Genomic DNA, 115,343 nt, shown 5'->3' with positions numbered 1-115,343 from the left:
GTCCAAGCCACCGCCGCCGAGGCGCCCTACGTCGTCGATCGCGACGTGGGCTTCGCCGTTGGCTTCGACGTTCACAGCCCGCGGCGAGTGGTTCGCTTCACGAAGGTGGAGCGGCTGGAGCCCCACGAAGGCGGGTACGTGGGTTTCGGTCACGACGTGGCCGTCTACACGTTGGCGGAACCCATCGACGACGTGGCCCCGTTGCCTTTGGCCAACGATGCGCTTTCTGCGTCAAGCGTGGCACTCCGGCTGTGGGCCGTCGGCTTTGGCGCTCAGGACTACGACGGCCGCGTTCGCGGCACGAGGCGCGCAGGGTCTGTTCGGTTGCGCGCCGTGGAAGGCAAGGCTCTGCCTTCCTTGTTTCCGACCTTCGACGCGATGGAAACGCTTCTCACCGCCTCGGAGGGGCGCGACTGGGTCACGGCGTCGCGCGGCGCGCTGACGTCGCTCTACGGCTACGAGCTCTTGCCCGGCGGCGAGGTCTACGCCGCCCCGGACACGGCTCAGCCGTGCGACGGCGACTCCGGCGGGCCCCTCGTGGCGCGTCGCGCTGGGACCGTCGAAGAATACGAAATCCTGGGGGTCGTTAGCGGCTCGAAGAAGGGGCGCGATGGGCGGTGCAGCGTCCTGGGCGAATTCTACGCGCCAGTCTCTGCGAGGCTTGTTGCTCCGCTCGCGGCGCGCTGAGCTCCGCGAGCGGTGCCGCCTCGCGCGGGCCCCTTCGTTTCCCGCCGCCGGCCCCCCGGATTGTCGACGGCGAGCGTTTTCAGCGGCCCCCGCCATGTGGCAGACTGCGCGGCTATGGCGCGCGAACACTGCGGAATCACCGGCTTCGATTCGTTCCACTTCGTGGTCGAGAACCTCGAACGCTCAAGGAAGTTCTACCGCGACGTCCTCGACTTCGCCGAGGTGGCGCGCGCCGGCGATGCGCTCGTGCAGCGAAGCGGTCAGCAGTCGGCCGTCTTCGGCGCCGGCAAGGTTCGCGTTTGTGTGTCGACGCCCCTCACGCAGACGTCGAAGGCGGCCCGGTACCTCAAGGTCCACCCGGCCGGCGTCATGAGCCTCTCGTTCACCGTCGACGACCTCGACAAGACCGCCGACTTTCTCGATGGGCGCGGCGGAACGTTCTTGAGCGAGCCGCTCGAGTTCAAAGACGAGGCCGGCGGCACGTACCGGTCCTTCGAGATCGCCACCCCGCTAGGCGACGTCGCCTTTCGGTTCGTCGAGCGCAAGAACTTCGGCGCCTTCGCGCCGGGCTTCGTGGACGTCGGCCAAGGTCACTCGACCGACCCGCCGAACCGCTTTGGAATTCGCGCCGTTGATCACGCGACCTCGAACGGCCTCACGATGCAGCCGATCATCGCCTGGTACCGCGACGTCCTCGGCTTCGAGCCCTTCTGGGAAATCAGCTTCCACACGCGCGACGTCGCCAAAGAGCGGGCCAGCGGCTCGGGCCTCCGCTCCATCGTCATGTGGCACCCGGAGAGCGGCGTGAAGTTTGCCACCAACGAGCCGCTCCGGCCGTTCTTCCGCGACTCGCAGATCGCCAAGTTCGTCGAAGACAACGTCGGCAACGGCGTCCAGCACGTCGCCTTCGCCGTCGACGACATCTTGTGGTCGGTGCCGGAGCTCGAAGCGCGCGGCGTCGACTTCATGAAGACACCCAAGTCGTATTACGAAGACCTGCCGGGGCGCCTCGCCAAGCTCGGAATCTCCAACGTCAAGGCGGCCCTTACCGAGCTCGAGAAGAAGCAGATCCTCGTCGACGGCGCCCACGACAAGTACATGCTCCAGATCTTCATGCACGAAGCCGCCTCGATGTACGACGACCGCCGCGCCGGTCCGTTCTTCTACGAAATCATCCAGCGCTGTGGCGACGAGGGCTTTGGCTACGGCAACTTCCGCGCGCTCTTCGAGAGCATCGAGCGGGCCCAGAAGGCTGCGGGGCGAGCTTCGTGATCGACCGCATGGTGCAGGGCCTGGTGCCCGACAAGCCGCACACCGCGTTTCGCACGGCGAACGGTGGCCTCTACTACGAAGAGATGTTCACGCGCGGGGGCTTCGCCGACGCCTTCACGTATTTCTATCACCAGAACCCCATCACCCCGCATCGCGAGGTGACGGAGACGACGCGCGGCTATCCGCGCGCGCAGGCCGACCTTGGCGCGTCGCATCCGCTCAAACGCCGCCTCTACGCGTCGGAGCGGGTTTCCGCCGGGGGGCAGCTCCTCGATCGCCGAACGCCGATCCTCACGAGCGCCGACGTGACCGTGCACTTGGCGCGCCCGACGGAGACCGACGACGCGTATTTCGCCAACGGCGACGGTGACGAGCTCTGGTTCATCCATGAAGGAGAGGGGCGCCTCGAATCGCCCTGCGACTTCCTCGACGTGAAGGCCAACGACTACGTCTTCGTGCCGCGCTCGTTGATCCATCGCTGGCATATCGACGCGCCGCTGCGGCTCATGGGCTTCGAGCTCCACGGCGGCATGCACGTGCCGGAGCAGTTTCGTAACCCCGTGGGCCAGCTCAAGATGGATGCGCCCTACACGCATCGCGACTTCGTGAGACCCCGCGGGCCCATCGCCTCGGCGACGGGCCCTCTCGAAGGACCGCGCGAGCTGTTCGTACGCAAGGGCGGCCGAACGACGCGCTACGTGCTCGAGACTCCGCCGATGGATGTCGTCGGTTGGGATGGCACCGTGTACCCGTTCGCGTTCGACATCCTCAAGTACCAGCCGAAGACGGGCCTCGTTCATTTGCCGCCGACGATTCACACGACGTTTGCCGCGCGCGGCGTCCTCGTGTGTTCCTTCGTTCCGCGCCTCGTCGACTTCCATCCTCAGGCGATCCCTTGTCCGTATCCGCACTCGAGCGTCGACTGCGACGAGGTCATCCTCTACCTGCGAGGCAACTTCACGAGCCGTCGCGGCGTTGGTCCCGGTGCCATCTCGCTGCACCCGGCGGGCATTGCGCACGGGCCTCACCCCGGCGCCTACGAGGCGTCGATCGGTGCCACCCGCACCGACGAGCTGGCGGTGATGATCGATACGTATTTGCCGCTCTTGCCCACGGCGCAGGCGGCAAACCTCGAAGAGCCCGGGTACCACGGCTCCTGGGGCGCTCACTGATGCAAAAGCTAGTCAAAGGCATCCACGAGTTTCGCGAAAACTATTTCGCCGATCACAAGCAGCTCTTCGAGCGCCTCGCCACGACGGGGCAACAGCCTGAGACGCTCTTTGTCACGTGCTCCGACTCGCGCGTCGTGCCGAACCTCATCGTCAACGCGTCGCCCGGTGAGCTCTTCATCGTGCGCAACGTCGGAAACGTCATCCCGCGGCCCGATCTACCGGGCGGCACGGCGGCGGCGCTCGAATACGCCGTGAGCGTCCTCAAGGTCGACGACATCATCGTGTGCGGTCATACGCAGTGCGGCGCCATCGACGCCATCCTTCACCCGGAGCGCATGGCGAACCTTCCCTTCGTGCGTCGGTGGCTCGCGGAGACGGAGCGCGTGCGAGACGTCATCGAGTCGCGCTACAGCGATCTCTCGCCGGAAGCTCAGCTCATGGCGGCGGTGGAGGAGAACGTGCTCATGCAGCTCGAGCACTTGCGCCAATACGCCTTCGTCAACGAGCGCCTCGAGGCAGGGACGTTGCGCGTCAGCGGTTGGATCTTCGACATCAAGTCGGGCCGCATTTTCGACTACAACCCGACGGAAGGGCAGTTCCAACCGCTCGACGCGGCGCGGTAGCGCGGGCGCGTCTCGGCACCAAGCGGCGACTCAGGCCGCGGCGGCGCGCGCCGCTCCCACGTTCTCGTTTCGCGCTTGCCGGGCAGCCCCGCAAGTGGCGATGAGCGTCTGCACCGTCGCGAACACCAGCGCGGCCACCATGTTGTTGAGCGACTCGCGCAGGCCCACCAGGAAGAGGTGCAACGGCGGCGTTCCCGCGAGCGAATAGCCCGCGGCCGACGTCTGCACGCCGACGACGGCGCCGAGGCATCCCGCCAAGACCGTCGCCACGGCGAGGCCGACGGCCAACGCGAAGCGATCGCGGCGCGGCAGAGCGGCGTGCGCGAGGGCCGCCAGAAAACCGAGAGCCCCAAACAACATCACCGGGTAGATGCCCCAGCCTGCGTCGCGGAAAAATTCGCCCATGAGTGACCTCCCGAGCGTTGGAAAGCCACCCTCGGAGAAAGTTCCGGCGGTCTGCATGAAACGCGCTGCGCGCGCGTCTAAGCGCCGCACGTCGCGCGGTCTAGGGTCCGGTGAGCAACGTCGCGAGCTCGCGCACGTGGGCGTCCTCGATGCCGAGGCGCTCGAGCTCTCGATGCAGCGACAGGACGTAGTCGCGGTTTTTTCCGCTCGGGCCATGAGCGCGCCGGATGCGGTCGACCATGGCGTCCAAAGGCTCGGGACCGAGCCAATACGGGTTGTTTGCTCCGGCGATCCACGTGACCGCCTCGAGCGGCTCGCCGTCGCCGCTCCAAAGCGAAAGGACCGTCCGCTCGTAGCCGCCCTTCTCGCGTAGGTCGAGCTCCCGCAGGATGGTCTCGCGGGTCTCGCTCGGCAGCTCGTAGGCCAGGCCTTCGCACCGACCTCCGGGCTGCTCGACCAAGGTGACGACGCGACCCAAGGTCTGGGGTCCCGCGGTGGTCCGGCGAACCCTGGTAGAAGCGGCGCGCCCGACAGAGGGCGGTCGCGTGCCGAACCGCACGGTGCGAAAAGCCCGGCCGGAAGAGCAGCGAACCGTACGCGAAGACCCACACCGAAGGCACGACGGGCACCTCTATAGCGGAACGCCAGGCCGCCGTCGTTGCAATGGACCCCAAGCGCGAACGGGAGGCACGAGCCCCCGGCCCGGTGTGTTTGCGCGTGCTTTGGGATGTGAAGGGCAACGAGGCTCCGGCCGTGGCCGGCCGTTCACGAAGCCCGTCGGCCCTCCGTGTTCCGCACCCCCTTCCGCACCGACCGCGGTGTCGCGCCGAGGCGAAATTGCCTGCCGCGGCGTCATCGCGGGCGCATGGCCGTTGCTACGACGGGGGTGGCACGAGACATGAAGGGACGGCGCGCCGGAGGCACTCATGAGGCGTTGGGGTCGTGGAGCTTGGGCACCGTTGGGCATGACGCTGGCGCTCGCGATGGGCTTGGCCGGGTGCGGCGGGAGCGAGTCGCCGCTCGGAGTGGGCCCTTCCGACGCAGGCGGTGACGCCACGTCCACCGGGCCCGTCCCCGACGGCGTCTACACGCTCGACAACGTCTGCGAGACCACGGCTCCGAAGGTCTGCGAGCTGCGAAAGGCCTGCTGCGAGAAGTCGAGCGGCTTCGACGAGGCGACTTGCCTCCGGCGTGCGAAGGCCGACTGCGAGCAAAACGTGGCTGAAGTCAAAGCTGGTCAGGCCACCTTCAATGGCGCCCGCATCGACGCCTGCCTCAACTCGCTCAAGCCCATCGTCGACAAGTGCTTCTGGGTCGTTGATGACTTCACGGAGGCGGCGCGCGCGTTCAAGAACTGCCGCATCTTCGCGGGCCAAGTTGGCGAAGGCGCTGCATGCACGCGTGACGACCAGTGCAAGCTCAACGACACGGCCGATGCCTTCGTGTCGTGCAACGCCTCGAAGTGCAAGACGACCCACATTCTGCCGGCCGGTGCCGCTTGCGAGATCAAGGACGACCTCGACGCGCTGTGCGCGGCCGGACTCTACTGTGACGTGACACCGGCGGGGCCCGCGCCGTGGATCGGCGTCTGCAAGACCGCCCTCTCAGTGGGCGCCCCATGCCAGCGCGTCCGCACGCTCGAGTGTGGCCTCGGCAACTATTGCGATGAGGTCACGAAGAAGTGCGTTGCCGGCGGGCCCGGTGGCGCCACCTGCGAGAATGACCTCCAGTGCGCGACCGTGAGCTGTCTCAAGGTTGGCGACGGCGGGCTTCCCGCCGACGGCGGCACCGGCGGGACCTGCAAGGCGCAGAAGCCCGCGGTGAAGCCCACCGAGTGCGGAAAGTAGGCCCGCAGCGGGCCGCGACTTCCCCTAGCGGCGTCGAGGGCGTCAGGCGGCGCTAGGCGGGCTTTTGGGCCCAGACCTTACAGTAGCCGGACGGGTGGATCGGCCCCTTCATGACCTTGCAGGCGCCACACGCGTTCGGCTGGCCCGCCGTGTACTGCAGGCAGTTGGCGCAGTTCTTTGCGGCGTCCGGCGACTTGTCGACGTACCCGAGCGTCGTCCGCGCCGAGGCCTCGTCGGCCGAGAGGCCCGCCACGTCCGTGCATGTGAGGTCCTTCTTGCCGCAGCCGAGGGCGCCGAAGCCTCCGAGGCCGCCCGCTAGGACCGTCAAGCTCACCTTCTTCAGGGCATCCCGCCTGGAAACGCGTTCACTCATGGCGAGAGAGCGTAGTGGGTTCGGGGGCGCTTGGTCGAGTTACGAGCGGTCGGCGCCCCACGCCTCCCGCGGCATGCAACGACTCCTGGTGCCCAAAAGCCGCCTGAGCTATCGGCTGCCCATCGGCCAACGCCGCGTTCGCCACAGATGCACACCCTCATCGACGCCCCCACCCGCGAGCTACTCGACCTCATCGCCCGATGGATTCACCTCATCGCCGGCATCATGTGGGTCGGAAACTCGATGCTCTTCAACTGGCTCGACCGCAACCTCGAGAAGCGGGCTGGCGCGGACGCCCGTCACGTGGGGGTCATCTGGATGGTCCATTCGGGTGGCTTCTACGAGGTCGAGAAGAAGTCGCTCGCGCCGGCGCAGATGCCCGCCATGCTGCACTGGTTCAAGTGGCAGGCGTACACCACGTGGATGAGCGGCATCGCGCTGCTCGTGCTCGTTTACTACATGGGCGGGGGCGCGCTCTTGGTCGACCCCAGCGTGTCGGTGTTGACGCCCGGCACGGCGACGCACCTGGGCCTTGCTACCGTCTTCGGCGGCCTCCTCGTTTACGACCTCATGTGGCGGACTCCGATCGCCAAGTTCGAGCGGTTCACGACGTTCCTCTCGCTGGCGCTCTTGGCCGGCGCTGTCGCCTTTCTCACGTCGCGGCTGAGCGGTCGCGCCGCGTTCATCCACGTGGGCGCGCTCCTCGGCACATGCATGGCGGGCAACGTCTTTCTCCACATCATCCCGTCGCAGCGCGAGTTGGTCGCAGCCACGGTCTCGGGGCGCGACCAGGATCCGCGCCTCTCGTGGCGCGCGAAGCAGCGCTCCATCCACAACAACTACATGACGTTTCCGCTGCTCTTCTTGATGTTGAGCAGCCACTTCTCCAGCACCTTCGGCCACGCGCACCGCGCCGTCGTCCTTGGGGTCCTCATGGTGGCCGGCGCGTCGGTGCGCCATGTCCTCAACATCCGCTTCACGTTCCCCGCTTGGAAGCCGACGCTCGCCGCGGTGCTGACCGCGTCGATCGTGGCGTTGTACCTTTTGCTGGTGCCGCGCGGCGGCGTGGACGCGATGGCCGCGTTTCGCGGGGGGCCGCCTGTGACCTTCGGCGAGGCGCGAACCGTCCTTCAGCAGCGTTGCGTCACGTGCCACTCGGCGACGCCGAAAGACGCGGTCTTTACGACGGCGCCCAACGGCGTCGTGTTCGACGCACCCGAGCAGATTCACCTCTACGCCGATCGCATCATGGCGCGCGCCGTCTTGGCCAAGACGATGCCGCTCGCGAACCGCACCGGCATGACCGACGAAGAGCGCGCGATCCTCGGTCGGTGGGTGGCGCAGGGCGCACGCGTCGAGTAGCGACTCGCACCGGCGGCTATCGCGCGCGGGACGCTCTCGTGGAAGCGAGCACCTGCTCGAGGCCTGAGGAGAGGAACGAGAAGAGCGGGCCTTCGCCTCCCGCCGAAAGGTTGATGCGGTCAAAGGAGCCGCGGAAGGCCTCCGCGACGCGCGGCATGGTCTCTGTCACCAGCAGCTCTTCGAGGCGCGCCGGCGAAAGATCGGGGACCGCCTCGCGCCTCTTTCGCGCGAGCTCGATGTCTTGCTCTTCAGCGCGGCGACGCGCCTCGAGCTCGATGGCGGCGCGCTCTCGCTCCGCGTTCGCTTGATCGAGAAGACGGCCCAGCTCACCCTGCTGCTTGCGCTCCAGCATCGCCGCCTGGTGAGCTTCGCGCTCCAGCTCGTGGCTTCGTTCGAGAAGGGCGCGCTCCCGCTCTTCATGGAGGAGCGCGAGGCGTGTTCGCTCCAACGTCATGCGTCGCTCGGCCTGAAGTCGCGCCTCCTCCCGCTCGACCTCGTCTTTCGCACGCAGGGCCTTGAGGGCCAGTCCTTCACGAAAGGGGGCCTGGAGGCGCGCGAACACGTCTTGCGAGAGCACGCGCACGTCCTGAATCTCCACCGTGTCGAGGATGACGCCCCAGCCCCGATCGGTGGTCTCTCCGCTCGCGCCGCTCCCTGCCAACACGGGCCCGACCTCCTCCAAGAGCGCGGCGGCAACACGCTCCTTTCGGTGCGTGATGCACTCATCGAGGGTCAGGCTCGACACGATGCGTCGCGTGGCGCCGACGAACATTTCACGCAGGATGTCCGTCAGGGACTCGCGATTTCTGTCCATCATCCGGTACGCGAGGAGCGGCGCGGCGATGCGATAGACGGCGAGGCCGCTGACCTCCACGCCGGTCTTCTCGAGGGTCACCTGATCGGCGCGAAACGACAGCTTTGCGATCGACGTCGGAACGACCGCGACGCTGTCGGACGGCCACTTGAAACACGCGAGCCCTTGGCCGTGCCGGACGATGCGGCCTCCGCGTGTATGAATCAGGTATTCGTGCGGCTCGGAAACGACGCGGCCCCAGGTCGGAATGTTCGTCATGGCCTCCGTGGAGCAACGCTCACGCCAGCGAGAAACCCTGCGAATTGCGCTGGCCGAGGCCGTGGGTGCCCCAATTTGGGGCATCGGTCGAGCGCCCCGCGCACCCTCTTCGGACCGGCTCCGCTACGGGCAGCTCGTCACCGAAGTGATCCACTCGTCGATGAGGCTCGCGCCCTTCGCGTCGGGAATACGGACGCCGATGGGGGGCATCCGCTTCGCGTCCTCGGCGCGCATGCGGATGGAAATCATCGATTCGTTGGGGTTGCCCGGCGCGAGCACCTTCGCGGCGGCGACGCCGAAGTTGCCTCCGACGGGGTTGGCTCCGCACGCTTTCGTCGCGAGGAGCCCTTGGCCGTAGCGGAAGTCCATCGCGCCGCCGCCGCCACCGGCCGGTCGGTGGCAATGCGAGCAGTTTGAGTGGAGGTACGAGAGCGCACGGCTCTCCACCGGCTCGGTGCCCGAAGGCTCCGGGTAGCGCGCGAGCTTGGCGGGATCGCCGACCGGGGCCGCCAGCACGCCGATGTGCTCGAGCGTGGCGAGCTGATTCGAGACGCGGTTCGTGGAGGTGTAGACGAAGTCGCCGTTCAGTTGTCCGAGCTCCAGACCGAGGGAGCCGCCGGCCGCCGTCGTGTGGCACTGCACGCACTGCGCTCGGCTCGGGTACGTCCACGACTCGCCGCCCGCCAAGGCGCGCGTCTTTCCAGCCGGGAGTAGCTGAGCGTCGGTGCCGTCGTCGTTCCACTCGTAGCTGTAGCCTGCCCACTCCCCGTCGTCGTGGCGGACGAAGAGCCGCGTCTCGAGGAGCTTGCCGAAGGCGCGGAACGTCTTCACGAGCACGGTGCCGCGGGGAAAGTCAAAGTCGCCATCGGCGCCGACGGTGATGGTCCCGCCTTCGGGGAGCGCGAAGAAGCGCTCCTTCTCGGCGCCGTCCGACCAGAGCGGCGAGCGGACGCCGTAGGGCACGAGTCCGCTCGCCGGCTTTTTCGGGTCGCTCGCGTCGACGCAGCCGGTCTTTGAGAGCGCGTCGGGGAACGCGCTCGGAGGCGTCGTCATGGCCGTGTCGGGCTTCATCTTGAGGATGCGTCCCGTCGTGAGCGACGCGATGTAGAGCTCGCCGTCGGCGTCGACGGTGAAGTCGACCGGGTTCGGCACCCGGCCGAGCGGCTTGGAGGTGGCGCGACCGGCGCCGTCGTAGACGATGCCCCACACGTTGCCGGTGCCGTAGTCGGCGTAGACATACGTGCCTGTGAGGCTGGGGATGGCCTTGCCGCGGTACACGATGCCGCCGGTGATGACGGTGGCTTCGGAGCGACCGTGCGCGACCACGGGATCATTGAGGCCAGGCGTTGCGCAGAGCGCCGTCGTGCTCCCTCGCTTGTGGAAGCCTTCGCAGGTGTTCCACCCGTAGTTGCCCCCGAGCTTGACCTTGTCGATCTCTTCCCACGCGCTCTGCCCCACGTCGCCGACCCACAAGTCGCCCGTCTCGCGGTCGAAGTTCCACCGGAACGGATTGCGAAACCCGGAGGCGTAGATCTCCTTCTTCTCGGGCCCCGTGCTTGAAGCGTAGGGGTTCGTCGGCGGAATCGTGTAGGGCGGGGCCCCGTCGACGTCGAACCGCAGAATCTTGCCGAGCACGGTGTTGAGGCGCTGGCCGCTGCCGAGCGGATCGTTGCCGCTGCCGCCGTCGCCGAGCCCAAAATACAAGTACCCGTCGGGACCGAAGTCGATGTCGCCGCCGTTGTGGTTTGAGTAAGGCTGCACCCGCCGAAAGACCTCGACGGGACTGCCGACCGTGAGACCGCCATCGGCGCTGGTCCATCGCGACACGATGGAGGTCAGGCCCGAGTTGATCGGGCCGCCGGCGTTCGAGTCGGGCGGTGCGCCGTCAGTGCCGGCCGCGTAAGTGCGCGTGTACGAGAAGAAGGCGGTGCGGTTCGAGGCCCATTTAGGGTGAAACGCCATGCCGAGCAGGCCGCCTTCGCCGGCCGGGTTGACGGGCACGAGGGCGAAGTCCTTCACGTCGCTGGGAGTCTGTGCGCTCAGCGGAACGCGCTTTACCTTCGCGGGCACCGTCGTCGAAGAGCCGCGCTCGGCGACGTAGAGGTTGCCCGGCTCGCCGGGCGCTTGCCGAATCTTCATGGGCGCGGCGAACGTGATGGCCGCGGGAAACGCGTTCTCGAAGACGACGCCGCTCGGCGGCGGCGGTCGCGCTGGCGCACGGCACGTTGTGTTGGCAGGGCGGACATCGAGGCCGTAAGGCGATGGCGTGGGCGGCACCGCGCCGTCGGCGGTGCCATCGATAGCGGACCCGGCGTCGGCGGGCGCCGGCGTCGCGTCGAGCGTCTCATCGCAGGCGGCCGACGCCGCCAGGGTAAACACAAGGACGATCCCGAAGCGCTCCGAGCGATGCATCGGCGGAGGTTACCATCGGGCGGCCGACGTCGAATCAGGACTTGCGGGAGCCGAATTTCGCAGCCTGGCAAAAGAAGCGCCCGCGTCGCTCGCGCGGCCCGCGGCCGATGGCTTCGGCTACCATGGCGCGATGACCGAGCACGCGAACCCGCTCATCGTTACGGCGCTGCCTATTCGTTTCGACCTCATCTCCGCGGAGCACGTCGTCCCGGCCGTCGACGCTCAGCTCGCCGCTGCGCGAAAGCTCGCCTCTGCCATCGAAGACGGGCGAGACGTCTCCTTTGAGGCGACCTTTGGCGCCTTCGATCGCATGAGCGAAGGCCTCGAGCGAACGATGTCTATTGCTGGGCACCTCGAGTCGGTGGCCACGACGCCCGCGCTCCGCGACGCGTACGCGTCGGTGCAGCCGGCCGTGAGCGAGTTTCAATCGAGCGTTTACTTGTCGGCCAAGCTGTACGCCCGGCTCTCCACGTTCGCCAACAGCGTCGACGCGAAGTCGCTCTCGGCGGCGAAGCGTAGGTTTGTGGAGACGACGCTCGCAGACTTTCGCCGTGCCGGTGCCGAGCTTCCCGATGCCGGCAAGGCGCGCCTCGCGGCCATCGACGTGGAGCTCACGACGCTCGCCCTCAAGTTCTCGCAGAACGTCCTCGACGCCACCAACGCCTTCGAACTCATCATCGGTGAGGAGCAAGCGAACCGCCTCCGAGGCCTCCCCGAGAGCGCCCTCGAGGCCGCCCGCGAGTCGGCTCAGGCAAAGGGCAAGGCCGGCTATCGTTTTACCTTGCAGGCGCCGAGCTACGTCGCCGTCATGACGTACGCCGACGACGCCGCGCTCCGCGAGACGCTCTACCGCGCCTTCAACACGCGCGCGTCGGGCGGCGAGTTCGACAACCGCCCCATCGTCGTTCGCATGCTGGAGCTTCGCCGCGAGAAGGCGTCGCTCATCGGCTTCGCTACTTTTGCGGACCTGGTGCTCGAAGATCGCATGGCCAAAGAGGCGCGCGTCGCACGGGCCTTTGTGCGCGAGCTCGAGGGCCAGACGCGCTCGTTCTTTGAGCGCGAGAACCGCGAGCTCGCGGAGTTTCGCGCGAGCCTCGACGGAGCCGCGGGCGCGCTCTCGCCGTGGGACGTGCCCTACTATTCGGAGAAGCTGCGCCGCGCGCGCTTCGACCTCGACGAAGAGCTGCTGCGGCCCTACTTCGCGCTCGAGCGCGTCCTCTCGGGCCTCTTCACCGTCGCCACGCGCCTCTACGGCGTTCGCATCGAGCCTTGGCCGGGCGCGCCCACGTGGCACGAGTCGGTGCAGGCCTTCAAGCTCTTCGAGGGCGACGACACGGGGCGCGAGATCGGCGCGTTCTACGCCGACCTCTACCCGCGCGAATCAAAGAGAGACGGCGCTTGGATGCACGGGCTCATCAGTGGCACCGGCGAAAGCGGCCGCCAGATCGCCCTCATCGTGGCCAACGTGACGCCACCGGTGCGCGGCAAGCCCGCGCTGCTCACGCACCGCGAGGTCGAGACGATGTTTCACGAGTTCGGGCATCTGATGCATCACCTGCTCAGTCGCACCGAGCTGCGCTCCCAAGCCGGCACCAACGTCGCGTGGGACTTCGTCGAGTTGCCGTCGCAGATCATGGAGAACTGGACCTGGGACCGGGCCGCGCTCGATCTCTTCGCCGCCCATCACGAGACGAAGGCGCCGATTCCCGCCGACCTCTTCGAGAAGCTGCAGAAGGCGCGGACGTTCCGCGCCGCCAACATGCAGATGCGTCAGCTCGGCTTCGCTGAGACCGACCTCGCGCTCCATATGGATTTCTCGCCGAAGGAGCACGGCGACGTCATCGAGTTCGCGCGCGAGGTGTCGAGCCGGTTCTCCGCCGCCGCCCTCCCGCCGGACTACGCCATGATCGCGTCGTTCGGTCACTTGTTCGCCAGTCCGGTCGGCTACGCGGGCGGCTATTACTCGTACAAGTGGGCCGAGGTCCTCGACGCCGATGCCTTCTCGCGGTTCCGCGATCGCGGCATCCTCGACCGCGCCACCGGCCAGGCGTTCCGAACGAGCATCCTCGAGAAGGGCAACAGCGAAGATCCGAAGGCGCTCTACGTCGCCTTTATGGGGCGCGAGCCCGACCCGCGCGCGCTGCTCGAGCGCAACGGGCTCGTCTGACGGCGAGGCGCTACACTCTTCGGCTCGTCGAGGGCCGATGTCGCCGGTGTCAGCGGCGCGACTCGTCTTCGAGTTGCATGGCCGTCAGCAAGATCTCACCGATGGACACGCGGGGCGACGCCTTCGGTTGGATGTCGCGGGGCGTGAAGTAGAACTTGCCGGAGCGCCACTTGAGCACGTCTCGCAAGACGTCGAGGGCGGGCCGCTCGGTGCCGTTCACCTCGCTCTGGACGAACGTGCCACCGATGAGCGTGAACAACGCGCTTGCGCCGGCGTCGGTCGAGACCTTGAGCTGGCCGCTGCGCCGCTCCATCTCGAGCATCATCGAGGATCGACGCCAGGGGCATCTGGGCGAGCTCGCCGCGGAAGGCGACCCCTTGCTTCGACGAGGTGGGCTCGCCCACGAAGGAGTCGCGTCGAGCCCGGAGGCGTCGCGCCATGCCGATGAGCGCGGTCACCTGCGCTTCGACCTCCTCGTGGGTGAACGGCATGGAAAGGTAGACGTCGGCGCCGACGTGCAACCCCTGGAGGCGGGCGTCTTCGTCGTCGGATTCGGCGAGAAAGAGGAAGGGCGTCGACGAGACCGAGCCGGACTCGGTGCGAATGCGGCGGGCGACCCAGAAGCCGTCGATGTCCGGCAGCTCAATGTTGCAGACGATGCAGTCGGGGTTGCTCGCGCACGCGGCCTCGAAGCCCGCGCGAGCCTCCAGCGCCACCTCGACGGCATAACCCTTCGCGGTCAGCGACTCGGAGAGCCGCCTGGCGACCCCCTCATCGGCCTCGATGATGAGGACCGTCCCTTGCGACACGAGGGCACCGTATCACGCCAGCCGCCCCAGCCCACCTTTCCGGCCGATATCGCGCGCGCCCGCGCCCGCTCCCGGACTCTCCCGTGAAGGTGCATGCGCCCGTGGACACGCCTCCTCTTCGTGCGCACCCGGGCATGCGCCCGCGATCTACGGCAGGGGAGGGAGCGGGGGCCGCGCGGGGGCGCGGCGGCGTCGGGGTCGACAATTAGCATGCTAATTTTGTGGCGGGTCGCGCCCCGCCCCCCCCGCGCCCCGCCCCCCCGCGCCCCGCCCCCCGCGCCCGGCCCCTCAGGCTGGGGTCGCTCGGATCCAGGTAACGGGATGTTTCAGAAGAAGAATTAGGTAGATACGAGCGGAGACTCCTTTTTTATCCGTGCGAGCCTCCACGCTCCTGGACGACACCAGACGCCATTGTATGATGCTCGCAGATGCGCGCTCTGACGCTGGTGTTGTTCGCTGCCCTTGCTGCCAGCGCCACGCAATGCGCGTCGGCTCCCGTGGACTCGGGCGACGAGACCGAAGACCCGATCTACGGCGGCTCGCTCGACGACAGCACCAATCAAGCGGTGGTGGCCCTTCGCATCGGGCAAGGCGCCAAGGCCGAGCTCTGCTCCGCGGCGGCCATCGCGCCGAACGTGCTGCTCACCGCGCGCCACTGTGTCTCCACGAGCTTGACCAAAACGGTCATCTGCAACTCCAAGGGCGCCTCGGAGAACGGTCCGCACTTCGGCGACGACCATCCCGTGTCGGACATTCGGGTCTATACAGGCGCGAAGCCGAACTTCTACGGTGGCGTCGCCGCGCAGGTTCGGGAGATCGTGCGGCCTGACGCGCCGGTCGTCTGCAACCAGGACATCGCGCTGCTTATCCTCGATCGAAACCTCGATGTGACGCCGCTACCGGTCCGCCTCGCGCGCGACGTCGGCGTTCAAGAGTCGATTCGTTCGGTCGGCTACGGCAAGACCGACACCGGTACGACGGGCACGCGCCTCCGCAAGACCGGGGTCGTTGTTCGCGCCGTTGGTCCGGGCTTGTCCTCGTCGGAGACCGCCCTCGGCGATCACGAATTCGAGGTCGGGGTCTCGATCTGCCACGGCGATTCGGGAGGCCCCGCCATTTCGCAGCTCACCGGCGCGGTCATCGGCGTGGTTTCTCGCGGCGGCGAGTGCGGCGAAGACTTCGGCCACGTTTACACCGAGACCAAGGGCTTCACAGAGCTCATCGAGCGGGCCGTGCAGAAGGCCGGAGCAGCGCCGGCGCAGCCCGAAACCGAGAGCCTTCTGCCCGCGTCCACGCCGGCGGCGAAGGCGCCCGCGGCCAACGCAGACGACAAGGGTGGGTGCGCCGTAGGGACGTCCAAGACGGGGCGAGGGCACGCGGCGTCGCTGGCAGGCGGCCTGTTGCTCGGCCTCGCCATGGTCCGCCGCCGTCGCCGCTGAACACTCGCTCCGGTTCGGCTGGCCCGTTCGCCGGGCAACTTCTGCTGACCGAAAGACAGATTCATTTGCGGGCCTTGGAGCCGGCATTTGTTGAGTATGCTGCGCCGCCTGGCGCCGCCCGTTTGGCGCGCCTCTGACGGGTTGGGAGCGCCACAATGCAGCTTCGCGTGAAAAAAGAAGTCTTCGGCTGGCGGAGCCCGCGGCTCGGCATCGACATGCCCATCGTGCGCTACGGCCACTGGGGCAAGCCACTCATCCTGTTTCCCACCGCCGGCAGCGATCTCTTCGACGCCGAACGATTCCTCCTCGTCCACTCCGTCCAGAAACACATCGAGGCGGGCAAGATCACCGTCTTCTCCATCAACACCGTCAACACGATGTCGTGGATGGACGAGAAGGTGTCGCCGCGCGAGTCGGCGCGCCGCCAGCAGCTTTATGCCGGCTACGTCGAAGAAGAGGTCATGCCGCACGTGCGCCGCGTCGTTGAGAACGACAGCGCCCGCGCCATCGTCGCCGGCGCCAGCTTCGGCGGCTTTCACGCGACCAACGAGTTCTTCCGCCGGCCCGACCTCTTCGACACCCTCGTGGCGATGAGCGGGTTCTTCGATCTCTCGTCGTTCGCCGACGGCTACAGCGACGACAACCTCTACTTCAACAACCCGTCGTGGTTTGTGCCCCGCATGAACGGCGCGACGCTCGAGCTCATCCGCAACCACAGCCAGATTCACATCCTGTCGGGGCAGGGAGCCTACGAGAAGCCGGAGGCGTCGCGGCGCTTCTCGCAGCTCCTTTGGGACAAGGGCATCTGGCACAACCTCGACCTCTGGGGCCACGACGTCAAACACGACTGGCCGACTTGGCGAAGCATGCTCGACCACTACGTCGACGCACGCCTGGGACTGTGACCGATGACCGGCAAAGGCTCCGGCAAGAAGCGCGTCGGCCTGCTCGTCGGCCGTGAGCGCTCATTTCCCGAAGCGCTGATCGCGGAGGTCGCGCGACGCGGCGTCGGCGTCGAGGTTTCCTACGTGAAGTTCTCGGCGCCGCGCGCCTGGGAGAAGCCGCCCTACGACGTCGTCATCGACCGCATCTCGCACGAAGTGACCTGCTACCAGCCGTTCCTCAAGGCCTGCGCGCTCCACGGCGTTTACGTCATCAACAATCCCTTCTGGCGCATCGCCGACGACAAGTTCTTCAACGCCGGCCTCGCCGAGAAGCTCGGACTCGCGGTGCCGCGCACCATTCTTTTGCCGTCGAAGACCTATGGCGACGACACGAACGCCGAGTCGTTGGCCCGCAACATGGACCTCGTCGATTGGGACGGCCTCGCCAAAGACCTCGGCTTCCCGATGTACATGAAGCCCCACTGGGGCGGCGGCTGGCGCAACGTCTCGCGAATCGCCGACATGCCGGCCCTCCACGCGGCGTACGACGCGAGCGGGCCGCTCACCATGATCCTCCAAGAGGAAATTCGCTGGACTCAATACGTTCGCTGCCTCGTCATCGGACGTCGCGACGTGCGGCCGGCTCTTTGGGATCCGCGCCACTCACACTTCGACCGCTACACGAAGGCGCCGGAGACGATGCCCGCGCTCTCCCCGGAGCTTGAGGAGCGCGTCGTGGCCGACGCTCTCGCCATCACCAAGGGCCTCGGCTACGACATGAACACCGTCGAGTTCGCCATTCGAGACGGCGTGCCCTATGCCATCGACTACATGAACTCGGCGCCGGACTTCGACGTGGCGTCGCTCGGCGAAGAGCACTTCGGTTGGGTGACCCGAAAGATGGCGCGCCTCGTCATCGATCTCGCCAACGCGCCGCCGGCGACGCCGCCGCTTGAAGCGAACGCCTTCCTCGCAGGGCTGCGCTGAGCATGCACTACCGCGTGCGCGTCGACCCGCAGGCAAGGCAGCTCTCGCTCTCGCTGACGCTCGCGCGGAAGGAGCGGGGCGATATCTCGCTCGCCGTGCCGACTTGGGTCCCCGGCGCCTACGCCTTCATGCGCTACGGCCGCGACGTCTTCGACCTGGGCGCTGAAGACGTGGCGACGGGCGAGCACCTTCGCGTCGAACGCGACGGCTTCTCCGGCTTCCGCATCAAGGACGCGTCTCCCGAGGTGCGCGTGACGGCGAAGATCAGCGCGGCCGACGGCGCATGGGGCGAGCTCGTGGGCTTCGTCGAGCCTGGCTACGCCGTCATCCGTGCGAGCCACTTTCCCTTCGACGTCGGTCACGACGGGCCGTGCAAGCTCTCCCTCGAGCTGCCCGAGGGCTGGGCGATCCATCACCCCGGCGGCGCCCTACGCGATGTCGGCGAAGGCACTCCCACCTTCCAGCATCGGAGTCATGAGTCGCTCGTCGACACGCCGGTCGTGTGCGGCGCCTTCGACCGGCTCACGCGCTCCGACGACGGTGCGACCTTCCACGTGGTCTTCCTCACGCGCGCCGTCGGTCACGAGCGAGAGGTCGAGGCCTTCGTCGACGATCTCATGGTCATCTGCCGGGCCACGAAGGCCATCTTCGGCAGCTATCCCTTTGACGAATACACCTTCGTCGTCGCGACCGATCCGCGTCACAGCTTTGGTCTCGAGCACGCCCACGCCACGCTCGTCGGCTTTGGCGATCTCGTCTTCATCGACCGCGAGGCGCGCGCCACGGCGTTGCGCCTGGCGGCCCACGAGCTCTTCCACGCTTGGAACGTGTGTCGCTTGCGTCCCGCAGCGCTCATGAAGCCAGATTTCGTCGCCGGCTCCTTCCCCGACGGCCTTTGGATCAGCGAGGGCGTGACGCGTTACTACGAACTCTTGCTCGCGGCGCGCACCGGCGTCTTCTCTGTGAACAGGTTTCTCTCGAACCTCGTGCGTTACGACGACGCCATTCGGGTCTTGCCCGCTTCGCGGCACGTGTCCCTCGCCGACTCCTCGAAGGCCACGTTCCTTAATCACAATCGATTCCCCGGCTCGACGAGCGCGACGCTCGACTACTACGACAAGGGTCTCCTCGTCGCGTTCGCCATCGACGCGTGCTTGCGCACGGCCCAAACGCCCAGCTCGCTCGACCGCGCCTTCGCGGCCTTCTACGAGGAGTTCGTGGGGCGCGGCTTCTCAACGGAGGAGGCCATTCAGTTCTTTCATCACTTCGCGTCGCCGCGTCTGCCGCGAGTTCCCCTTGGGCCGATGCTCCAGCGCATCGTCGTGGGGAGCGACATTCCCGAGACGTCGCTCTGGCTCGAGGCGTTGGGCTTCGCCATCGAGCGCGAGACCCGTCCGATGCTCGGCGTGTGGCTGAAGGCCGACCGCGGCCCCGGCGTCCTCGAGGTGCTCGCCGAATCGCCGGCGGCGAAGGCGGGCCTCCTTGCGGGCGATGAACTCGTGGCCGTCAACGGCTTCGCCTTTCGGCCCGAGGTGCTCTCCTACGTGCTCGCGGCGGGAGAGCCCTTCGACCTCGAGGTCCGCTCCGGCAACCGCTACCGGGTCCTCACCGTGGCCCCCAAGGTGCGCGAACTCGCGTCTCTGCTGCGGGTCGTGGAGCCATCGTCGGAGCTTCGGTCTTGGCTCGGCGAAGGCGCGTCGACGCTCGCGCCGGGGACCCCAATTCCACTCAATCACTACGACAACTTTCATGTCGCGGAGTCGATGCTGTGAGCGAACTGACCATCTTGGCGCTGGCGAGCTACTTCAAGGGACATCGCTTCCTCGGGCGCGCTCACGCACGCGGCGCCCGGGTGTACCTCTTTACCGTAGAGAAGTGCCTCGGTAAGGCGTGGCCTCGCGAACACCTCGCCGATGTCTTCGCCGTGCCCGATCGCCACTCGCTCGCGGACGTCGTCAAGACCGTGAGCTACCTCTCGCGGACGACGCGCTTCGATCGAGTGGTGGCGCTCGACGACTTCGACGTGGAGACGGCGGCACACCTTCGCGAGCACTTTCGTATGGAGGGCATGGGCGACACGCACGCGCGCCTCTTTCGCGACAAGCTCGCGATGCGCACCGCCGCGGCGCGGTTCGGCATCCCCGTGCCGGAGTTCACGGGCCTCTTCAACGACGCCGACGTGCGCGCCTTCGCGGCGCGCGTCCCGGGGCCGTGGATGCTCAAGCCGCGGGCCCAGGCGAGCGCCACCGGCATCAAGAAGATCCAGAACATCGACGAGCTATTTCCGGCGCTCGACGCCCTCGGCGACGAACGCAGCCACTACCTGCTCGAGCGCTACGTCGCCGGCGACGTGTACCACGTCGACGCGCTCACAACGGGTCGCAACGTGCTCTTTGCCGAGGTGCACAAATGCGGAACTCCGCCCTTCGACGTGGCGCACGGCGGGGGCATTTTCTCCAGCCAAACGGTCTTGCGTGGGAGTTCCGAGGAGCGAACCCTGCGCGCGATGAACGAGAAGATTCTCACGAGCTTTGGCCTCGAGCGGGGCCCGTCGCACATCGAGTTCTTGCGCTCCCGCGAGACAGGAGAGTTTTCGTTCCTCGAGTGTGCGGCTCGCGTCGGTGGAGCCCACATCGCGGACATGGTGGAGGCCTCGACGGGGCTCAACCTCTGGGCTGAGTGGGCCGACATCGTGATGGATGGTGACGCTTACCAACTGCCAAAGGTGCGCACCGACTACGGCGGCTTGGTGGTGTGTTTGGCGAAGGATGCGGAGCCCGACACCTCGTCGTTCAACGACCCGGAGGTCGTGTACCGCTCGCCCGAGCCGCACCACGTCGGCTTGGTGGTCGCTTCGCCCGACGCAGCGCGGGCTCACGGTCTTGTCTCCGACTACGCGGCGCGCCTCCAGCGCGAGGTCCTCGCCGTGCTGCCCGCCGCCGTTCGCCCGGCGCACTGAGGCTCCCATGGATCGAGCCTTTCGCACCGCCTACAACCAAAGCTACACGCCCGATACCTTCCTGGAGTATCGCCGACGCCTCGAGGAGCGCTCGGGGCCCGTCGAGTTCCCGTTGGCCGAGACGCCGCTCTTCTTGTCGCCGGAGCTGCGCGACGCGCTGGCACGCGAGGCGCGCGCCATCGTCCAGCAGCTCCGGAGCCCCGACAACCTCGCGAAGCAGCAGAAGGCGATCCCTGAGCGAGTCTTCGCTCCTGGCATGGACGCCTTGCCGAACACGTTGCAGGTCGACTTCGCCCTCGTCGAAGGCGCCAACGGAAACATCGAGGGCCGGCTCGTGGAGCTTCAAGCGTTTCCATCGCTCTACGCCATCGAGACGCTCATGGCCGAGGCGTGGCGCGAGACGCTGTCCACAAGGCCTGGGCTCGCCGGTGATTGGACGTGTTTCTTAGGCGGCCTCGGCGACGCCGAGGCCCATGAGCTCATGCGCAGCACCATCGTGGGCGACGCGGCGCCGGAGGAGACCGTCCTCGTCGACATCCACCCCGAGAGCCAGAAGACGTGGCCCGACTTCGTCGCCACCAAGCGCCTCTTCGGCGTCGACACCGTGTGTCTGACCAAGCTCAAGAAGGACGGCCGCACGCTCCTTCGCGAGAAGGACGGCAAGTGGATTCCCGTGAGGCGCTTTTACAACCGCGTCGTCTTCGACGAGCTCGAGCGTAAGAACGTCGCGTTGCCGTTTTCGTGGCGCGACGAGCTCGACCTCACGTGGTGCTCGCATCCGAACTGGTACTGGGTCTGGTCGAAGTATTCGCTGCCGCTGCTCAAGCACCCCTGGGTGCCTGAGGCGCGCTACGTGAAGGACGTCGACTTCGAGTCGGAGGATCTGTCGGACTTGGTCCTGAAGCCGCTCTTCTCGTTCTCCGGCGGCGGCGTGGTCCTCGACGTGACCAAAGAGGCCCTCCGCGCCATCCCCGAGAGCGAGCGCGGCAACTACCTCCTCCAGCGCCGCTTCCACTACGCCGACGCGTTTCGCACGCCGGAGGGGGCGCCCGTCAAGGCCGAGGTGCGCGTCATGCTCCTCCGGCCGCCCGGCGCCGCCGACCTCGTGCCGCTCATTTGCCTGATTCGCTTGTCCCGCGGCCGAATGCTGGGCGTCGACTTCAACAAGGGCCTCAACTGGGTCGGCGGCACCGTCGGCTTGTGGCGGCGGTAGTGCCGGCGCAAACCTCCGACAGAGGTCTCTAGAATGCCGCTCGGCATCGCGATTCTCCTCGGCATCGTCGAGGGTCTCACCGAGTACCTACCGGTCTCGTCGACGGGGCACCTCGTCCTTGTGGGGCACGCCCTCGGCGAACGCACGGAGGCGGCCGGCTCCTTCGAGATCGTGATCCAGCTTGGGGCCATCTTCGCCGTCGTCGTGCACTACCGGACACTCTTGCGCGAGCGCGCGCGAGGGCTCTTCACCGGTAGCGAAACGTCGCGGCGTCTCCTCGTTGCGCTCGCCCTCGGCTTTGTTCCGGCAGCGACCGTGGGCTTCCTCTTTCGCAAGGCCATCAAGGCGCATCTCTTCGGCCCAGGCCCCGTGGCCATGGCGCTTGTCTTTGGCGGCGTCCTCATGATCGTCGTGGAGCGCCTGCGCGCGCGGCGACACCAGAAGGACGTCGCCCAGGTGGGCTTGGACGGTCTTGAGCACGTGACGTGGTCACGCGCCCTCGCCATCGGTGTCGGGCAGTGCTTCTCACTGTGGCCGGGCATGAGCCGGTCCATGAGCACCATCGTCGCGGGGCAGCTCACGGGCCTCTCGACCCGAACCGCGGCCGAGTTTTCGTTTTTGCTCGCGCTGCCGACGCTCGGCGCGGCCACCCTCTACGAGGGCTTGAAGTCGCGGGCGACGCTCTTCGCGAACGGGGCCGCAGCGAGCCTCGCCGTCGGCTTGCTGGTCTCGTTCTTCGTCGCCTGGGCGGTCATCGCGGTCTTCCTGCGATACCTCGGGCGTCGCGGCCTCGAACCCTTCGGCTGGTATCGCATCGTGCTCGGGCTGCTCGTCGCCTTCGTGCTCCTGCGCTGAGGGGGCACGACAGCGGAGCGCGCGAAGCGCCGCGCCGTGCTCAGTTTGGCCAATACAGGGTGAAGGCGGGCAGAGGCCCGGCGTCTTGCTCGGCGCACACCGGGACGCAGCCGATGCACGGGTCTGGGCTCTCGAAGCACGAGCAGTTCGCGCGGCGACCGCTCGTCGACTGACATCCCTTCGGCAGCGGAAGGCACATGTCGTTGCCCGTGTCGGTGCCCTCGCAGTATTGCGTCTGTGCATCGCACGTCGCGCTGCCGCAGGCGAAGCTCGTGCAAGAGCCGTCCTTTCGAATCGAGGCTCCCGCTTGGTGCGCGACGCAGTCGTTGGGGTACGTCTTGTCGTCGCAGCCGCAAACCGGCGCGTAGAGGGTGCTGCAGCCTTGGGGGCGGCCCCGGCACTCACCGGCCCGGTCGGTGCCTCCGCACGAGGCGCCGCCGAAGTCGCAGTACTGATCAGAGCGGCACGTGCCGCCGGTCTTGCCCCCGCACGCGGGGACGCGTGACGCCGGCACCGGTCCCGGCAGCGGACCGATTCGCGAGTCGCTCGCCGTCGGCGCTGGCGCGGGCGTTGGCGCTCCGCGCTCAGAACGCTCGCTCGTGGTCGCGACGGCGCCGCCGCAGGCGACAAGGTGAAGGGCCAGGAACCAAAGAGGAAGCGTCGAAGGGCGCGCCGCGGAGAACATGACGCGCCCAAAGCACGGGTCGTGCCACGGTCTCGCGCGCCGGCGAGCGCTACACAACGCGGGTCGTCGCGGCGGGCCGTTGCGTCACGTTGTGCCAGCGCGCGCCTTCGCGCCGCGCCCCTCAGATGCCGCGCATCGTCTCGGCCATGAGCCAATCGACGACCGGCTTCGTGGCACCACCATTCTTGTCGTAGATCTCGATCTGTCGGTGAGCGCTCGTGCCCCGGAGGGCGATGTCCTTGATGCGTTTGACGTGAGCCTCAGTCCCGAAAATGTCCGTCGCTTCGCTGACGAAGTCGATGAGCTCGTCCATGAGCTCGGCGAAGGGTCGCTCTTCCTTGCGCCCGAAGTCGATGAGCTTCGCCCCCGTGCCGAAGCGTAGCGCGCGCCACTTGTTCTCCTCGATGAGGCTGCGCGAGTAGCTCCGGAACGCTGTGTTGCGACGGTACATCAGGTAGAGCTTGCCCATGAGCGCTTGAATGAGCGCGACCACCGCGACGGTGTCGTCCATGCTCGTGGGCATGTCGCAGATGCGAACCTCGACGGTGTCGTAGAGGTGGTGCGGCCTCACGTCCCACCAGATCTTCTTGGCGTCGTCGATGCAACCGGTCTTCACGAGGAGGTCGACGAAGCTCTTGAAGTGGACGCTGCTCTCGAACTCGTCGGGGATGCCCGTGCGCGGGAAGCGCTTGAAGATCTGCGTCCGCGTGCTCATCAGGCCCGTCTTGCGGCCCATCCAGAAGGGCGAGCTCGTCGTCAGCGCGAGGATGTGCGGCAGGAAGTAGCGAACCTGGTTCGTCAGCGCGATGGCCGTCTCTTTGTCCTTGATGCCCACGTGGACGTGGAGCCCAAAGATCAGGTTGGCGCGCGCCACGTCCTGCATGTCGTTGACGATGCCGTGGTAGCGAGCCTGGTCCGTGATGTCCTGCATCTTCCAGTCACTGAAAGGATGCGTCGACGCGGCGATGATGCGGAGGCCGCCGCGCTGCGACAGGCGGTTGAGCTCGCCACGCATCTCGATGAGCTCTTGGATGTACGACCGAAGCTCCCCCGATTCGGGGTCGACGATTTGGTATTCCTCTTCGACGCCGAGGGTGAATTGACCGTCGATCATGGCGTGCTCACTTCTGCGGGGCGCGTCTTGGGCGGTCCTTCGAGGAACTTTTGGAACTGGCCCGAGCCCGCGTTGCGGCGGCCGTCGCGGGCCGCCTTGGTGACGAAGTCGGCCATGGCGTCGACGACCATGTGAAAGTAGCGGGGCAAGATGGAGTTCTTGTCGAAGTCCGGTGCCGGATTCGTGAAGTCGATGGCGTAGGGGATGCCGTCGCGGACGGCGAACTCGACGGAGTTCATGTCGTAGCCGAGCGCTTGGTTGATGGCCCACGCGTCGTCGAGCACGCGCTGTTCGAGGGCCTTGGGCAAGAAGCCGTCGGCTTCGACGTAGCAGCGGCGCTTCGGGTCGTACTTGATCGGGAGGATGAAGTTCTTGCCGATGCAGATGCAGCGGACGTACTCCTCGAACTCGATGCCCTCTTGGAGCGTCATCACCAGCGTGCCGCTCGTGTTGTACGCAGCGATGAGCTCGCCCATGTTGGCGACCGGCGTCACGTGCTTCCAGCCGCCGCCGTCGGCGGGCTTCAGGAACGCGGGGAAGCGCACGTAGTCGGTGATGGCAGCCCAATCGAGCGGGTAGGCGAGGTTGCGCAGCGAGCGCGCCGGGTCGATCGACGGAATGTACGAGCGCGATGGCAACATGACGGTCCGTGGTACGGCCACGCCGAGGCGGTCGGCCAAGCTGTAGCCGAAGAACTTGTCGTCGGCGCTCCACCAGAAGGGATCGTTGACGACGAAGGTGCCAGCCAGCGCCGCAGCCTTCATGTGCATCCGGTAGTACGGAACCTCGTGACTCAACCGGTCGACGAGGACGCGGTAGTCGGCCGTGAGCCCGTGGGCGCGCGTCCCGCCGAACTTGGCGAGCTCGGCCGTGAATCCTGGAATCGAGCTGACCTTTGCGATGAACGCGGGCGGAAACGAGTCCTCCATCCCGACAACGATTCCGATGCGCTCCGTCACTTGGCACTCCCCTCATCCCGTCCCGCGACTACCCGTGGAGACCGGCTATAACACGGCCCGGCCCATAACACGGAGGCGCGCCCGCCTCTCGGCCAACCGCTTGCCGCGAGGGCGTGGGGATGGGGTCGCGGCAATCGTGCCGAGAGAAGGGAACTCCGGGCGCGGCTCAACCTCGCGAAATGGCAGGGATACGTCGTTCGTCCGAGGGGGGCGGTAGGCTCAAACCGGCCCCGCGGCTCACCCCGCAGGGGGTCGAGCCGTCGCGGAGGTTGAACTCCCCCAGGTTCACAATCACGCTTGGTGGCTAGGCGGCGCGACCAGACCAGGGCGGCGTGCTCGCTCCGAAGTCCGCGAGGTCGAGCTCGGGCGTGGCGAGGGGCACGAGGCCGCGCTCGCTCGCCAGCTCGTTGAACCGGTAGGTGAGCCAGCCGGGGACGAAGAGCGCGAAGGTCCGTGCGAGGCGGGCCTCGTCGTTCAGGCTCTTGAGCATGCGCCCATAGAGCTCTTCTCCGTATTGGGCCTTGAACTTTTCGGCGTGCTCGGCGATCTGCACCCACGCCATGACGCCGGGCTTGTCGGCCTCCGGATGGAACTGCGTCCCGTCGATGCCGGGCCCGAAGCGAAAGGCCAAGATGGCCTCGCCCTTGTTGGGGCCACCCTCGCGGGACTCCTGAGCGAGCACGCGTCCGTCGAGCTCAGCGAGGCGTCGCGTATCGGTGCCGATGGCCTGCCACCAACGGTGCTCCCAGGTGAAGAGCCTGTCTGCAAAGCACTTGAAGTAGTCGACCTCGCGCCCCACGGCTGTTGTGTACGCCGGCATGAGGCCAAACTTCAGCGTCTCGCGCTTCTCCATGCGCGCGACCTGGAAATGGATCACAGCCACTTCGAAGGAGTGGCACACGACCAAGAGCTTCGCGGCGGCCTTCGCATCGCGGAGGTTGTCTTCGTAGACCCCGTCGAGGAACCGTCGGTAGCCGACGCCCCAGGGGTCGTCGAGGCCGTCGAAGGGCGAGCCGGGCCCACCGCTCGACAAGACGAGATCGTAGTGCCCTTCAGGCAGCTCGCCGAGGTTGCGCGGCTGAAGTTCGTGGCGGTGAAGCTCCAGCGACGGATTCTTCTGGTAGACCCGTTGCTCGAAGCGGTCGAGGATCCGGCGGAAGCAGCGCATCGCCTGATTGGCGACGCCGTTGTTCATGTCCACGAGTCCGATGCGCAGTGAAGGCGAAGGCATGGCCGATCACTTTATCAGAGCCTCGCTCTCCTCGCTCAATCCTCCTCGGTCTACGTGAGCGGGTGGCGCCCTCCACCCACACCGTTGCCTCCCCGTAAACGTGCCCATGTCATGGGGCGCGCCCCCCTGTTCTCTCCGCACCACCTCGCGCGAGACCTTCTCGGGTTGCGCACGTTTGTGCGAGTCTTGGCGACCCCGCATGGCCGAACGCCGCTCCACGAAGTCGAAGATCGCCGCTGCCGTTGCTGTCCCGCAAGAGTCAAAAGAGAGGCGCCGCTCGCCAAACCGAATCCCCGTTGGGTCGCTAGCGATTCCCGATCGCCTCAAGGCCGACCGGAGACACACGGGTAAGGGCGTCGTCGCGGCGTTCCTCGATGCCGGCTTCTACGCCCATCCGGATCTCGTGACGCCGCACTCGCGCATCCACGCGTACCACGACCTCATCTGGTTCAAGGACGGTGTCGACCAGCTCAAACACGCCGATCCGTCGTCGTGGCACGGCATGATGTCGACGGTCGTCGCCGCCGGCAACGGTACGCAATCGGACGGTCGCTTCCGCTCGCTCGCGCCGGACCTGGGCCTCGTCCTCGTCAAGGTGGGGAACATGTCGCGGGTGCTCCACGACGACATCGCCCGCGGCATCGAGTGGGTGCTCACACACCGGGCCCGCTACGACATCCGCATCCTCAACATCTCGTGCGGCGGCGACTACGAGGCCTCCCATCTCGACGACATCATCTCCCGCTTCGCGGAAGCAGCCATTCGCGCCGGCGTCGTCATCGTCGCCGCAGCCGGCAACGCGGGGCACCAGGGGCCGGGCAACATTGTTCCGCCGGCCAGCGTGCCGGCGGTCATCACCGTGGGGGGCATCGATGACGTCGGCTCGCAACCCGGCGGCAAGGTCACCGCGTACCGGTCGTCGTACGGGCCTACCTTTGACGGCATTCCGAAACCCGAAGTGGTGACCTTGGCCGACAAGATCCCCGCGCCGATCTTGCCTGACACGCCAACGCACAAGCAGGCGGCGCTGCTCCACAAGCTCGACAAAGCCTCCGACGATGAGCTCGCGACCTTGCTCCAGAAGCACAAGGGCGTCTTTGCGCCGCTCGACGAAGCGTCACGGCAGCCGCCCTACGTCCTGCGCCAGATCATCGCGGCGGGCCTCCGCGACGGCAACGTCATCAACGAGCACTACAAGGTCGTCGACGGCACGAGCTTCGCCGCTCCCATCGTGGCCAGCGTGGTCGCGCAGATGCTCGAAGCGAACCCGGAGCTCTCACCCGCGGAGGTGAAGCGCATCCTCGTGACCACCGCCGTCCGCGTCCCCGACGTCGACGTCGACCGTCAGGGCTTCGGTGCCGTGCAACCCTCGGCCGCCGTCGACCGCGCTCTCAGCCTGCGCAAGCGCTGACGGTCCCGCTGACGGTCCCGCTGACGGTCCCGGTCGGTCAGCGATCGCCGCGCGTCCGCATTCGCGTGATGCTCTCCCGCGGTGGCCGCTCGCTAAACGCGCTCGAGTGGGCGCGGCACGTGCTCCGGGCCACCGACAGCGCGTCGAACTCGACGCGTTGGCAGCGCGCGCAGATGGCGAGGCTCGACTCGTATTCGCTGTCGTCGGCGAAGTAGTCGACGGCCCAAAGACTGAGGAGCCGGTCGCGGAGCCTCATGCGAGGCAGCGACACGGGCATCCAGCCGCGAGCCTCTTCGTCTTCGCAAGGAGAGAGCGCGCCGAGCCTGATCATGCGCCACGCTCCGGCGGAGGCCGCGTGGTTGCGCCGCGCGAGGCGAAGGCACGCGAGGAGCGTGTGGCGCGCGTCGCCGAGGATCTCCACGAGGCGCGGCTCCAAGACGAGGACCGCGCGACGTGGCATCGGTGGTTGAGCGACGTTCTTCACGAGGGGCGCGTACTTGCCGACGAGCCAGGTGGCGAGGGCGCGTTTGTCCCAGAAGGGCGCGCCGTTGACGAAGTCGAGCATGGCGGCGCGGCAGGCGCGCGTGAGCTGCGCGACGGCACCGGCCTTTCCCAACGAGATGATCGTCGGCGTCGGGAGACGGGCGAAATTGGCGGCCATGCGACGGCCAATGCAGCGCCCGTTCCATCGGTGCCTCCGTGAGGCTTCGCGCACTTGGCGCCGCGCCACGAGGGAAACCACCGCCACGGCGCTGACACCGCCATGAGACCGTCAATAGTTGGCGATGGCGAGCCAGCGGCCCTCGGCGCTCGGCAGAAAGCCGTGGGTTCGGGCGCTCGTGACCGTGATCTGATGCTCGTGCCACAGAGGGATGAAGAGGTGGGTTTCGCGAAGGCGGGCTTCGAGAGCCGCGTAGAGCGCGCGCCGCTCGTCCTTGCCTCGCGACTGCGCCGCGAGGTCGAGCAAGCGATCGATCTCAGCGTCGCGAACGCGACCGCGGTTGGTCCCGGCGGGAGGTATCGACGCCGAATGCAAGAAGAGGCGGAGCACGTTTGGCTCCGTCAGCTCGGGCATGTTGAGGATCGCGGCGTCAAAGTCTCCGGCCGTGAGCCTCGCCAAGAGCGAGCCCAACTCGAGCGCCGTGACCTCAACCTCGGCACCGGCGTCTCGCATGTCTTGGGCGATGGTGCGCGCGATGGAGAGGCGCACACGGTCGGGGCTCGTGAGCAGACCGAAGCGAAGGCCACCCAACGCGCGGATAGCGGCGCCCGCAGCGGCGCCATCGAAGTCCAGCGGCGCCGCGTCCGCGTGAGCCCACAAGCTCGGCGGCAGGGCGCCGGTGGCGACCGAAGCGGCGCCGGCGAGGAGGCCCGACACAATGCGTCTCCGATCGACGCCGAGCGCCGCTGCACGGCGCGCCTCGAGTCGCTCGAAGGGGGCCCGGTCGGCCCGCAGCAACAGGTAGGTGACGTTGGCACCGGGCCGCGTTGCGACGTGCACGCCTTCGCGCGCCATGGCGGGCATCAGCGAGGGCGAAAAGACGTTGACCGCCACGTCAGCGCGACCGGCGATGAGCCGGAGCGCGCGCGCGTTTTCGTCGCGCACGGTACGCACCGTGACGGCGCTGCGCGCGGAGCTGCCTCGCGCTGGCGTGAGCGCCACCTCGCCGCTCCGCATCGACGACACGCGATAGGGGCCCAAGCCGTCGAGGCTGCCGTCGGGGCGTGGCGGCGCGAAGGCCTCGTCGGCGCGCAAGATGGGCAACTCAAGATCGGTCTCGAGCGTCGCGTGGGGGCGGTGCAAGTGAATCCGCAGCGAGAGGGGGCCCGTTTCCTCAACGCTCGCGATGGGCTCGACGACGCGCGCGCTGCGCGCGTGCACCGCGGGGGCAGCCAGTGCGCGGAGTGTCGCGACGACGTCCGCGGCGGTGAGCGCCTTGCCCGAATGAAACGTCGCGTCGCGAACCAGCGTGACATCGACGGTGACGTCGTCGACGTACCGCAGCGACTCGGCCAGCGCCCGCTTTGGCTCGAGGGTCGTTGGATCAAGGGTCATGAGGCCGCGGTGAACGAGTCGCGTAATGCGGTGCGAGACGGCGTCGACGGCGTACCGAGGGTCGAGCGTCTCGGCCTCGCTCGAGACCACGATCTCAAGGGGCCGCGGGCCCGACTCGGGCGAGCGGCACGCGGCCAGGAGCAAGAGCCAAGCGGCGGCGACGGCGCGCCGGCGGGGCCCGCGCGGCGAGGCCTTCCGCTGCGGGGCCTTTCGCTGTAAACCGCAGCGATGCGTCTCTTGGCTGCACTCGTTGCGCTTGCTTGCGCCACCGCCGCGGCTGGGTCGCCGGCGGAGGCCCAGGAGCCTCAGAAGGTCCCCGCACCGGTCGCCGCCGCGCCCGAGATCGAGGCGGCCGTGCGCGCACTGGTCTCCGACCGCGCCTTCAAGGACGCCAAGGTCGGCATCTCCATCGTCGACGTGGAGTCGGGGCGCGTGCTCGCGGCGAGTGGTGAACATGTTCCTCTGAATCCCGCGTCCAACGCCAAGGTCTACACGGCGGCGGCGGCGCTGGCGACCCTTCGCGGCGACTTCCGCTACGAGACGACGCTCTCGGGGGTCTTGAAGAGCGGCGAAGTCACCGGCGCGCTGGTGCTTCGCGGCAGCGGCGATCCATCGCTCCAGACGTCCGATCTCGTCCGGATGGTGGACGACTTGCGGGAGCCTCGGCGTTCGGCGCGTCGCCGATGGCATCGCCGTCGACCAGCGGGCCTTCGACGGAGAATTCGTGCCTCCCGCATTTGAGCAGCAGCCGAACGAATGGGCGAGCTTTCGGTCGCCAGTGGCGGCCGTCTCCCTGAACGAGAACACCGTCACCATGACGGTGCGCCCGCAAGGGGAGGGCGCACCGGCGCTCGTGATCTTCGACCCGCCCGGCTTCGTCGACGTTGAAGGTGCCGTCACGACCGCCGGCGAGGGGGCCGATGGCGTGGGCCTGGTGCTCGTTCCCGCGGGCAAGCGACTCCAGGCCAAGGTCTCGGGCAAAGTTGGCGCCGACGCTCGCGTCGTCCGCTTCACGCGCCGCGTGGATGACCCTTCACTGCTCGCCGGTTACGCCCTCAAGGTGGCGCTCGAGCAGGCGGGCATCAAGGTGGGCGGCGAGGTCAAGGCCGGCCACGGCAAGGGGCCGGTGCTGGCGCGGCACGTGTCGGAGCCGCTCTCGTCACTGCTCTACGCGGTGGGCAAGAACAGCGACAACTTCTACGCCGAGATGATCTTCAAGACCCTCGGCGGAGAGACGAAGCGCCGGCCTGCACGGCACGCCGACGCGGCCGAGACGGTGAAGTCGTGGCTCGAGAAGGTCGGCGCCTTTGAGGCCGGGATGGTCGTCAAGAACGGCTCAGGCCTCTTCGATGCCAATCGGGCGACGGCGTCGAGCATGACCACGGTGTTGCGTGCGGTCTACAAGGACCCGGCGCTGCAGACGGAGTTCGTCGCGCAGCTCGCCGTCGGCGGCGCCGACGGCACCCTCAAGAAGCGCTTCACGGCCGAGCGAGCGCGCCGCAACGTCCGCGCCAAGACTGGGACGTTGGAGGATGCCATCGCTCTCTCGGGCTACGTGCTGGGCCCCGACGGCAAGGGCCCCATCGCCTTCTCGGTGCTGATGAACGGCACGGCCGGCCACGCGGCGCAGGCTCGCGCCGCCATCGACAAACTCGTCCTCATGCTCGCTCGTCGCTCCTGGCCTCGCTAGATTCGCTCCAGCGGAAAGAAGCGCTTCGCGACGAAGGTCGGTATCCTCGGTCAGTGAACGCGGTCGTCCTCACGTGCGCCCACTGCGGCGCGCCGCTCTCGCAGCCCCGCTCGATCCCCGCCGAATCCCTCTGGCCCTGCTTGCACTGCGGCGCGCTCCTCCGCGTGCACCGAGACAGCCCACCGACGCTTGAGCGTACCGTCGCCGCCGACGTGACGGCGCAACTTCGCGCGCTCGTCTTGTCGGGCAAGCGCGACGAAGCGATTCGACTCGGCGAACGGAGCGGCGTCCCCCGTGAGGCCGTAGAGGCCCTGGCGTCCTCGGTCATGGCGGGCATCCTCTTCTCCCAGAGGCTCACGCCTGCCTCGATGGCCCTTGGCCTCCTATGGCTCGGCGTCTTCGCCGGTGGCGTGGCGCTGGTGGTCTCCGGCTACGCGTTTGCCTGGGGCCTTGTGGTGCTGGGGGCGATCTTGCCCCTGCCGCTCATCCAGCCGCTGCGCACGACGTTGCGGATGATGGGGCTGCCTTCGGGCGTCGCGACGGTGCGTCGCGTGACCCATCTCGGCAGTCGCGAGCTACGCGTGCGCGTGGAGCTCTTCGCGTTTGACGTGATGGTGACTCCCTCCTCGGGGGAACCGTTCGGCGGCACGCTGCTCGTTCCCGTCCGCGCGTCGAGCGTGCCCAAGGCCGTTGTCGGGGCGCGCATGGCGGTGCGCTTTGACCCTCAGGATCGTTCGTTTATCCGCTTCGAGCGGCTCCTCGGGTGAGCCTCCCGCTGGCCCGGCTGGCTAGCGGTGGCTCAGGCAGGCTTCGCGGCGCTGGCCTTCGCGTCGCGGCGAGCCTTCTGCGTCTCTTGTGCCTCGCGGGCCATGCCCGTCGCGATCCACAAGAACGTCTGCACGTCGATGAGGTCTCGCGGCGGAACGTCGCGCGCCTTGAGCGCGCCGGCGACGTCGCGGTAGAGGTCGCACACGAGCGAGTAGGTTCGAGCGTTGGGGCGAGCGTCGTACTCCACATCGAGGCCAGTGGCCTTCGCCGCGCGCTCCACGAAGGTGGGCTTGACGAAGGGCCAGCGGACGGGGTCGAGCAAGAACGGAATGAGCGACACGACGGGCCACTTGGCGGCGCCGTGGGGGCCGAGGGCCGTGGCCAGCGCCTCGAGCGCTTCGGGGGTTCGCTCGCCGGCTTTGACCAACTTGACGATGCGCTCCGCGACGCCCTTTTGCGAAGCCTCGGGGACGTCGCGGAACTTCGTGAGCTCGTTGGGGAAGGCCATGCTGGCCTTCGTGAGGACGCGCAGCGTTCGCTGGATGATCTCGGCGTGCCCGCCGCTGGCGAACAGCTCATCGAGGGCCGCGACAGTGAGCTCCGCCTGCGCGAAGGCGCACGCCTCAACCTTGGCGTCGCGCTCCTTCTCATCGCAGCTCTTGGCCAGGAGGCCTTCGGGGTATTGCGCCAAGAATTCTTGGAGAAAGCCGTCGAAGCGCTTCGGCAGATCGCGGCGCGCTTGGGTGCGCTGGCCGTCGCGATCAATTTGCGGCCACGCCTTCTGCGAGCGCAGGCCGTGGTCTTTGGGGACGTCATCCTCCGCAACGTCGACGAGGCCTTGGAAGGACTTCGCGAGCTTGCGATAGCCGATGCCCTCGAAGAGGATGTCGAGGTTCGTCGCGTCCTCGGCGGTCACTACGCCTAGGCCCCAATCGGATTTCGTCGAGTGCCTGATAAAGCGCATGCCCACCCTATACGTGGGTGGCGCGCCAGCGTCTATGCGCACGGGCACGAGCGCCCCGTCCCCTCAGGCGCGAGCGCATCAATCGCGCATGTGTTTGCGAATCTTGCCGAGCGCTTGCTCTTGCAGCTGGCGGATGCGTTCGCGCGACAGGTTGTACTTGTCGCCGATCTCCTTGAGCGTGAGCTCGTCTTCGTCGTCGAGGCCGAAGCGCCACCGGATGATGCGCGACTCGATGGGCGTCAGCGTTCCGAGGAGCCGCCGCACCTCGTCGCCCCAGCGCTCGTTGACCAAACGGTCGTAGGGCGTTGGCGCGTTCTCGTCCTGCAAGAAGTCGATGAACTTGCGGCCGTCTTCGTCGCCGACGGGACGATCGAGCGAGAAGGGCGTCTCGGCCCACGAGCCCTTCACCTTGTCGAGCTTCTCCTGCGGGATGCCCGTCTCGCGCTCCAGTTCGTCGAGCGTGGGATCGCGACCGGTGCGCGCCAAGACGGCCTGGGTGGCTCGCTGCACGCGGTTGTGCGTGTCGAGCATGTGGACCGGGATGCGAACGGCGCGACCCTTGTCGGCGAGGGCGCGGCTGATGGCGTGGCGAATCCACCACGACGCGTACGTCGAGAAGCGGTAGCCGCGCGTGTGGTCGAAGCGCTCGACGGCCTTCATGAGGCCGATGTTCCCCTCCTGAATCAGGTCGATGAGGGGCAACCGGCCGCGGTTGTAGCGGCGGGCGATGGAGACGACGAGGCGAAGGTTCGCTTTGACGAACTTGTTCTTAACGATGCGCGAGCGGACGTTGGCGCCAGCGATGCGGCCTAGCCATTTGTCGTAGGCGACCGTGGTGGGGATGTGCCCCGAGCGCGACGTCTCGGGCGCCGACGTGGAGACGGGCCCCTCGTCCTTCGTGTCTTCGTCTTCGGGCGCTTCCGCCGTCCCGAAGCTCTTGGCGAGGTCTTCGAGTCGCGCGACCCACAAGCGATCGCTGTCGGCGAGGCGGATGGCGCGGCCGAGCGAGGTCGACAGCGTCGACCATTTCTTCTCCTGCTCGCGCGTGAAGCGGCCGCGACGCGCCGTCTTCAAGAGCTTCTGCATGTCTGCGATCTGCGGAAGACTGAGGGCGTCTTCGCCGGTAGGCAACTCCTTGATCAACTCGTCGACGAGCATCGCGGCGGCCGGTGGGTGCGACAGGAGGGCAACCCAGTGTGCCACCTCTGCCTGCTCAACCTCGATGGCCGTCGCGAGCTCCTCCTCGTGGGCCATCACGTTGTGCGTGGCCATCTCGCGAAAGTAGCGCGCGAGCATCGAGTCGCCGCCACCTTCGTCGACGTCTTTCGCCGGCTTGGCCCGCGGCGCCTCGAGCTCATCGCTCTCAACCTCAGCGACGACCGGCGCCTCGTCCTCTTCGAAGTCCTCCGCAAGGTCGACGGCCGCTTCGCCGTCGGCGGGCTCGCGTTCGGTGCCCTCGTCGTCGACCGCAGCGCCGAACGCCGAGGGCGGCCCGCTGTCTTCGACGGGGGTCGCGACGGCGGCGCTGGAACGGCTGCTCTTGCTCATGGGGGCTTCCTTCGGCGACGGCTTGGAAAAACGTCGAGGCTCTTTGACAACGGTCGCGGCGGTGGTCACAACACCAGCTGAGGTCTCGGAAACGGAGCCGCGTGCCGAGGTGGGTGCACGTTCCATTCCTTTCGCGGAGCTTCGCGAGGCCGGCCCAGAAGACGCCGTGGACGGGGGTGTGGAGGTCGAGCGCGGCCCTCCGGAGGGGCTCGTCTTCTTCCCGCCCGTGGTGGAGCGATCCAGGTTCTTGGACCCGCTCTTTGACCCACTCTTGGACGCGCGCGACGACGACGCTTGCGGCGCGGGGCGCTTCGCGTTGCTCTTCTGCTTCGATTGGCTCGGACGGAGCCCTTTTGCCGGCGTTTTCTTCGTCATCTCTTCTCGCAGGTGGCCTCGGCCGTCGATCCGTCGCCGCTTTCGTCCCGGTCGCGCTTCGCGTACATGGCGCGGAGCGACGCGCCCGCCCGGAGGGGCGGCCGTTCAAACATCATGAGCTCGGTCCAGAGTACGCCGGTTTCCACGCGAGGGATCATCCTTCGCACAGTGCTGAGTCAGCGCGGCCGGCTCACGGTCTTGGCCGGCGCCTCGGCCATGCATTCGCTCGGCCATGCCGGCCTTGCACTGCTCGGGGGTGCGGTAGTCGTCGCCGTTGGGGGATCGGCCCCGGGCGCGCTTCGATCCACACCGTACTTGGGCGAGTTCAGCGAGGACCCCTTTAAGCTGGCGTTGCTCGCAGCGGGCGTCGTGGCGCTGCGGGTCGTGGGCAGCTCGCTCGGGGCCTACACGCTGATCGCCCTCTCTACGGAGGTAAGTGTCGGGCTCCGCCGTGGGGTGTTGGGGTCCATGAACGCTGTTCACGGATTGCGCCGTCCGCGACAGCCCGATCATGGCGGGTCGTGTGCGCCGGAGGCTTCAGACCTCGCCCGCGGGCTCTTCGCCCTCACGGAACGCATTCGCGAGATCACCCAAAGCATCGGCGCACGCGTCGCCGCCGCGCGCGCGGTCCTTCAGCTCATCCTGCTCGCGGGCGTGATGGCTCTCGTCGCGCCGCGGCTCGTGCTCATCGCCGCGCCGGTGCTGATGGCCTTCTCGGTTCTTTTGTCGCAGCTTCGCCGTCGTGCGCGCACCGCGCAACGCCGGGCCCTCGCCGACGGGGAGATGCTGCTCGAAGCCGTCGACGAAGCGGTGCGATACCGCGACCTGTGGCGATCGTTTGGCGCCATCGACAAGATCGACCGTCACCTCGAGCGCCTTGGTCGCGAGTCGGGCCAGCGTTCGGCGAGGCTCGGCGCCCTCGAGGTCGCGCAGAGCGGGGCCAACGAGATCCTGGGGGCCCTCGTCGTGGCGGCGGGCCTCTATGGCCTCTCGCGTACCAACGCGGCGGAGGCGACGCGCTTTGCGCCTTTCATTGTGCCGTTCTTCTTCGCCTATCGACCGCTGCGCGAGCTCGCCGACGCCCGCTTCGCCATCGGTCGCGCTGAGGAAGCGGCCCGCACGCTCGACGAGCAGCTCCTGGCCCAACGGGACCCGTCGCCAGCGCCGCATCCGCTCGATGAGCCCTGGGGCCTCGAGGTCCTTAGCCTCGACGGACTCTCGCATCCGCAGTGCGCCTTCGCGCCGCTGTCGCTTCGCGTCGAGCCGGGGACCATCGTTGCTCTCGTGGGCAAGACGGGGGCGGGCAAGACCACGCTCTTACGCCTACTCCTTGGACTCGAGGAGCCGACCGCTGGCGTCATCGCCTACGGCGCGCGCACCCTCGAAGCGGCGCCGGCCGGACCTCGGTACCGGCCCTTCGCATGGATGCCGCAGGACGCGCCACTGCTCGCCGCAAGCCTCGAAGAGAACGTGACCCTGGCGGCTCCTGTGCCGACCAACGTCGCCGCGCTCCTTCATGAGCTTGGCGCCGGCGAGCTCGCTTCGCTTGGCGAATCGCGACTCGTCGCCGGTGGACGGTTGCTCTCAGGAGGAGAGAGGCAGTTCGTGGCGCTCGCCCGTGCGCTTGCGACGGAGCAGCCGGTGCTGTTACTCGACGAGCCCACGAGCGGCCTCGATGCGGCCTCCGAGCAGACGGTCCTCGCAGCCCTCGCGAGCCTCCGCGGCAAGAGGACCGTCGTCCTCGTGACCCATCGCGACGCGCCTCAGGCGATCGCCGATCGCGTCGTCTACCTCGGGGAGCTGCCCAATGCGCCGCAGCCGCCAGCGCCACATGCCGCGCGAAAGCGCGCCGTCACTTCGGCGGCGGACGCGTTGTCGTGACGGTGACCGGCTTGGGCACCCAACGGAAGTTGTCGAGCAGGACGCTCGAGTTGTACCGGGCGTCGCCGCTGTCCCAGATGTAGAACTCGAGCGTGATGGTCTCGCCACCCTGCACGGGCGCCTGCGAGGTGAGCCAACCGGTCGCGCCGCCGCCGACGGTGCTGCTCCCGCCACAATACTGACCGCGTGCTTCGAAGCCCGTTCCCACGAGCTCGCCCTCGCCGCCAGCGCAGGCCGCCGTTTGCTGCGCGCCACCGCCGCTGCAGCCCGTCTGCGCGTTGGGCGTGCACCGATCGAAGAAGGCGTTGTTGACGCTGACCGGTGAGCCCTTCGCGTCGAAGGAGATGTTCTCCGGTGCGCCGTTGTTGAAGGCCTTCGACTTCAAGTACGCGATGAAGCCGTCGTTGTAAGGCGAGCAGACGTATTCGGGCCATTCGCCCGAATAGAAATCAAAGTCGAACTGGAAGCCCTGCGCGTTTTTGGGCGTCTTGATCTCAAGCTTCACGACGGCGATGTCCATCGCGAGGGGAATCGCCGGGCAACCGGGCGACGACTTTGGGTAGCCCGGCGGGACCTTCCCGCCCAAGAGCTGGAGCCCCTGCATGCCGCCGCCCTTCTTGAACGTGGGTGTGCCCGATTCGCCGTCGTAGGCGCGGGCCCAGCCGGTGCTGAGAACGCCGAAGGCATCGCCTTCGCGCGGCGCGACGGCGCTACCGAAGGCCGTCAGGATGCCGTGTTGCCCGGCGGCGGGCCCGGCCGACTGGTTGTAGCCCTTCGTGTACGTCGCCGACACGACGCCCCACTTCGGATCGCTCGGGCCCGTAACTTTGTGGCAAAGGCCGAGGGCCTTCGCGAAGGCTTCTGCGTTGGCGTCGACGGCGAGCGCCGAGTCGCAGACCTCGGCGGCGTTGTCGACGGTCCCGTCTTGATCGTCGTCGCATACGTTGCCCGGAGCGTCGAAGCGGCCGGGGTCCGGGGCGCACGCCTCTTCCTCCTGCGGTCCGGCATCGGGCCGGGAGCCCTCCACGAACCCCGGGTCTTGGCCTATCGGATCCTGTCCGCCGGGGCCCGGCGTCACCGCTCGGGTGCCCCCGGTTCCCGCCACCGGATCACGCTCCGTGCCGGAGCACGCGAGGGGAAAAGCCGCCGCGAGCGCGACGAAAACGGCGGGAACAGTGAGGCGGGATCGCATGGGGACAGGCGCTTAGCACGGTCCCTCCCGGGGGGCGCGCCGTGGACAGGCCCCGTGACGCGACCGAGACGATTTCCACCGGCTTCAGGGCCACGTACTCTCGGTCCGTGGCCACCGTTGATCAACTCCGCCGCGGAGCACGTCTGCACAGCCTGCTCTTTGCCGCTCACCTCGCACGAAGCCCCGAGCGACCTTACGACGTCACTTGGGAAGGGCTCCGCTATCGCCGCAGCGAGCGCGATGGCACCCGTGGCGCGATCTCCTTCTCGAAGCTCGGCGTCGTGGCTCTGTTCTACGATCCCAAGAGCAAGGAAGGCCCCCTCGAGCTCAAGAAGGCCTACAAGCTCGACGCGCAGCTGAAGGGCATGCCGCCTCAGTTCGCACAACACCTCAAACGCGAGAGCGTCTTCGACGCGATGGACGTCGACGTCGGCGGCACGCTGGCGCCGGTCGTGACGGCGACCTTCTGGAGCGAACGCGACGGCTCGCTCAAGGGGCCCAAGCCCTGGGAGAAGATCGTCGAAGACGGCGGTCACCTCGTGGCCACGGAGCTGCTCGCGCCGGAGGAGGCGGCCGACGCGTTTGCCCAGAAGTACGGGTTGTCGTCGGCGCAGGCCGACGTGGCCAAGCGCGTCTTCGGAGGCAAAGCCATGGCGGAGCCCAGCAACGCGAAGGTGACGCTCGCGGAGGCCGATCGGTTGACGCTCGGCATCTTGGTGACGCCCGTCGTGCGCGAACTGCTCGAGGGCGCCGGCATCAACTTGTAGAATGCATTCGATCGACCAAGGGCAGTTCGCCCATTGGCGAATCGCTGACTCACCACACTAGCTGGGGAGCCAGATCTCGATGTCGGGGCCCGGTGTCACCGAGACCCACGGCGCGGCGCCGCCATCGCGGGGGACGTCGAAGCGGTCGCCGTCGAGCACGTAGCTCGTCAAAGGGCCCGTGAAGGAGAGGCGGAGCGCCTCCGCGAGGACGTCCACGTGCCCCATCCCCCACAGGGGACGGCCGGCGAGGACAAAGGGAACCTGCGTGGCGAGGTTCTGCGCGTCGCGCGTCGACGCGACGATTTGCAGTTTGCCGGGGCGGGCGCGCGCGCGCGGCGTGAGGCGCATCGACAGGCCGAGGTCCTCTAGGACGCTCGTGGCGACGAGGCTAAAGCGGTTCCCCGGGGCGCGCGTTCCGTCGACGACGAGCTCCATGGGTTGAGGCGCGATGACGTGGCGCGCGTGGCTCGTCCCGAGGACGGCGCCGCCAAAGAGGCGTGCTGCGAGCTTGGCCGCGGTGCCGAGCCCCTGCTTGTCTTGCCGGTCGTATTCCTCGAAGAAGCGCGCGACGAGGCCCGTCGCGAAGATGAAGCCGATGCGCTCGTCGCCGCTCGCGTCGCGTACCTTGAGGGTCCGTTGGAGACGCTTGGTGCCGTGTCCCGCGGCCAAGCGTCCCAGCGCCTGCTGGGCGTAGCGCACGCCGCGCCCTTTGATCCCGACGTTCCGCGCGATCGTCGAGACGGTGCCGAACGGCAGGATCGCAAAGGCCGGAAGCGGTCGACCGGCGGACGCGCGGTGGAACGCCGAAAGCGCGGCCATCAGCGTGCCGTCACCACCGGCCAGCGCGACCAGCTCGGGCGGATCGCGGAAGAGGTCCTCCGCCACTTGGGCGAGCTCCTCGACCGACGCGGTGCGCCGCAACGCGAAACCCGGCGGGCACCGAGCCGAGCTCAAGGCCTCGTAACCGCGCCCCTTTCCCGCGTTCGGATTGAACAAGATCGCGCCGCGAGGCCTGGGCAAGAACGTGCTCACTTAATGTCCGCCTCGGCCCGCCGTTTTCTTAGTCAATGAGTGGGGAGCTTTCGGGTTACGCGTGTCAGCTGCTTCGCGCGGCCCTGATGGCGCAGACGCGCTTTGTGCGCGGCGAGCCCGAGGGACGCGTCCTCGCTGAACTCTTGGCCACGGCGGCGGAGCTCTTGGCGCTCCGCGTCGTTGTCTTGCAGGGGTTCGACGATCTTGAGGTTTGCCACGTCGTGCCGGGCGCCAGCTTAGCGGACCTTCTTGCGGCCGCCGACTCCGACGACGTCGTGACGATTCCTTTCGCGATGGTTGGCGATGCGCCGGGCCACATTCGGCTCTGGCCAAAGCCCTGCCAAGACCGCTTGGCCGAGGCGATGCCCGTCTTCGCGACGGCCGCCGACATGGCCGTCGCCATCGTCCGTCGCCGTCGCCAGGACGCGCGCACGCGCCGCCAACGCGAGGCTCTCCAAGTGCTCAACGACATCGCGGCCTTCCCCGAGATCGAGCCGGGGCTGCAGTTCTCGCGGGCCCTCGCCCTCGGCTCTCGGTTCACGGGCATGAGCCTCGGCGTGGTGCTGCGCGTGGAGGGCTCCTCCGCGGTGGTCGTTGCCGCCGAGACGCCGGACTCGATGCTGCAAGAAGGGCAACAGCTCGTGCTCTCGGAGACGTTCTGCGAGTTCGCCTGGCGCGCGAAAGACGTTGTCACGGTTTCGCCCCGCTTTGAGGACGGGCCCGACGCGGCCGGTCTCCTCGCGCGAATTGGGGCGCCCATTCGCGCTTTCGGGCACGCCTTTGGGGTGGTGGCCTTTGCCACGGGGGCCGCGTCGCGCAGCTTCGACGATGCGGATCGGGAGTTTGTTCGCCTCCTGGCTCGCTGGCTCGGCTCGGCCATCGAGCGCGGCGAGTCCGTTTCGCAGATCGCACGAAGTGAGCTTCAGTACCGATCGCTTATCGCTTCTCTCGCCGAAGGCGTCGTTCTCCAGGACGCCGACGGCAAGGTCGTCTCTCACAACGCGAGCGCCGAGCACATTCTCGGACTGACGGCGGCGGAGCTCGAGGGGCGGAGTGCCCGACCGTCTCACTGGCGCATGGTTCGCGAGGACGGGACGCCGTTGCCCCCGGAAGAACATCCGGCGCACATCTCGCTTGCGCGCGGTGAGCCCACGCGCGGCGTCGTCGTCGGCGTCTATCGGCACGCCGAAGATCTCGGGTGGGTGTCCATCAACGCGCAACCGATCTTCGAGGGCGAAGGCACGCGGCCGAGCGGCGTCGTCTGCTCCTTCTTCGACGTGACAGCTCACAAGATGGCCCTCGAGGAACAACGCGAGGCGGCGGCGCGCGTGCGCGGCGTTGTCGACACGGTGGCCGACGCGATCCTCACCATCGACGAGCGCGGCGACATCGAGGGTGTGAACCCCGCTGCCGAGTTGATGTTCGGCTACGCCGCCGATGAGCTCAAAGGGCAGAACGTTCGCGTCCTCATGAGCGAAGCGACGCTCACGGAAGATCTTGGTGTCGGTGTGCCCATCGAGTGGGTGGGTCGCTCGACCGTTGGCGGCGGACGCGGCTCGAGCGCCAAGCGCCGCAACGGAGAGGTCTTTCCCGTCGAGGTCGCCTTCGCGGAGATGCAGTTCAACGATCGGTACATGTTCACCGGCGTCATTCGCGACGTGACGGAGCAACACCGAATCGAAGAAGCGCTGGAGCACGCGAGCGCCAAGAGTCAGAGCCTGCTGGACGCCATCCCGGACCTGATGCTGCAGCTCGACGAAGAGGGGCGCTTCGTCGACCACCAGCAGGGCCAGGGCGAAGCGATCCTTCAACCGGACTTCTTCATCGGACGGTCTGTCGAGGAGGCCTTTGAGCGAGACGTTGCCACCCGCGTACGCAAGGCCATGATCGAGGTGCTCGCCAGAGGCGGCGCCACGGTCTTTGAGTATTCGCTCGGGGGTCACCACTGGGAGGCCCGCCTCACGGCGCTCTCGACGGGGGGCTTCCTCGCGATCCTTCGCGACATCACCGAACGAAAGCGCGTCGAGCGGATGAAGGCCGAGTTCGTGTCGACGGTTAGCCACGAGCTGCGGACGCCGCTCACCTCGATCCGAGGTTCGCTCGGGCTCGTGTCGTCGGGCAAGATGGGCGCGGTCCCCGACAAGGTGAAGAACCTCATCACCATCGCCCAGAAGAACAGCGAACGCCTCTCGACGCTCATCAACGACATCTTGGATATCGAGAAGCTCGCCTCGGGAAAGATGCGCTTCGACCTCGTACGCATGTCGCTCGACGAGATCGTCGCGCAGGCCGTCGAGGCCAACCGCGGCTACGGCCAACCGCTCGAAGTCGGCTTCGCGCTCACCGCGAAGGCCGCCGGCGCCTTCGTGTCCGTCGACCAAGATCGATTCCTTCAGGTCATGGCGAATCTGCTGTCGAACGCCGCCAAGTACTCACCCCGCGGCGGAACCGTCTCGGTCGCGACGGCCATCGAAGACGGCTTCGCGGCCGTCTCCGTCACCGATACGGGCCCCGGGATTCCCGAAGCCTATCGGCCGCGCGTCTTTGAGCGCTTCACGCAGGCCGACTCGTCGGACACGCGCCGCGTCGGCGGCACGGGCCTCGGCCTCGCCATCGCGCGCACCATCGTGGAACGCATGGGCGGGCGCATCGGCTTCGACACGGAGCTCGGCAAGGGGACCACGTTCCACTTCGCGTTGCCCATCGTCTCCGCGCAGGCCCTCGCGGGCCGGAGCGGTGAGCGTCGCCTTTCGCTGCCCGTCGCCGCCGCGCGCCCCTTGTAAGCACGAGCCTTCGAAGAAAGAACGGATTGGAGACCCCATGAGCGAGCGAGCGTTGACCCGGGTGCTTTACGCCGAAGACGAGCCAGACATTCGCGAGGTCGCCCTGTTGGCGCTCGTTGACGTCGGCGGGCTTGAGGTTGTTGCTTGCGAGAACGGTCTCGACGCGCTCCGCAAGGTGGCAGACTTCGCGCCCGACCTCATCCTCCTCGACGTCATGATGCCCGACATGGACGGGCCCACGACGATGAAACATCTCCGCGAGCGCGAGGAGACGAAGACCACGCCCGTCATCTTCATGACCGCCAAGGTGCAGGCGCACGAGGCCGCCGAGTATCAGGCGCTCGGGGCCGCAGGGGTCATCCCGAAGCCCTTCGATCCCATGACGCTGGCCGACCAGATCCGCGAAGTATGGAGCAAGCGATGAGCTCGGCGGCCCAGTTGGCCTTGCAGGAGAGGATGCAGATTCTCCGCAAGGCGTTCGCCAACCAGATGCCTGACCGCCTGCGGCAGCTCGACGACGCCTTGGCCGGCGGCGGAGGCGGCCAAGAGGAGCCGCTCGCCGTTGCGGAGCGAGTCGCCCACTCGATTCGCGGCACCGGCGGAACCTTCGGCTACGCGGAGCTCGCGGCGGCCGCCGGCGTCCTCGAGGGCGTCATCAAGGCGGCGCGGCAGGCGGGCCACGTCGGTGCTGCCGTTGGCGAAGCGCGCGGCGCCCTTCAGCGCGCCGCTGCCGCCATGTCGGCCGTTCCACTTTCGCCTTCGCGCGAGCTGGCGGCCGTGGTCGCCGGCACGCCCTGGCTCGTCGCGAGCCCGGAGCGAGACTTCGCGGGTGAGCTCATCGCGCTCGCCAGCGACTGGCTGGCGTTCGGGTCGGCCAGCGAGGCGCTCGAGGCCCTCAGCCACGAGACACCCGGTGTGGTGCTTGTGGACCTGGACTTGGAGGACGCTGGCGAAGTGGTTCGTCGTGTGCGCGAGCAGGCGCTGCCGGTCGTCGGCATCTCCTCCTCGCGCACCTTCGAAGCCCGCCTTCGCGCCGTTCGCATGAACGTCACGCACTTTCTGACGCTGCCGCTCGACGCGCCCCAGGTTATCGAGCGCGTCGATCGCATGGTTCACCGCGCCGGCGACGCGCCACCGCGCGTCGTCATCGTGGACGACGACAAGCCGGCGGCGACGCTCCACGGGGCCATGCTCGAAGCCGAGGGGATGCTCGTCCGTGTGGTGACGGAGCCCGAGAAGGCGATGCAGGAGCTCGAGGACTTCGCTCCCGACGTGGTCTTGGTTGACCTCTACATGCCCGGTTGCAGCGGCCTCGAGCTCGCCATGGTGCTTCGGTACGAGGAGGCGTGGGTCGGGTTGCCGATCATGTTCTTGTCGGCTGAGAAGAACGTCGACAAGCACATGGTCGCGCTGGGCTGCGGCGCCGACGACTTCATGGTCAAGCCCGTGGCCGCGAACCAACTCGTGTCACAGGTGCGAAACCGCGTGGCGCGGGCGCGCGCCATGCGTGCGCTCATGCACCACGACAGCCTTACGGGGCTGCTCAATCACATCTCGTTCAAGGAACGCCTCGCCGGCGAGGTGTCGCGATGTAACCGCGAGCGTGTGTCGCTGGCGGTGGCCCTCATCGATCTCGACAAGTTCAAGCACGTCAACGACACCTATGGGCATCCTGTTGGCGATCGCGTCCTTCGGACGCTGTCTCGCGTGCTTCGCCAAAGGCTCCGAAGGAGCGACGGCATCGGTCGTTACGGCGGCGAGGAGTTCGCCATCGTCCTGCCGGGGGCGCGGCCGGAGGACGCGGCACGCGTCCTGGATGAAATTCGCGAGTCCTTCGCTGCCGTGGTCCACCACGCGGGTGCGCGCAGCTTCCAGTGCACGTTGAGCGCCGGCGTCACGATCCTGTCCGTCGATGGTGACGCGCGGGCGCACGAGCAGTTGCTCGCCGACGCCGACAGCGCCCTTTACCGAGCGAAGGGGATGGGTCGCAACCGCGTCGTCGTGGCGCGGCCGACCCCGGTGGCCAACGCCGAGTGACGCGCCGGCGTCGCTCCGTCCACGGGCACGGGGCACGGCTACGTTCACGGGAGCGCGTCGCCGCGCGCATCGGCTACCATGGCGCCCATGCCGCCCCTTCGCGTCGCTCTTGCGGCCGCTCTCGTGTCTTCGCTGATGGCCTGCGGCTCTGGCGTAACGCAGACGGCGAGGCGTGGCGACCAGGCGGCGTTGGCGACGGCGTTGCGTGCGCGCATTGACGACGGTTCGCTCACCCGAGGGGACGCGGCTGATGTCGCGGAGGTCGTCTTGGAACGCGAGCTTCGCGCGGCGTCCGGTGCGGCGCTCGCAGCGCGCTTTCGCGAGATCGTCGGGTGTGCCAACGCGCTCTCGGGTGTTCTCTCGAACCTCGAGGATGCGCAAGGTGAGCTCGGCGCGCTCGCCGCCTGGACTCGCGCCCGCTACGGCGACATGGGAGCCAGCGAGGCGCGCCGCTATGCGCGGCACTCCGACGAGCGTCGCCGCGGCATCGCGGCCTTCGGTCTCGTTCGCGACGAGGACGCGGACGCGCGGCGCCACGCCATGGTCGCCCGCGACGCGAACGAGCGCCGCGCTGCGCTCCGCGCCTCGCTGGTGGCTCGAGACGCGGGCGATGTGGAGGCGCTCGCAGAAGCGGCCCGCCTCGACCCCGACATGCTGGCGCGCACCGACGCCTTGCGCGCCCTCATGGCCATCGGTGGTCCCAAGGTGGCGACGAAGCTGCGCGATCTCTGGACCGGCGGCGACACGGGCCTTCGCGGCGATCTCGGCCTCGCTTGGGCGAGCCCGGGGCTCTTCCCGCACGGCGGCGAAGCTGCGCTCGTGTCGCTGCTAACCAGCGAGCGAGGCGCGGGGGCCATCGAAGCGGCGGCCGGCGTCCTGCGGGCGCGTTCCGACGGCGGAGACGGTAGCCGCAGCGCGCCGTCCCCCGCGCTCCGCGCGCTGGCGGTGGCGTTTCTCTCGCGGACGCTGTCGAACGACGTCCGCCGCGGCCGCCTCCACGCCGTTGCCATCGCGCCCCTGCCGCGACGCGGCGCCGAGGCTCCGCTGCTGACACCGCTGCTCGAGGCCATCCGCGCGCTCGCCAAGGAGGATGACCTCGAACTGCGCGTCGCCGCGCTCTCGCGCCTCCTCGAGTCGGAGCCCGATCGCGCCGCCGCGACGCGCGAGCTCGAGGTCGTCGGCGGCCGCCCGCAAGGCCCGCTGTCGCGGCGGGCCCTGTTTGCGCTCGCGGGGGCGGGCCACCGGTCGATTCAGGCCTGGCTCGAGCGCGATCTTGTGGCGCCCGACCCGGAGGCGCGGCTCTCGGCGCTCCTGTCGCTCGTGGCGCTCGATCGCGGGCCCCGCGGCGCGACGCTCCTCGCGGATCAAGACCCTTCCGTTCGAACGCGCGCCGCGTGCTTGCTCCTCGCCGCGGGGGACCGCCCCAAGCACCGCTGAGCTGGGCGCGACAGGCGCTCCAAAATCCGCTCGGCCTTCGGCAGCGGCGATTGACAAGCAAAGAGCGAGCCTCGTAGAACCGGCGCATGTTCTCCCGCGCCGCAATCACGCTTTCCATGGCCTTCGCGCTGTCCAACGTCGGCTGCATCAAGTCGATGCTCGTCAACGGTCAGATCTCCTCGACGCGCAACGCTGCCGGCGTCCTCGACACGATCGGCGATCTCGATCTCGTCGAGTCGGCGGCGCGCGCCGGGCTCGTCCAATTCGAGGGGATGCACAGCCTCGCGCCCGACAACACCGACGCGCTGTTTCTGCTCACCAAGGGCTGGACCAGCTACGGCTACGGATTCTGCGAAGACCACATGGAAGAGGCGCACGACAACGGCGAGGCCGACCTCGAGGCGCACTACAAGCACACGGCGAACCTCGCCTACGAGCGAGCCATCGGCTACGGCCTCGAGCTCATCGGCAAGCGCGCCGACGGCTTTGATACGGCCAAGAAGGGCGAAGCCACGCTCCGCCCGTGGCTCAAAGAGAACTTCACGAGCGCCGAGAAGGACGCCCCGAACCTCTTCTGGCTCGGCTACGCGTGGCTCGCACGGACGTCCCTCAACAAGGACCAGCCGGCCATCGTGGCCGACCTATGGGTGGGCGTCGCGCTCCTCGAGCACGCCGTCGAGCTCGACCGCGGCTACAACGGATTCTCCGGCCTGACGGCGCTCGCCGCCTACCACGCGCGCAGCGCCGGCGCCGAGGTCGCGCAGGCCAAGAAGCTCTTCGAGGAGGCGCTTCAAGCCACGGGTAAGAAGTCGCTCACGGTGCACATGGCGTACGCCACGCGCTACGCCTGCGCGAAGCAAGACGCGGCGCTCTACGAGCAGACGCTGGCCCATGTGCTTGCGGCGCCCGACGAGAAGCCCGAGCTGCGCCTCCTGAACGCCGTGGCCCGCAAGCGCGCCAAGCGCTGGCTCACGGAAAAGCGAATGTTCGAGTTCTGCAGCATGGACCCCACGCCGAAGGGGCCGATTTCGGGGAAAAAGAAGTAAAACGCGGCACTTTTTGCCCCAGTGCGGTGGCGCGTGAATCGCCGCAGGGCTAGCCTCGTCGAACCCAGCGGGTGCGTGCGACGGCGCAGTTGAGTTCCCGGTTTTTCCCCAGTCTTGTCAACCAGTAGCCGTCTCATGTGGTCTTCGTCTTTGTTCGTCTTGGAGGTCTAGGATGTTCGGAAAGTTGGTGTCGGCGGTCGCGGCGTTCGGTCTCGTGCTGGGCGTGTCTTTCACGGCGGAAGCAAAGAAGCCGAAGAGCGAGTGCGTGGAGCCGAAGACGGGGAAGTTTCTCATCACCCCCGAGCACGAGCTCAAGATGGTCACCCTGGCGCCGCAAGGCTCCGAGTGGTCCAAGCAGTTCACCAAGTGGTCCGACGAAGTGCTCGAGGAGAGCGACTGCAAGGTCTACCTCAAGTGGTACTTCAACTCGTCGAACGAGCAGAGCATCCTTGATGAGCTGAAGAACGGCGTGAAGCACGGCGCCGCCATGACGGCGACGGGCCTCTCGGCCATCGACGTCAACTTCCTCCTCTTCCAGATGCCGGGCGCGTACGCCAACTGGCCCGAGCTCGACAAGTACCGCGAGGCCGGCAAGGCTGACATCGAGAAGCGCTTCAACGACAAGGGCTTCGTCATCCTCGGCGCTGGCGACATCGGCGCGGCGAAGATCATGACCGTCAGCGGTCCCGCGCGGACCCCGAAGGACTTCGCTGGCAAGGGCGTCTTCCACCTTCCCGGTGACGTCATCGCGCCCAAGCTCCTCGCGCAGATTCCCGGCGCCATCGGCAAGCCCATGGTGCTGACCGAAGTGTCGACGCACCTCGGTAAGGACATCGAGGTCCTGACGACGGCGCCCTTCGTGGCCGAGCAGCTCCAATGGGCCTCGAAGGTCAACCACGTGACGCTCATCACGCCGGCCTTCGCCGCCGGCGCGCTCGTCATCAAGAAGGAGAAGCTCGAGGCGCTTGGCGAGGCGAACCGCGAACTGCTCTTCAAAACGGGCAAGCACTACGGCAATGAGCTAACCAAGAACATCCGTCAGTTCGACGCTGCCGCGCTCGCCAACATGAAGAAGAGCAAGAACGTCGTTGAGCTGACGCCGGCGGAGGCTGCCGAGTGGGACGAGGTCTTCAAGAAGACCCGCGCCGCGGTGAAGGGGCTCTTCGACCCCGGTCTTTGGAACAAGCTCCTCCCCGAGAACAAGCGCTGAGCCGCAGCTCGAGCGCACTCGGAAACGCGGTCCCGCTCCGGTGACCGCGTTTCGCTTTTTGTGACCTCGCAGGCGGGGGTCGTCGGCTTCGCAACGTCGGCGAAATGCTCGCTCCGTGAGCCGCCGCCGCTGTACGCTCCCCGCCCATGGCGAAAACAACGGAAGCCGAAGCCGCCCCGAGCCCGTGGGGAGCGCCGCTCTTGCGTCTCGATCGGTCGTGGACGCGGCTGGAGCAGGGGCTCGCGGTCGTCGTCATCCTGACCGAGATCGTCGTCCTCTGCTTCTCAGTCTCGCTGAGCGGCCTCTCGTCGTTCTACACGCCCGGCGGCAACGTCGCGGGGCTCATCTTTCGGTCCATCCTCTCGTCCATTGGTCTCGGGCTCGTCGTGCACTTCGCGATGCGGCCCCGGAGCGATGCGCCCGAGGCGCGCGTGCGCATGCACGCCTTCGCCGTGACCGGCGCCGCCGTGGTGGGGCTCTTCTTGGGGCGCCTTTGGCCCAACGGCGGCCAGGAGTACGCGACCAACATGCGCGCGTGGATCCAGAACGCGTCGGCCATCATGCTCATCGGTGGTCTTCGCGGCCTCGTGACGCGGCTCACGCTGTGGCTCGCGCTCTTGGGTGCGTCGATCGCGACGTCCAAGGGCAAGCACATCAACATCGACGTGGCCACGCGCTACCTGCCGAAGAAGGCGGTGATGCCCATCGCCATCGTCGGGTGGCTCGCGGCCGCCGCCGTGTGTTTCGCCGCCTCTTGGGCCTTCGTCGATGGCATCGCCGTCACGAAGTTCAACGCCGAGGCCTTTCGCTCGTGCGGCGGCGGCAAGCTCTGCGACACGCCCGTCGGCGAGCGCCTCGCCACGGCGCAAAAAGGCATGGCGAGCGATCTCTTCCTCCTAGGCCGCCAGATTTCGCTCGACGTGAGCACGTTCCCGCGGGTGCTCGCCGGCAAGAGCTACGACATGTCCGGCGGCGCCTGGAACGCGTGGCTCAAGGACTCCTACGACGGCTGGACCAAGCACTTTCCCAAAGAGGGCGTCGACGCCTTGATGGTCGGGCCCGAGGCCGTGGCCAACCCGCGCATGCCGGCCGTGTCCGCGCCCGGCGGCGCGGCCGCACAGGGGCTCTTGGTGCGCGACCTCAACTTCATTCTTCCCTTCGGCCTCCTCGTCATCGGCATCAAGTTCGTCCTCCGTGTGCTGCTCGTGCTCTCGCGGCAGGTGAGCTTCGACCCCGACTCGGCGCACGGCGACGAGGAGGAGAATCCTCATCTCGTTCACGGACCCGCCGACGCCGACGCGACGGGAGGTGCCTCGTGAGCGCGCCCACGCCGAACGAGGGCAACATGAGCCGCGCCGCGAAGGTCGGTCTCGGTATCGGCGGAGCGGCCGTCTCCGGCATCGCCTTCTGGGGCGGGCTCGTCGCCGCGGGCGTCGCGCTGCTCGCGCTCCTGGGCACGCCGCTCTTCGCCATCATGGGCGGCAGCGCCGAGCTCGCCTGGCTCCTCCACAAGGAGGCTGAGTACCGGCACCTCCGCTTCATCTCGCCCCCGATCCTCGACGCGCACTTCTCCGATTCACCGATCCTCGTCACCATCCCGCTCTTCACCTTCGTGGGCTATGTGCTCGCCGAGGCGAAGACCGCCGACCGGCTCGTGCGCGCCGCGCGCTCGTACCTCGGGTGGTTGCCCGGCGGCCTCGCCATCGTTGCCGTCGTCGCGAGCGCCGTCTTCACGCTCCTCACGGGCGGCAGCGGCGTGACCATCATCGCCATCGGGGGCCTCCTCTACCCGGCGCTTCGCAAGCAGAAATACTCCGAAGCTTTTGCTCTTGGTCTCGTGACGACAGGCGGCTCGGTGGGCCTGCTCTTGCCCTATTCGCTGCCGCTCTTGGTCTTCGCGCTCGTCGCGCACGTCGACTTCGCGATGGCCTTCAAGGCCGTCGTGGTGCCGGGGCTCCTCGTCATTGTGCTCTTGAGCCTCTACGCCGCATACATCGGGGTCAAAGAGAAGGTCGTGCGCGAGCCTCCTCGCCTCGCCGAGATGGCCAGCGCCACCTGGGCGCTCAAGTGGGAACTCTTGATCCCGCTCATCTTGATGGTTGGCCTCGGCAGCGGCCTCGCCTCCATCGACGAGAGCGCGGCCCTCGTGGCCGCCTTCACGGTGCTCGTCGAGTTCTTCGTCATCAAGGACTTGTCCTTCAAGAAGGACCTCGGGCGCATCACCAAGGCGAGCATGGCCATGGCCGGCGCCATCATCATGATCCTCGCCATGGCGAACGCGATCATGGCGTTCGTCGTCGACCAGCGCATTCCCACCGATGTCCTGAACTTCCTCCTGAAGATCGGCATCGAGAAGAAGTGGCAGTTCCTCATCATGATGAACGTCTTCCTCCTCGTGCTCGGCATGTTGATGGAAGGCTTCAGCGCGATCCTCGTCGCCGTGCCGCTGCTCCTGCCCTTCGTGGCCGACCTTGGCATTCGAAGGCCCGAGGAGTTCATGTCGCCGTTCCAGCTCGGGATGATCTTCATCTTGAACCTGGAGATCGCCTACTGCATGCCGCCCTTGGGGCTGAACCTCTTTATTGCGAGCTTCCGGTTCAACAGACCTGTGGCGAGCCTCTACAAAGTGGTCTTGCCCTTCGCGGGCATCCTCACGTTCGCGTTGGTCCTTGTTTCGGCGGTGCCGTGGTTCTCGAACGTCGGCGTCGCCGGTGACATCGAGGTGGCGAGAGCGAAGGCCGCGAAAGAGGATCGCCCTCCGCGCGAAGCGTGGCTCCTCGAGTGCGTGCAAAACGATCCGACCGACCCGAAGCCGTGCACGCCTGCGGATCGCGCCAAGTGGCCCGACGGACGCGTGCCGGAAAAGCCCGCCCTGCCCACGGCGCCGACGACGAGCGCTACACCGGCGGCCCCCTGCAACCCGGACTTCGGGCCCTGCACGCCGGCGCCCGCAACCGGCGGCTCGGCGGAGCCGTGCAATCCGGACTTCGGGCCGTGCACCCCCGCGCCGGCGGGCAGCGCGCCACCCAAGGCCGCGGACTGCAACCCCGACTTCGGACCCTGCGATCCGAAGGGTGCACCGGCTGCGCCGAGCGCGCCCGCCGCGAAACCCGAGGACTGCAACCCGGACTTTGGTCCGTGTCCCCCCAAGGGCGGCACGAAGTAGAGCGCTTTAGCGGCGTCGATCTCCATTGCCGCACCCGGCCCGCCGGCCTAACTGACCGGCATGGCGACACTCTCTCGTGGTGCAATGTCCAACGCGTTCCCCGACCTGCCGCTGCGCGGGGCGCTGAATCCGTCGACGGCGGCCGAGGGAACCAACCCCGGTTCATTCGCCAACGCGCCGGCCGTGGGCCGGCCCCTCGCGTACAGCTCGCCGGACACGCCGGGCATGCCGGCGCCGTCCGCCAAGACCGCGTGGGACTTCCTCCCTGACGGATGGCGTCGCGATGAGCAGACAGGCTTCGCCGTCGCGCCGGCGGGCTTCGTCGCAAAGACGCAGCTCGAGCACGCGCGCCTCGGCGTCGTCACCGCCGAGATGCGTCGCGTGTCGGAGCGTGAGCCGCACCTGTCGCCGGAGGCGGTGCGCGACGAGGTCGCCTCGGGCCGGATGATCATTCCCGCCAACCGCGTTCACCTCGGCTACGGCCTCGACCCGATGGCCATCGGCCGCGCTTCGCGGACGAAGGTCAACGCGAACCTCGGCGCGTCGCCCGTGTCGTCGGGGACCGACCTTGAAGTCGACAAGATGCGCTTCGCCGTGCGCTTCGGCGCCGACACGATCATGGACCTCTCGACGGGCGGCGATCTCGACGCGTGTCGCGACGCCATCGTTCGTGCGTCCACGGTTCCCGTGGGTACCGTGCCCATCTACTCGATGATCATCGGCCGGAAGATCGAGGAGCTCTCCGAGAAGGTCATCTTGGACGCGGTGCTTCATCAGGCGAAGCAGGGCGTCGACTACTTCACCATCCACGCCGGCGTTCGTCGGGCGCACCTCGCGTTCGTGGAGAAGCGCCTCATCGGCATCGTCTCGCGCGGGGGCTCCTTGCTCGCGAAGTGGATGCTCGTCCACGGCCGCGAGAACCCCATGTTCACGCTCTTCGACGCGATCTGCGACGTCATGCGCGAGTACGACGTCAGCTTCTCCCTCGGCGACGGCCTTCGCCCCGGCGGCCTCGGCGACGCGTCCGACCGCGCGCAGCTCGCCGAGCTCGAGACGCTCGCCGAGCTCACGGAGCGCGCGTGGAAGAAGGGCTGCCAGGTCATGGTCGAGGGCCCCGGGCACGTGCCCTTCGATCAGATCGAGTGGAACATGAAGGTGCAACGCCGCCTCTGCCACGGCGCGCCGTTTTATGTGCTTGGCCCGCTGGTGACCGACGCCTTTCCTGGTTACGACCACATCACCAGCAGCATCGGCGCGACGGCCGCCGCGTACCACGGGGCCAGCATGCTCTGTTACGTGACACCAAAGGAGCACGTCGGCCTCCCGAAGGCGGAAGACGTGAAGCAAGGTTGCGTGGCCTACAAGATCGCCGCCCACGCCGCCGACGTCGCGTTGGGCATTCCCGGTAGCCGCGATTGGGATGACGCCATCACGAAGGCCCGCGCCGCCCTCAACTGGGAGAAGCAGTTCGAGCTCGCCTTCGACGGCGACACGGCGCGAGCGCTCCACGACGAAGACCTCGATGTCGACACGGATTTTTGCGGCATGTGCGGCCACGACTGGTGCAGCGTTCGCATCAGCAAGGAGATCGTGGAGTTCGCGAGCGGCAAGGCCGAAGGGTTCGCGCGCGAGCGCGTCCTCAAGAGCCCCGCGCTCACGGAAGAGCAGCAGAAGATCTTGGAGCAGCGCGGCGTCCTGTCGCCGGAAGAGATCCACAAGCTCGCGTCGAAGACGCGCGTGGTCGTGGGCGCCGCCAAGGGCGCGAAGGCGTCGTGTCACTCCGACGTCGCGACCGACGCCGAGACGGCGCGGCTCGTTCAGCTTCGCCTTTCACGCGATGGGGATTCGTCGGCGACGAGCAGCTAAGCCGCTGAGCGTGATTCGGAGCGGCTTGGCCCGGGATCAGGCCGCGCGGCGGCGACGGATGCACGCGAGGGCGAAGGCGAGGAGGGCAAAGCCCCCCGCCGCGCTCTTCGAGCCCACATGACCGACGGCGCAGCCGCCTTCGTCCTTCGCGGCCGCCTTCTTCTTGGCCTTGGCGCCCGCATCGGCGCCGGCCGATGACGTCGGCGCGTCCTCGCCGGTGGAGACGCCACCGGAGCCCGCGGGCTCAGAGGCCCGCGCCGGCGGTGAGAGCTGCGGCGCGGCGGGCGCAGTGATGGCCTTCGCTTGGCAGGACCCGATGGTCGGGTCCTCGGCCGAAGCCTTGCAGTCGAAGCCGGTGGCGCACATGCCGGGTGAAGCGCCGACGCGGCAGCCAGCGACGCACTCCTTCTTCGCTGCGTTGCAGACCTTGGGCGCGGAGGTCGTGCCGCCGCAGCTCTGATCGGTGCATGATGCAGCAGCCGGGGTCGATGCGCCGCCATCGCCGATGGGCGTGACGACGGTGCCGGCGTCGCCGCCCGCGGAGCTCGTGGTTGGGCTTCCGGTGCTGCAGACGCCGGGCACGCCCGCCGTCTCGCTCGGCGCCGCGCACCGTTGGCCGGTGGCGCACGTGACGCTGCCGGTGCGGCAGCCGTCGGCGCACTTGAAGGTCGCCACGTCGCAGATGCGGCCCGCGGTGGCGCACTTCGCGTCCGTCGCGCACTCGAGGCGCTGCATCTCTGCGATGACGCCGGTGATGAAGCTGCGCTGAGCGACCACGTCGGTGAAGACCGACAGGGAGCCGGCGGCGCAGGGGCCCGCAACGGCAGCCACGAGACCGACGAAGTTGCCTTGATCGTCGAAGGCCGGTGCGCCGTCGTCGCCTTGGCAGGCGACCGCTTCGGTCACGAACTCGCGAGCCTTGTTGGTGACGGTGATGGCACTGTCGGAGGGCGACTCGACCCTGGTCTTTTGAGTCGCGTCGGCGAGGACGTCGACGCCGGAGCGCTTCATGCGCTTGAGCGACGCGATGCGGCCGTCGGGACCGTTGGCGTTCCAGCCCACGACGCGCACTGTCTCGGTCTCGGAGATGCTGCGGTCGCGGACGCGCCGCGGGCGGAGGCGATCGAACGCCGGGTCGAGCGGCTGCACGAGGACGGCCGCGATGTCGGCCGACTCCATGCGCGTGCCTTCCGTCGCTGCGGGCTCCGTCGGCGTCGTGCCGGTGCCTGTCGTACCGGGGGCACCGGCGGCGCCGCCGGTCGCCGCGCCACCCGTCGTTCCGGCCGCCGCCGGCTCGGTCACCTGCGGCCGCCAGATCTTCGTGACGACGGCCGCTGCCTTCTCGCCCGGCGTCCCGCCGAGGCGAACCGTGATCTCGCCGGGCTGGAAGGTCGTCGCGACGCGCCCGTTGCGAGCGATGCCGAGGCAGTGGTGCGCCGTGACGAGCACGTTGGGCGCAACCAGCGTGGCGGTGCACAGGGGCTTGCCGTCCTTGACGAGCAAGAGGACGTTGTCGTCTTCCGCGCCCGAGGCTTCGCCGCCGACGAGCTCATCTTCTGTGCCTTCGTCCTCACTGGCTGCCTGCGAGCAGGCCGTCGAGAGGGGAAAAGCGGTCGCAGCAAGGATGGGTAGAAGGAGGCGAAGGCGCATGGCGAGGTGGTCGCTGCAATCGCCGGACCACCCCTAGGTACCTACCGTGGCGCAAATTCCCGCTCGGGCTGGACGCCGTTCGCCGGCACTGGGGCAAACGGGGTCCAGTCCGCTGGACCATGGGCACCTCGACCGGAGCGAAAATCGTAATGGTCACGAGCGCCTAAGGACGGCCGGTCGCCAGCTCGGCGACTTGTCCGGCGGGGCGCCTCGGTGCGCTTCGCAGCACGAGCGCGCGTTGGGACCCGTGCCGATTGGATCGTTCGCGCGAGCAAGGTCTCGCTGGGCGACATCGCCTCGTCGACCCGCCGCGTCGATCCACAAAATGACCGCGAGGCCCGGGCAGCCGGGCCTCGTGTCCGCGCCGTCGCGGCTTTCAGATGTCAGGCGGCGCGACGACGGCGGCGCAGCAGCGCGACGAGCATCGGTGCCGCGAGCGTGAGCCAAGCGGACGCGCTTCGGTTTGAGGAGGCGCTCACTGAGCAGCCGCCGTCATCGGCCTTCGCGGCGCTCTTCTTCTTCTTCGCGGCGGCAGTGACGGCCGGCGCTTCGGTGGTCGCGGCGGGCGCCGCGACGGGCGGCTCCGATTGGAGGACCGGCGGCGAGGCGGGCGGGCCGGGCGGCGGCGCCGCGGGCTTCGCGAGCTGGCAGATGCCGATGAGCGGATCCTCTTCGTAGGCCCCGCAGGCCTGGCCCACGGCGCACATGCCGGCCGTCGCGACGCGGCACCCGTCGAGGCAGCGGCCCGCAGGGATGTCGCAGACGCGCGGCTTGGAGCCGTTGACGCCGCGGCACTCGTCGTCGACGCGGCACTCGCGCGTCGCGGGCGTCGTCGGGCACAAGGGATTGCCGGGGCACGTCATGCCGGGGAGAGCCGGCGGGACGTACGCACCCAGATCGTAGCTCGGGTCGCTCGCGTCTTGCGCGCCGCTGGTGCTGCGGCAGATGCCTTGCGCGCCCGACGTGCGGCCCTGCACCGAGCAGGTCGCTCCGTTTGCGCAGCCGTTTCCGCCGGCGCGGCAACCGCGCATGCAGCGGTTGGTCTTGCCGTCGCAGACCTGACCCGACGTGGCGTTGCCGCACTCGTCGTCGTTCAAGCAACCGATGGTCTTGGCTTCGCTGATGCTCTTCTGCACGAAGGCCGCGTGAGACGGGACGTCGGTGAAGACCGAGAGCGAACCCTCGACGCAGCTCCCGATGACCGCGGACACGATGCCCACGAGGCTGCCTTGGCTGTCGAAGGCCGGGCCGCCGTTGTCACCGCCGCAGGCGACCGTGGAGGTCACGAACTCGCGGGACTTGTTCTTCCAGGTCACCGTTTGGCCGTTCTCCAACGTGCCCTCGGCGTCTTGGCCGCGCTCCTTCACGCTGAGCTTGACCTCGACGTCCTTGCGGAGGCGCTCCGGGGTGCCGCCGCGGACGACTTGCTCGCTGGCGCCGCCGTAGCCGATGACCGTGACCGTCGAGCCTTGCTCCACGGAGCGCGTCGCGACGCGGCGCGGGACGATCTTCGAGAAGGCCGGATCGACCGGCTGGACGTAGAGGAACGCGATGTTGTTGGACGTCATCGGCACCGTGACGCCGGACTCGGCCTTCACCGGATCGGTCACGATGACCTTCGAGACCGTCGCGCTCGTCTTGCTCGTCGGCTTCGTGCCCATGCGAATCGTGAGCTCCGTGGGCCGGACCCGATCGCCGAGCATGGGGACCGCCGTGCGGGCCGCTTCGTCGCGCTCTGACACGCAGTACAGCGCCGTGGCGACGACATTCTTCGCCACGAGGGTGCCGGTGCAGTAGAGCTGGTTGCGTCGGTAGATGGCGACGACCGCGTCGTCGCTGCTGCCGGAGGACTGGCCGCCGATAATCGCGGATTCTTCGTCGTCGGCTTCGGGATCGCCTGCCTCGGCGCTGCACGCGACGGGACCTGCGAGGAGCGCGAGGAGGGCGAGAGGGGAGAGGGCGCGGAGAGTCATGCGCTCTCTTCGAGCATCCTCTGTGCCACATGTGGGTGTCGCCCGAATGCGACGTTTTCTCGAAGAATCGAGGGGGCGGAGGTTGGGAGGCTGGCTCCGTTAGCTGGATCGGCCACGACGGGGTTGGATCCGGGGCACAGGGCTTTTTCAGTCAGCCGCGGCTCACGCTTCGACGCGCGCCGTTCAGAGCTCGATGGTCTTCCACGAGCCGCCCTTCCACTTGAGCGTCATCGCGACCGCCGCGAGGGCGACGTACACGCAGGCGGCGAGCCAGATACCGACAAGTCCTAGCGCGAAGACGATGGCGAAGAGGTACGCGAGCGGCAGCAGCACGAAGAAGATCAAGATGAACTGCACCACGGCGACGAACTTTGGGTTGCCGGCGCCGAAGAGGGCTTCGCTGACGATCATGCCCACGGCCAAGATGGGCGTGACGACGCCCATGATGCGCATGGGGACCATGGTCGCGTCGCGAACGGCCGGCGAGTCGGTGATGAAGTCGACGATGTTCCCCGTGAAGAGCACGCCCTCCGCGAGTCCCACCACGCCGAAAACGACCAATCCGAGGCGAACGCTCGCCCAACCGAACCGCTCGGCGTCGGCCGGGCGTTTGGCGCCGAGCGCTTGGGCGACGAGCGTCGCCGTTGAGGTGCCGAAGGCGATGCACGCCGTGAAGGTGAGCTTGAGGACGCCGATGATGTTCGTCGTCGCCGCGCCATTGACGGCCTCGCCGGTGCCACCCACGGCGAGCTTGTCGAGCTTTCCGACGATGTCGAAGAAGCGCTGAAAGCCGAACATCATGACCGCAGTGGCGAGCGCCGCGGGGATCGACAGCTTGAGGATGCTCGCCATGAGGGTCTTCGAGACGGCGCTCGCGCGAAGGATCGGGAACTCGTCGCGCGCCACGAGCGTGAAGCCGATCATGATGAAGAGGCCAATCCACGTGGAGAGGAACGCGGCGAGACCTGCCCCGGCGGCGCCCATGCGCGGAGCCCCGAGGTTGCCGAAGATGAAGAGCCAACAAAAGAGCACGTTGAAGACGTTCATGACGACGGCCGCCCAGAAGTGAACGTGCGTGCGCCCGATGCCGTCGAAGAAGCCCTTCAGGCCGAAGGTCATCGCCATCGAGAAAATGCCGAGCAGGCGCCAGCGCGCGTAGCCGACGGCGATGCCGAGGGCGTCGGGCGGGAGCTGTCGACCCAAGATGTGCGGCAAGACGAGGTACGCGAGGGCCGTGCTGATGGGCGCGGCGATGAGGCAGAAGAGGGCCGCGTTGGTGAGCACGGCGGCAGCGCCCTTGTGATCGCCCTCGGCGAGGCGGCGCGCCGTGAGCGCCTGCGTCCCGACGCTGATGGCGCTGATGGAGCCGCCAAAGAGCCAAACGAGAATGAGGCACGGCATCAGCGCCGCTTGGGCGTTCGAGTCCTCTGGCGCCGGGAGCATCCTAAAGAAGATGATGTCGATCTCGTTGACGACGCTCTGCGAGAGCATGGCCACGATGGTCGGCGCCGCGAGGCGCAAGATCGTCTTGTAGGGGTTCGCCGAAAAATCGACGGCCGCCGCACCCTTGGAACCGCTGGGGAGACTCGCCATCGACCCTCGGTGTTTACGCGGCCCACCGCAGATTGACAAGGTGGAGGCCGAGGGGGCCGCGAAAGCTCGCTCCGGGCCCGCCCGCGGCGGTATAAAGCGCGAGCATGAGGAATCCGTCACGCCTTCGCACGAGCACGCGGCGCTCCACGCTCGTTCCGCCGCTCGCGCTTCTGATTCCGCTCTGGGCGCCACTTCTGGGCGGATGCGGCGTGTTCGCCATGCAGCGCGACCACGAGGCGCTGACGGCGCGCATCGCCGAGGAAGAGCGAGCGACGGCGGCCCTCAAGAAGGATGTCGAAGGGTTGAAGGGGACCGTCGAGGGCGCCATCGCCCGCGTCGATCAGGCGCTCAAGGCCAACGCCGACCGAGGCGCCGACTTCATGACGGAACGCGCGCGCCTCAACACCATCGCCGGCCGGCTCGACGAGACCAGCCACGCCGTCGACGAGGTGAAGAAGGAGGTCGCCACGACGCGCGCCGAGCAGAACGCCCGCCTCGACGAGCTCAAACGGAACCAGGAAGCGCACGGCGCGAAGACGCCGCCGGTAGCCATTCCCGAATCGCAGACGGCGCACCACGCGGCGCTTCAGGCGGCGTACGACAAGAAGGAGTTCAACCTCCTCCGCAGCTTGGGGCGCGAATACGTGAACCGCTACCCCAACGATGAGAAGGCCGACGACGTCCTCTTCCTCATGGGCGACGCCGACGTGAAAGAAGGACGAGGCGCGTCGGCGCTCGGCGAGTTTAACCGCGTCCTCCGTTTTCAACCTCCGTCGAACGTCCTTGGCAAGACGCTGCTCGGCATGGGCGAGGCGTATTTGCTCCTCAAGGACTGCCCCAACGCTCGCCTCGCGTACCAAGCCGCCGCGGCGCGCTTTGCGAAACAGCCCGATGGCGTCCTCGCCAAGAAGAAGCTCGAAGAGCTCGACAAGCCGGCTGCCGGTACCTGCGACGCGCGGTAGGCACGCCGTGGCGATGGGCCGCCGACCCCCGCGCTAAAGTTGGCCGTTTTCGGCGCCGTCCGTAGCGTCGGCCCATGGTCTCGGAGAGCATCCAAGCGCGCGAGTCGCTCACCCATGAGCAAGGCCCCACAATCGACGACGCGAAAGCGGCGAGCGCGACGGGCGCGGCGAGCGACGGCGCCCTGGAGGCGGCGGCGCCAGCCACCGCGGCGTCCGTGCCGGCCGCGCCGGACTCGAAACGAGGCTTCTCCGCCGCGACCGACGAAGGGTTCCCCGTGCCGTCGGTCTTTGGCGGCCGGCTCCTGCTCCTCAAGCTCATCGCGCGCGGCGGAATGGGGGACGTCTACCTCGCCGCCACGACCGGCATCGAGGGCGCGGAGCGGCCCGTCATCGTCAAGACCGTGCGTCGCGACCACATCCACGACGGCTCGTTCCTCGCGCGCTTCCTCGACGAGGCCCGCGTTCAATCGCAGCTTCATCACCCGGGCATCGCGCAGGTCATCGAGGCGTCGACCGACGAGAGCGGCGAGCCCTTTGTCGTCGTCGAGTACGTCGAGGGTCGCTCCCTCGCCGACGTGCGGCAACGAGCCATCCAGCTCGGCGCCCGCATCAACTGGCCCGAAGCCGTGGCCATGTGCATCGAGATGGCGCAGGCGCTGGCTCACGTTCACGAGCGCGCTGGCTCCGACGGAACGCCGCTCGGCATCGTGCACCGCGACCTCAGTCCTCAGAACGTCATGATTGGCTACGCCGGTGAGGTGAAGCTCATCGACTTTGGCACCGCTCGCGGCCACAACCGGCGCTGCCACACGGTGGCCGGCGTCGTCTTCGCGAAGCCGGGCTACGTCGCGCCGGAAGTCGCGCGGCAGCAGGTCGGCGATGGCCGCATCGACGTCTACGCCCTCGGCATCATGCTCTGGGAGCTGTGCGCGGGCCGCCGCTTCTTGACCGGCGATCCGCAGAAGCACCTCGAGGACGCAGCCGCCGGCAAGGTCCGCGTCCCGGCCATCGCCGCCGAAATCGGCGCACCGGCACTCCTCGACGAAGTCATCGAGAAGCTCACCGCCAACGATCCCGACGGGCGTTATCCGAGCGCGTCGAGAGCCACGGCGGACCTTGGACGCATTCTTCAGGAGGCGAAGTCCAACAAGGGCGGCGAGCGCGGCGTGCGTGGTCGTGTCGCTTCGCTCATGAAGACCCTTTGGGCGCACGAGCCGCAGCGTTGCCGCGCCGAGTTCGCGCGCCTCCTCAAGGAAGCCCGTCCGCTCATCAAGGAGCGCATCACGCCAGTGCGCAGCGAGGTCGCCTCCAAAGTGGCCGACGCCATGAACGACGACGCGCCGCTCGCGGGGACGCCGTACCGAGTCCTCTCGAAGATCGGCGAAGGCGCCAGCGGGGCCGTCTACGAGGCCGAACACGTGGAGCTGGGGCGTGCCGTCGCACTCAAGGTGCTCTCGCCGGAGCACGGCTCCGCCAAGGACGCCGTCGATCGGTTTCGTCGCGAGGCGCGCGCCATCGCGGGGCTGTCGCACCCGAACCTCTGCGTCCTCTACGATTTCGGGCGAGCCCTCGACGGCCGCGTCTTCTTGGCGATGGAACTCCTGAAGGGGCAGAGTCTCGACCAATACCTGCGCTCCGCTCGCGGTATGGATTGGCGGGAGGCCGTCGCCATCGCCATCGAGGTGACGCGTGCGCTGGAAGCGGCCCACTCGGCGGGCGTCGTGCACCGCGATCTCAAGCCTGCCAACCTCTTCCTCTTGAAGACCGGCGGGCTCAAGCTCGTCGACTTCGGCGTGGCCATGGCGCTCTCCGACGTCGCCGCGCAAGGCGACGAGCAGCGGCAACGCGGCTTCGCGATCTTCGGAACACCCGAGTACATGGCGCCCGAGCAGGTCGCCGGCGAGCCCGTCGACGGCCGTTGCGATCTCTACGCGCTCGGCTGCGTGCTCTACGAGTTGGTCACCGGCACGACGCCCTTCGACGGCCCGTCGAACGTCGTGGTGATGGGCAAACACCTCCGCGAGATCCCCGAGCCGCCGCGCGTTCGCGCGCCGCATCGCGCGATCCCCGAGGCGCTCGACTCGCTCATCGTGACGGCCCTGGCGAAGAAGCCCGAGAATCGGTTCGAGAACGCCGCCGCGATGCGCGAAGCGCTCGAAGCGTCGCTCGTCGTGCCGGAGCCCGCGCCGCGCCCACGTCGGAGCAAGCTGATGAGCGCCGCCATCGTCTGCGCGCTCGCGTGTTCGGGCTACGTCGGCCTCAAGCTGGCTCCCGCGGTAGAGGCGCGTTTCGTCGACGTGCCTCCGGCGACGGCGGACATGCCGACGGGCGAGACCACGGTCACCAACGCCGCTGTGGCGGCGACTCCTGCGGCGATTGCTGTCGCGCCCGGCGAGGCGCCTGCCGCGCCCGTCGTCGAAGCGGTCCCGCCGACGGAGAACGAGGCGACCGTGTCGGTTCCGACCGTCGCCGCCGCGACCGAAGCCAAGGGCTCGGCCGAGTCCAAAGCGGAAAAGGCGGACACCAAGAGCGCGAAGGCGGAGAAGGCCGAGAGCCGCCCCCACGACAACCGCGCGCTCGACCTCAAGCGACTGACCGAGGCCCGTGCGCAAGCGAAGGCGAAGCCCGGCGACGCGCAAGCGATGAAGAAGTGGGCCACGGCGGCCTACGCGGCCGGCGACTACCGCGAGTCGCGTCACGCGACGGAGGCGTGGGCCCTGCGCGAGCGCTCACCGGAGCCGCGGCTCTTCTTGGCGCGGGTCTTGGACACCTTGGGCAAGCGCGCCGAGGCGCGGAGCGTGCTGCAAGAGGTGCTCGAGCTTCACCCCGATCTCGCCGAGGCGCGCAAGATGGTTGGCAAGATGGGCAGCCCCATGGCGACGCCCGACGCGCCCACCACGCGGCCGAAGGTCGCGCGGAAGTAGGCCACAAACGACCCCACGCTCGCCGCGCTATCATCGCGCGGTGACGAGGTCGCGCGCGCTCCCGTGGCTCCTTATGCTGGCCTTCGCGGCCTGCTATTCGGCGCCCGAGCGGGCGCCGGCGGACGACGCCCCGAGTCCGCTCCCCGCGCGCGTGTGGCGCCTCTCGAACCACGAGCTCGCCGGCGTCGCGAGGGCGCTCGCTCCCGACGTCGCCGTGACGTTGCCGAGCGAGCCCAACGTGGACGGGTACGACAACCAAGACGAGGCGCTCGTCGTGACGGGGCCGAAGCTCGACGCGCTCGTCGAGCTCGCCGACGCCGTGGCCCCGGCGCTCGCGCGAGGCTTCGTGTGCGCCGCCTCCGAGCCTCGCGAGCGGTGCATCTCCGTGTTCGCCGAGCGCCTCGCGCTCCGTCTCTACGGGCGATGGCTCTCGACCGACGAGCGTTCGCGATTCGCGTTGCTCGACGTTTCGACACAGGCCGCTGCGAGCGCCCCCTTCGATGGCCCGAGGGTCGTGGCGAACGCCATGTTTCCGTCGCCGCATACGCTTTACCGCACGGAGCTCGGGCCCGAGGTCGCGCCACCAAGCCCGGACGCCGTCGACCCCTCGACCTCGCTGGTGCGGCTCGAGCCGCACGAGCTCGCCAGCGCCATCTCGTTTCTCTTCACGGGCGCGCGGCCCACGGCTGAACTCCTGGCCGCCGCCGAGCGCGGAGAGCTCGACGGTTCGCGAGGGCGCGAGCGCGCGGCCCGTGACCTCTTGGCGACAGCCGACGGGCGGCGCGAGGTCGAGCGCCTCGTGCGCGCGTGGCTCGGCGTCGCCGATCTCTCCGAGCTCTACAAGCTTCCCGAGGCGCACCCGGCGTTTTCGATGGCGCTCCGCGACGACATGGACCGCGAGCTGTCGCGCTTCATCGACGCCACCATCCACGGCGGCGATGGAACCTTGCGTGCCCTCTTCGCCACGCCGCGCGCGTTCCCGACGGCGATCCTCGGCGCTGTCTACGGCGCCGACCTCCTCGCGCCGCCCGACGCCGCCGCAGGCACGCCCACCGATCCGACGTTTCGCCGAGGCATCGTCTCGCTTGCGGGCTTTCTCGCCGTTCACGCGACGGCCGACGCAACCAATCCCGTCGACCGAGGCCTCGTGGTGCGCGCGCGCATGCTTTGTGACGACTTCGCGGCGCCGCCCATCGCCGCGCAGATGCTGACCGTTGATCCGCTCGACGCCGCGAAGACCACGCGCGAGAAGTTCGAAGTGCATGGGAAAGATCCCGCGTGCGCCGGTTGCCACGCGGCCATCGACGCGGCCGGCTTCGGTCTCGAGGGCTACGACAGCATAGGCCGCCGCCGTGAGCGGGAGCACGGCCGCCCTGTTGATACGAGCGGCGAGCTCATCGGCACCGACGTCGCGGGGCCGTTCCGTGGCGCCGGTGAGCTCGGGCAGAAGCTCGCCGAGAGCAACGACGTGCGTCGGTGTTTTGCCCGGCAGGTGTACCGCTTTGCATCCGGGAGGCGCGAGGCAAGGAGCGCCGACGTTCGCGACCTCGCCGAGGGGCTCGCCGCGGGACGAGCGACGGACGCGCTCGTTCGCTACGTGGCGCGCGACTCGTTCGTGTGGCGGAGGCCTCAGCCATGACGAGCCGCCGCAATGTTCTAAAGCTCCTCGCCGCCGGAGGGCTCCTGCCGCTCGTGGCGTCGCACACGCGCACGCTGCGCGCCGATACGCCAACGCCGACACGGCTCGTGCTCCTCATGCAGGGCAACGGGACCAGTCAGAAGGCCTTCTGGCCCGACGCGTCGATGACGTCGTCGATCTTGGAGCCGATCCTGTCGGTGCCGCGGCTGCGAGAGCGAACGACGATCGTTCGCGGCCTTGAGAACACGGCCGGCGGCGCGGGCAACGGCCACGATCAAGGCTTCGCGGGGCTCTACAGCGGGGTTCGAAGCGAGGGCGCCTTCGACGACCCTTGGGGCATGGGGCCGTCGCTCGATCAGATGGTCCGCGGTGTCCTCCAGCCGACGGTGCCGTTTCCAACGCTCAACGCCGGGGTGCTCGCCTCGGATATTCCGCCGCTCAAGGCGCATCGCCGGTCCTTTTCGTACCAGGGAGCGCGGCGCCAGATTCCTACGTCTACCGATCCGGTCCGGCTCTATGCGCAGCTCTTCGGCGCCTCCGTCGAGGGCCCGGAGCGCGCGCTGGCCAAGCTCGCCGAGGATCGCTCGGTGCTCGACTACGCGGCCAGAGACCTGTCGTCGCTCTCAAAGCGCCTCTCGCGCGCCGAGCGCGAGAAGCTTGAGATTCACGCTACGAGCGTTCGCGAGCTTGAGCGACGTCTCTCGGTGATGGCGGCGAGGCCTGCCGCGCAAGGCCGGTGCGCTCCGGCGAAGCCTCAGGCCTTGGGCCAGCGGGAGGCCGACGTCCCCGCGCTCATGGACACGATGTTCGAGCTCGCCGCCGTGGCGCTCGGCTGCGGCCTCACGCAGGTCCTGACGTTTCCGATGGGGTATTCGGGGACGAAGTGGCGCTTCGATTGGCTCGGCATCGGGCAGGACTTTCACGACCAGCTCGCGCATCGTGACGACGGCGGCGGCGACGTCACGGCGCTGCTCGTCCGCGTGAACCGTTGGTATGCCGGTCACGTCGCGCGCTTCGCTCAAATGCTCGACTCGTTCCCCGAAGGGCAGGGGACCATGCTCGACCACACGCTCATCGTGTGGGGCAACGAGCTGGCGACGGGGCCGCACGGCCTCAAGGACATCCCCGTCGTTCTCTTGGGGGGCGCCTCGGGGCGCCTCCTGCCGGGACCGCGCCTCGTGAGCGAGGGGCCGCAGACGTATCATCGCCTCGGCTGTTCGCTGCTGCGCGTGATGGGCATCGACGCTCAGGGCTTCGGAGAGGAGCGCGACTGTGGCCCGGTGCGGGGGCTCTTCTTGGGATCGTAGAAGAACTTCGCCGGGCGGCCCGCAGCCGCTTCCGGCTACTGCGCGAAGCAGACGTACTTGACGCTCGAGTACCAATCGATGCGCGTGCCGAAGATCGCGAACCCGCCGAGATCTCCGCTCTGCATCGCGCGGCCGCCGGTCAAGAGGTCCGTGTCGAGGCGCCAGTCGTGCGACCAGAAATGGTTGCTCTCGGTGAAGTGTCCTTCGTAGCGAGCGTAGGTCTTCGTTCCTTGCGGCGTGTACGCCTTGTCGCGGGGAGCGATGCGCGCGCCGGCAGACTTCGAGAAGGACTTGGTCTTGTTCCAGGTCACGCGCGACCCCGAGACACGAAGGAAGTACACCGGCTCGGCCCCGCCCGGCTGGTTGGCCAGCACGGAGCACCGAAATACGTGGCTCGCGCGAAGTTCGTCGGCGCTCTCCTCGGTGACGTCATCGGCGTCGGACGAAGGCGAAGCCTCGGAGCAGCCAAGGGACAAGACGGTGAGGGCGCAAGCGAGGCCAACTCGAAGAGGTTTCACGGCGGCGGTTCTAGCATCGTCTGCGATAGTCGCAACGCGTGGAGTTCCTCGCCCCGTTGCACGGCCGGTGACACGAGCGTACCGGTTTCGGCGAACGGCGCGTTCGCGTGGATCGATCGGCAGCCCCGTGGTCGCGGGCCGGGAAAGGTGCGGGTGCCGCGCACGGCCGTTGCGGTACGCCCGTTGCACCGCGGTCTTCATGCTCCACAGCGTCGTGGTCTCCAACGCTTCGGCTTGCCACGAATCGCGTCGATGGCGGCGCGTCGCGCGTCTCCTTGCGGCGACGTTGGCGGTGTTCGCGACGCCGTTCGCGACGCCGTTCGCGACGCTGTTCGCGACGCTGTTCGCGACCGCGGGCTGCTCAGCGCCAGCCGACCACTCTGCCCCGCCGGTCTCGGCGCAGCCCGACGCGGCCGCACCGTCTGCCGTGGATGCGGCGGCAGCCGCCGGTGCGCCGATTGATCTGTCGTCGGAGCTTGAGGCGCTGCGCAAGACCCACGGTCTTCCGGCGTTGGCGGGAGCCGCATACCGCGACGGTGCGCTCGTTGGCGCAGGAGCCGCGGGCGTCCGCAAGCTCGGCGATCCAACCGCCGTCACGTCGAGCGACGTGTGGCATCTCGGGTCTTGCACCAAGGCCATGACCGCCACGCTGGTCGGCCTCCTCGTGGAAGAGGGAAAGCTCGCGTGGACCGACAAGATCGCGACGCTCTTGCCCGACGCGGTTGTCGACCCGAGCTTCGCGTCCGCCACCGTCGAGATGTCGCTCCAGCACATCGCCGGCTTCGCGGAGGACATCCCCTCCGCGTTGTTCGACGACATGTGGGCCGCCGCGGAGCGCGCCGAGGCGCCGGAGGTCACGCGCAAGCGCGTCGTCTACGCCACGCTCGCCAAGCCTGCGGGCGTGCCCGTTGGAAGCTTCGCGTACTCCAACACGGGCTACATGGCCGCTGGGGTCGTCCTCGAGCGCGCCACGGGAAAATCTTGGGAGACGCTCATGAAGGAGCGCCTCTTCGCGCCGCTCGGCATGAATCGGTGTGGCTTCGGCCCTGCCGCAACGGCGCCGGCGACGGTGGACCAGCCGTGGGCGCATTTCGAAGAGGGCGGCAAGCTCATGCCCGTCGCGCCTGACGTCTATGGCGACAATCCCCGGTCCATGGGGCCGGCCGGCACGGTTCATTGTCCGCTCGAGGATTAGGCGAAGTTCTTGAACGCGCACCTCGAGGGACCCAAGGGCCGTTCGAAGCTCGCGTCGGCGGCGACGTTTCAACGGCTGCAAACCCCGCCGAAGGGCGGAACCTACGCCGCCGGATGGGATGTCGGCACGCGGCCGTGGGCCGGCGGCACCACGCTCAGTCATTCCGGCTCGAACACCATGAACCTCGTGACGACATGGATCGCGCCGGCCAAGGGGCTCGTGATGATGGTCGCGACGAACGCCGCCACGAGCGGCGCCGATGTCGCCGTCGACGCAGCCTTCGCCCCGATGGTCGAGCGCTTCGGGAACTAGAGGCCCCGCGCTGCCGACGGCGCGCCGTCACGGGTCGAGCGGTGGCCCGCCGTTGTGTCCAGGCGCGGGCGCGCCGGCCTCCAGGCGCCGCGTCCAATAGCGCACGGCGGGATCGATCTGCGTGCGCATGCCCGCCTCGTTGGCGGGCCCCGCGACCTCGCGCAGCGGAACGCGCAGCTCGCGGTAGCCGGGGAGCGTGCGAATGTTCACCTGCTGCGGATCGATCACGAGGTGCCAAGACTCGTTGTCGTTACGCGGCGCGCCGGGCGAAGGATCGTAGACGCGGCGACCGTCGATGAGCCTCCTAGGAACGTGCATTCGTATCAAGACGATCTCGTCGGCGCCGGCGCGCCGCGGGCCCGCAGGATTGATGCCGTAGTGAAGCGCGTCGGCGGCGGAGCTGCTGGCCATCTGTCCGCGACTTCCGGGGTTCTGGTACGCAGGGTCCACCGGCTCGCCGCGCCGCACCTGGATGCCGCGGTAGAGCGTCACGTAGGGTTCGCGCGGCGTTGCCTGCTGTTCGGTGCACGTCGAGCAACTTCGCCCCGCCGCGCGCCGACGCGGCGGACCTCGCCAGGGACGAATGACACCCATGGCCATCGCCTGTCCGAGTACCTCGCCGCCGGCGCCGGGGAGCGCCGCTTCGCCGGCTGCCAGCGCCGCCTCGCCTTGGCGCTCCATCAGGTAGGCAGGACCCTCACTGCGGATGAAGTTGAACTGAGCCTCGGGACTCAGATCATCGAACGAACCGAAACCCATCGACTCGTAATACGACCGGAAGTCGCCGGCCTCGAACTCGCCGGACGCCGTGAGGTGCGGTGGGAGCATGGTCTGCTGATCGATGTCGAGCATGAGTTGCTCGTTCTCGAGCCGCTGCCGGACCGCGCCGACCGCGTCACTTGTGTCGCCGCTTGCATCGATGCTGCGGATGGTCTCGCGCAGCTCCGCACGTCGCGCGTCGAAGGGTTCGAGGGCCACGCGCCTTGCTGCGGCGCCGGCGTCGGAGGTAGCCCAGGGACTTTGTGGTGATCCTGCGGTCACGCCCCGGCAGCTGCAGCGGACGTGCCGGGCCGACGCGTCGCGACCTCGCTACGAAAGCCTTACGAAAGGGGGGACGCTCTGCGCGAGCATCGCGGCAAGCGGCCGACGCGCCGCGGGCAAGGTGTTGCCATTGGGCGCGTGCTCCCGGCGAGCGCCGCTCCGCCCCGCTGGCCGGCGCGGGCTCGGCGTCAAAGGGCGACGAGCGAGTGCTTCACCGAGATCACGTTCGTCTGCGTGCGCGGCGGCGTCGTGCTCGGATCCTTGATGGTCATGCTCGTCTTCGTGTCGCCATCGACCTTCGACGTGATGCCGGAGAAGCGCACCGACATCTTCGTCTTGGTCTTGCCGTCGAGCTGCATCGTGACGCCCGGCGGCGCGCGCGGATCGGGCACCTTCTGAGGCGGCGCGGAGCGCACGCCATCGATGCTGATCTCGGCGGTCTTGTCGGTGCGCGCCGTCAGCGTGAACGTGGACGTCTGGGTGCCTTCGCGCGACGCTCCACCGCCGAGGGACCACTTCGCGCCGACACCGATGGGCTCCTCTGGGAGCGGCGCAAAGAGGAGCTCCACGAGCGGACCGATGAGCTCTTGCAGCTCGGGCGGCGCGCCTTTGCCGCCGATCGCGACCTCGCTCAAGGTGCCGCGCGGGCTCGCTGTGAATGCGCCGCCGACGCGCATCATCGCCGTCTCCGCCGCCTTGAGCTCCTGCACGGCCTCCGGTGGGACGGCCATGCCGCCGGTGACGATCTCGGCCTTCGTCACTTGGAGGGCGAACTTCACGGCGCCGTTCGGCGCCTTGGGCCCGGGCGTGAGCTTGAGGGTCAACTTGAGCGGCGGCTGCTGGTCGGAGCCTGGCGGTCCCCCTTGCGCGGACATGCGCACCGTCGCCACAGTGGACTGCGGCGTCTCCGTCGCGAAGTCGTAGCGCGCGGCCGTGCGGGGTTCGGCGCCCGGCTCTAGCAGCTTGATGGCCGGCCCCGCCCCCGGTGCCGGCGCTGTGGCGGCCGTTGCCGTGGCGGCTCCGCCGTCCGCTGTCCCGATCGCGGTCGCCGCGACATCGACAGGGGCGGTGGCCGGCGCGGCGCCTCCGGCGTCGACGTTCTGGGTCTTCACGAAGTCGTCGAAGTCGGCGAACCTCGGCGTCGCTTTCGCCGACGTCGCGGGCGCGGGGGCGGGTTTCGGTTGCTCCTTGCATGAGGCGAGCAACAGCAAGGCGACGACGGGCCACGACGAAAGCGAACGCATGGGGCGGGACTCTTCCCGCGATTGGCGCCGGCGGCAACCCAGCTTTTTGGATTCACCCTACGGCGACGGCACCACCCGCTTCATGGCGAAAGGCCTGCGCACGTCTTGTGCAGTCACGACGCGAGCGACGCACAGCTCGGTGATGTCGGTGCCGTTGCTCCCTCGTGCGGCCCCCAAGACGAAGTACAGCTCGCCCTCCTCGGGCGACGTTTGCTGGGCACTTCGAAACCCGAAGCTCACGGAGAACGCAGCGTTGTCTGGCAAAAGCGACATCGTGCCCGTCTCGTCTTTGCAGCCGGGGGCCGAGCAGCTCCGTGTGAGCGTCCTCGTGTAGGTGGCCTCTCGCGGGCCCGTGGCCGGCGCGGCTTGGGAGACTACGAGCCGCTCCATCTCGTCGGCCTTCTTGGTGCCGCGGCGCACGAAGGTCCCCTCGATGCCTCGGAAGTCCTCCGTGCCGGCTCCGCTGCAAAGGCTTCGTAGCGAGAGGGCCTCTTCATCCTCGGAGGTTTCGGTGGTCGAGGACTCTGAGCCGCATGCGGTCATCGCGAGTCCAAGAAGCAGCGTGGTCAGGATGCGCATGAGGCGTCTAGCAGCGAATTCCGTGCCTCCGCTCGTGCCGAGAAATGCCGCTGCTCCCGGGGCGCCCCCGCCAGGTGAGTGGCGGCGCGGTGGATCAAGGCCCCGGGAAGGGCTACGGCGGGCGTCGACAAACACCACATGTCTTCAACAGCAGCGTGCCTCGCTCGCGGGCTTGTGTCAGAGCCAACCCGTGCGGCTGGACGCGATCATTCTAGCGGCCCTGTTGCTGCTGCCGTTGGCGTGCTCATCGCCCACCGCGCCCGCGCCTGCGGCCGCTTGCAACGGCGACTCGTGTCGCGGGGCCTCCGATTGCCCGGTGGGCTTCGTTCGCGACGTCGCCACCGGCTCGTGCGCCGATACGCTCCCCAAAGAAGACTGCCCCGCAGGCTCGGCTCCGTTTCTGGGCGCCGACGGCTGCACCCCCGTTGGATGGACGGCGTGTGACGCGCCCTTTGAGAAGGATCCGAGCGGTTGGGGCTGCCGCGTGGCGGTTCCGCCGTCTGCGTGCCCGCCCGGCACGAGGGCGACGCTCGGCTCCACCTCGTGCGTACCGATCGACGATTGCACCCGCCCTTTTCCACCTCCGGAAGCGACGCTCTTCGTCGACGCGAGCTTCGCGACCACGGACGCAAAGCACACGCGCTCCATCTTCACCGCGGTGCAGCGCGCCAAGGCGGGCGACGTCATCGCCATCCACCCAGGGACCTACGTCGAGGATGTGGACGTCGATCGGTCGGACATTCAGCTCGTCGGCAAGTGCGCCCGCGACGTCGTCATCGAAAATCCCGGTGATGGTCGCGCCGGCATCTTGGTGGCGGACGGGGCCAAGAAGGTCTTCATCAAGGGCGTGACCCTGCGTGGCCACAAGGGCGGCGTGTTGGTCAAAGGCGGCGCGGAGGCCACGCTCGAGGACTCGCAGATCTTGGACAGTCGTTGGATGGGCGCCTACGCGGCCGAGAAGGGGTCCCGGCTCCGCGTCGCGCGCACGCGTATCGACGGCGTCGTCCCTGACGAGGCCACGGGCAAGTTTGGTTGGGGTGCCGCGGCTCAGGTCGGCGGCCGGCTCGAGCTCGAGGACGTGTCCGTGGAAGGCGCGACCGGCACAGGCGTCGTCATCGGCGGGCAGGGCACGACCGGCACGCTCAACAGCGTGGTCGTCACGCGCGTGCACAACGACGGCTTCGCCACGCTGGTTGCCGTCGTCGACCATGGGAACGCTGAGATCGATGGCGCTCTCCTCGATGGCGGCGAGCGCGTCAGCTTCATGGTGTCGGGCGGCACCGCCGCAGCGCGGCGACTGATCGTTCGAGACACGCGCGCCGTCGACAAGGTTGGGCGTGGGGTGCAGGTGTCGAAGGGCGGCCGCCTCGAACTCACGTCGAGTTCAATCGTTTCGACGGCCGGTGACGCGCAGCTCCTCGTGCTCGAGCCGTCTAGCTTCGTGCGTGCCACGGGGTTGTTGATTCACAACGGTGCGGCGGCTCCTGGCGTTCACGGCTTTCGCGTCGCAGGCGGCGCGTCGGCGGAGCTCTCGTCGACGGCCATCGTCAACGCTTCGCTCGCAGGCCTCGCGGTGCAAGACCCAGCGACGTTGGTGGCGGCCGAGCGGCTCCTGGTGACGGGGACCCGCAGGATAGGCACGGCGGGGCCAGCGAAGCGCGGCATCGGCATCGGCGTGAGCTTCGGCGGCTCGCTCAAGCTGACGGGCAGTGCGGCGACGAACAACGTCGGTGTTGGCATCCTCGTCTCGCAGGCCGACGAGTCGGGCGCCCTCGCGCGCGCGGAGGTCCGAAGCACCGTCGTGTTTCGCTCGCTCGGCGACGAGACGGGCCATTTCGGCCGAGGGCTCGAGCTTAGTCGCGGCGCCGTCGCGAGCGTTCGCGACTCGGTGGTCGCCGAGAACAACGAGACGTCGGTGGTCGTCGGCGTAGGCGCCGAGGTTACGATGGAGCGGAGCTTGGTGCGTGATACGCGCCGCGCCGCCGGCGACTTCGGCTTGGGCGTGGCGGCCTTGGAGGGCGGCGTGCTGCGGCTCGACGAGTGTTGGCTCACGGGCCACCCAGGCGCGGCCATCGCCGTTGCCGCCGCCAACGCATCGCTCACCAAATCGGTCGTCGCCCGCTCCGCCGTGGGCGTCCACGTGCAAGGCGGCGCCGAGCTGATCTCCACCGACTTCGTCCCGGCGAAGGCCGAGGGGTTCGCGTGCTTCGTCTCCAACGACACGCGCTTCGTCGACATCCAAACGCGCGTGGGCTCGGGGGTGATGGCACTCCCGAACCTCGGCGAGGCGGTCTCGCGCCCGGCGCCGAAGCTGTAACCGCTGCGCTCTACTTGCCGGCGAAGCGAATCACGCTTCGGTGACCGCCACGCCGCTACCCGAAGTGCACGGCGGAGAGCTTCACGCCCCAAGCGTCGCCGTTGTAGGCGATGGCGCCGCGATCGGCGCCGGCCGCGCCGGCCACGACCATGAGCGGCAGGAGGTGCTCTTCGCGCGGGTGCACCCTGCGCGCCTCTGGCGCCGAGGCCCACTCGCGGAGGCGCTTGTCGCGCGCGTCTTCGTCGAGCGAGACGCTCTCCTTGAGCCAGTTGTCGAACGACACGGAGGTGGCGCGCGCGCGCGGATCGCCGAAGCCGGCCATGTTGTGGAACGACATGCCGCTGCCGAGGATGAACACGCCCTCGTCGCGCAAGGGCGCGATGGCGCGCCCGATGGCCACGTGTTCGGCGGGATCGAGCCCCTTCTTGAGCGAGAGCTGAATCGTCGGGATGTCGGCCTCGGGGTAGGTGAGCTTGAGGGGAATGAACGTGCCGTGATCGAAGCCGCGCTTGTCGTCGGCGCCGCTCTTCATGCCGGCCGCCGCGAGAAGCTCTCGCACACGCGCCGCGAGCGCCGGATCGCCGGGCGCGGGCCACGTGAGCTTGTAGGACTCGGGCGGGAACCCGTAGTAGTCGAAGAAGAGAGGAGGCTTCGGGTTGGTCATCACCGTCGGCACCGACTCCTCCCAGTGTGCTGACACGACGAGCAAAGCTTTCGGCGTCGTGCGCGGGAGCGCTCGAACAGCCTTGAGGTAGGCCGTCAGCGACTCCTTGTCGGCCTTGGACATGCCGACGTCGACGAAGGGCCACGGCCCGCCGCCATGAGGAATGTAGGCCACCGGCATGCGCCCTTTGGTCGCGACCGTCTTGCCGCTGCCGGCCGGGTCGGGCTTGCTCTCGCCTTTGCCTCGGGCCGCCGCGTCATCGCCGTGCGTCATGAGGGGAATGGCTGCCAAGGTCGCCGCGCCGGCAAGGCCCGCCACCACGGCACGCCGCTTCACCACACCGTCGTCACTCTTCATGGGTTCTTCCATCGGTCGGTCCAGGTCCACGAGCACAAGCGGCTATGGGGCTCCTCGCGGCGATTCGCCAGGGGTATAGGACTCCTTGGGAAGGGCCGAGCGGTGCAATCAACCATCAACCAGCGGACGCACCATTCTACCCGAACGAAGCGCGATTCCGCGCGATGGCGGCGAGCAGGCCGGTCCTGCGCGCTGGTTTTGGCGCTCGCGTTCGCCTCGGCCGCGCCCTTCGCGTGCCACCCGACACGCGGCGTCGACGACGTGCCCAACGCGGCGAACGCCGCCAACCATGGCGGTGACGCGTCACGCTCTGTCGTCGCGCTCGCGACGGTGTCTTCGTCTGACGCATCGACGGCCGTACAGCAGGCGCCATCGGACGTGGCGACCACAGTGCAGTTTCTCGCCGACGGCACGCTCATCGCGACCGGCACGGAGACGCTCCTCGCGCGCGCGCCCACGCCTACGCCGACGCCGACGCCGACGCCGACAGCACGCGCAGCCGTGAAGCGCCTCGTCATCGGCAAGACCACGATGGCGCAAGCCTCGCCCGAGCTCGCCGGCCTCGTCTTGCGCGGCGAGACCGAAGTCACGCTTCTCGCAACGCCGAGCCTCGACGTCCTCTATCGCGGCGCCAGTGAGCCGGCGATGGGCACCGGCAACGCTGTCAGCGTGGGTGAGCCTCCCCAGGCGCTGCTGCAGTTTGGGGGAAAGCTCCTCCGTCTCTCGGCGCCGAAGAGCGCCCCCGCGCTTGGGCCCGTCGAGACGGTTCGGCTGCTTCTCTCGCAGACGCGAATCAATGTAACGTACACGGAAGGCGCCTCGGCGCTCTTCGACCAGAACGGCACGCTCTTGGGCGAGGGCGTTCCGCTCCCCGCGTTCCCACGCAACGTTCCCCGCGGCGGGGTCGCGGGCGACGTTGCCTATCGCGTCACCGGTTCGCGGCTCGCGCGCATCGATCTCAAGACCGGCAAGGCGACGCGCGCGACGACCGTGCGCTGCAAGAAGGACGAGGAGCTCGGCAACCCGACGCCGAGCCCGAACGGGGAGCTTTTGGTTGTGACCTGCGGCGGCGACGGCGTCGTGCTCGACGGACGCACGCTCGTGGAGCGCCGCCGCATCGACCGCGTCATGCCCGGCTGCGACAACTGGCCCATGTTGAGCGGGCGCTTCTTGCCCGACAACCGAACGCTCCTCCTCGAAGGATGCGGCGGCGAGGCGAAGCTCGACGCGACCACCGGCCGCTACCAATGCGGCGACGCTCCGGGCGTGCTCGGCGCGCCTTACATGATGATGATGGGACAGAACGTGCCGGCGGCGCCGACGGGGCGCGACAAGCTGCCCCTGTGCAACGCCGATGGGCAGGCGAACCGCGTCGGGCGAGGCGTCTATTCGTTCTTCTACGGAGAGAAGATCAGCGTGAAACACGCGGGCGGCGGCTTCGAGCTGGAAGACGGCGCGGGCCTCCCGGCGCTTTCACCGGATGAGAGCGTGATGGCGTACGTCCGCGGCGCGCTCGTGATCGTGCGTGCGCTCCCGAGCGGGAAGATCCTCGAGGAGATTCCGTTCGTGGCGCCGGGGCCCTGATCACGCGGGCCGACGACGGCGCGGCCCTTTAATTTGAACCTCAGTGTTCGCCGTTGGCGTCGGCCATCTTCTTCTGGACGATGGCGATCGTGGCGGCGTCGACGTTGGCGCGTTTCATCAGCGCGGTGGCCCGTTCGATGTTGTCGTCGTCGACGGCGTCGAAGAAGTCTTCGACCTTGCCGATCGCGGCCAACTGTTCGAGCACGAGCGTGCCTTCAAAGTCGCTCTCGTCCATGCCGTGTGCCTCCGTGTGCGTCCGCGTGCCTCCGTGCGAGCCGAAGCATAGACCGAACCCCGCAGCCGGCGGCGAGCCCCGCCCGAGCACTAGGGATTCAACTGCCAGACCGCCCACCGAGCCGTCGGCTGTTCAACGGAGCCAGCGACGACGAGCTTGCCGGTCGGCGTGATCGCGATTTCTCGCCCCTCGTCGCGTGGGCCCGTCGAGTAGACGGCTCCGTCGCTTCCAAACGCCGTGTCGAGCGAGCCATTCGCATCGAACTGGTAGACGAACATTCGCTTGTTCCCGCCGAGAGGCCCGCCAGCGTCCGTGCGTTCGTCGAGGGAGCCGGCGACGACGAGCTTCCCGTCGGGGCGCCTTTGGACGTTGCCGAGCGACGTCGTGCCTTGCGCGGCGGGGCCAAGGGCGAGGCCGCTGGCCCCGAACGTCGTGTCGAGCTGCCCGTTCGCGCTCAGCTTCGCGACGGCGATTCGGTTCTCCGCGGCGCTTGCGTCGGGCCCGCTCTGGCCCGTGATGCTCGTTCGGACGAACGCGACGAAGATCGCGTCGTCGGGCGCAATCGCGAGGGCCGTCTCGCCGAACCTCGCGCGCCCAACGGCCGGCGCGGCGACGGCGTTCGTTCCAAACGACGGGTCATAGTCGACGTGGGCCAAGCGAACGAGGGTGAGCTCCCCATCGGCGTCGCCATCGAGCCAGGTGACTCCAGCCACGATGATGTCTCCCGCGGATTGGTGGCCGATGGCGTCCGCCAACGAATAGCGAAAGCCGCCGTCCACGTTCGGCGTGAGCGGCCCTCGGAATCCCGAGCCATGCGTCGTGCCAAAGCCGTACACAATCAGGTCCAGGACCGAAACGGACGGCTGCGGCGGCGGGCCTAGTGCGCACACGCCGACGATGTCAGCGCGCGTGAACCACATCGCCAAGTCGTAGGGAACAACGATGGGACAGGTGGTGGGCGAGATTTGGAAGGAGCCGCGGTCGTCGATCCCGTTGGGCGTCAGGTGGGTGACGTAGCCGATGCCGCTGTCTTCGCCGCTTGCAGGTCGCGTGAGCATCCAGGTCTCGGCGAGCGAGCCGCGGGCGGCGGCCGCTGCCTGACGGCTCTCTGAAAACGTCACGACGCCGCTGTCGCCAAACGACACGTCGGGGTTGCCGTGCTGGTCCGTCTGGAGGACGGCCGGGTAACCGCCATCCTGGCCTTCGACGTCGCCTGCGATCACGAGGTGCTGCGACGGGCGCACGTCGATGGACACAGCACGTCCGACCATGTCGAGGACGAGGAGACCACCGTCGCCGAACGTCACGTCGAAGGAGCCCGGAGCGGCGGCCTCGACCTCCGCGGGCGCATCGACGACGCCGGCCTCCGCGAGAGGCATACGCCCGAGGTCCGACGCCGCGTCGCGCGCCGGTTCTTCGGACGCGCGCGTTTCGTCGACGTCGTTCCTATCTGCGGTGCCGCAGGCCTCCGCCACTGCGGCGAGCGCGCACGCGATCGCGCCGAACCTCAGCCTCCATCGGCGCCCCCCCATGGCTCGCAGAATACGGGTGCGCGGGTGTCGGTGCGAGCCCCGGTTCAGCCGACGGGGCGCGCTGCGCGAGCGGGCTACACGCCCGCGTTGCGCCGCCTTTTCCAAGCAATGTCCGGCTCTTTCGGCGTGCCCCAGGGAATCGCCACAGGCCCTAGATCGTTTCCCTCCCTCGCCCGTCAAACCCAGCCATGAAGCTCGCCGCGCTCGTTTTTGCCGCCTCCGCCACCCTCGTCGCCGGCTCCGCGTTCGCTTGCCCGACCGGTGAGGAGCGCGTCGACCGCCGCATCACGACGGACCGCTTCATCGTTCGCAACGACCCGCCCGATCGGAACGCGGACCTCTTGGTGCGCGCCGCGCAGCTCGAAGCGAATGCGCGGAACCTCGACGTCGACGCCTCGCAGCGCACGGCGCGCGCGGCCTCGCTTCGTCAAGCGGCGCAGGCCCTTGAGGACGTGGTCCCCACGGCCTTCGGCGATGCGCGCAACGTCATCCTCGCGCGCATCGACTCGCTCCTCGAGCAAGCCGCCGGCGAGACGGGGCAAGCGCGCCTCTCACGCCTCCGCGCGACCCAGCTCCGCGCCGAAGCGAATCGCCTCCGCGTCCAAGCGGGCGGTGGTGGCGGCGGCGGCTGGCGCGGCAAGCGGAGCGCTCCGGTGTCCAGTGATGTCGTTGGGCCGGGGCTCAATATTTGAGGGCGGGCGTCCGTCGCCTCAACTCAGTCCCCGCGCCGCACTAGGCGGAGGCCGCCCCCAGGCCCGCGACCGAGGCCCGCTTGATACCGGTTCGCGGATCGTGCGAGATTGGACCACGTCCAAGCCAGGCCCCCTCGCCAGGGCACGGTAGGGCTCGCGTCAGCCAGCGCGATTCTCGAGAACGGGTCAGTTCGTGCTGCCGAGCCGTAGCCGAGTCCCTCAAATGGATCGGACACGGGCTCGATAGCGTTCCCGCTCATGTCGAAGAGGCCCCATGCGTTGGGAAGCTTGAGGCCAACCGGATGGGTGGTCCTGCCGGCATCCGGGATGCCACAGAACCAAGCGATGCTCTCTAGCACCGGATCGGCCTCGCAGTCGGTCGTGTTCGCGAGCGGAGCGATGCCGCCGGCGTAGAACGCCGACCGCGTGCCCGCCCTCGCCGCGTACTCCCATTCGGCTTCGCTCGGTATGCGATAGCCCTTGCACGCGTAGAGGGACGCCTCGACGCTCTGGGCGGACGCGCAAGTCATTCCCGTGCCGAGAGTCCCGGTGCAGCCGTTCAAGCTGTAGCACTCCGGCAGCGCGTTCGTGGAGGACATCTTGTTCGCGAAGGCCAACGCCTCGAACCACGTAAGATTGCCCACTGGACACCTAGCGTCGAGGCAGTCCCCGAAGCCCGAGTCCAGCGTTGCGCTTGGGTTCGGCAAGCCTTGCGCCGTCCACTCGGCTTGCGTGACCTCCGTCTGCTTCATCCAGAAGTCGTGCGTAAGGGTCGTCTGGTTCTCGTTCTCGCTGTAAGCTCCGCGGCCCCATTCACATGGCGGCGAGCCCATGATGAAGCAGCCCTTCGGGATGAAACACCAGCCGCCGTCGCATTGCGCGGTGACCGGGGGATGACCGCAGCTGGGAGCCGGCGCAAGCGCGGCGCAATCGGCTTCAGCATCGGGCGTGGCCGCATCCGCCGGCTGTCCTCCTTCTGGCCGCGCCGAATCCGACGATGGCGCGTCGGCGGTGACGCGCGCGTCAACGAGGCCCGCGTCACTCGATGGCGGCGCAATCGCCGCGTCGTAGGTCGTGGGAGCGTCTTCGGAACGCGCCGACCAGCGAGCGACGCCAAGGATGGCTAGAAGCGCGATAAGAACGGCACTTGCGCGCGGCCGGCTCAATGGCGCGGGTCCAAGGCGTTGCGCTCCATTCGGACGTCCATTTCAATCCGCGCGCCGCACGAGCCGGAAGCCTACGGTCGGCCCACCTACTCCTCGCGTGCCTGGCAATTGCGCTGCGCTTCGGGCGAGCGACGCCCAAATGTGCGCTGCGCCTCCGCGAACGGAAATGTCTGGACCCGGTGCGAGCGTGCTCCCAGGGTTGATGCGGGCAGCTGGGCCGTGGGCCACCGGCGCGTAGGTGTCGAGGGTGGACTCCACCGCGTTTCCGGCGATGTCGAAGACCCCCCAACCGTTGGCCTTCTTGCCCGCCACTGGATGGGTGAGTCCACCTGAATTGAAGCAGAACCACGCAACGGGGTTGAGGACCGGGTCGTCGGCGCAATCCGTGATGTTGGGCAACGGAGAGAGGTCACCGCTGAACACGGCCGTTCGGGTTCCAGCGCGCGCGACGTACTCCCACTCGGCGGAGGTTGGAAGGCGATAGCCAGCGCAGTCGTAGATGGAAGCGTTCCGAGCGGTCGTGCTCGCGCAGGTCATGCCCACGCCGGGCGATCCCGAGCAGCCCGCGAGGTCAAAGCACTTCGGAAGTCCTTGCGCTTCCGACAGAAGATTGGCGAAGGCGGTTGCCTCGAACCAGCCGACGCCGCCGACGGGACACGTCGAGCCGACGCAGTCGCCGTAGCCTGCATCGGTCGCCCGACTGCGATGCGGTAACCCCAAGGCCGTCCACTCACCCTGGGTCACCTCGGTCTGTTTGACCAGGAAGTCGTGCGTGAGCGTCGTCGCGCTTTCGGTCTCATTGTACCGGCCGCGTCCCCATTCGCATGGTGGCGAGCCCATCACGAAGCACCCTTTCGGGATGAAACACCAGCCACCGTCGCATTGCGCGGTGACCGGGGGATGCACGCAGCTGGGGCCCGGCGCAAGCGCGGCGCAATCCTCCGCGAAGCCGGCGTCGTCGGGTCCGGGAAGGGCGGAGTCTTTCGGGCCCACCGACGCGTCCGGCGGGTGGGGCGCACCGCCGTCGATGCGCGGGCCTGCGGTGGAAGACTCGACCGACGGCAGGGCGTCTGCCGCTCCGGCCATGGCACCATCGGCCGCCGCGTCGGGTGATGGGCCGCACTGCGACAGCGTGGCCACCGCAACAACGGTCGCGGCTCCGCCGCCCAAACGCTGCCAGCGCGTCATCAGTCCGCGCGGCGCACGAGGCGGAGGCCCAGCCCGGGCCCCTTTCCGTAGATTGACACTTGATGACGATTGGCGCTGCGCGCCAGTGTTGACCACGCCCACGCGAGCCCGCCGCGCACGGGTGTGGTCGGACTTGCGTCTGCAATCAGCAGGTTCGCGAGTGGGTCGGTGCGAGGCGCGGTCCCGTATCCAAGGCCTTCGAACGCGTCGGAGACGGGTTCGAACGCGTTTCCGGTGATGTCGAACAGGCCCCAACCGTTGGGCGTCTTTTGCCCAACCGCATGCGTCACCCGTCCGCCGCTCGGCTCCCCGCAGAACCACCCAATTGCACCGAGGACCGGGTCAGGAGCGCAATCGGTGACATTCGGCAGAGGCAAGATGTCGCCCCCGTAGAAGGCCGTTCGCGTCCCAGCGCGCGCGGCGTACTCCCACTCGGCCTCCGTTGGGATCCGGTACCCGTTGCACTCGTAGAGGGAGGTGCCTTTCGCGCTGTTGCAGGTCATCCCCTGCCCAAGCGCTCCCGAACATCCCTCGAGCGTGTAGCACTTCGGCAAGCTGGCCCCTTCCGACAACTTGTTGGCAAAGGCCAGCGCCTCGAACCAACCAACCCCGCCGACAGGACAGCTCGCGCCGACGCAGTCGCCGTAGCCCGCATCGCTAAGTCCGCTCGGGTTCGGCAGGCCCAGCGCCGTCCACTCGGCTTGCGTGACCTCCGTCTGCTTCATCCAGAAGTCGTGCGTAAGGGTCGTCTGGTTCTCGTTCTCGCTGTAGGCTCCGCGGCCCCATTCACATGGCGGCGAGCCCATGATGAAGCAGCCCTTCGGGATGAAACACCAGCCGCCGTCGCATTGCGCGGTGACCGCGGGATGAACGCAGCTGGGAGCCGGCGCAAGCGCGGCGCAATCGGCTTCAGCATCGGGCGTGGCCGCATCCGCCGGTTGTCCTCCTTCTGGCCGCGCCGAATCCGACGATGGCGCGTCGGCGGTGACGCGCGCGTCAACGAGGCCCGCGTCACTCGATGGCGGCGCAATCGCCGCGTCGTAGGTCGTGGGAGCGTCTTCGGAACGCGCCGAGCAGCGAGCGACGCCAAGGACGGCTAGAAGCGCGATAAGAACCCCAGTTGCGCGCGGCAGCTTCAATGGTTCACGCCCGAGCTGTTCCCGTAGGTGGTGAACTGATTTGCACGCGGGTCCAAGGCGTTGCCGTAAACGGTGTTCGCGGCCGTGACGAGCGCACTAAACGCCACGTTGTGCCCGTCGCACGGCGCGCCTGTCTGCGAGCCTGAACACGTCAGTCGGTAGATGGCCGCGAGGTTCGCCATGGTCGTCGCGTTGGTTCCGCGGTTGACCGTCGTGTAGAAGTTGAGCCAATCCCACTCGACGCCCTTGGTCGCCTCGCCGGCGCACTTGTTGTCAAGCCATCGGACGGTCTGGTCGATGCAGGTTCGAGCGATGGGCGGATCAGTGACGACAGCGCCCGGCTTGTCCCAGGATGGCTTGTAGTAGACGAAGCTGCAGTCCGCTTGCGTGAGGTCGTTGAACACCTTCGTCGCCATGAAGTGCGCGAAACCTTCCATCTGTGCTCGGTTGCTCGACTCCTTCGAGGAGAGGCAGTGCGCCTTGTCCTCCGGATTGCGTACGTGGCCGCAACCGCAAAGGCCGACAGGTGGAGGGGTGAGCTGTCCGCTGTACGCGTCGGCACGAGGGTACCCCGTCGAGTTCTCCTGGATGGTGTGGCCGAACTCGTGTCCGACGATGAACTTCCATCGAGTGTTGTGGGTGTCCGTCTTCGTGACCCCGTCGGTCCCCACGATTTGGAACGGTCCGAGGTAGAGCTTCCGGTTGTCGTTGGCGCACGCCGAGGGCGGCGTAGGCCCGCTGTTGGGACAAACGGAGTCCGCCAGCACCGTGAAGGCCAACGGCTCCATCCCGATGTCGTCGAGCGAAATCGCGCGCGCCACCGTCGCGGCCGTTCGCGTGGCCTGGTCCTCGTAGGCCGCGCCCAGCAAGATCGGCCCGCCGGCCGGCTGGTTCGTGCGAAACGCGATCGCAAGAACCAGTTCGTCGTTGACGATGCCCGCTCCCCACGGGAGCCCCGTGGTCGCATTGATGTACACGCCGTTGTAAGGCGCCGCAGGGCGGTACCTAACGTCGACGCTGCGGCCGCCCGCCCTGAACATCCGGGGTTCGAGCGCAAACACGTAGTCTTGATTGTTCATGAGCTGCAGCGAGACGCAGCCTTGACCGTTGAGGTTCCCCTTGGCGATCACACTGCTGCTGCGCGTGATGGCATAGCGCGCGTACGACGCCGGCGCAGCTTGCACTGCGCCCCTCACCGCGAACGTATCTTCCCCGTAGCCCGCGTCTTCGTATTGCGCGTTGAAGTAGGTGCAGATCTGAAACGTCGGTCCGACGTCGAAGGTGGAAGGCAAGTTGGGCCAAAGTTTGCCGTAGACGTTGGCGAAGAAGCCGTCGACGGGGTACGAGCTCTTGATGGGTGCGGCGCCGCCCTTGGGCGGCAGCGTCGTGACGTCTTGGTAGTCGGTGCCGTTGAACACGCGCCCGACGAGCGAGGCGAGGGGCGCGGTGGCTGCGGCCCACTGGGTGAGAAACGTGGCATTCGTGATTGGGATGGCTCCGTTGGAGATGCCAAACATCGACTGGAGACTCGCCGCAGGCACCTTCTTTGGCGTCGCACCCGTGAACGTTGCCGAGGCGTAGCCCGCAGCGAACTCGTAATGCAGGGGCTCGCTGGTCACTACGCTCGTGCCGTCGGGGCGCGTGAACTCGATGCGGATCTGCGCGTACGACGGCACCCCGACGCTTTGAATTGGAAGATTGCCAACCGGCATCGTGTGGTTGTTGGGCGTCGTGCCGACGCTGAACGTTCCGATGGTCCGCGTTGCTTCGCGTTCGTCGAGACCTCGTGCGACAACTTTTACGGTGTAGTTCTTCGTGCCCGTCGTGTGGTTGACGACCTTGAACGACAAGAGGTCGGCCGCCGCCCTCGTGCCAGCGGTCGCCGTCCAGGTCGCGCCGAGCACCGGGCCTGCTGCCGCGTCCGCCAGTTGTGTGGGCCTTCCCCAAGTCTGCGCGCTACCGGCGCCTGCGACCAGGACGTGACTCGGGCCCAAGCTCGGGGCTGCATGTCCCTCCTTTGCGGCGGGGAGACTGGGCTCTGCGGCCCACACGTTGTCTTCCGCATCGTAGCGTTCGACCGTGGCGAGCGATCCTGCGCCGCCGTTTCCTCCCGTCACGAGGACTTCGTCGTGGCCGATTCGTGTCGCTCGGTGATTGCCTCGCGCTGCCGCCATCGGCGCGGCCGCCGTGAACCAGCCGTTGTTCGGATTGAAGAGCTGCGCACTCGCGAGTGCGCCACCGCTGTTCGTGCCGCCCGCCGCGAGGACCAAGCCAGCGGTCAGCGCCGAGAGCGTCAGATCCGCTCGGGCCGCGGACATGGCATTGCTCGTTGCCGCCCAGGTGTTCGTCGCAGGGTTGTAGATCGTGGCGGTCGAGAGGTAGTTCGTCCCGTCAAAGCCTCCCGCGACCAAGACCCGACCGTCGAACAGAATCTCCGCCGCGTGCCTCGCTCGGGCCGTGGGCAAGCTGGTCGCCACCGTCCACGCGTTGGTCGTGGGGTTGTAAAGGTCAACGCGATTCGTCGGCGTCGTGCCGGCGCCGTACCCTCCGACCACAGCGAGTCTTCCGTCGGCAAGCGTGGTCGTCGTGTGACTCGAGTGCGTATTGCCCATGCTCGGCCCCGTCGACCACGTGCCCACGGCGGGATCGTAGAGGAAGAGCGAGGCCAAGACGATCCCGCTGCCGTCGACGCCGCCGACAGCGGCGACCTTGCCGCTGGGCAGGCGTGACGACGTGTGAAACGCGAGCTTCGTGCTGGACGGGAAGCTGCCCGTCGCGGCCCACGTCCTCGTCGCCGGGTTGTAGAGCTCCGATGTGGGGTAGATCGCGAACGTGTTCGAGCCTGTGGTGCCGCCCGACACGAGCACGCGCCCGTCGGTCAGCACGCTGGCGCCGTGGTACCTGCGCGTCGAGCCAACCATCGCGCCGGTGGCGACCCATGCCGGATCGAAGAGGGCTGGGTAGGTGATCGTCGCGTCGTCCCATGAAACGTGCATCGTGCACATGGTCGCGCCGGGCGGCTTCGGGGCGCGGCCCCACGGCGCACGCGGGTCCGCGTCGTAGGCGCAGCCCTGCACCGCGACCGAGGCCAAGGTGATCTTGCCGTTGCTCCCTTCGAGCATCGGACGACTCATCCGGAGCACCGGACCGCCATCGGCGTCGAGAAACTCAACGACGCCGTCGACCATGCGGAGCCCCGCCACGCCGCTCTCGAGGGTGATGTCGTAGTCCAAGCTCGGCCCGCCCTGTGTCAGAGGCAGTGGCGCATCGAGGAGCATGAAGTCCTCGACGCCCGCGCTCCGCGGATGTTGCACGTAGCTAACGCCCTTGCCGTTGAGGCGGGCCGCGTAAACGAGATCCCCGTCCGCGAGCGCTCCATCGCTGGTCTCGAGCTGGCGCAAGCGGACCGAGATCGCCGCGCGTTCGCCTTGGACGCGAAATGGCGACGAGGCGCTCATCGGCAACTTGGTCGTTGCGAACTCGGGGCCCGTTGTTCGGGAGCCGCTCGGTGCACTCGTCCAGCCATCGCGCTCTCGCACCACGCGCACCTGCGGTTCGGTCTTCTCCGGGAAGAGGCCGCGGAACGAAGCTCGCGCTCGATCACGAACCGCCAGCGCAGCCACCTCGGTCAGCGGCGCGAGGCTTGCTCCGCCCGCCCGCCCGCTTTTTCAGCCTCGTGGCCGCACGCCATCGTCGTCACCAGCACCGTGAGAATGAGCCGCTTCCGCATGGGAACCCCCTCCATGGCCAGCTACATGGCCAAGCGCGAAACCGCGCGCTTCACGAAGAGAGCACGCGCCAACGCTCATTGAAATCCCACCTAGGTCGTAGAAAACTCGCACCCTCGTCTACACGCGGTAGGTCCGAACGGTGCTAGCCCTTCCCTCCATGACAGCGAAGACGATGCCCGCTGACCCCTGGGCCGAGGCGGAAGCCAACGCACCCATCGGCGAGCCTGAGTCCGAGGAGGAGCGCCGCATGGTGGCTGAAGCGCGTGCGAGCCTCGCGCGCGGGGAGCGCACCTACTCGTCCGCCGAGATCAAGGAACTGATTCAGGAGATGCGCCGCAAACAAGAAAGTCGCAATGAGACGGCCCCAAGCTAGCGTTCACCGGGGTAGCCCCGTAGGCTCGGGGGGATGGCCGACCCGACCCTCAAAGACCTGCTCAAGGCGATCGTGGACCTCCGCGGCGAGGTGAGTGAGTTACGAGGCGACGCCAACCAGCGATTCGACCAAGTGGACCAGCGATTCGACCAAGTGGACCAGCGCTTTGATCAAGTGGACCAGCGCTTCGACCAGACGACGCGGCGCTTCGACCGAGTCGATAGACAGCTCGTTGAGCTCGACGCGGAGCTGACCAAACACGCTGACGTCCACGCTGAGATCGAGAAAGACGTCACGGCTCTCAAGCGCCGGCCCACGCGTCCAACGGCGCGTCCCGCACGACGTCGCTGACCCGGCATGCTTTCGCCGACGGACCGGTGTTACCGCCCGCAGCGCGTCGCGTGCAGCGTCGCCGCTCCCTCGCTCAGCGTGACGTAGCCGTTGCCGGAGCGAAGCCACGCGACCGATTCGCCTTGCGCTTCCGTCGCGACGGTCACGGCGCACGGCGCCGCGGTGAGCATCTCTTCGACCGATTGACCGGGCGCGCCGGCGAAGTAGTGGAGGCTCGAATACGTGCGAAGCAAGACGCCGCGCCCCTCCGGGTGCACGTCGCCGGCCGTCACCAGCGGTGAGCCCGCGAGCTCCTTCAGCGTGCCGGCGCGCGTGAGCGACGCTGTCTTGCCCGCCGCGAGGCCCGGCGGAAACGAGTAGACGCCCGAGAGGCCGTTTCGCTCCTTTGTGACCACCGTGAGGCGACCCGTCGTGGGGTGCACCAACATCGTCTCGCAGTCGTGGCTCCCGTCGGGGTATCGAAAGGGAATGCGCTCCGCGGCCACGTCCGTCGTCGTGCCGTCGAGCGTCGCCGGCTCGCGCGCGCGATACACCACGTAGTCGGTCCGCTTCGCGTCGTTGTCGCCAAAGTCCCCGAAGAAGAGGCACCGCTCGGCGCTCCCCTCGGCGCACGGCCCCGCGGCGACGTCTTCCCAGTCGACGGCCTTCGCCGAAGGCATGCGGAACGTGCCGCGCAGGGCGCCCGTGTCGTCGATGGCGAAGAAGCGCGGCTCGTCGCCCGAGTCGTTGTGCACGTAATAGACGCCGTCGTGGACCGCGCTTGCGGCGATGCCGGAGAGCTCCGTGGCGGCGGCGAAGCGCACCCTGGGGCCGTCGTCCGCGAGCGTGCACGCGTTGTCGCAAATCCACGACGCGCCCGCGTCGCCGCCATCTTGTGCGACCGCCACGGGGGGCGTGGCCTTGTTGGCGGCGCATCGCGAGAGCCCGAGCGCGAGGAGGAGGCCCGCCACGGAGCGGCGCAAGATCGCAGCGGGAAGGCGCCGTCGCATCGCGGAGCCCGCCAGTCTAGCGCCAGGGCACGTGGTCTCCATCGCGAAATCGCGCTCGCCGTTCGCGTATCGGAACCGGCAGCGAACGCGCCGCGCGGCTTGTGGAGGCCGCGCCGATGGGGTACCCAAACGCCTCATGCCCCGCCGGACGGACCTCGAGAAGATCCTCCTCATTGGCGCGGGACCGATCGTCATCGGCCAAGCCTGCGAGTTCGACTACTCGGGCACGCAGGGCGCCAAGGCGCTCCGCGAAGAGGGCTACGACGTCGTTCTCGTCAACTCGAACCCGGCGACGATCATGACCGATCCGGAGCTGGCGCGACGCACGTACGTCGAGCCGCTCGAGTGGCGCACCGTCGCGGCGATCCTCGAACGAGAGCGCCCGCAAGCGATCCTGCCGACGCTCGGCGGCCAGACGGCGCTCAACCTCGCCATGCGCCTCCACGAAGAGGGCGTCTTGAAGAAGCTCGGCGTGGAGATGCTCGGCGCGCGCCCCGAGTCCATCGCCAAGGCGGAAGATCGCGCGCTCTTCAAGGCCGCCATGGAGAAGATCGGGCTCACGTGCCCGCGCTCCGGCGTGGCTCACTCCGTCGACGAAGTCTGGGCCGTCGTCAAGGACACAGGCTTCCCCGCCATCTTGCGCCCCTCGTTCACGCTCGGCGGCAGCGGCGGCGGCATCGCCTATTCGGAGACCGAGTTCGCCGAGAAGGTCGCCTGGGCCCTCGCGCAATCGCCCTCCCACGAGGTGCTCATCGAAGAGAGCGTCCTCGGTTGGAAGGAGTTCGAGCTCGAGGTCATCCGCGACAAGGCCGACAACTTCATCGTGGTCTGCTCCATCGAGAACGTCGATCCGATGGGCGTCCACACGGGCGACTCGATCACCGTGGCGCCGGCCATGACGCTGACGGATCGCGAGTACCAGAGGCTCCGCGACGCCGCCAAGAGCGTCATGACGGAGATCGGCGTCGAGACCGGCGGCTCGAACGTGCAGTTCGCCGTGTCGCCGACCGACGGCCGCTTCCACGTCATCGAGATGAACCCGCGCGTCTCGCGTTCGAGCGCGCTCGCGTCGAAGGCCACCGGCTACCCCATCGCGAAGGTCGCCGCGAAGCTCGCCATTGGCTACACGCTGGACGAGCTCAAGAACGACATCACCAAGACGAGCGCGGCCTTCGAGCCGGCCCTCGACTACGTCGTCGTGAAGTGGCCCCGCTTCGACTTCGCCAAGTTCCCCGGCGCCGACACCACGCTCGGACCTCAGATGAAGAGCGTCGGCGAGGCCATGAGCATCGGTCGGACCTTCCTCGAAGCGCTCGGCAAAGCGGCGCGCTCCCTCGAAACGGGCCGCGCGGGCGTCGTGTCGCTCATGGGCCGGGTCAACTACGCAGAGCTCGCCGAGCCGAAGAAGCGGCGCGATCTCGCGATGGAGGCGCCTGAGCTCGAGGGCCCGCGGAGCGTGCCGCCCGGTTCCCTCGCAGGCGCCGAGGGCGCGCTGAAGAAGCTCATCGCCGTGGCTTCGCCGGAGCGCCTCTTCTACGTGGCCGACGCGTTGCGCGCTGGCATCAGCGAGCGCGAGGTCAACGAGCTGACGGGCATCGACCCGTGGTTCTTGGCGCAGCTCGGGCGCCTCGTCACCATGGAGCGACGCATCGAGGCGGAGCCGCTCTCGCCGGCCGTGGTCCGCGAAGCGAAGCGCATGGGCCTGTCGGATCCACACATCGCGAGCCTCGCCAAGATGACCGAAGACGCCGTCCGCACCATGCGCCTCGCCGCTGGCGTTCGCGCCGTCTACCCGCGCGTCGACACCTGCGCCGCCGAGTTCGTGGCGCACACCCCGTACCTCTACTCGACCTACGAGACCGAGACCGAATCGGCCGTCACCAGCGGCCAGAAGGTCGTCATCCTCGGCGGCGGTCCCAACCGCATCGGCCAAGGCATCGAGTTCGACTATTGCTGCGTCCACGCGGTCCAGGCGCTCCGCGCCCTCGGGTACGAGACCGTGATGGTCAACTGCAACCCCGAGACGGTTTCGACCGACTACGACACCTCGGGGCGCCTCTACTTCGAGCCGCTCACGCTCGAGGACGTGCTCGCCATCTGCGACGAAGAGAAGCCCATCGGCGTCGTCGTGCAGTTCGGCGGGCAAACGCCGCTCAAGCTCGCGGTACCGCTCGAGCAGCGCGGTGTGAAGGTCCTCGGCACGTCCGCCGACGCCATCGATCGCGCGGAAGATCGCGGCCGCTTCGACGAGCTTCTCACCAAGCTCTCGCTCAAGCGGCCTCGCAGTGGCATCGCGAAGGGCGCCGACGAGGCGCTCGCGCTGGCGCACACCATCGGCTTCCCAGTGCTGGTCCGGCCGAGCTACGTGCTCGGCGGCCGCGCCATGATGATCGCGTACACCGAGTCCGAGTTTCAAAGCTACGTCCACAAGGCCCTCGACGCGGCCCGCGACGCCGGCACCACGACGATCCTCGTTGACGAGTTCTTGAAGGACGCCATCGAGGTCGACGTCGACTGCGTCTCGGACGGCAAGCGCGTCGTCATCGGCGGCGTGCTCCAACACATCGAGGAAGCGGGCATTCACTCGGGCGATTCGTCGAGCGTGCTCCCGCCCCACTCGCTGAGCCCCGAGATCGTCCTCTCCATCGAGGAGCAGACGCGCATGCTGGCCCTCGAGCTCGGCGTCGTGGGCCTCATGAACGTGCAGTTCGCGGTGAAAGGCACCGACGTCTACGTGCTCGAGGTGAACCCGCGCGCGAGCCGCACCGTTCCGTTCATCTCGAAGGCCACGGGCCTCGCCTTGGCGCGCGTCGCGGCGAAGCTCATGATCGGCAAGACGCTCGACGAGCTCGGCGTCGAAGAGCCGCCGCTGCCGGCGCACGTGTCGGTGAAGCAGAGCGTCTTCCCCTTCGCGAAGTTCCCCGGCGTCGACACGACGCTCGGCCCGGAGATGCGCTCGACCGGCGAGGTCATGGGCATCAGCGACACCTTCGCGCGCGCCTTCTACAAGGCGCTCTTGGCGAGCGGTCAGGTGATCCGCGAGCCCGACGGCAAGATGAAGGCCTTCATCAGCGTGAAACACGAGGACAAGCCCGTCGCGTGCCTCATCGCGCGGCGCCTACGCGCCCTCGGGTACATCATCTTGGCCACGCGAGGCACCGCCGCCGCGTTCGCGCGCGCGCGCATCCCCGCCGAGGTCGTCAACAAGGTGAAAGAGGGCGGGCCTCACGTCGTCGACGCCATCAAGAGCGGAACCATCGCTGTGGTTGTGAACACGACCATCGGCGCCGAAGAAGTGCGCGACAGCTATTCGCTGCGTCGGCAGACGCTCCTCGCGAACATCCCGTACTTCACGACCATCGCCGCGGCGCTTGCGGCGACCGACGCGCTCGAAGCGGCGAGGGGCCGCGGGGCGCCGGAAGTGCGCTCGCTGCAAGAGTGGACGGGGCCTGCGACGTAGCGTTCGCGAAGGTCGGGGTCGCGGTCGAGGTCGAGGTCGAGGTCGAGGTCGAGGTCGAGGTCGAGGTGACTAGGGTCCTTCGGACCCGTCGACATGACTGGACTCCGTCCAGTAATGTTCGAGGTCGAGGCGTAGGGCGTTTTTCTTCGAGCGGCCCCGACAAAGACGACGCGGCCTTGTGCCCGTGCGTTCACGCCTCCACCGCTTCACGCGGGCGATCCGCCCTGCGTGGCGTTGGTATCGAGGTTGCTCTCGGGGCGCCCATGCCCAAGCGCTCCCTCCGCCGCACGCGTCACGCCTTCATCGGCGCGGCCTTCTTGCTTTGCACGGCCGGCACCGTGCGCGCCGCGTACGCGGCCGAAGAGTCGCCGGCTGACGCGGCGGCCGCCGGTTCTGAAACGTTCCCGAAGACCGCGCTTCAAGCGGCCGTCGGCGCGACGGGAGGCGTCTCCACCTGGCGCGGTGATCCCGGCGGCGGTGGCGCCTTTCGCTTGGGGCTGCTCTTGGGCGGCGTCGTCGCGCCCGACGTCGTCACGAAGCTCGCCTATTCGCTCGTCGACGATCGCTTGCTCACCGTCCTCTCATTCGGCGTGACGGGGTACCTCCCGCTTCGCGTCGTTCGGCCCTACGCGCGCCTCGCCTTCGTGCATCAACACGAGGAGTCGCGCGCCGCCATCGAAGACGGCCCCTTCAACGCGGCGCTCGGCGTTGGCGCGGGCATCCGGCATCGCGCCGGAGGCGTGGCGAGCCTCGGCGCGGAGGTCCCCGTGATGCGACGCGGGCGCTCGTTCTTCACGCTCGGCGGCGATCTCAGCGCGACGCACATGCCCGACGGGCGCGGTCCCTCCAACTACTTCGGTGGAACGCTCTGGGCGAGCATTCACCACGGATTGTGAGGCACGTGAGGACCGCATGAAAATCATCCGCTCCGCCCTCGTGGCTCTCTTCGCGACGCTCAGCGCTGCCTGCGCCGGCCCAAAGGAACTCGACGAGCACCCGTGCCCGCCCGGCGGCACGGCGCTCACCTACGAGTCCTTTGGCAAGGCGTTCATCGACAGCCAGTGCCAAAGCTGTCACGCGTCCCGTTCCGTTTCGCGTCAGGGCGCGCCCGCGGAGTACTTCTTCGACACGCAAGCCGACGTGGTTCGCTGGCGCGCGCGCATCTTCGTTCGCTCCGCGGCCGAGAACAACAGCATGCCTCCCGGCCCGAGCGATCCCGCGCGTGCCGAGCGCGACAAGCTCGCCGACTGGCTCGCGTGCGGCGCGCTGTGAGGGAGAGGGGGGAGGTCGGGGTCGAGGTCGGGGTCGAGGTCGGGGTCGAGGTCGAGGTCGAGGTCGAGGTCGAGGTCGAGGTCGAGGTCGAGGTCGAGGTCGCCCGTGTAGTGTGCATGCACCGCACAAGGGCTGCTGCTTGCGCGATCGCCCCGAGAGTTGGTTGGTCCTGCCTAGGCGCGCACACCGCGCGCCAGCGCCTTCTCGGTGACGCGCGGAAGAGCGTGGCGCCGTCACGCGGTCTGCGCTGGGGGGAGGCATGACCAACCAACTCTCGGGGCTTCCTCACCACAAACTCATCGCTTACGGCGCCGCTGTGAAGCTGCTGCTGGCCGTCCGCGCGGCGAACATTCGCGATTCGAAGCTGAAGGATGAGGCGACGCGCGCGGCGAAGAGCGCCGCGCTCAATTGCGCGGAAGGCGCTGGGCGCGTTAGCCGCGCCGACAAGGCTCGCGCCTTCACCATCGCGCGCGGCGAGGCCGTCGAAGCCGTCGCCGCCGTCGAGCTCGCCGCCCTCTGCGGCGACGCCTCGCCCGAGTCCGCCGCCGAGTGCGTAGCCCTCGCACAGCCGCTCGTCGCCATGCTCACGCGCCTCATTCGCTAGCCCGGCTTCGGTCGAGGCCTCGCAAGTGAGGCCTCGACCAAGGCTCCCTACCTCGCGAGGGCGATGAGCATGCCCCTTAGCCGATGTGCCGCCGCAAGCACCTCCCTCGCGCGCCCCTCCGCGATGGCTCCCAACGCGAGCGCCAAGTCGATGGCTGCCACCACCTCGCAGAGGCTGTTTCGCGCGATGTAACGCGCTTCGCGACACCCGACGGGGTGAAGTAGCGGCGGCGCATGCCAGGCGCGTCGTTGGGCAAGCCTTCGCTGAGCTGAAGGAAGGTGCTCACGCTCGCGCGCTCGGCCTGATCCCGCAGCTCGCGATGCGAAATCTTCGCGCCATGCACAGCCATCGCCATCGCCTTCGCGACGGCATAGGCATCAAGTTTCTGAAATGGGAATTGTTCCGTCATGTTCGGTCACCTCTCAAATCCCGGCCGCAGGCCGGGAGGTGACCGAACATGACGGAGCGAGTCCCTTCGAAGCGTTGCCTCGTTGGGCGAAGAAGCCCCTTCATCTGCAAGCGCAAAGTGCCGCCCTTAGGCGGCACGCGCTTGCGAGTGAGTCGTCACCGCGAGTGCGCATGTCGGCAAGGTCCGAGGTCGAGGTCGAGGTCGAGGTCGGGGTCGGGGTCGGGGTCGGGGTCGGGGTCGGGGTCGGGGTCGAGGTCGAGGTCGAGGTCGCGGTCGGGGTCGAGGTCGAGGTCGCTCACCCCTCCGCCCGCCCTCACTTCCCCCTCGTCACCTCAGCCACCCACGCATCAATGAGCTTCCTCGCGATGCTCATTGGCGGCGGCACCATCGGAAGCGCCTCCGCGCGAAACCATGCCGCCTCCGCAATCTCTTCTTCATCCACCACGATGTCCCCGCTCTCCCACTCGGCCGTAAAGCCAATCATCAGCGAGTTCGGAAAGGGCCACGGCTGGCTGCCGAAGTAGCGCACGTCCCTCACGCGAACGCCCACCTCTTCGCGAATCTCTCGGTGCACCGTGTCCTCGAGCGCCTCCCCCACGTCGGAGAAGCCCGCGAGCGTGCTGAAGAACGGAAACGGAAAACGCGCGTTGCGCGCGAGCAACGCTTCGTCGCCGCGGCGAACCAGCACGATGACCGCCGGCGCGATGCGCGGGTACACAGAGAGCGTGCACTTGGGGCAACGCATGCACCGCTCCGCATCGGCGCGTTCCGTGGGGGTGCCGCAGCGGCCGCAGAAGCGATGGGTCGTCGCCCAATCGAGCACGTGCGTCGCGCGGCCCGCGAGGCTGAAGGTCTCCTCGTCGAAGGCATCGACGAGGCCGCGGATCCCGAGCGCGAGCCATCCCTCCGGCAGCGGTCGGTCTTCCGCGTACTCGATGGCGAAGATGTGGGCGTCGTCCTTCTGCCCAAGGAAGTGGGCGCCCTCCGCGGCCAAGCCACACGCGCGGAGCTCGTCTTCCGTGGGGAGTCGCACCGAGCCTCCGTCGCCCTTCACGACGACGAGGCCTCGCTTGGCGACGGCGAACCACTGGGTGCTACGCGACGCGCTCTGCGATGCGCTTCGCGCGGCGTCCACGCTTGGCGGTCGCACTCCGGGGATGAACGTCATGGGCCGCGACTTCCAGGCATCGACTTCAAGGCATCCCAGAGACCTGCGGGACCTTACGTGGAAATCGATAGCTCGTAAACGGCGACGGAATCGGCGACGTTCCTCGTGCCCATGACGACGCCCACCATCTTCGCCATCGACTTTGGCACGAGCAATTCGCTCCTCGCCGCCGCCTCTTCCGAAGAGACGTTTCCTCCCGTCCCCCTCGACGACGAGGCCTCCGACGCCACCGTCTTGCGCACGGCGCTCTTCTTCACGCGCCTCTCTGCCGGCGGAACCTTCGGCGCCGCCGCCATTCGCGCCTTCGTGGAGAACGGCTTCCGCGGCCGCCTCATTCGTTCCATCAAGCGGCACTTGCCCTCTCGCGCCTTCACGAAGACGCGCGTCGGCGATCAGTTCGTCGCCCTCGAAGATCTCATCGGCGCGTTCTTGAAGGCGATGCGGGAGCGCGCGTGCAAGCACTTCGGCGTCGACGTGCGGCGCGTGGTCATGGGGCGCCCTGCGCTCTTCTCGAGCGATCCCGAGTGCGATCAGCTCGCCGAGTCGCGGCTCCTCGCGGCCGCCAAAAAGGGCGGCTTCGAAGACGTGTCCTTTTGCCCCGAGCCCATCGCCGCCGCGTACGACTTCGCGGAAGATCTGACGACGCCGCGCGTCGTGCTCATCGCCGACCTCGGCGGCGGCACCACCGACTACACCGTCGTGCGCATGGACAAGGCCGGCTTCCGCCGCGACGACGTCCTCGCCATCGGTGGCCTCTCCGTCGCCGGCGACGTCATCGACGGCGCGCTCGTTCGGTCTGTCGTTGCGCCGCACTTCGGCGCCAAGGCCACGTACAAGGTTCCGATGGGGAGCAACGTCCTCGAGATGCCGCTCACGCTTGTCGAGCTCTTGTGCTCACCGGCCGACTTGACGCTCGTGGATCGCGACAAGGTGCTCCGCTCGATCCTCGACATTCGTTCGGGGCTCTGCGAGCCAGCCAAAGACCGTGCCGCCGTCGACCGCTTCGCGACGGTCATCGAGGACGGCGTAGGCTTCTCGCTCTACGACGCCGTCGAGGGCGCCAAGCGACGGCTCTCCGACGAGGCGTCGACGCAAATCGTGCTCGACTACCCGGGCGCCGAGCTGGATGTCCCCGCGACCCGCGTAGAGCTCGAGCGCGTGGCCAAGAGCCCCATCGACCGCATGATGGCGTCGCTCGACGGCGTCCTCGCCGCGGCGAAGCTGACGCCGGAGGACGTCGAGATCGTTTGCCTCACGGGGGGAACCTCGCGCATGCCGGCGGTCGAGGCGGCCTTCCGCGAGAAGCTACCGAAGGCGGGTTTTCGGCGCCTGAGCAGCTTCCACTCGGTGGTGCATGGACTCGCGCGGCACGCGCGGTCGCTGGCGTAGGGAGGGTCGTTCCGCCTCGACCGCGACCCCGACCGCGGCCGCGACCCCGACCACGACCACGACCCCGACCACGACCACGACCCCGACCCCGACCGGGACCCCGGCCGCGACCTCGGCACCCGCTTAGTCGAGCGAACGAACGCAGCGCGCTGCGCTGAGGACCGCTTGTGCGTCCCAGGAGAAGTCGCCACCTGCGTTGGTGGCCTTGTAGAAGGTGAAGCGGAACGTCGCGTAGCCCGTCACGATGTTGCTGGGCTTCACGTACGGCGTTCCGGACCAATAGCTCTGCGAGTTGACCCCCGTGTCGAGCTCGGCCGGTAGGCCCGTGGACTCGTTCCAGAGCGACGCAAACTCCTTCACGGTGGGGAGGCGCCACGGCTTCGCTCCCGCGTCGACGCCCGCGTCACTCGCTGTCGCCAAGGTCGCGCAGTAGGTCTGCGCCTGACTCTCGACGATGGAGCCCGGGTTGTAGCTCCGAGCCCACACGAGGCGCGCAACCGTGTCGGTGACCGTCGTGGCGTCGACGACGTAGCGACCCGCCGCCGGCGGCTGCGCCGTGGCCGTGATGGGGGACGCGCTCTTGACGCAGCGGATCGACGCCGAGCCGAAGACGCCGAGCGAGCTCTTGAACGTGAAGTTGTGGTAGTGCGCGTCGAAGATGGCGCTTCGCGTCGGATCGTTCGTCATCATCCAGAAGGGAATGCCGCCGAACCAATCGGCCGCCACGAAGGCCGACGTGTCGTTGATGAACTCTTCGTCGAGGCGCACGATCGAGAGCCACTCGAGCCTCGTCGGCAAGCGCCAGCCTTGCGTGCCCCCGAGCGTCGCCGTCTCGCATTGGGTCCGCGCTTCGGCTTGCGTCGTGGGGCTCCCGTCGCCTCCGTCGGGCGGCAGCTCGGCGCTCGTAAGAAGGCGGCGCGCCCAGGTGAGGCCGGTGGTCTTGTCGAAGACCACGCCCGCGTCAGCGTTCGCCTGGTAACTCGAGGCCGGCGGAATGTCCGCCGTCGCGCGCCACCGGACCGCGAAAGGATCGACCGGCCCCGTCGCGGCTGCGTCCCCTCCGTCCCCGGTGCCGAGCCCGGCGTCGAGGTTCGGTGGCGTCGCGTCGTCAGGCGTGCCGCCGTCGACAGCGGCATCGGCAGCGGGCGCGTTGGCGTCGCCCGTTGCGACCGTCGCCACGTCGCCAGCGCTACCGTCGAACGTGGGCGTGGGCGTTGAGTCGAGTTTGGCGGCTTCGTCGGACGTGGCGACGCACGCGGCGAGGGCGCCGGTAGAAAGCGCAGCGATACCCACGCACGCACGGAGGCGATGACGGTTCATGAGATCCTTTGTTGGAGGTGACGATCAGTTCACGTGAACGATGACGGGCGCGCCGGCGGAGCGATGGCCATCCGACGCGTGAAGGGTCAAGACGTAGTCGCCGGCGACGCTGAACGAAGCCTGCGTGCTCGCGGCCTCGGGGTTCGCGAAGGTGACGAGCCCCGGCCCACGCGCCTTCCAACGAAACGTGAGCGCGTCGCCGTCAGGGTCGACGGCGCTTCCGCTGAGCGTGATGCCTGCGAGGGGGGCGTCGAGCGATTGGCCCGGCTTCGCGCCGGTGCTGACGCGGGGAAGGTGATTCGTCACGACCGGCGTGTAGCGCCAGATGACGCCGGGGCTGGCGGCGCCACCGCCCACGAGCACCGAGGCGCCATCCGCTGCCAACGCGTTCAGCTCGGGCACGAACGGCGCGTTCTTTTTCGTCCACGTGATGCCGTCGTCGGAACCGTAGAGCTCCGCGGGCAACGAGCCGCCGAGGTTGTTGTTGATGGGCATGGCGAGAAAGTTGTGGCCCTCGGTCGTCAGGACCAGTTCGCGCAAGACCGTCGACATGCTCGCGGTGCCGACCATGGCCCACGGAGAGAAGCCGACGTTCGAGGCCGCGATGGTTCCGTCGCTCGCGACGCGCATGAGGAAGTTCCCGTCGGACTTTCCCTGCGTGCCGATGAGCGGCTCGCCGTCTTTGTTGAAGGCGATGAGAAAGCCGTTCTGGCCCGGCTCGAGCGCGAGGTTCGACGAGCCGCCCTGATCGATCATCGACCAGCTCGCGCCGCGATCGGTCGAGCGCCACCATTGGTCGCCCTCCGTGCCCGCAAAAAGCTCACCTGACGCGCCGTGACTCGCGAGGCCGTAGACGGCCTTGACGCTCGGCGAAGGACCCGATGGCGGCGTGTGCGTGGCGTTGGGGATTGGAAATGCGTTCGTCCACGTGGAGCCGTTGTCGAGCGAGCGCATGATGTCGTTACGGAACGGCCAGCTCGACAGGAGCGCGCCGTCGACGTCGTGGCGGATGGCCGGCGGAAAGTAGCCGCCGAGGTTGATCGGATGACTCACCGTCGCCGTCACCCAAGCGTTCTGCTTCGCGTCAAAGCGAGCCATCAACGTCTTGCTGGTTCCCGAACCGGGTGGCGCCATCCCCACGACGGGCTCTCCGAGCGCGTTCAAGGCCAGCGTCGTGACCGTCGTGTAGGGCGGGTCGTTGGCCACGTTGGGCGCGCCCAATTTGGCGAAGGTCGCGCCGCCATCGACGGAGCGATAGACGCCCACGCCGTAGAGGGCGGCGTAGAGAATGCCGGTTGGGTCGACGGCAATCGCGCGGACGCGCGCGACGGGCAATCCCTGCGCAGGGAGCTTGGACCATCCCGTGGGAAAGGACGCGTCGGCGACTGTGTTTGCGTCGGTCGAAGCGTTCGCATCGGTCAGAGGGGTCGGAGGGGTCGCGTCGGTCGGCGCCTTCGCATCGGTGGGCGAGGTCGCGTCGGCGGGCGCCTTCGCGTCGGTCGCATCGGCTGCAGCGCTGGCGTCCGTGCTGGCGCTCGCGTCGGTGGCCGCGTCGGCGTCGGCGTCCGTGCCGGTGGCGTCGGCGCCTGCATCGTCCGGCGCGCTCGTGCTGGCGTCGTTCGCGGTCGAGGCTTCGGCGCCTCGCGCGTCGATGTCGCTCGTCGCGTCGTTGCTGGCCGTGGCGGCATCGCGCGCCGCCGTGCTCTCGGACTCGGCGACAGGCGACGAGTCGGCGGTCTCGCCAGCCGGAGGCTCCGCGGCGTGCCCAGCGCACGACACCATGAATCCGACGCCAACGATGCCCCGCCACCTCATTGCTCGGCTGCTCCCGGCGAAGGGTCAGCACGGAGCGCGCCACGGCCGCCACGCCCGCGCGCGCGCGCAACGCCGCGATTGTTCACGAAGCCGCGCCGGGGCCACGTCGCATCGCTTGCGAGCGCCTCGCAACAAGTTGCAAGGCACACATGGCAAGCGCCTTTGCCCGGCCCATCGACCACGGTTGTCGAGGTCGCGGTCGCGGTCGTGGTCGTGGTCGAGGTCGAGGTCGAGGTCGAGGTCGGGGTCGGGGTCGGGGTCGGGGTCGGGGTCGGGGGTCGGGGTCGGGGTCGAGGGTCGAGGTCGAGGTCGAGGTCGAGGTCGAGGTCGGGGTCGAGGTCGAGGTCGAGGTCGAGGTCGAGGTCGAGGTCGAGGTCGAGGTCGTTCGCGAACCGGTACAGTCTAAGGAGATAGGTAACAGAGCAGTCCAAGGAGATAGGTGACACTCCGGCATGCGAACAACGGCAGAAGGTGCCGTGGTTTGGAAAGCGAAGAGTGTCTTGGAACAACGAAATTCACTGGTGCTTCGCTACCGCGCGGGGGAGCGAATGACGGAGCTGAGTCGGGAGTACGGCGTGAGCCGGAAGACCGGCTACAAGTACGTCGAGCGCTACGAAGCTTGGGGGCGATGCCGGGCTCGTGGACCTGTCGCAACGGCCCAAGCAGACGCCGACGGCGCTGGCGGAACAGTTCGTGAGCCTCATCGTCGACGCGCGGCGGCGACATCCGACGTGGGGTCCGAAGAAGCTCAGGGTGCTTCTGATATCGGAGCACCCCGGCGTAGAGCTGCCGAGCCGAACAACGATTGCCAACGTGCTTCGTCGCCAACAGCTGACAGTGCCGCGACGTCGTCGCGGGCGGGTGGCGGCTTATCGCGCGCCGCTGACGGACGCGAAGGGCCCCAACGAGCTGTGGTGCATGGACTTCAAAGGGCAGTTTGAGCTCGGAGACGGGACGGTCTGCTACCCGTTTACGGTCACCGACGCTTTCAGCCGGTACGTGCTCGTGTGCGAGGCCTTCGACGGGACGGCCGGCAAGGGCGTGCGAGCGGCACTCGAGCACATCTTCAGGGAAAAAGGCCTGCCGCGAGCTATTCGAAGCGACAACGGCGAGCCCTTCGTTTCGCCGCGTGCGCTCTTTGGATTGAGTCGACTCGGAGCGTGGCTCGCGCGACTCGGGATCCTCCACGAGCGAATCGAGCCTGGGTGTCCGCAGCAGAACGGACGCCACGAACGGATGCATCGCACGTTGAAAGCAGAAACGACACGTCCTGCGGCTCGGACGCTGCTCGGCCAACAGGAACGCTTTGACGCCTGGCGCTCGTGCTTCAACGAACAGCGGCCCCACGAGGCGCTTGGCGACCGAACCCCAGCCAGCGCGTACGAGCCTTCGCCGCGCGTCTGGAAGGGCGAGGTGCCGAAGCCCAGTTACCCCCTGCGACATGACTCGACCCGTTTGGAAGGGAGGCATTGTCGCGATCGATCGGCGTCGGCGCTTCAGCCTGACGGCGTCGCTCGTCGACGAGCAGGTCGGACTTCGAGAGGTTGAGGACGGGAAGTGGCTGGTGAGCTTCGTAGCCCGTGACCTCGGTCACTACGACGAAAGAGAAAGGCGATTCATCCCCTCAGTCGCCACAGAAGAAATAGGGAAAGAATCAGCGATAGCCGCAGAGTAGAAAATCCATCCGCCGAAAGTGTCACCCATCTCCATGGACTGTCACCTATCTCCTTGACCGCTCAGGTCGAGGTCGTTCGCGAACCGGCGCCAGACCAAATAGGACCCCAGCGATGGGGCCCAGTGATTTAGGCTGCGGCGAGCATGTGGGCGACCGTTCGCTTGATGGCGCTGGCCTTGGCCGTGATGGGCGCTTCTTGCGCGCCGCGTGCCAAAGCCGATCCCATCAAGTCGTCGCCCTACTCGTTCGACCTGACCGTGCAAGGCGTCGACATCCCCGACGAGGGCCTCGAGGTGGTCTTCGACGAAGAGGTCTTGGGTCGCGTGAAGAAGAATGCGCCTTCGCTGCGCGTCACGTTGCCCGCCGACACCTACCTCGTCGACCACCCGGGACGTCTCCGCGTGCGCGTCGACGGCACCTGCGGAAAACAAGAGATGCTCCTCCGCATCCCCTTTTCCGACCGAGCAGACGAGACCCAAGCGGTGCGTCTCGCCACGGGCCGACCCACCCCCTTCGAGGTGGAGCATCCGACGGTTGCCCGCGTGTTCTTCGACAACGAGGGCGCTGGCGCCACGGTGTTGGCGGTCGGCGCGCGCGCCGTTTCCGTGGCGGCTGGTGAGCGTGGCTCCACGACCTTCTTCATCGGCGTGTGTGGCACCGCGCGCGACATGTTCATCGCCGCGACGAAGGTGGGCGAGCTCCCGTCGCCGGAGATGCTCTCCAAAGGCGGAGGCGCGGCGACGCTCGTCGACCTCGCCGGTGGCCGCTGCTACCGGTACCGAACTCACACCTACGGCAGCGACGGCCTCGAGAAGACTCCGCCCAAAGGCGGCGCCAGCGCGAAGGCCGACCCCAAGGCGAACGCGAAGATGGACCCGAAGGCTGCCGCCAAGGCGCCCGGCAAGGCCGACGGAAAGCCGTCTGGCAAGACAGATGGCAAGACAGACGGCAAGACAGACGGCAAGACGGCCGACCCCGCCAGCAGCGACGCCATCGCCAAAGACGCACTCCTCCGCGGTCAGCGCTTCTACGTCGTGGGCGCCATCGACGATTTTCTCTCGCCGTCGCCCAAAGAGCTGGCGGTGCACGACGACCCGCGGTTCCTGACGCGCACCGAGCTCCTTCGATGCGACGGCAAGCCGCTCACGTCGGCCGTGACGCCGCCGCCAACGCCCGCGCCAACACCGCCGATCGCCAAGCCCGTCGCGAAGGCGCCGCCGCGCCCCGCGCCGCCCAAGCCGCCGAAGAAGAAGTAGTCGAGCGTGGCGCTTCGAGAATGGCGCGGCATGAACTAGAATTTGCGCGCAATCATGGGCGCCTACCCTCTCGAGCCGCTGGTGACCGTTCGCGAGGAGGCCGTCGACGAAGCGCTCCGCGAATTGGCCGAGCGCGTGCGCGCGCGCGAGGAGGCCGAGCACGAGCTCGCCTCCGCCCGCGCCGCCGAAGAGGCCGCGGCGCAAGGCGCGGGCGCCGTGGAAGCGCGCGAGGCGTTGGCCCTCGAGAGCGGCGTGCTCAAGGCTGGCGATCTCGCGCAGCGCGGCGCCTTTCAACGCGGGGCCGAGGCGCGCGCGGCGCGCCTCCGGGCTGCCACGGAGGCTGCCGCGACGCTCGTCGACGCGCGACGCGGCAGCGAAGCCGAGGCGCGCGAACGCGTTGCGCTGCGCAAGGCCGAAGCCGAGGCGGTGGCTCGCGATCGAGAGCGCTTCACGAAGCGCGAGGCCCACAAGGCCGCCTCCCGCGAGGAAGAGGCTGCCGAGGAAGCGTGGCGCGTGGAACCTGCGAGGCGCCCACCGTGATGGCGGGGGCAAGGCTCACGTTGGCAGCGGTCGTGCTGTCGGTCGCGTCGTGCGGCGGCGGCCTCAGTCACGCGCCGCCCCGTCGCCCGAAGCCGATGGAGGCGCCGCCGTCGGTCGCCGTCGTTGAGGTCGCGCCCGGCGTCACCTTGCCCGAGGTCGCGTCGATGAACGACGACGCGCGGCTCGTCGGCTTGCGCGAGAAGGAGCGCTCCAAAGACTTCGAAGGTGCCGCACGACTCTTGAGCGACGCGCGCGGTCGCGCAGCGCCTTCGCCCGAAGCGAGCTGCGCTTGGGCCTACGCCGAGGGGCGCTTCGCCGCGCTCGCGGGAAACCATCCCGCGGCGCAGAAGGCCTACGATGCGGTGGTTCAGGCGAGCGAGGCGCAGAGTTCCGGCTGCGGTCTCGCTGCGTACGCGCGCCTTCGTGCGGCGCAAGCGGCGGCGCGCTCGGGCCAATGGGACGCGGTCATCGCCTACGCGAAGGCGATCCCTGAAGACTTCCTCTTGTCGAGCGAGCGGGCCGTCGCGGAAGGCGAGGCTTACTTCGCCAAGGGCGATCGCGCCGCCGGCGCTGCGCTCTTGCGAAGATGCTGGCGAAAGAACCCATGGGACCGCGCTGGGTCGATTCGTCGGCCAAGGTGGCCGGCGCCCTCGTCGACGGCCTGCTCGGTGAGCCACGAGAAGGCGCGCGCGAAGCCTACGAGCTCGCGACGCGCATCCTCGTCTCGGCTCCGAAGTTTGCCGACGTGCACAACGCGTCGCAGCTCCGCGCGCGCGCTGCCGAACTCTTGAAGGACCCCGCCCTGCCGGCGCCGCTCAAGCCCGACGAGCGCGCCAAAGAGGTCCAGGGTTGGCTTGATTCCGGCGACGCGCCCCGCGCCGCCAAGGAAGCGGAGGCCGCGTTCCGCGAGGCGAAGGCGCCGCCGTGCAAGCTCGCCATCGTGCGCGCGCAAGCGCTCGCGAAGACCAAGCAGCCCTCCGACCTGGCCTGGGGCGACGCCATCACCCTTTGCGACACGGAGCCGGAGCTGGCGACGGCCCTCTACGGCGGCGGCAAGGCGAGCTCGTCGAAGAAGCCCGACGAGGCGCGCGCGCGCTTCCAGAAGCTCGAAGAGCGATTCCCGAAGAACCGGCTGGCCGACGACGCGCGGCTCTTGGGGGCCATCTTGAGTCGCGACGCCGGCGACGACGCGAAGTTCTCGCAGATGTTGCTGACAATGCCCGACGACTACCCGGAAGGCGACATGCGCGCCGAGGCGCTCTTTCGCGTGGCCCTCGAGCGCATGCGCAAGGGCGACTACGCGGGCGCGCTCGTGCCGCTCGAGCGCACGCTCTCGTTGGGGCTGCCGGCGCGCCACACGGCCGTGGCCCGGGCGTCGTATTTCTTGGGGCGCGTCGCCGAAGAGGCCGGTGAGCGCGAGACCGCCAAGAAGCGCTACGAGCGCGTCATCACCGACTTCCCGCTCACGTTTCCCATGCTCCTCGCGTATCGACGCCTCGCGGAGCAACAAGGTGGAAGAGCCGCCGAGCGCGCCTTTGAGGCGGCGCAAGAGCTTGGCGGCGACGCGCCGCGGCCCGCGGCTCCTTCCCTCGATCCGAGCGGCGTCTCGCGCGCGGCGCGCCTCATGGAGGTTGGTGAGATCGACGCGGCCAAGCGCGAGCTCGCGCGCGCGGGCCTCAAGGAAGGTGGCGAGCTGTCGGCGGCCTTCGGCCGGCTCTTCTCCAAGGTCGGCGCCTTCGACGTCGGCGTCGCGCTCGCGCGAAAGACCGATCTCTTGGCGCACTATCCGAACGGCCGATGGCGCGCGGCGTGGGAGGCCACGTACCCGCGGGCCTTCGACGACCTCGTCCGCGCCGAGGCGAAGAAGAATGGCATCCCCGTGAGCCTCGCCTTCGGCATCATGCGCGAGGAGTCGATGTTCGTGGTCGACGCGAAGAGCGTGGCCAACGCCTTCGGTCTCATGCAGCTCATCCTTCCGACGGCGAAGCTCGTCGCGCAGGGAACGGGCTTGCCCTTCGACGAAACGGGCCTCAAGCGCGCTGACGTGAACGTCGCGCTCGGCACGAGGCTCTTGGGCCAGCTCCGCGGCAGCCTCGGCGAAGCGCGCGCCTTCGCGCCGTCGGCGTACAACGCTGGCGCCGGCGCCGTGGGGCGCTGGCGGAATGAGCGCCGCGGCGAGAGCTTCGATCTGTTCGTCGAGGCGATCCCCTACGAGGAGACGCGGAACTACCAAAAGCGCGTCCTCCAAAGCCAGGCGGCCTACGCGTTCCTCTACGATCGCGGCGAGCTGCGCGAACTCTTCGAGCTGCCGCTGAGGGCCCCTTGACGACGCTCTTCATCGTGCCGTCGGAGCGGCACGTGGAAGCCGCTGGCCTTCGCGGCGAGCGCGCCGAGACGCGCACGCGGTTCGCCGCGCGGCTCGTTCGGGCCCTCGCTCCCGAGGCGCGCTTCGCTTCGCCCGAGATCACGCGGCTCGCGCTCACCGAGTCGCTCAAGGCGACGCTCTGGGAGGATGCGCTGCTCGGTCCTCTCGTGCGCGCCGGCGGCGCTGCGTACTTGCGCACGGTGGAGCTCGTCGACGCGGCCATCGGCGACGTAAGGCGGCTGGCGCTCTCGGCGGCGGCGCTCGAGCGCGCCGAAAGCGCCGCCGGTCGCGGGCCCGAAGGGCTTCGTGCGGCGACGTTGCGACGGGCCATCGTCGCGCTCGACCGGACGCTCGAATCGCGCGGGCTCGTCGATGGGCGCTCCGAAGGGCAGGTGCTCCGCGACGTGCTCAAGCGCTCGAGCGCGGCCGAGGTGCTCGTCGCCACGAAGGCGCAGCGCGTGACGGCGCGGGCCGTCGCCTTGTGGGATCCGGCCGACGTCGCGTGGTGGAACGCGCTCGGCGTCCGGCTCAAAGAGGCCGGCGGCGGCGCCATCGTCGAGCTGCCGACCTTCGAGCAAAAGGGCCTCGACGCCGATCGTGAGCGCGATCCGCTCGAAGCTCTGATGGACGAGCTCATGAAGGAGCTCGCCGACGCCCCCGTGGCCACGCCCATTCGCGCCACCCTGGGCGACTTCGTGGGAGGGGCGCCGCACGACCTTGAACGCCTCTCCGTCGTTTTCAGCAGCGACGCCGTTGCCATGGCGCGCGCCGTCGTCGCTCGGGTGCTCCGAGCCATCGGCGACGGCGCGCCCGTCGATCGCGTCGCCGTGGCCATCGCGCGCGTCGACGAAGCGTTGCTCGTGCCGCTGCGGGCCGCGTTCCTCGAGGCCAACGTCCCCATCTTCGAGCCGCGCGGCGCGCCTGCCGCCACAGCGGGCATCGTGGCCACGGCGCTCTTCGCGCACGAGCTCGGGGCCAAGGGCCTTCCCCGGCTCGACGTGGCGCTCCTCCTCCGCTCGCGGTACGTCGACGCCGTCAAGATCACAGGCGTCACCGACCGGCGCGAAGCGAAGCGCATCGTGCTCGCCCTCGCCGACGCTCTCGAGGGCGCTCCTTCGGCGAACGCGCCCGACGCGGGACGCGCCCTCGAAGAGACCGTTGTGTCAAAGGCCGGCGAGGCGCTTCGGCCCTTCGCGCGCCGCGTCGCCGAGACGCTCATGGCCATCGAAGACGCCAAGACCCGCGGCGGTCACGCGCGCGCGGCCCGCAGCCTTTGGGACGCGCTCGGCTTTCCGGCCCGCGTGAGCCTCGACGCGCGCGCGACGCTCGGCAGCGATGCTGTGGCGACGGGGCTCGCACGCGCCGAGCTCTTGGCGCTCTCGCGCGACGCGCACGGGTGGCGTGTCCTTGGCGACGCGGTGGACGCGTATTTGGCCGCGACGAGCGCGCTCGGGCTCGGCGCTTCGCCGGCCACCAGTGAGATCTTCCGTCACGAGCTGACGCGCGTCCTCGAGGCCGGCGCGCCGCCGCCCGCAGCAGGGCGCCTCTTCGCTGTGCGCATTGTTCGCCTCCACGAGATCGCCGGCGAGCCGCTCTCCCACTTGTTCATCCTCGGCGCCAACGACGGCGCGTTGCCGAAGGCCGAGCCGGCGGGGCCGCTCTTCACGGAGGCGCTCCAGGAGCGACTTGGCGCGCGCGGACCGAGCTCGTCGTCGTCACGCGCCCGCGAGCTGGCGCAGCTCGCGATGGCCGCAGCCCACGCCGAGAGCGTGACCTTGTTCTTGCGAGAGACGGGGGATGAAGGCGAGGCGCTCGGTCCGTCCACGGTGGTCTCGGCGCTCCTCCGCGCGGGCGTGCCGCGTGAACGAGCCGGCGCCGGCGTGCTCTTCGGCAGTCCCTTGAGCGCGCGAGAGGCGGCGCTCGCGGCGACGTACCGGGAGCCCGAACGCGCTCGCCCGGCGGATCTTCGGCGCGCCACGACGGAGCGCATTCGCGAGCGGCATCATGGGCAGGCGGCGACGGCGCCCGGCGCGGCACCGGCGTGCGGCGATCTGGTCGTCACGCCGTGGCTGTCGGAGCTCGTCGCGAGCGAAATGGGGACGGCCGCGCGCCCGCTGCCCGTGACGGCCCTCGAGGCCTTTGCGCGGTGTCCCTTCCAGGGTTATGCGCAGCACCTGCTCGGCGCGCGCGACGTGAAGATCATCGGCGAGACGCCCGACGCGCGCGAAGCGGGGACCTTGGTGCACGAGGCGCTCGCGGCGGCGATGCTCGCCGTGGCTCCGCTCTTGTCGCGGGTGCCCGTCGACAAAGACGCGGCGCGCGCGTTGGCCATGGAAGCGGCCGATCGGGTCCTCTGGAGCGGGTCCGAGTCGACGCTTCGTCACCTGGCCATCGACCTCGCCCGCGAACGCGTTGTGCGTGTCGTCGACTGGAGCCTCGAGGACGAGTCGTGGATTTTCGAGTTCGCCGAGCAGTCGTTCGGTGACGCGCGGGCCGGCGAAGGCGCGTGGCCGGCGCTCGCCATCCCCGAAGCGCAAACGGTCCTTCGCGGCGCCGTCGACCGCGTCGATGTTTCACGGAGCACGGCACCGCGTCGCCTTCGCGTGATCGACTACAAGTCGAGCAGCAGCGCCGTCAAGGAGGCGCGCCGCGAGCTGGGCGCCACGATGTTGCAGGTGCCGCTCTATGCCCTCGCGGCCCAGAGGGCCCTGGGGCACGCGCACCCGAGCGGCCTCTACGTGCCCGTCGCCGAGCTGGACCCGAACTTCGGTGAGGACGCGAAGTTCGCCAAGCAGTGGCAAGAGCTCTTCGAGGGCGACGCGACGCCCCTCAAGGAGCGCGTGCGCGAGATCGCCGACGGCGCGCGCGCTGGGCGGTTCGCGCCCGCGCCGGAGCGGCCGGCCTTCTGCGATCGCTGCAGCTTCGACGGCGTGTGCCGCAAGCCGCGGTTCGTCGCCGACGAAGACGAAGAGTGGGCGGGGTCGTGAGCGACGACACGCACGACAAGCTCTTCGCCTTCGAGGGAAACTTCGTGGTCGCTGCGAGCGCCGGCACCGGCAAGACGTACACGCTCGTCGGCGTCTTGGTGCACATCCTGCTCGGGGCGTCGGCGCTCGGCGCGGGGCCCAGCGGTCGCGGCATCGATCCAAGCCGCGTCGTTGCGACGACGTTCTCGCGAAAGGCCGCCGCCGAGATCCGCGAGCGCCTCACGGCAGCCTTGGAGGGCCTGACGGCGAGCGGCGAGGGCGCGTACCGGAGCGCCTTGCTTCGAGCCTTCGAGGCGCATGGCGCCGTCGTGACGCCGCGCGAGCTTGAGAAGCGGGCGCGTGCGGCTCTCGAGCGCCTGTCGCGCGCGCGCATCGGGACGCTCCATAGCTTCGCGCAGGGCCTCGTGCGCGAGCGCGCGCTCGAGCTATCCATCGCGCCGGGCTTCGAGTTGCTCTCGGAAGACGAGGCAGCGCTCCAAGCGGAGGAGACGACGGCGAGCGTCGTCGCGGCCTTCGCGCGTGAGGACCGAGAGGCCGCGCGCGCGCTGGTTCGCGTGGCCGGTGGCGTCGACCGTCTCACCGAAGACGTGGTTCGCATCGTGGAACGCCTCATCGAAGACGGCGTGCGCGGCGAGACACTCGCGGCGCCGGCCGACGACGCCAGCGAGATCGAGCGCCTCGTGGAGGAGGTCGTGGCGAGCGCGGTGCCCATGCGCGAGCACAAGAGGCACGGCCCCGCGGCCTCGGCGCTCGTCGACGTGTGGCGTCGCCGCGACGAAGGTCGTCTCGAGGAGGCGCTGGTTGAGGCGCTCGTCATTCGAAAGGACAAGGAGCCGACGCTCGCCGATTTCGTCGACATGCGCGACTCGCTGCCCGGCACGTCGCACGAAGACAAGGCGCGAAGGCTCTATCTTGCGTACCGCGATCGCGCGGCCTTCGCGCCCGTGGCAAAGGCGGCGCGCGAGCTCGTGCTGCGCAGCCATCGCGAACTCTTGCGCGTGCGGCGGCAGAGCTCGCGGCTCGCCTTCGGCGACGTCCTCGCGTCGGCGCGCGATCTCTTGCTCGACCGCCCCGACGTCGCCCAAGAGATCGGCGCGAGCCTCGACGCGCTCCTCGTCGACGAGTTCCAAGACACGTCGCGGGTGCAATGCGAGCTGGTGAAGCTCCTCTGGGAGAAGGAGCCGCTTCGTCGCAAGGCGGGGCACGTGCCCTCGGCCGACGCGCTCCGGCCTCGCGGCCTCCTGGTGGTCGGCGATCGAAAGCAGTCGATCTACGGCTTCCGCGGCGCCGACGTCTCGGTCTTCACGGAGTTCTGCGTCTCGCTCGCCGGGTGGCGCGCGCGAGAGAACCTCCGCGTCCAGTCGACGGCGCTAGAGCTGTCGGTCTCGCCCGTCGCCAAGTTCGTCGCGCTGCGTGAGAACTGGCGGAGCGCGCCGGAGATCCTCGCGTTCGCGAACGCGTTTTCGGCGAGGCACCTCGTGGCGGCCACCGACGCGCTCTTCGAGATCGACTACTCGCCGGAGATCGAAGATCTGGCGGTCCCGGCGGCGCGCGCGAACAAGGCGGAGGCCACGAGCGTCGCGGCCAACGACACGGCTCCTGACAAGGCCAACGGCATCGGCGGCCGCGAGCCGCGCGTCACGTGGCTCCGGCCCCACGCGCCCGGCTCGTCGAAACGTTTTGACGAGGCCCGCGCCATCGCTGGCGAGATCGCGAGGCGTGTAGCCGCGCCGCCCCCGATCGAGGGCAAGCCCCTTCGCTTTCGCGACTGCGCTGTGCTCGCGCTGACCAACCAGATGCTCGACACGATGGCGTTCGCGCTGTCGCGCGCCGAGATTCCGTACGTCGTCGCGGGCCGCGGCTTCTTCTCGGCGCGCGAGGTGCGCGACGTGGTGGCGCTCCTCGCGCTGCTCGTTCGGAGCCACGATCGGCTCGCCTGGGCGACGGTCCTAAGGAGCCCGTGGCTCGGCGCCAGCGACGAGACGCTCTTGGCGCTCACCGAACCGCACCGCGGCCTCGTGGTGCCGGCCCGCGATCTCGGCGCCATGCCGCGGGCGACGAACCTCGAGGAGAGCGAGCGCGCGCGCCTCACGGAGATCTTGCCGGCCATCGAGCGCCTGCGCCGCAACGTCGATCGCGTGCCGGCGGCGACGCTGCTCCGCGAGGCGATGCGCGCGCTGCGCCTCGAGGAGGCGCTCGTGCTGTTGCCGCGGGGCGCTCAGCGCGTCTCCAACGTTCACAAGCTCGTGGCCATGGCCGATCGCACGCCGAGCGCGCGCGCGCTGCTCCGCAAGTGGGAGCGCGCCATCGAGCGCGAGTCGCAGGAGACCGACGCAGCGACCTTCTCCGACGAGGACGACGCGGTGCGGCTCCTGACGATCCACGCGAGCAAGGGCCTCTCGTTTCCCGTGGTGTTCGTCACGCAGGTCGGCGCCGATCGCGCGTCGCGAGCGCCGGGGAGCCTCATGCTCGTGCCCGGCGAGCGTGACGCACTGGCTCGCGTCGCCGTTCGCCACGTCGACCACCACGGCAAGAAGATCGATCCGCCGAGCGTGCGCGCCGGCAAGGAGGCGATGAAGCGTCGCGAGCTGGCCGAGCGACGGCGCCTCAACTACGTGGCGCTCACGCGCGCCGAGGACGAAATGATCCTCGTCGGCAAGCGCAAGACCACGAGCGGCGACGCCGCGTTGGCCACCCCGTCGGCCACGCTGTCGGAGATGGAGCGCGAGCCCAGCCTTCGGGTCGTCGACGAGACCGAGGACCAGAAGGCCTCGCCGGCGCCGATCCTCACGAGCCGCGCCGTCACCGAGGGGCCACCTTGTGACGTGACCGCCGTTCGGTCGGCCTCGCAAGTCGTGGCCGTGACGCCGCTCGTGGACTTCAAACACTGCGCGCGCCGCTTTCAGCTCATGCATCTGCTCGAAGTGCCCGAGGAGTTGCCCGTCGCGCTGCGTGCACGCGAGGCGACCGACGAGGCGAGCCCGGCGATGTCGCCCCGTGAGGAGGGCACGCTCCTGCACCTCGCGCTCGAGCACGCGCCAAAGCTGGCCTTCGGCGCCGCCGACGCGGAGGCGCAGGTGGCCGAGTTGCTTCAGTCGCGCGCCGTGGAAGCGCCCGACGCGCAACGCCGCGTGGCCGCGCGGGCGGCGCGCTTCTTGATGAGCGAGTACGCGCGGCGCGTGACGGCGCTGGGGGCGTCGATTCATCGCGAGGTGCCTTTCGTGCTCGAGCTGGGCGCGGGTGTCCGGGAGAAGAACGGCGAGCGCGCCGGTCACGGCGCGGACGATGCGCGCGGCACCGTGGGCCTCCGCGGCGCCATCGACTTGGTCGTCGATTGGCCCAACGGCGAGGTCGACGTCCTCGACTACAAGCGCGCGCGCGGGCCATCGCCGGAGCCCTACGCGCTGCAGCTCGACGTCTACGCGCTCGCCACCTCGCGCTGGCTGAAGCGCCCGGTCACGCGGACAGGGATCGTCTTTCTGGGCAGCGGCAAGGCCTCGGAGCCGGTCTTTCGCAAGGCACCCAGGCCTGCGGAGCTCGAGGCGATGCTCCTAGGGCTCGTCGAACGGCTTCGCGAGAGCCGCTGGAGCGGAGCGTTTCTGCGGGAGCCCTTGACGACGTGCTCGCGCATCCGTTGTGGCTACGTGGGGCTTTGCCACCCGAAGACGCCGCTCGTGCAGCTCGGCCTCTTCGGCGGCGGCTGACGGCGCTCGCTACCGCATGAGGCCCGCCTCGAGCATCGATACGAAGCCACCGCGCGAAACCACCACGTGATCCACGAGGGGCACATCGACGGTGCGCGCGGCGGCGCTCACGGTCTCGGTGAAGCGGATGTCGGCGGCGCTGGGCGTGGCGTCGCCGCTCGGGTGATTGTGGACCAGGATGAAGGCGCTCGCGGCCGTGCGGAGCGCCGCGCGCAGAGGCTCGGCGGGCGAGATGGAGAGCGAGTGGAGGCCGCCTTGCGCGACGCGGCGGTCGGCGCGGAGCGCGCTCTGCCCGTCGAGCGAGAGGACCCAGAGCTCTTCGTGCTCAAGGGCGAGCAGCGGCGTCGCCCACGCGAAGACGGCGCGCGCGTCGGGCAAGAGCGGCGCGCTTCGTTGGGCGAGCTCCCGCGCCGCGCGAAGCCCGAGCTCCACGGTCGCTTGCAAGCGTCGCCGCATGCGCGGTGAGAGCGCCTCATCGCCACCGTCGACGGCGAAGCGCGCGAGCGTTCCCTCCATGGCCAGCGTGCGGAGGCGGCGCGGCAGGAGGTCGACGCGACCGTCGGAGCGCAGGGAGAGCGCGAGCAACTCGAGCGTCGAGCCGTCGCGGGGAGGGGGAGGCGTAGGCGGACGGGAAGGCGGAGGGCGCATGCAGCATGGCGGTGCAGTGCCCGTGCCGAGCAGCGCGCGCGCGCTTTTTCGAAGCGATCGCGCTGCAGCGCCCGTCCATGGACACGCGCGGACGGCCAGCGGCCGCCCTCAATCGTAGACGTCGCAGGTGATCTCGGCGGCAGGGAACGCCTGCGTCACGGCGCACGCGGCCTCGAGGGTCGCTTCGTTGAGCACGACGTGTTGGCTACCGGCGTTGCCGACGGCGAAGCAGCTTCGCTGGCCCACCTCCACGCTGCAGGCAAACGCGGGCGGCACGGCGGGGCCGCCGGCCGTCCCGGGCAGCGTGAACCCGAAGCGATCGCAGAAGGCGCCGGGCTTCATGCACGCGCTCATGGCGAGGCCCGCGCCCTTGATGCGAGACCAGTCGCAGGGGCCCGCGTCGAAGGGCGCGCCGCCGTCGCAGACGCCGGGGCTCGAGGGCGTCGTGGCGGGCACCGTTGGAGTGCTCGTTCCAGTAGGTCCGTTGCCGTTGCCGCTCGTCGTCGTGCTCGCGTCGGTCTTGTTGCTGGTCGCGCCGGGCGCTGTGGCCGCCGCGCCCGCGTCGTTGGTCGCAGATTCGGGAGCGGTCTGGCCGCACGCGGCCGCGGCCATCATGAGGCAGGCGAAGCAGAGTTGTGCGCGCATGGGTGGAGCTATAGTCAGCGCCCGCAGCGCGTCGCCCTCAAAAAGGAGTCTCCCCGGCCATCGGCGAGATAGGCCGGTCCCATCGCGGGAAAAGTTCAGCCTCGGCGGCGACAACGTTGGGTGGCGCGTGAACCGTGACCTCTGCACCACACTGTCGAGGGGGGCACTGACGCAGCCGCCATGGTTAGCAGCTCGTTCGCCGCCGAAACCGGGGGCGGCAGCGCGCGGCACGGCTGCTGCACAAGGACCCTCGCCGTTGCGCCGCTTCTGGGAGTCGTGACGCACACCGAAAGGGGAGTCCATGAAGACGCTTCGCTTGTCGTCGGCGCTGTTCGCCGTCGTGCTCACCGTTGGCTTGTCCTCCGAGGCCCGCGCTGGCGTGCCCGAGTGCGGCAACCTCCGGCTCGAAGAAGCCGGCAACTGCGAGCTTCGCGGAAGCGTGCAGTGTGAAGGCAGTTGCTCGAAGCTCGGCATCTACAAGAAGGCCTGCGCCACCAAGCTCCAGCGTGTCTGTCACCAAGACTGCAAGCTCCTCGCGCAGCCAACCTGCACCGACTCGTGCACGGGCACATGCAAGTCGCGCTGTGACCGCGGCGAGAACATCACCTGCACACACAACTGTTACGGCGAATGCAAAGGCAGCTGCAACGTCGCCTGCGGCGGCAAGCCCGACGTCGCGCGATGCCTCGCGTCGTGCGAGGCCACCTGCGACGGCGAGTGCGACACCAAGTGCGCGCCGGTTGTCGACGCGCCTTGCTACACGCACTGCATCGAGTGTTGCGGCGGCTCGTGCACGGCGCAGGCCAACATGGACTGCCAGACGACCTGCCAAGACAAGGAGTTCGAGACGTGCGAGCACGAGCTCGAGGTCGACTGCAAAGGCTCGTGCTCCGCGAAGGGCGCCATCTTCTGCGGCGGTGAGTTCGTTCTCGCGGGCGACCAAGTGCCGGCGTGCGTGTCCGCGCTGGCGGCTCGCGGCATCGCCACCGCCGACTTGCGCGTGAGCGTGAGCCTCGGCACGTCGAGTTTGCCCACGGCCGGCGGAGCGAAAGGCGGCGGCTGCTCGTTGTCTGGCGGCGGTGGCGAGGTTGGCGTTCTCGCGCTCGCGTTGGCGACGTTCGCGGGCGCTGTCCGACGCCGCCGGCGCGAAGCCGCGAAGCGAGCCGACAACTTCAACCCATGAACGTGCTCTCGAGGGCCCCGAGCTTTCGGAGCGCCTCGTACAGCGTGATGCTCACGGCGTTGGCCAAGTTGAGCGAGCGGACGGCGCCGAGCGTGGAAATGGCGAGGACGCGATCGGGGTAGCGCGCGAGCAGCTCCTCCGGGAGCCCGACGCTCTCACGGCCGAAGATCAAGGCGTCGCCCGGCGCGAAGTCCGCCTCCAAGTAGCTCCGCTTCGCCGTGGCGCTCAAGAAATGAAGCTTCGGCCGAGGCGCGATCTCGCCTCCACCGCCCGTGCCTCCGCCTCCCATGAACGCGTGCTCGAAGTGCGGAAAGTCGACGTGTTGCTGCAGGTCGACGAGGTGCCAATAGTCGACGCCGGCGCGCCGCACCGCGTGCTCGTCGATGCGAAAGCCCAAGGTGCCGACGAGGTGGAGGCGCGTGGCCGTCGCGGCGCAAAGGCGCGCGATGTTGCCGGTGTTCGGCGGAATCTCCGGCTCCACGAGGACCACGTGGAGGCCCGTGGGCAAGGGGTCGGCACGGAGACGCGGCGTCTGATTCGTGGAGCGCGGCACGGCGCGCAGCATAACCGGGCGCGGCGCGCGTCGTCGCGCCGTCAGACGGGGTCGCGAGACGCGTCGTGGTAACGTCAACGCGTGGGGGCGGAGGTAGGGCCGGTGGCGAGTGCGGTGCCGGCGTCGGTCCAGGCATTTCGCGTCGCGTTTCGCGAGCGTGAAGTCGGCCCGCGGTACTCCGGCTGGGGTCACTTCGCGTTCACCACGAGCGTGGCCCTCGCCGCCGTCTTGTTGGCGGTGAGCCGCGTCTGCGCACCCACTCTGGCAGAGGCGCTCGTCGTGCCGGCGTCCTTTGTTTTCGCCAACCTCGTCGAATACCTCGGCCATCGCGGTCCGATGCACCACCGGACGCGGGGCCTCACGCTCCTCTTCGAGCGGCACACGCGCCAGCACCACCAGTTTTTCACGCGCGACGCCATGAGCTTCGAGTCGTCGCGCGACTTCAAGATGGTGCTCTTTCCGCCCGTCTTGGTCGTCTTTTTCCTGGGAGGCATCGCCGCTCCCATCGCGGGCGTGCTCTTTTGGGTCGCCTCCGCGAACGCGGCTTGGCTCTTCGTCGCCGTCGCGATGGGCTACTTCCTCACCTACGAGTGGCTCCACTTCGCGTACCACACGGAGCCCGAGCGCGGCGTCGGCCGCCTCGCCGCGGTGCGCGCGCTAAGGCGGCATCACGCCATGCACCACGACAAGGCGCTGATGGGCCACTACAACTTCAACATCACGTTCCCCATCGCCGACGCCCTCTTCGGAACGACGTGGCGCGGCGCGCCGGAGCAGCGCGCGCCGTCGCCGCCAGCGCCCGGCGAGGACTGAGCCGAGCCGGGGCCAGGATCAGCCTCACTTCACGCAGACGCCGGCCGTGAAGGATCCGCGGACGTTGCTGCCTTCGCCGTCGAGCTCGAGGCCGCCGCGTACCTCATCGCCGGCGGTCGTCGAGAAATTGTCGAAGCGGAGGCGTCCGCCGGTGCCCGCGATCGTTTGGACCGTCGCCGGATCGATCCCAATTTGAAAGGTCGCGCGGTGCTCGTCGCCGTAGACGATCTTCGTTTCGCCGGGGCCCGTCTCGAGGAGCACGACGTGAACGGAGAGCGAGTCGGTGGGCGGCAATGGGCCCTTCACGACGCCGCAGACGGAGTCGTATTCGCGCAGCGAGAGAACCCTCTTGGTCGGCTCGACGCGCAGCGACGCCGAACGAATCGTGAAGGTTCGGCCCCGCACGGTTCCACCGATGGGCGCGCTCGAGATCGGCGCCAGCGTGCCGTCGCCGGCGCCTTCGCGCGTTGACGTGGGGACCGACGAGGAGGTCCCGCACGAGAGCAAGAGAACGAAGAGCGCCGCG

General features: G+C 68.5%; 94 protein-coding genes and 1 pseudogene (2 of these 95 only partly in view). 54 read left to right on the top strand and 41 right to left on the bottom strand.

Features of this window, described 5'->3' with window-relative positions:
- From IPG50_13190 to IPG50_13175, 4 genes are all read left to right on the top strand, one after another.
- A protein-coding gene (locus tag IPG50_13190) for a trypsin-like serine protease (protein MBK6693139.1) crosses the window boundary here: on the top strand, window positions 1–687 show its 3' portion. It extends 249 nt beyond the left edge of the window; only the last 687 of its 936 coding nucleotides appear in the window; its start codon lies off the left edge, out of view; the stop codon is at window positions 685–687.
- A gap of 114 nt (window positions 688–801) precedes the next feature.
- Window positions 802–1,959: a VOC family protein gene (locus IPG50_13185; protein ID MBK6693138.1), complete on the top strand. Its 1,158-nt coding sequence runs from the start codon at window positions 802–804 to the stop codon at window positions 1,957–1,959.
- The gene (locus tag IPG50_13180) at window positions 1,956–3,131 is read left to right on the top strand and encodes a homogentisate 1,2-dioxygenase (protein MBK6693137.1); all 1,176 of its coding nucleotides are present in this window, start codon (window positions 1,956–1,958) and stop codon (window positions 3,129–3,131) included. Before IPG50_13185 ends, IPG50_13180 begins: the two co-directional genes overlap by 4 nt.
- Entirely contained in the window at window positions 3,131–3,754 is a 624-nt protein-coding gene (locus tag IPG50_13175) for a carbonic anhydrase (GenBank protein MBK6693136.1), read from the top strand. The genes IPG50_13180 and IPG50_13175 overlap by 1 nt, the downstream gene beginning before the upstream one ends.
- Window positions 3,755–3,784: 30 nt before the next feature.
- On the opposite strand, the gene IPG50_13170 is transcribed toward IPG50_13175, so the two are convergent.
- Together IPG50_13170 and IPG50_13165 are read right to left on the bottom strand one after the other, a co-directional pair.
- The gene (locus IPG50_13170) at window positions 3,785–4,159 is read right to left on the bottom strand and encodes a hypothetical protein (protein ID MBK6693135.1); all 375 of its coding nucleotides are present in this window, start codon (window positions 4,157–4,159) and stop codon (window positions 3,785–3,787) included.
- A 100-nt stretch (window positions 4,160–4,259) separates the two neighbouring features.
- Window positions 4,260–4,824: pseudogene (locus IPG50_13165) on the bottom strand (gamma-glutamylcyclotransferase).
- Window positions 4,825–5,085: 261 nt separating this feature from the next.
- On the opposite strand from IPG50_13165, the gene IPG50_13160 reads away from it, so the two are divergent.
- The gene (locus IPG50_13160; GenBank protein ID MBK6693134.1) at window positions 5,086–6,006 is read left to right on the top strand and encodes a hypothetical protein; all 921 of its coding nucleotides are present in this window, start codon (window positions 5,086–5,088) and stop codon (window positions 6,004–6,006) included.
- A gap of 52 nt (window positions 6,007–6,058) precedes the next feature.
- On the opposite strand, the gene IPG50_13155 is transcribed toward IPG50_13160, so the two are convergent.
- Window positions 6,059–6,379, bottom strand: coding sequence for a high-potential iron-sulfur protein (locus IPG50_13155; GenBank protein ID MBK6693133.1), 321 nt, complete (start codon window positions 6,377–6,379; stop codon window positions 6,059–6,061).
- Between the two features lie 147 nt (window positions 6,380–6,526).
- On the opposite strand from IPG50_13155, the gene IPG50_13150 reads away from it, so the two are divergent.
- The gene (locus tag IPG50_13150; protein MBK6693132.1) at window positions 6,527–7,741 is read left to right on the top strand and encodes a urate hydroxylase PuuD; all 1,215 of its coding nucleotides are present in this window, start codon (window positions 6,527–6,529) and stop codon (window positions 7,739–7,741) included.
- A gap of 16 nt (window positions 7,742–7,757) precedes the next feature.
- On the opposite strand, the gene IPG50_13145 is transcribed toward IPG50_13150, so the two are convergent.
- Together IPG50_13145 and IPG50_13140 are read right to left on the bottom strand one after the other, a co-directional pair.
- Entirely contained in the window at window positions 7,758–8,813 is a 1,056-nt protein-coding gene (locus IPG50_13145; protein MBK6693131.1) for a hypothetical protein, read from the bottom strand.
- A gap of 123 nt (window positions 8,814–8,936) precedes the next feature.
- The gene (locus IPG50_13140; GenBank protein ID MBK6693130.1) at window positions 8,937–11,225 is read right to left on the bottom strand and encodes a PQQ-dependent sugar dehydrogenase; all 2,289 of its coding nucleotides are present in this window, start codon (window positions 11,223–11,225) and stop codon (window positions 8,937–8,939) included.
- Between the two features lie 130 nt (window positions 11,226–11,355).
- Between IPG50_13140 and IPG50_13135 the strand changes: the two genes are divergently transcribed.
- Window positions 11,356–13,392, top strand: coding sequence for a M3 family metallopeptidase (locus tag IPG50_13135; protein MBK6693129.1), 2,037 nt, complete (start codon window positions 11,356–11,358; stop codon window positions 13,390–13,392).
- 49 nt (window positions 13,393–13,441) lie between these two features.
- Here IPG50_13135 and IPG50_13130 read toward each other — a convergent pair whose 3' ends face one another.
- Entirely contained in the window at window positions 13,442–13,705 is a 264-nt protein-coding gene (locus tag IPG50_13130) for a DUF4388 domain-containing protein (GenBank protein MBK6693128.1), read from the bottom strand.
- A gap of 163 nt (window positions 13,706–13,868) precedes the next feature.
- Between IPG50_13130 and IPG50_13125 the strand changes: the two genes are divergently transcribed.
- The 8 genes from IPG50_13125 (at window position 13,869) to IPG50_13090 (ending at window position 22,538) form a co-directional block, all read left to right on the top strand.
- Window positions 13,869–14,288 (top strand): hypothetical protein, encoded by a 420-nt coding sequence (locus IPG50_13125; protein MBK6693127.1) that lies wholly within the window; start codon window positions 13,869–13,871, stop codon window positions 14,286–14,288.
- 341 nt (window positions 14,289–14,629) lie between these two features.
- Window positions 14,630–15,640 (top strand): trypsin-like serine protease, encoded by a 1,011-nt coding sequence (locus IPG50_13120; protein ID MBK6693126.1) that lies wholly within the window; start codon window positions 14,630–14,632, stop codon window positions 15,638–15,640.
- Window positions 15,641–15,855: 215 nt separating this feature from the next.
- Window positions 15,856–16,545: a prolyl oligopeptidase family serine peptidase gene (locus tag IPG50_13115; protein ID MBK6693125.1), complete on the top strand. Its 690-nt coding sequence runs from the start codon at window positions 15,856–15,858 to the stop codon at window positions 16,543–16,545.
- 3 nt (window positions 16,546–16,548) lie between these two features.
- Complete coding sequence (locus IPG50_13110) at window positions 16,549–17,511, top strand: hypothetical protein (protein ID MBK6693124.1); 963 nt, start codon at window positions 16,549–16,551, stop codon at window positions 17,509–17,511.
- 2 nt (window positions 17,512–17,513) lie between these two features.
- Window positions 17,514–19,283, top strand: a complete 1,770-nt coding sequence (locus tag IPG50_13105; protein MBK6693123.1) for a M61 family metallopeptidase — start codon at window positions 17,514–17,516, stop codon at window positions 19,281–19,283.
- A gap of 5 nt (window positions 19,284–19,288) precedes the next feature.
- A complete protein-coding gene (locus IPG50_13100) occupies window positions 19,289–20,470 on the top strand; it encodes an ATP-grasp domain-containing protein (GenBank protein ID MBK6693122.1) in 1,182 nt (393 codons plus the stop codon).
- Between the two features lie 7 nt (window positions 20,471–20,477).
- Window positions 20,478–21,683 (top strand): hypothetical protein, encoded by a 1,206-nt coding sequence (locus tag IPG50_13095; GenBank protein MBK6693121.1) that lies wholly within the window; start codon window positions 20,478–20,480, stop codon window positions 21,681–21,683.
- A 33-nt stretch (window positions 21,684–21,716) separates the two neighbouring features.
- The gene (locus IPG50_13090; protein ID MBK6693120.1) at window positions 21,717–22,538 is read left to right on the top strand and encodes an undecaprenyl-diphosphate phosphatase; all 822 of its coding nucleotides are present in this window, start codon (window positions 21,717–21,719) and stop codon (window positions 22,536–22,538) included.
- A 40-nt stretch (window positions 22,539–22,578) separates the two neighbouring features.
- On the opposite strand, the gene IPG50_13085 is transcribed toward IPG50_13090, so the two are convergent.
- The 4 genes from IPG50_13085 to IPG50_13070 all read right to left on the bottom strand — a co-directional run bounded on the left by IPG50_13085 (window position 22,579) and on the right by IPG50_13070 (window position 26,527).
- Window positions 22,579–23,223, bottom strand: a complete 645-nt coding sequence (locus IPG50_13085; GenBank protein MBK6693119.1) for a hypothetical protein — start codon at window positions 23,221–23,223, stop codon at window positions 22,579–22,581.
- Window positions 23,224–23,344: 121 nt separating this feature from the next.
- Complete coding sequence (locus tag IPG50_13080) at window positions 23,345–24,337, bottom strand: carboxylate-amine ligase (protein ID MBK6693118.1); 993 nt, start codon at window positions 24,335–24,337, stop codon at window positions 23,345–23,347.
- Window positions 24,334–25,296, bottom strand: coding sequence for a hypothetical protein (locus IPG50_13075; protein ID MBK6693117.1), 963 nt, complete (start codon window positions 25,294–25,296; stop codon window positions 24,334–24,336). Before IPG50_13075 ends, IPG50_13080 begins: the two co-directional genes overlap by 4 nt.
- A 304-nt stretch (window positions 25,297–25,600) precedes the next feature.
- On the bottom strand, window positions 25,601–26,527 hold the full coding sequence (locus tag IPG50_13070) for a hypothetical protein (GenBank protein MBK6693116.1): 927 nt from the start codon (window positions 26,525–26,527) through the stop codon (window positions 25,601–25,603).
- Window positions 26,528–26,726: 199 nt separating this feature from the next.
- Between IPG50_13070 and IPG50_13065 the strand changes: the two genes are divergently transcribed.
- Window positions 26,727–27,938, top strand: a complete 1,212-nt coding sequence (locus IPG50_13065) for a S8 family serine peptidase (GenBank protein MBK6693115.1) — start codon at window positions 26,727–26,729, stop codon at window positions 27,936–27,938.
- A 37-nt stretch (window positions 27,939–27,975) separates the two neighbouring features.
- Here the strand turns inward: IPG50_13065 and IPG50_13060 are convergent, their stop codons facing one another.
- The gene (locus IPG50_13060; protein ID MBK6693114.1) at window positions 27,976–28,599 is read right to left on the bottom strand and encodes a hypothetical protein; all 624 of its coding nucleotides are present in this window, start codon (window positions 28,597–28,599) and stop codon (window positions 27,976–27,978) included.
- Window positions 28,600–28,710: 111 nt separating this feature from the next.
- The gene (locus tag IPG50_13055; GenBank protein ID MBK6693113.1) at window positions 28,711–30,138 is read right to left on the bottom strand and encodes an ABC transporter substrate-binding protein; all 1,428 of its coding nucleotides are present in this window, start codon (window positions 30,136–30,138) and stop codon (window positions 28,711–28,713) included.
- 84 nt (window positions 30,139–30,222) lie between these two features.
- Here IPG50_13055 and IPG50_13050 point away from each other — a divergent pair, with 84 nt between their 5' ends.
- Genes IPG50_13050 through IPG50_13040 form a run of 3 tightly spaced genes read left to right on the top strand, consistent with a single transcriptional unit; the run spans window position 30,223 to window position 32,451 of the window.
- The gene (locus IPG50_13050) at window positions 30,223–30,735 is read left to right on the top strand and encodes a D-alanyl-D-alanine carboxypeptidase (protein MBK6693112.1); all 513 of its coding nucleotides are present in this window, start codon (window positions 30,223–30,225) and stop codon (window positions 30,733–30,735) included.
- Window positions 30,719–31,684, top strand: coding sequence for a D-alanyl-D-alanine carboxypeptidase/D-alanyl-D-alanine-endopeptidase (dacB, locus tag IPG50_13045; GenBank protein ID MBK6693111.1), 966 nt, complete (start codon window positions 30,719–30,721; stop codon window positions 31,682–31,684). Before IPG50_13050 ends, dacB begins: the two co-directional genes overlap by 17 nt.
- A gap of 53 nt (window positions 31,685–31,737) precedes the next feature.
- Complete coding sequence (locus IPG50_13040; protein ID MBK6693110.1) at window positions 31,738–32,451, top strand: hypothetical protein; 714 nt, start codon at window positions 31,738–31,740, stop codon at window positions 32,449–32,451.
- A 32-nt stretch (window positions 32,452–32,483) separates the two neighbouring features.
- On the opposite strand, the gene IPG50_13035 is transcribed toward IPG50_13040, so the two are convergent.
- The 3 genes from IPG50_13035 to IPG50_13025 all read right to left on the bottom strand — a co-directional run bounded on the left by IPG50_13035 (window position 32,484) and on the right by IPG50_13025 (window position 35,485).
- Window positions 32,484–33,416, bottom strand: coding sequence for a hypothetical protein (locus IPG50_13035; protein MBK6693109.1), 933 nt, complete (start codon window positions 33,414–33,416; stop codon window positions 32,484–32,486).
- 78 nt (window positions 33,417–33,494) lie between these two features.
- Window positions 33,495–34,964, bottom strand: coding sequence for a sigma-70 family RNA polymerase sigma factor (locus tag IPG50_13030; protein ID MBK6693108.1), 1,470 nt, complete (start codon window positions 34,962–34,964; stop codon window positions 33,495–33,497).
- 371 nt (window positions 34,965–35,335) lie between these two features.
- Window positions 35,336–35,485 (bottom strand): hypothetical protein, encoded by a 150-nt coding sequence (locus IPG50_13025; protein MBK6693107.1) that lies wholly within the window; start codon window positions 35,483–35,485, stop codon window positions 35,336–35,338.
- A 169-nt stretch (window positions 35,486–35,654) separates the two neighbouring features.
- Between IPG50_13025 and IPG50_13020 the strand changes: the two genes are divergently transcribed.
- Window positions 35,655–37,220: an ATP-binding cassette domain-containing protein gene (locus IPG50_13020; protein MBK6693106.1), complete on the top strand. Its 1,566-nt coding sequence runs from the start codon at window positions 35,655–35,657 to the stop codon at window positions 37,218–37,220.
- Here the strand turns inward: IPG50_13020 and IPG50_13015 are convergent.
- Window positions 37,192–38,412: a choice-of-anchor L domain-containing protein gene (locus tag IPG50_13015; protein MBK6693105.1), complete on the bottom strand. Its 1,221-nt coding sequence runs from the start codon at window positions 38,410–38,412 to the stop codon at window positions 37,192–37,194. The genes IPG50_13020 and IPG50_13015 overlap by 29 nt on opposite strands.
- A gap of 107 nt (window positions 38,413–38,519) precedes the next feature.
- Here IPG50_13015 and IPG50_13010 point away from each other — a divergent pair, with 107 nt between their 5' ends.
- The gene (locus IPG50_13010) at window positions 38,520–39,179 is read left to right on the top strand and encodes a hypothetical protein (GenBank protein ID MBK6693104.1); all 660 of its coding nucleotides are present in this window, start codon (window positions 38,520–38,522) and stop codon (window positions 39,177–39,179) included.
- 57 nt (window positions 39,180–39,236) lie between these two features.
- Here the strand turns inward: IPG50_13010 and IPG50_13005 are convergent, their stop codons facing one another.
- Window positions 39,237–40,211 carry a hypothetical protein gene (locus IPG50_13005; GenBank protein MBK6693103.1) on the bottom strand — a complete coding sequence of 325 codons (975 nt, stop codon included), beginning with the start codon at window positions 40,209–40,211 and terminating at the stop codon, window positions 39,237–39,239.
- Between the two features lie 35 nt (window positions 40,212–40,246).
- Here IPG50_13005 and IPG50_13000 point away from each other — a divergent pair, with 35 nt between their 5' ends.
- The 9 genes from IPG50_13000 (at window position 40,247) to thiC (ending at window position 53,756) form a co-directional block, all read left to right on the top strand.
- Window positions 40,247–42,994 carry a PAS domain S-box protein gene (locus IPG50_13000; GenBank protein ID MBK6693102.1) on the top strand — a complete coding sequence of 916 codons (2,748 nt, stop codon included), beginning with the start codon at window positions 40,247–40,249 and terminating at the stop codon, window positions 42,992–42,994.
- 37 nt (window positions 42,995–43,031) lie between these two features.
- Window positions 43,032–43,418, top strand: coding sequence for a response regulator (locus IPG50_12995; protein ID MBK6693101.1), 387 nt, complete (start codon window positions 43,032–43,034; stop codon window positions 43,416–43,418).
- Window positions 43,415–45,031: a diguanylate cyclase gene (locus IPG50_12990; protein ID MBK6693100.1), complete on the top strand. Its 1,617-nt coding sequence runs from the start codon at window positions 43,415–43,417 to the stop codon at window positions 45,029–45,031. Before IPG50_12995 ends, IPG50_12990 begins: the two co-directional genes overlap by 4 nt.
- Window positions 45,032–45,118: 87 nt before the next feature.
- Complete coding sequence (locus tag IPG50_12985) at window positions 45,119–46,468, top strand: hypothetical protein (protein MBK6693099.1); 1,350 nt, start codon at window positions 45,119–45,121, stop codon at window positions 46,466–46,468.
- 86 nt (window positions 46,469–46,554) lie between these two features.
- Window positions 46,555–47,514: a hypothetical protein gene (locus IPG50_12980; GenBank protein ID MBK6693098.1), complete on the top strand. Its 960-nt coding sequence runs from the start codon at window positions 46,555–46,557 to the stop codon at window positions 47,512–47,514.
- 172 nt (window positions 47,515–47,686) lie between these two features.
- On the top strand, window positions 47,687–48,724 hold the full coding sequence (gene dctP / locus IPG50_12975) for a TRAP transporter substrate-binding protein DctP (GenBank protein ID MBK6693097.1): 1,038 nt from the start codon (window positions 47,687–47,689) through the stop codon (window positions 48,722–48,724).
- Between the two features lie 146 nt (window positions 48,725–48,870).
- The gene (locus IPG50_12970) at window positions 48,871–50,043 is read left to right on the top strand and encodes a TRAP transporter small permease subunit (GenBank protein MBK6693096.1); all 1,173 of its coding nucleotides are present in this window, start codon (window positions 48,871–48,873) and stop codon (window positions 50,041–50,043) included.
- Entirely contained in the window at window positions 50,040–51,890 is a 1,851-nt protein-coding gene (locus tag IPG50_12965) for a TRAP transporter large permease subunit (protein MBK6693095.1), read from the top strand. The genes IPG50_12970 and IPG50_12965 overlap by 4 nt, the downstream gene beginning before the upstream one ends.
- A gap of 84 nt (window positions 51,891–51,974) precedes the next feature.
- Window positions 51,975–53,756 carry a phosphomethylpyrimidine synthase ThiC gene (gene thiC, locus IPG50_12960; protein ID MBK6693094.1) on the top strand — a complete coding sequence of 594 codons (1,782 nt, stop codon included), beginning with the start codon at window positions 51,975–51,977 and terminating at the stop codon, window positions 53,754–53,756.
- 36 nt (window positions 53,757–53,792) lie between these two features.
- Here thiC and IPG50_12955 read toward each other — a convergent pair whose 3' ends face one another.
- The 3 genes from IPG50_12955 to IPG50_12945 form a co-directional block, all read right to left on the bottom strand.
- Window positions 53,793–55,406, bottom strand: a complete 1,614-nt coding sequence (locus IPG50_12955) for a trypsin-like serine protease (protein ID MBK6693093.1) — start codon at window positions 55,404–55,406, stop codon at window positions 53,793–53,795.
- Between the two features lie 383 nt (window positions 55,407–55,789).
- Complete coding sequence (locus IPG50_12950; GenBank protein ID MBK6693092.1) at window positions 55,790–57,379, bottom strand: trypsin-like serine protease; 1,590 nt, start codon at window positions 57,377–57,379, stop codon at window positions 55,790–55,792.
- Window positions 57,380–57,562: 183 nt separating this feature from the next.
- Window positions 57,563–58,972, bottom strand: a complete 1,410-nt coding sequence (locus IPG50_12945) for an MATE family efflux transporter (GenBank protein MBK6693091.1) — start codon at window positions 58,970–58,972, stop codon at window positions 57,563–57,565.
- A 104-nt stretch (window positions 58,973–59,076) separates the two neighbouring features.
- Here IPG50_12945 and IPG50_12940 point away from each other — a divergent pair, with 104 nt between their 5' ends.
- The 4 genes from IPG50_12940 (at window position 59,077) to IPG50_12925 (ending at window position 65,804) form a co-directional block, all read left to right on the top strand.
- Window positions 59,077–59,934, top strand: a complete 858-nt coding sequence (locus IPG50_12940; protein ID MBK6693090.1) for a hypothetical protein — start codon at window positions 59,077–59,079, stop codon at window positions 59,932–59,934.
- A 74-nt stretch (window positions 59,935–60,008) separates the two neighbouring features.
- Window positions 60,009–62,858 carry a protein kinase gene (locus IPG50_12935; protein ID MBK6693089.1) on the top strand — a complete coding sequence of 950 codons (2,850 nt, stop codon included), beginning with the start codon at window positions 60,009–60,011 and terminating at the stop codon, window positions 62,856–62,858.
- 40 nt (window positions 62,859–62,898) lie between these two features.
- Complete coding sequence (locus IPG50_12930; protein MBK6693088.1) at window positions 62,899–64,497, top strand: DUF1588 domain-containing protein; 1,599 nt, start codon at window positions 62,899–62,901, stop codon at window positions 64,495–64,497.
- The gene (locus IPG50_12925) at window positions 64,494–65,804 is read left to right on the top strand and encodes a DUF1552 domain-containing protein (protein ID MBK6693087.1); all 1,311 of its coding nucleotides are present in this window, start codon (window positions 64,494–64,496) and stop codon (window positions 65,802–65,804) included. The genes IPG50_12930 and IPG50_12925 overlap by 4 nt, the downstream gene beginning before the upstream one ends.
- 35 nt (window positions 65,805–65,839) lie before the next feature.
- On the opposite strand, the gene IPG50_12920 is transcribed toward IPG50_12925, so the two are convergent.
- Window positions 65,840–66,322 carry a hypothetical protein gene (locus IPG50_12920; protein ID MBK6693086.1) on the bottom strand — a complete coding sequence of 161 codons (483 nt, stop codon included), beginning with the start codon at window positions 66,320–66,322 and terminating at the stop codon, window positions 65,840–65,842.
- A 199-nt stretch (window positions 66,323–66,521) separates the two neighbouring features.
- Here IPG50_12920 and IPG50_12915 point away from each other — a divergent pair, with 199 nt between their 5' ends.
- Together IPG50_12915 and IPG50_12910 are read left to right on the top strand one after the other, a co-directional pair.
- Window positions 66,522–67,517 carry a beta-lactamase family protein gene (locus tag IPG50_12915; GenBank protein MBK6693085.1) on the top strand — a complete coding sequence of 332 codons (996 nt, stop codon included), beginning with the start codon at window positions 66,522–66,524 and terminating at the stop codon, window positions 67,515–67,517.
- A gap of 9 nt (window positions 67,518–67,526) precedes the next feature.
- Complete coding sequence (locus tag IPG50_12910; protein ID MBK6693084.1) at window positions 67,527–67,829, top strand: serine hydrolase; 303 nt, start codon at window positions 67,527–67,529, stop codon at window positions 67,827–67,829.
- 27 nt (window positions 67,830–67,856) lie between these two features.
- On the opposite strand, the gene IPG50_12905 is transcribed toward IPG50_12910, so the two are convergent.
- The 3 genes from IPG50_12905 to IPG50_12895 all read right to left on the bottom strand — a co-directional run bounded on the left by IPG50_12905 (window position 67,857) and on the right by IPG50_12895 (window position 70,693).
- Entirely contained in the window at window positions 67,857–68,870 is a 1,014-nt protein-coding gene (locus IPG50_12905) for a hypothetical protein (GenBank protein ID MBK6693083.1), read from the bottom strand.
- Between the two features lie 188 nt (window positions 68,871–69,058).
- Window positions 69,059–70,114 (bottom strand): hypothetical protein, encoded by a 1,056-nt coding sequence (locus tag IPG50_12900; protein ID MBK6693082.1) that lies wholly within the window; start codon window positions 70,112–70,114, stop codon window positions 69,059–69,061.
- A gap of 57 nt (window positions 70,115–70,171) precedes the next feature.
- Window positions 70,172–70,693: a hypothetical protein gene (locus tag IPG50_12895; protein MBK6693081.1), complete on the bottom strand. Its 522-nt coding sequence runs from the start codon at window positions 70,691–70,693 to the stop codon at window positions 70,172–70,174.
- Window positions 70,694–70,883: 190 nt separating this feature from the next.
- Between IPG50_12895 and IPG50_12890 the strand changes: the two genes are divergently transcribed.
- On the top strand, window positions 70,884–73,010 hold the full coding sequence (locus tag IPG50_12890) for a hypothetical protein (protein ID MBK6693080.1): 2,127 nt from the start codon (window positions 70,884–70,886) through the stop codon (window positions 73,008–73,010).
- 55 nt (window positions 73,011–73,065) lie between these two features.
- On the opposite strand, the gene IPG50_12885 is transcribed toward IPG50_12890, so the two are convergent.
- The gene (locus IPG50_12885) at window positions 73,066–74,043 is read right to left on the bottom strand and encodes a dioxygenase (GenBank protein MBK6693079.1); all 978 of its coding nucleotides are present in this window, start codon (window positions 74,041–74,043) and stop codon (window positions 73,066–73,068) included.
- A 186-nt stretch (window positions 74,044–74,229) separates the two neighbouring features.
- Here IPG50_12885 and IPG50_12880 point away from each other — a divergent pair, with 186 nt between their 5' ends.
- Window positions 74,230–75,615 carry a hypothetical protein gene (locus IPG50_12880; protein MBK6693078.1) on the top strand — a complete coding sequence of 462 codons (1,386 nt, stop codon included), beginning with the start codon at window positions 74,230–74,232 and terminating at the stop codon, window positions 75,613–75,615.
- A gap of 40 nt (window positions 75,616–75,655) precedes the next feature.
- Here the strand turns inward: IPG50_12880 and IPG50_12875 are convergent, their stop codons facing one another.
- Window positions 75,656–75,850: a hypothetical protein gene (locus IPG50_12875; protein ID MBK6693077.1), complete on the bottom strand. Its 195-nt coding sequence runs from the start codon at window positions 75,848–75,850 to the stop codon at window positions 75,656–75,658.
- Window positions 75,851–75,939: 89 nt separating this feature from the next.
- The gene (locus IPG50_12870) at window positions 75,940–77,229 is read right to left on the bottom strand and encodes a hypothetical protein (GenBank protein MBK6693076.1); all 1,290 of its coding nucleotides are present in this window, start codon (window positions 77,227–77,229) and stop codon (window positions 75,940–75,942) included.
- A gap of 341 nt (window positions 77,230–77,570) precedes the next feature.
- Here IPG50_12870 and IPG50_12865 point away from each other — a divergent pair, with 341 nt between their 5' ends.
- Window positions 77,571–78,074 carry a hypothetical protein gene (locus IPG50_12865; protein ID MBK6693075.1) on the top strand — a complete coding sequence of 168 codons (504 nt, stop codon included), beginning with the start codon at window positions 77,571–77,573 and terminating at the stop codon, window positions 78,072–78,074.
- Window positions 78,075–78,097: 23 nt separating this feature from the next.
- Here IPG50_12865 and IPG50_12860 read toward each other — a convergent pair whose 3' ends face one another.
- The 4 genes from IPG50_12860 to IPG50_12845 form a co-directional block, all read right to left on the bottom strand.
- Window positions 78,098–78,907, bottom strand: a complete 810-nt coding sequence (locus IPG50_12860; protein MBK6693074.1) for a formylglycine-generating enzyme family protein — start codon at window positions 78,905–78,907, stop codon at window positions 78,098–78,100.
- Between the two features lie 375 nt (window positions 78,908–79,282).
- Entirely contained in the window at window positions 79,283–80,326 is a 1,044-nt protein-coding gene (locus IPG50_12855; protein MBK6693073.1) for an SUMF1/EgtB/PvdO family nonheme iron enzyme, read from the bottom strand.
- A gap of 101 nt (window positions 80,327–80,427) precedes the next feature.
- Window positions 80,428–81,567, bottom strand: a complete 1,140-nt coding sequence (locus IPG50_12850) for a formylglycine-generating enzyme family protein (GenBank protein MBK6693072.1) — start codon at window positions 81,565–81,567, stop codon at window positions 80,428–80,430.
- Window positions 81,564–85,190, bottom strand: a complete 3,627-nt coding sequence (locus IPG50_12845) for a hypothetical protein (GenBank protein ID MBK6693071.1) — start codon at window positions 85,188–85,190, stop codon at window positions 81,564–81,566. The genes IPG50_12850 and IPG50_12845 overlap by 4 nt, the downstream gene beginning before the upstream one ends.
- 265 nt (window positions 85,191–85,455) lie before the next feature.
- On the opposite strand from IPG50_12845, the gene IPG50_12840 reads away from it, so the two are divergent.
- Both IPG50_12840 and IPG50_12835 read left to right on the top strand, forming a co-directional pair.
- Window positions 85,456–85,671, top strand: coding sequence for a hypothetical protein (locus IPG50_12840; GenBank protein MBK6693070.1), 216 nt, complete (start codon window positions 85,456–85,458; stop codon window positions 85,669–85,671).
- A gap of 33 nt (window positions 85,672–85,704) precedes the next feature.
- Window positions 85,705–86,022, top strand: coding sequence for a hypothetical protein (locus IPG50_12835; GenBank protein MBK6693069.1), 318 nt, complete (start codon window positions 85,705–85,707; stop codon window positions 86,020–86,022).
- 29 nt (window positions 86,023–86,051) lie between these two features.
- Here IPG50_12835 and IPG50_12830 read toward each other — a convergent pair whose 3' ends face one another.
- Complete coding sequence (locus IPG50_12830) at window positions 86,052–86,825, bottom strand: hypothetical protein (protein ID MBK6693068.1); 774 nt, start codon at window positions 86,823–86,825, stop codon at window positions 86,052–86,054.
- A gap of 322 nt (window positions 86,826–87,147) precedes the next feature.
- Between IPG50_12830 and carB the strand changes: the two genes are divergently transcribed.
- The 4 genes from carB (at window position 87,148) to IPG50_12810 (ending at window position 92,347) form a co-directional block, all read left to right on the top strand.
- A complete protein-coding gene (gene carB, locus IPG50_12825) occupies window positions 87,148–90,471 on the top strand; it encodes a carbamoyl-phosphate synthase large subunit (GenBank protein MBK6693067.1) in 3,324 nt (1,107 codons plus the stop codon).
- 263 nt (window positions 90,472–90,734) lie between these two features.
- Window positions 90,735–91,367: a hypothetical protein gene (locus IPG50_12820; GenBank protein MBK6693066.1), complete on the top strand. Its 633-nt coding sequence runs from the start codon at window positions 90,735–90,737 to the stop codon at window positions 91,365–91,367.
- Between the two features lie 16 nt (window positions 91,368–91,383).
- Window positions 91,384–91,743 (top strand): hypothetical protein, encoded by a 360-nt coding sequence (locus tag IPG50_12815; protein MBK6693065.1) that lies wholly within the window; start codon window positions 91,384–91,386, stop codon window positions 91,741–91,743.
- A gap of 259 nt (window positions 91,744–92,002) precedes the next feature.
- Complete coding sequence (locus IPG50_12810) at window positions 92,003–92,347, top strand: four helix bundle protein (protein MBK6693064.1); 345 nt, start codon at window positions 92,003–92,005, stop codon at window positions 92,345–92,347.
- Window positions 92,348–92,911: 564 nt separating this feature from the next.
- On the opposite strand, the gene IPG50_12805 is transcribed toward IPG50_12810, so the two are convergent.
- Together IPG50_12805 and nudC are read right to left on the bottom strand one after the other, a co-directional pair.
- Window positions 92,912–93,055, bottom strand: coding sequence for a hypothetical protein (locus IPG50_12805; GenBank protein MBK6693063.1), 144 nt, complete (start codon window positions 93,053–93,055; stop codon window positions 92,912–92,914).
- 14 nt (window positions 93,056–93,069) lie between these two features.
- The gene (gene nudC, locus IPG50_12800; protein ID MBK6693062.1) at window positions 93,070–93,924 is read right to left on the bottom strand and encodes an NAD(+) diphosphatase; all 855 of its coding nucleotides are present in this window, start codon (window positions 93,922–93,924) and stop codon (window positions 93,070–93,072) included.
- A gap of 111 nt (window positions 93,925–94,035) precedes the next feature.
- Between nudC and IPG50_12795 the strand changes: the two genes are divergently transcribed.
- Window positions 94,036–95,313, top strand: a complete 1,278-nt coding sequence (locus IPG50_12795) for an Hsp70 family protein (GenBank protein ID MBK6693061.1) — start codon at window positions 94,036–94,038, stop codon at window positions 95,311–95,313.
- A 123-nt stretch (window positions 95,314–95,436) separates the two neighbouring features.
- Here IPG50_12795 and IPG50_12790 read toward each other — a convergent pair whose 3' ends face one another.
- Genes IPG50_12790 through IPG50_12780 form a run of 3 tightly spaced genes read right to left on the bottom strand, consistent with a single transcriptional unit; the run spans window position 95,437 to window position 98,894 of the window.
- Window positions 95,437–96,633 (bottom strand): DUF1566 domain-containing protein, encoded by a 1,197-nt coding sequence (locus IPG50_12790; GenBank protein ID MBK6693060.1) that lies wholly within the window; start codon window positions 96,631–96,633, stop codon window positions 95,437–95,439.
- Between the two features lie 24 nt (window positions 96,634–96,657).
- Window positions 96,658–98,448 carry a hypothetical protein gene (locus IPG50_12785; GenBank protein MBK6693059.1) on the bottom strand — a complete coding sequence of 597 codons (1,791 nt, stop codon included), beginning with the start codon at window positions 98,446–98,448 and terminating at the stop codon, window positions 96,658–96,660.
- Window positions 98,445–98,894 carry a hypothetical protein gene (locus IPG50_12780; protein ID MBK6693058.1) on the bottom strand — a complete coding sequence of 150 codons (450 nt, stop codon included), beginning with the start codon at window positions 98,892–98,894 and terminating at the stop codon, window positions 98,445–98,447. Before IPG50_12780 ends, IPG50_12785 begins: the two co-directional genes overlap by 4 nt.
- 193 nt (window positions 98,895–99,087) lie before the next feature.
- On the opposite strand from IPG50_12780, the gene IPG50_12775 reads away from it, so the two are divergent.
- The 6 genes from IPG50_12775 to IPG50_12750 all read left to right on the top strand — a co-directional run bounded on the left by IPG50_12775 (window position 99,088) and on the right by IPG50_12750 (window position 110,975).
- Window positions 99,088–99,996, top strand: a complete 909-nt coding sequence (locus IPG50_12775; GenBank protein MBK6693057.1) for a transposase family protein — start codon at window positions 99,088–99,090, stop codon at window positions 99,994–99,996.
- 270 nt (window positions 99,997–100,266) lie between these two features.
- Complete coding sequence (locus IPG50_12770) at window positions 100,267–101,379, top strand: hypothetical protein (protein MBK6693056.1); 1,113 nt, start codon at window positions 100,267–100,269, stop codon at window positions 101,377–101,379.
- 54 nt (window positions 101,380–101,433) lie between these two features.
- Window positions 101,434–101,919, top strand: a complete 486-nt coding sequence (locus IPG50_12765) for a hypothetical protein (GenBank protein MBK6693055.1) — start codon at window positions 101,434–101,436, stop codon at window positions 101,917–101,919.
- A 604-nt stretch (window positions 101,920–102,523) separates the two neighbouring features.
- Window positions 102,524–104,245: a transglycosylase SLT domain-containing protein gene (locus IPG50_12760; protein MBK6693054.1), complete on the top strand. Its 1,722-nt coding sequence runs from the start codon at window positions 102,524–102,526 to the stop codon at window positions 104,243–104,245.
- The gene (locus tag IPG50_12755; protein MBK6693053.1) at window positions 104,242–107,271 is read left to right on the top strand and encodes a PD-(D/E)XK nuclease family protein; all 3,030 of its coding nucleotides are present in this window, start codon (window positions 104,242–104,244) and stop codon (window positions 107,269–107,271) included. The genes IPG50_12760 and IPG50_12755 overlap by 4 nt, the downstream gene beginning before the upstream one ends.
- Complete coding sequence (locus tag IPG50_12750; protein ID MBK6693052.1) at window positions 107,268–110,975, top strand: UvrD-helicase domain-containing protein; 3,708 nt, start codon at window positions 107,268–107,270, stop codon at window positions 110,973–110,975. Before IPG50_12755 ends, IPG50_12750 begins: the two co-directional genes overlap by 4 nt.
- Before the next feature lie 9 nt (window positions 110,976–110,984).
- Here the strand turns inward: IPG50_12750 and IPG50_12745 are convergent, their stop codons facing one another.
- Both IPG50_12745 and IPG50_12740 read right to left on the bottom strand, forming a co-directional pair.
- Window positions 110,985–111,560, bottom strand: coding sequence for a JAB domain-containing protein (locus IPG50_12745; protein MBK6693051.1), 576 nt, complete (start codon window positions 111,558–111,560; stop codon window positions 110,985–110,987).
- A 171-nt stretch (window positions 111,561–111,731) separates the two neighbouring features.
- Entirely contained in the window at window positions 111,732–112,268 is a 537-nt protein-coding gene (locus IPG50_12740) for a hypothetical protein (GenBank protein ID MBK6693050.1), read from the bottom strand.
- A gap of 301 nt (window positions 112,269–112,569) precedes the next feature.
- Between IPG50_12740 and IPG50_12735 the strand changes: the two genes are divergently transcribed.
- Window positions 112,570–113,451: a hypothetical protein gene (locus IPG50_12735; GenBank protein MBK6693049.1), complete on the top strand. Its 882-nt coding sequence runs from the start codon at window positions 112,570–112,572 to the stop codon at window positions 113,449–113,451.
- On the opposite strand, the gene IPG50_12730 is transcribed toward IPG50_12735, so the two are convergent.
- Window positions 113,441–114,016, bottom strand: a complete 576-nt coding sequence (locus IPG50_12730; protein ID MBK6693048.1) for a tRNA (cytidine(34)-2'-O)-methyltransferase — start codon at window positions 114,014–114,016, stop codon at window positions 113,441–113,443. The genes IPG50_12735 and IPG50_12730 overlap by 11 nt on opposite strands.
- Window positions 114,017–114,106: 90 nt before the next feature.
- Between IPG50_12730 and IPG50_12725 the strand changes: the two genes are divergently transcribed.
- Window positions 114,107–114,817 (top strand): sterol desaturase family protein, encoded by a 711-nt coding sequence (locus tag IPG50_12725; GenBank protein MBK6693047.1) that lies wholly within the window; start codon window positions 114,107–114,109, stop codon window positions 114,815–114,817.
- Between the two features lie 24 nt (window positions 114,818–114,841).
- On the opposite strand, the gene IPG50_12720 is transcribed toward IPG50_12725, so the two are convergent.
- Window positions 114,842–115,343 carry the 3' portion of a hypothetical protein gene (locus IPG50_12720; protein ID MBK6693046.1) on the bottom strand. The gene runs 8 nt beyond the window's last position, so only the last 502 of its 510 coding nucleotides appear in the window; its start codon lies off the right edge, out of view — the gene reads right to left on this strand; its stop codon occupies window positions 114,842–114,844.

The sequence above is a fragment of the Myxococcales bacterium genome (genome assembly GCA_016703425.1).
GTDB lineage: Bacteria > Myxococcota_A > Polyangia > Polyangiales > Polyangiaceae > JADJCA01.
This window is presented reverse-complemented; position numbering and strand designations above follow the sequence as displayed.

Coding starts and splice junctions, on each gene's coding strand:
- IPG50_13185 (MBK6693138.1), top strand. CDS start 802: ATGGCGCGCGAACACTGCGGAATCACCGGCTTCGATTCGTTCCACTTC.
- IPG50_13175 (MBK6693136.1), top strand. CDS start 3,131: ATGCAAAAGCTAGTCAAAGGCATCCACGAGTTTCGCGAAAACTATTTC.
- IPG50_13170 (MBK6693135.1), bottom strand. CDS start 4,159: ATGGGCGAATTTTTCCGCGACGCAGGCTGGGGCATCTACCCGGTGATG.
- IPG50_13160 (MBK6693134.1), top strand. CDS start 5,086: ATGAGGCGTTGGGGTCGTGGAGCTTGGGCACCGTTGGGCATGACGCTG.
- IPG50_13155 (MBK6693133.1), bottom strand. CDS start 6,379: ATGAGTGAACGCGTTTCCAGGCGGGATGCCCTGAAGAAGGTGAGCTTG.
- IPG50_13150 (MBK6693132.1), top strand. CDS start 6,527: ATGCACACCCTCATCGACGCCCCCACCCGCGAGCTACTCGACCTCATC.
- IPG50_13145 (MBK6693131.1), bottom strand. CDS start 8,813: ATGACGAACATTCCGACCTGGGGCCGCGTCGTTTCCGAGCCGCACGAA.
- IPG50_13140 (MBK6693130.1), bottom strand. CDS start 11,225: ATGCATCGCTCGGAGCGCTTCGGGATCGTCCTTGTGTTTACCCTGGCG.
- IPG50_13135 (MBK6693129.1), top strand. CDS start 11,356: ATGACCGAGCACGCGAACCCGCTCATCGTTACGGCGCTGCCTATTCGT.
- IPG50_13130 (MBK6693128.1), bottom strand. CDS start 13,705: ATGGAGCGGCGCAGCGGCCAGCTCAAGGTCTCGACCGACGCCGGCGCA.
- IPG50_13120 (MBK6693126.1), top strand. CDS start 14,630: ATGCGCGCTCTGACGCTGGTGTTGTTCGCTGCCCTTGCTGCCAGCGCC.
- IPG50_13115 (MBK6693125.1), top strand. CDS start 15,856: ATGCCCATCGTGCGCTACGGCCACTGGGGCAAGCCACTCATCCTGTTT.
- IPG50_13110 (MBK6693124.1), top strand. CDS start 16,549: ATGACCGGCAAAGGCTCCGGCAAGAAGCGCGTCGGCCTGCTCGTCGGC.
- IPG50_13105 (MBK6693123.1), top strand. CDS start 17,514: ATGCACTACCGCGTGCGCGTCGACCCGCAGGCAAGGCAGCTCTCGCTC.
- IPG50_13095 (MBK6693121.1), top strand. CDS start 20,478: ATGGATCGAGCCTTTCGCACCGCCTACAACCAAAGCTACACGCCCGAT.
- IPG50_13090 (MBK6693120.1), top strand. CDS start 21,717: ATGCCGCTCGGCATCGCGATTCTCCTCGGCATCGTCGAGGGTCTCACC.
- IPG50_13085 (MBK6693119.1), bottom strand. CDS start 23,223: ATGTTCTCCGCGGCGCGCCCTTCGACGCTTCCTCTTTGGTTCCTGGCC.
- IPG50_13080 (MBK6693118.1), bottom strand. CDS start 24,337: ATGATCGACGGTCAATTCACCCTCGGCGTCGAAGAGGAATACCAAATC.
- IPG50_13070 (MBK6693116.1), bottom strand. CDS start 26,527: ATGCCTTCGCCTTCACTGCGCATCGGACTCGTGGACATGAACAACGGC.
- IPG50_13065 (MBK6693115.1), top strand. CDS start 26,727: ATGGCCGAACGCCGCTCCACGAAGTCGAAGATCGCCGCTGCCGTTGCT.
- IPG50_13060 (MBK6693114.1), bottom strand. CDS start 28,599: ATGGCCGCCAATTTCGCCCGTCTCCCGACGCCGACGATCATCTCGTTG.
- IPG50_13050 (MBK6693112.1), top strand. CDS start 30,223: ATGCGTCTCTTGGCTGCACTCGTTGCGCTTGCTTGCGCCACCGCCGCG.
- IPG50_13035 (MBK6693109.1), bottom strand. CDS start 33,416: ATGCGCTTTATCAGGCACTCGACGAAATCCGATTGGGGCCTAGGCGTA.
- IPG50_13030 (MBK6693108.1), bottom strand. CDS start 34,964: ATGAGCAAGAGCAGCCGTTCCAGCGCCGCCGTCGCGACCCCCGTCGAA.
- IPG50_13015 (MBK6693105.1), bottom strand. CDS start 38,412: ATGCGATCCCGCCTCACTGTTCCCGCCGTTTTCGTCGCGCTCGCGGCG.
- IPG50_13000 (MBK6693102.1), top strand. CDS start 40,247: ATGAGTGGGGAGCTTTCGGGTTACGCGTGTCAGCTGCTTCGCGCGGCC.
- IPG50_12995 (MBK6693101.1), top strand. CDS start 43,032: ATGAGCGAGCGAGCGTTGACCCGGGTGCTTTACGCCGAAGACGAGCCA.
- IPG50_12990 (MBK6693100.1), top strand. CDS start 43,415: ATGAGCTCGGCGGCCCAGTTGGCCTTGCAGGAGAGGATGCAGATTCTC.
- IPG50_12985 (MBK6693099.1), top strand. CDS start 45,119: ATGCCGCCCCTTCGCGTCGCTCTTGCGGCCGCTCTCGTGTCTTCGCTG.
- IPG50_12980 (MBK6693098.1), top strand. CDS start 46,555: ATGTTCTCCCGCGCCGCAATCACGCTTTCCATGGCCTTCGCGCTGTCC.
- dctP (MBK6693097.1), top strand. CDS start 47,687: ATGTTCGGAAAGTTGGTGTCGGCGGTCGCGGCGTTCGGTCTCGTGCTG.
- IPG50_12970 (MBK6693096.1), top strand. CDS start 48,871: ATGGCGAAAACAACGGAAGCCGAAGCCGCCCCGAGCCCGTGGGGAGCG.
- thiC (MBK6693094.1), top strand. CDS start 51,975: ATGTCCAACGCGTTCCCCGACCTGCCGCTGCGCGGGGCGCTGAATCCG.
- IPG50_12955 (MBK6693093.1), bottom strand. CDS start 55,406: ATGCGCCTTCGCCTCCTTCTACCCATCCTTGCTGCGACCGCTTTTCCC.
- IPG50_12950 (MBK6693092.1), bottom strand. CDS start 57,379: ATGACTCTCCGCGCCCTCTCCCCTCTCGCCCTCCTCGCGCTCCTCGCA.
- IPG50_12945 (MBK6693091.1), bottom strand. CDS start 58,972: ATGGCGAGTCTCCCCAGCGGTTCCAAGGGTGCGGCGGCCGTCGATTTT.
- IPG50_12940 (MBK6693090.1), top strand. CDS start 59,077: ATGAGGAATCCGTCACGCCTTCGCACGAGCACGCGGCGCTCCACGCTC.
- IPG50_12935 (MBK6693089.1), top strand. CDS start 60,009: ATGGTCTCGGAGAGCATCCAAGCGCGCGAGTCGCTCACCCATGAGCAA.
- IPG50_12925 (MBK6693087.1), top strand. CDS start 64,494: ATGACGAGCCGCCGCAATGTTCTAAAGCTCCTCGCCGCCGGAGGGCTC.
- IPG50_12915 (MBK6693085.1), top strand. CDS start 66,522: ATGCTCCACAGCGTCGTGGTCTCCAACGCTTCGGCTTGCCACGAATCG.
- IPG50_12900 (MBK6693082.1), bottom strand. CDS start 70,114: ATGCGTTCGCTTTCGTCGTGGCCCGTCGTCGCCTTGCTGTTGCTCGCC.
- IPG50_12895 (MBK6693081.1), bottom strand. CDS start 70,693: ATGCGCATCCTGACCACGCTGCTTCTTGGACTCGCGATGACCGCATGC.
- IPG50_12885 (MBK6693079.1), bottom strand. CDS start 74,043: ATGGAAGAACCCATGAAGAGTGACGACGGTGTGGTGAAGCGGCGTGCC.
- IPG50_12875 (MBK6693077.1), bottom strand. CDS start 75,850: ATGGACGAGAGCGACTTTGAAGGCACGCTCGTGCTCGAACAGTTGGCC.
- IPG50_12870 (MBK6693076.1), bottom strand. CDS start 77,229: ATGCCTCTCGCGGAGGCCGGCGTCGTCGATGCGCCCGCGGAGGTCGAG.
- IPG50_12865 (MBK6693075.1), top strand. CDS start 77,571: ATGAAGCTCGCCGCGCTCGTTTTTGCCGCCTCCGCCACCCTCGTCGCC.
- IPG50_12860 (MBK6693074.1), bottom strand. CDS start 78,907: ATGGGCTCGCCGCCATGTGAATGGGGCCGCGGAGCTTACAGCGAGAAC.
- IPG50_12855 (MBK6693073.1), bottom strand. CDS start 80,326: ATGGCCGGAGCGGCAGACGCCCTGCCGTCGGTCGAGTCTTCCACCGCA.
- IPG50_12840 (MBK6693070.1), top strand. CDS start 85,456: ATGACAGCGAAGACGATGCCCGCTGACCCCTGGGCCGAGGCGGAAGCC.
- IPG50_12835 (MBK6693069.1), top strand. CDS start 85,705: ATGGCCGACCCGACCCTCAAAGACCTGCTCAAGGCGATCGTGGACCTC.
- carB (MBK6693067.1), top strand. CDS start 87,148: ATGCCCCGCCGGACGGACCTCGAGAAGATCCTCCTCATTGGCGCGGGA.
- IPG50_12820 (MBK6693066.1), top strand. CDS start 90,735: ATGCCCAAGCGCTCCCTCCGCCGCACGCGTCACGCCTTCATCGGCGCG.
- IPG50_12815 (MBK6693065.1), top strand. CDS start 91,384: ATGAAAATCATCCGCTCCGCCCTCGTGGCTCTCTTCGCGACGCTCAGC.
- IPG50_12810 (MBK6693064.1), top strand. CDS start 92,003: ATGACCAACCAACTCTCGGGGCTTCCTCACCACAAACTCATCGCTTAC.
- nudC (MBK6693062.1), bottom strand. CDS start 93,924: ATGACGTTCATCCCCGGAGTGCGACCGCCAAGCGTGGACGCCGCGCGA.
- IPG50_12795 (MBK6693061.1), top strand. CDS start 94,036: ATGACGACGCCCACCATCTTCGCCATCGACTTTGGCACGAGCAATTCG.
- IPG50_12790 (MBK6693060.1), bottom strand. CDS start 96,633: ATGAACCGTCATCGCCTCCGTGCGTGCGTGGGTATCGCTGCGCTTTCT.
- IPG50_12785 (MBK6693059.1), bottom strand. CDS start 98,448: ATGAGGTGGCGGGGCATCGTTGGCGTCGGATTCATGGTGTCGTGCGCT.
- IPG50_12770 (MBK6693056.1), top strand. CDS start 100,267: ATGTGGGCGACCGTTCGCTTGATGGCGCTGGCCTTGGCCGTGATGGGC.
- IPG50_12765 (MBK6693055.1), top strand. CDS start 101,434: ATGGGCGCCTACCCTCTCGAGCCGCTGGTGACCGTTCGCGAGGAGGCC.
- IPG50_12760 (MBK6693054.1), top strand. CDS start 102,524: ATGGGACCGCGCTGGGTCGATTCGTCGGCCAAGGTGGCCGGCGCCCTC.
- IPG50_12740 (MBK6693050.1), bottom strand. CDS start 112,268: ATGCGCGCACAACTCTGCTTCGCCTGCCTCATGATGGCCGCGGCCGCG.
- IPG50_12735 (MBK6693049.1), top strand. CDS start 112,570: ATGAAGACGCTTCGCTTGTCGTCGGCGCTGTTCGCCGTCGTGCTCACC.
- IPG50_12730 (MBK6693048.1), bottom strand. CDS start 114,016: ATGCTGCGCGCCGTGCCGCGCTCCACGAATCAGACGCCGCGTCTCCGT.